This window comes from Mycoplasma sp. P36-A1 (assembly GCF_049478495.1).
Classification (GTDB): Bacteria; Bacillota_I; Bacilli_A; order JAJDGJ01; family JAJDGJ01; genus P36-A1.
In genome coordinates this window covers 1211102-1326444 of sequence record NZ_CP168083.1, presented here as the reverse complement: position 1 = coordinate 1326444, position 115343 = coordinate 1211102, and the positions used below count along the sequence as shown (strand labels likewise).

The window sequence follows — 115343 nt, the reverse complement described above, 5'->3', positions numbered from 1 at the left end:
TTTAATTAATGCACAAGGTGAAGATGTTGTAGCAGGAATTAGAACACCTATGCCATTAAAAAAATTGCATGAAGACATGCCTAAAATATATGATGAACTATTTGAAATAGTTAAGAAAATGGAAATCTCATACAAAGATGTTCAAGATGTTGAATTTACAGTAGAAGATGGAAAACTATACTTTTTACAAACAAGAAGTGGTAAAAGAACAGCTTTAGCAGCTTTAAAAATTGCAGTAGACATGTACAATGAAGGAATCATTGATAAAATTACAGCAATCACAAGAGTTCATCCTGATCAAGTAGAACAATTATTACATCCATCATTTGATGCTGATGAAATTAAAAACTTACAACCAATTTCAAAAGGATTACCTGCATCTCCAGGAGCAGCAAATGGACAAATTTATTTTGATGCAAAAACTGCAGCTGCAAAAGCAAATGAAGGTGAAGAAACAATACTTGTAAGACATGAAACTACTCCAGATGACATTGAAGGAATGATTTATTGTAATGCAGTAGTAACATCAACTGGTGGAATGACATCACATGCTGCAGTTGTAGCTCGTGGTATGGGAAGAACTTGTATTGTAGGATGCCAAAATGTTGAATTAGATTATGCAAATCATAAAGTTAAAATCGGTGAAAAAATCTACGATGAAGGTGATTGGATTTCAGTAGATGGATCAACTGGTAATGTTTATGAAGGTAAAATAGATATTGAAACAACAGCTATGCCTGATCAATTATCAACATTAATGGAATGGGCAAATGAATATGCATTAATGGAAGTAAGAGCAAATGCTGATAATGCACATGATGCTGCTAAAGCCTTAGAGTTTGGAGCAACAGGAATTGGACTTTGTCGTACAGAACACATGTTCTTTGAAGAAGATCGTATTATTGATATTCAAAGTATGATTCTAGCTGAAACTAAAGAAAAAAGAGTAGAAGCTTTAGATAAACTATTCCCTCATCAAAAGAAAGACTTTAAAGAAATTTATAAAGTAATGAAAGAACTTTCAGTTAATATAAGACTTTTAGATCCACCATTACATGAATTTTTACCACATACAAAAGAAGATGAAGAAAGACTTGCCAAAGCCTTAAATTTAGATGTTTCATATATAAAAGAAAGATCTTCACAACTAAAAGAAGTTAACCCAATGCTTGGACATAGAGGATGCCGTTTAGCAATCACATATCCAGAAATCTATTTAATGCAATCAAAAGCTATTGTAGAAGCTGCTATTGAAATAAATGAAGAACTAAACATTAATATAGTTCCACATATTAAAATACCACTAGTAACAACAGAAAATGAATTGACTAAAATAAGAAAACAAATAGTTGATTTAATAGAATCACTATGTGAAGTTCATAATACAAAAATAGATTATAAAATTGGAATAATGGCAGAAACACCAAGAGCATGTTTAATCGCTGAAGATTTAGCACCATATTCTGACTTTGTATCATTTGGAACAAATGATTTAACACAAATGACTTATGGATTCTCAAGAGATGATTTTTCTAAATTCTCTAATGATTACATATCACAAAAAATAATTGCGGCAGATCCATTTGCTGTAATGGATGAAAATGGTGTTGGTCAATTAGTAAAAATGGCCACAGATAAAGTAAGAAATTATGATCCTAAAATTAAAATTGGTATTTGTGGAGAACATGGAGGAGAAGCACAATCAATTCTTCTATGTTATCAATATGGACTAGATTATGTATCTTGTTCACCATATAGAATATCACTTGCAAAACTTGTTATAGCACAAGCAACAGCATTTAAATTACTAAGTGTAAATAATTACTAATATTATACATATTACCAAAAACTCATACTATATATTATAGTGTGGGTTTTTGTATGTTAAAACAAAAGTAAATTTTATAAGTGTAATCAAACACATAAGAAGTGATAATCATTAATTTATAGAATAATCATTCATACTAGTAAGTGTTGATAATATAAGAATAAGTATATCTAAAAAAGTGATTTAATATGTAAAGATTATAACACTATACAAAGACATCTATATATTAATGTACTAAATCAAATCAAAACTAGATTAAGGTTATTAAAAATGTTTCATTATAAACATTTGATGTTAAGTAATGAGTAGGATAAAAAGAAAATTGTAGCCTTTTTTGCGATTAAGAATGACAAAAAATAGTAATACTTTTGTAGTATTTCATATCCTAAATTAAATAAGAACAGATGTTTTAACTTTATATTGTACAACTAAGTTTAAAATAGTCTTTTACATAGGATAATTTGTCTAAACAGTTTAAGATATTATTAAATTTTGCTATAATAAAGTGTGAAGGAGTAGTGATAAAAAATGCGTAAAAATGAATACTTAAAATGGATTGAATCATTTACAATAAATCCTGAGATAAAAAAACAATTATTTTTAATGAGTGAAAGTGAAAAAGAAGATGCTTTTTCACAGAAAATAGAATTTGGTACTGCTGGAATTAGAGGAAAAATAGGACCTGGAAGTAATAGAATAAATCATTATGTTGTAGCAAAAACAACATTAGGATTTATTCAATATCTAAAGAAAAAACATTATGATATTAATGATAGTGGAGTATGTATAGCTTATGATAACCGTAAATTTTCACAAGATTTTGCAGCATTAGTTGCTAATTTATTAGCAAAAGAAAATATTAAAGCATATATATTTGAAGATTTAAGACCAACTCCACAACTTTCATATATGATAAAGTACATGAACTGTGCTGCAGGAATAAATATAACAGCAAGTCATAATCCAAAAGAATATAATGGTTATAAAGTATATGATGCTAATGGTTGTCAAATATTACCTGATGAAATAAGCAAAATTGTCTATGAAATAGATCAAATAAAAAATGAATTAGAAATTGATATTGATAATTTTGGAAGTAATAACCAACTTATTCATTTCTTAGATTCTAAAGATGATCGCCCATTTGTTGATGCTGCTGTAGAGTGTATGATAAATAAGGAATTAGATGTAAGAAATCATGGTATAGTTTATACACCATTACATGGTGCTGGTGGACCAATAATTCCTAAAGCACTACAACAAGCTGGATTTACCCATATTTTTCAGGTGCCAGCTCAAATGGATGCAGATCCAAATTTTAGTACTGCACCAGAACCTAATCCAGAAGATATTAAAGCCTTTGCTTTAGGAATAGAAAAAGCAAATCAGCTTAATGTTGATTATGTAATTGCCACAGATCCTGATTGTGATCGTGTAGGAGTTTGTGTTAGAAGAAAAAATGGAGAATTCAAACTTTTATCAGGAAATGAACTAGGAGCAATATTATTAGAATACATCCTAAGTTATCGATATAAACAAAATAAATTAGAAGATAATTCAGTGATGATTGATACAATTGTAACAAGTGATCTAGGTAAAGAAGTTGCCTATAAATATAATTTAACAAATATCTCAGTATTAACAGGATTCAAGTATATTGGTTCTTTAATTGAAGAATACTCAAAATCACATGAATATAAATTTGAATTTGGTTATGAAGAAAGCCTAGGTTTCTTATCAAATCCATATGTTCAAGATAAAGATGCTGTTTCTACAACAATAATAATTGCCGAAATGATTAATCATTATGGAACATTAGAAAAATCATTACTTGATGCATTAGTAGACATTTATCATGAACATGGTTTTTATCAAAATAAACAAGTATCAATTAACTTAGATCCTTTAAAGTCTAAAGATCAAGTACAACTAATAATGTCATTTTTTAGAAATGGAGAATTAGAAAGTATTATAAACCAGAAAATAACTAAAATATATGACTTTGAATTTAAAGAGATAATAGAAAATGGTAAAGTTGTAAGTTCAACTAATTTACCAGAAACAAATGCCATTAAAATAGCCTTAGAAGATGGAAGTTGGCTAGCAATAAGACCAAGTGGAACAGAACCAAAATTAAAATTTTACTTAGCTTCAAAAGCAGATACAATCTTAAAAGCTAAAGATAAAATACAAAAAATGAACATCTTTATAAATGAAACATTAGAATCACTATATTAATTAAAAAATGAGAACAGGGGAACATTATGAATACAAGTACAATCATTTTAATTATCGTATTAATCGTTTTACTTTCTATTTCAGCTTTTTTCTCTTCAAGTGAAACAGCATTAACATCAGCTAATGTAATGAAGCTAAGAGCATTATCAAAAGATAGTGATAGTAAATTAGAAAAAGCTAAATTAGTTTATAAAATGCAAAAAAACTTTACCAAGTATCTAACAACAATATTAGTTGGGAATAATATTGTTAATATTCTAGCATCATCATTAACAACAATGGTTTTTATATCACTTTTTAATGAAAGTGCAGTAGTCTATGCCACAATTGTAATGACAGTATTAGTATTAGTGTTTGGTGAAGTACTACCAAAAACTTTTGCAGCTAATGCACCTGAAAAAGTAGCAGTTGCAACAGCCAAACCATTATATGTAATTGGCATAATTATGAGACCAATCACTTATTTATTTGATATTTTACAAAAAGCTGTAAATAAAATTGCTAAATCACAAAACAATAATTCAAAATACTCTTTCACTGAACAAGAACTACATGATTTAGTCATGTTAATTGAAAATGAAGGTGGTCTTGATCAAGATGAAAGAGAATTAATAGAATCAGCAATTGAATTTGCTGATGTTAAGATTAGTGAAATCATGGTTTCTAAACAAGATATAATAGCAATTAACATAAATGATAGCAATCAAAAAATAACAAGAATATTTTCAAATACAAAACATTCAAGACTACCATTGATGGATGCTAATAATAAAGAGATAATAGGTGTTGTTTTAGAAAAAGACTATTTAATGAATATTGTTTTAAAAAATAATAAGAGTTTAGAAGAAATTGCTAATGTACCAATGACATTATCAAAAGAAATGAATACTATAGATGTTTTAGAAGAGTTACAACGAAAAAAGAATCATATGGCTATAGTAGTAGATGATAAAACAGCTGAAACAATTGGAATAGTAACTTTAGAAGATATCTTAGAAGTACTTGTTGGTGAAATATACGATGAAACTGATGATTTACCAGCAGATGTTATTGAAATAGGATTGCATAATTTTGAAGTAAGTGGGCAAACAGAAGTACAATTACTATTTGATATGTATTTAGATGCAACTAAAATGCCAGAAAATGCAAAAGGACTTAAGGTTGCTGACTGGGTTAAAAATATTATGAAAGTACCTAAAGTGTATGAAGGTATGAAAACTGTGTATGAAAACTTAGATATAAACATATCACAAGTTAAAGATGGGCGTATAATAAAAGTAGAAATAGAAGAATTGACTCCAAAAGACGAATTTTTTGAATAAAGGATGGTTTTAAATGAGGGAATTTATAAATGGTTTGATTGATAACATATCTAATATATTAGAAGTGTCTTTAGCATTTCTTGCATCTTTAGGATTGCTTGGTGCCTTTGCAATGCCGTTTTTAGAAGCAATAATGCCAATGTTACCACTAAATGTAATGTTGCTAGCTAATATAGAAAACTATGGACCAATTGTAGGTTTCTTAATTACCTATGCAGGATCAGTAACTGGAACAATTGTTGTATTCATTACAATTAGATATTTTATTACAGATTGGTTTTTAAATTTACCACATATAAAAAATAATAAGAAATTGGATGAGGTATTCAATTGGGTAGAAACAAAAGGAATGTGGATATTAATGTTATTAATGATACTACCATTTTTTCCACACTCTTTAATTAGTTATGCATGTGCACTTTCAACAATTAGAAAAAGAGAGTTTTATGCAGCTATGTTAAGTGCAAAAGCTGTTGCTTTAGGTTTTAATACTTATTTAGGAGAATCACTACTTCATGTATTTGAAGATCCTAAACCATTGTTAGTAGGAGTTATAGTTTTAGTGTTAATAATACTACTTTCAAAAGTAATTCAAAACAAATTTAGTAAGGAGGATAATGATAAATGATAGAAATTTTACTAATAATAATCTTAATAGCAGTCCTAATACTAATTGCATTACAACTAAAAAATAATCAGCCAACTGATTACAATAAAATTCAACAAGACAATAAGTTTAATAATCAAGAATTATTGTTTAACATCAATAATTTAATGCAAGTAAGTAGTGATAAATTATTAGATAATAATAATAATGCTTTTAATAAACAACAAAAAGATTCTTTTGAAAATTATGCTAAAATAATAAGGCTTTTAAATGATAGTTTTGGAAAAATTAACGATCTTTTAAAAGACCAACTATACAACATAAGTAAAGATATGAATGATAAAATCAATAAGAGTTTTGAAAAAACAAATACTTCATTTACCTCAATGATAGAAAGATTATCTAAAATAGATGAAGCACAGAAAAAAATTGAATCACTATCAACTAACATCATTTCATTACAAGATGTTTTGACTGATAAAAAAACAAGAGGTATTTATGGAGAAATACAACTTTCAAATATCTTGAAAAACATTTTTGGAGAACCTGGAAAATACTATTATTTACAAAAGAAATTAAGTAATGACTTTATAGTTGATGCTTTGATAGATGTTCCAGATCCCGTAGGAAAAATAGCAATAGATTCTAAATTTCCATTAGAAAACTATCAGAAAATGGTCGATGAAAAATTAGATAATGCTACTAGAACTCAAGCAGCTAAATTATTTAAACAAGATATGAAAAACCATATAGATGCTATCAGTAGAAAATACATAATAAAATATGAAACAGCTGAAAGTGCAATAATGTTTTTACCAGCAGAAGCAATCTTTGCTCATGTAAATGCTTATAATGAGGATGTATTAGAATATGCTTATAAAAAGCATGTCTGGATAGCCTCACCAACAACAATAATGGCAACATTAACTTCTATTCAAGTACTTTTAAGAAATATAGAAGCTACTAAATATACAGAACAAATTCATCTACATTTGAATAAACTAAAAGAAGAATTTACAAGATATGAAAAAAGATGGCAGTCTTTATCAAATAGTATTGGAAAAGTAAGTAATGAAGTAAAAGATATCACAACAACTACTAATAAAATAAGTAGAGAATTTACAAGAATATCAGATTTAGAATTTGAAGAGAAAGAAGGAGATTTAATTGAATAAAAAAAGATTAGTTAAAAGTTTAATATTATTAACATTATCATCACTTATTCAAGCATTTGCACTTGTAAACTTTTATCAATCAAGTGGATTATTATCAAGTGGATTAACAGGGGTTGCATTAATAGTCAATAAATTATCAAGTGGAGCAATACCTCTTGGTGGAGCATTACTAGTAATGAACATACCTCTTGCAATATTAGCATATTTCAATGTTGGTAAATACTTTACAGTTTTATCATTTATAAATGTTGTTATAACATCTATATTCCTAGGAATTATGCCAAGTGTAGTTCATCTAGATGACATCATGTTAAATGCTATTGTCGGTGGTATATGTGCTGGTATTGGTACAGGTGTTGCCCTAGAAGCAGGTGCATCAACAGGTGGTACAGACTTTGTTGCCTTGTATATGTCAGTAAAAAAACAAGTATCAGCAGGAAAATATATGATGATATTAAATGGATTAATTGTTTTAGCATCAGCATATTTCTTTAATATAACAATTGCAGTGTATACATTAATTTCAGTATTTGTTTCAAGTAAAGTAATTGATGCCATACATGTTCGATACAATAGAGTTACCTTAGCTATAATTACAGGTGAAGGCGACAAAGTAATTCAAACTATGTTAGATAATACAATACATGGTATGACAGTATTACCAGCAAAAGGTGGATATACAAAAGAAGACAAAAACTTCATTTACACAGTTGTTTCAACATATGAAATAAATTTAATAAGAGACATGATCTTTGATATAGATCCACATGCTTTTATAAATGTTACACCTTCAAAAGAAATACTAGGAAATTTCCAACCATCTAAATATGATTAAAAAAACAAGAGTCAAATATTATGACTCTTTTTTAGTTATGAATATACTTTATGTATCAATAAAGATAACATAAATGCATCGCATAAAATTCTAATGTTATATACTTTACTATTTCTATGTTTAATATATAATATAGATAACTAATAACAGTTAGAAGGGAATGATTACTTATGAAATATTCAGTAAGAGGAGAAAATGTCGAAGTCACTGAGGCGTTAAATGAGTTTGTTAAATCTCGTCTAGATACACTAGATAAATACTTTGTAGTAGATGATACTACAAAAGCTAATGTATTACTTAGTGTAGAGCGTGGAGGAATTGAAAAAGTAGAAACAACAATTCCTACAAAGTTTGGAATTCTTAGAGCAGAAGCTACAGAAAAAGATTTATATGATGCAATTGATAGAGTAGTTGATAAACTTGAAAGACAAGTTAGAAAATTAAAAACAAAATTCAAGAAACATCGTAAAGAAAAAGAAAAATTAGGACTTGCTTTAGATCCTGCTTTCTTAGAAGCACCAGAAGATCTATACTTAGAAGAAGAAGAGGAAATTGTAAGAACTAAACATATAACTCCAGAGGCAAAAGATGTTGAAACAGCAATCTTAGAAATGGAAATGTTACATCATGATTTCTATATTTATAGAGACATTGAAACTGAAAATATTCATCTTATTTACAAACGTAAAAATGGTGGATATGGTGTAATAGAAACAAATTAAATATATATTACTTACATAACAACAAATGGTATTACTTTTAAAGTAATACCATTTTTTTAGGTTATTTTAATTTTTATAATATAATTCTAATAACAATAATAAATAGACTAAATAATAATATGAATAAATAATCATACCAATTAATATTAGTTTTATGATAACAACTACGTAAAGCATCATCACTAAAACCTTTAGATTCCATAGCTAAAGCAAGCGCATTTGAATAATAAACCGATTTTACAAGCAAGGGTAAATATAAATTAATATTAAGTAAAGAAGGGTTTAAACCACGAGCTTTAAAACTATACTTTAGTTTAAAATATTCATTTTTTAAAAGAGGCATCATATTAAGGCAAGCAATTATACCATAAACAAATTTTGGTGGTAATTTTAATTGCTGTTGCATTGAATAAGAAAAATCTATTACATCAGTAGTTAAAGTAAAGGCAGCACCTAGCATAAAATAACCATAAGTTCGTGCTACAAGCTCAAAGGCATACATACTTTTACTATCAGTAACAATATTAAAAAAGGCAATATTACTTTGGTTTTCTAAGGCATAAAAATTACTTGCTGAAAAATATAAACTTAAACAGGCAATTGAAACAATTAAGAATGTTTTAATAAATGTTAAATAATTTATTTTAGACAACAAAAGGCATACTATTAAGAATGATAATAAAGCTAAATCAAAATAAATATTACTTTGAAAAGCTAAAACTAAGCCTGTTATTAAAAATAATAAACATTTTATTGAAGGGTTTAATATATTTAGCATGATATATCACCATCTATAGTATTTTTCAATAATTGAATACCATCATTAGTAAAGTGTAAATGAACATGTGAAAAAGCACTGGCCAATTCATAATCATGAGTAGTATAAATAATTGTAGTATTATTATGATTATTCTTATCAATTAGCATATTAATAACTTTAATTACATTATTATAATCTTGACCATATGTTGGCTCATCACATAGCAATAATTGTACATTTCTACTAGTTATTAAAGATAATGCAAACCTTCTTTGTTGTCCTTGACTTAATTTATAGGGAGATAAATCTTCTTTATTTGCTAAACTTAAGTTATTTAAAACATTTAAAATAGTACTTGCTATCTTTGTTTCATCCATAAAGTTTTTTAAAGACAGTTCTAATTCTTGCTTTAAATTATTAGTTAGAAATTGATCAATAGGGTTTTGGAAAACATAACCTATATCTTTATAATAAATTTTTTTATTAAATTTACATAAGTCAGTCTTTTTATACAATGCTTTACCCTTATAACTATTCATACCAGCTAAACTGTTTAAAAAACTACTTTTTCCAATACCACTTACACCAGTAATAGCAATAATGCTACCTTGATATATTTTAGTAGTTAAACAGACATTAGCTTCACTATTATCCTTTAATAAAGGTATAAAATTTTCTAGTTCAAATAATACTTCTTTGGTATGTAAATTAGGATAAATAAAATTATAGTTTTCAGTATTAGGATAATTATCTTTATTATATACTGTTATTGTTTTATTATCTAAGACATATATATTATCACTGAAAGCTAATAATTTATCAATTTTGTGATCGATAATAATAATAGTTTTATTTTTATCGTGTTGTAGTTGTACTAATTTCTTGATCAGTAGTCTAGTTGTGTCAGGGTCAACATTGGCAAAAGGTTCATCTAACAACCAGACATCACTATCAAGTATATAATTACATGCTAAAGCAACTAACTGTTTTTGACCTCCAGATAAAGTTGAAAGCACTCTAGTTTGCAAATGGCAGATATTTACAAAGTTTAAAGCATTCATAACTTTATCTTTAATTAATAAGGGATCACAATTAATATTTTCTAAGCAAAATATTAGTTCATTTTCAACAGTATCCATACAAAACTGTAAATCAGGGTTTTGAAACATCAAAGATAAATAATGACATCTATCTTGATTATTTAATTCATATAAGTCAATATCATCAATAAAAACATTACCTTCAAATTTAATTGAAGATTTATTTAAAGAATTAGAAATGAAATGAAACAATGTAGATTTTCCACTTCCACTAACACCAGTAACTAGATTGAAAGAATTATTTTCAAATTCAAGATTTAATTTATTAAATAAAGTATATTCTTTAAATGATAAACTGAAATCTTTTATAACTAAAGACATTAGACTTCATTGTTGTTTATTTCATAGTTTTCTAAAACACCAGTCTTAGCTAATGCATCTACTAATTTTTTAACTAAAAATCCACTAAAAAACCAAGCTGAAATAAATCTAATTACAAAAATCGCAACTAACATTCCAATAGAGATACCTGTAAAATTAGAACGGAAGAATCCCCAAATAAAGCTTGTAATTGTTGCACCTAAAGCAGATATAGTAAAAGTTTTCATTGAATAACTTTTATATGAAGTTGCAAAGAAAGCTGCTTCAGAACCAATACCTTGAACTAAACCAGACACAAAAATAATTGGGCCATACATGTTTCCTAAAAAAACTTCAATTAAAGCTGCAAGCATTTCAGCTATTGTAGCAACTCCTGGTTTTCTAATAATATAAACAGCAAGTGTTGCCGCCATAAACCAAATTCCAAAAATAAATTCATTAGCTAAGATACCTAAACCAAGAGGTGTTAGTAAAACTCCTAAATAAATACCAATATGAACAGCTCCTAAATAAATAATTCCAAAAATAATTGAAATTAGACCAATCATAATTATGTCTTTTAATTCCCATTTATACATATTTTTCATTATAGAGTTTCTCCTTTTAAACTAGGACTGTTTACACTTAAAGTTGCTTCTAAAACATAGTGATTCAAGTTTTTAAAAGAATAACTTAAAACTTCATTGAAATAATCAAACATATCTTTAGCAGAACCAGTTAAAAGAGTTACATAGTGATCACTAGTAGGTTTTAAATTATATTTATTTGCAAGTTCTACAATATACATAATTTCTTTCATATAATCATTATCTCCAAAAACATAAAAAGAATACTTAGCATGTACTAGAAAAGAATCATCAGTTTTTACATCTAAATTATCCAGCTCATTTTCTTGAATAATAACATCAGCATCAACATCTCCAGGACAGCCTTTAGAAAAAGTTAATTCACAAACACTATGAATATCTTTGTGATAAGCATTAGTAAATAACTGCTTAGCAGTATGTACTACATAAGATTGACTTCCACGATACATTGTTGAAAATAAATCAGTTTTACTATAAACCTTACTTGAATCTACATCTTTAACAGCATCTAATATTATATTGACATAATCATTAGACATAGGATAATACGATAGACGGCAACCAGTAATATTAATATTACCAGTGCAACCACATTGTGCTTTGTTTTGCATTTTAATACCTCCAAAAAATTTATATACAAAAAAACCGTGCTTATTCCACTGAACAAAAACGGTTACGTGTTAAATCGTAATCACTTCCCTACGTTGGTACTAACCAAATCAGGTTCAAAGGGACAGGAAAAGACCATCTCAGCATTAAGCGCCCCTAGTGGAAAAGAATGTATTAAATTGTATGTAATAAATATAACACAAAAAAAGACTAGTAAAATAAAAATATCGTAAAATAATGGTTAACTAAAGTTTTTTTCAGGCTGAATTATGTATTACTACTATTATAGTTATATTCATAATTATGTTTTTAAAACAATTTTAATATTATATAAACTAAAAATTTAAATAAATAATGATTCAGCTACATAATCACATAAAACATAAGATAATAATATTTTACTAATTGTTTTATAATTACTTCTAGTAATAAATATAAAGATATGATAGAATAGAGAAGCTGAGTTAAAATTGCTTGGTAAAGTGTAAAACTTAATTCTACACTTAGGCTATAGATGGTTCATGTAATACTAAATTCTATATCTAACGATTAAAAGGTGTTTTTTTAGTGATGTTTACTTTCAATACTTATCTATAGTGGTATACTTATATTCAAAGTAAGACTAATTTCTACACACTGAAAATCATAGTAGTTTTGTAATTTTGTAATGTTGTAACACTAACTTCTACTATGTATGTATTCATTCATTCGATAGAATTTCGCTTATTTTGATATTAATTCGTTACGGTTTATTTCTTTATAAGTTTTGGCTTAAGTATTATACTTGAAGGTTCTATTTCACTAATTTTTAGTAATTGTAATATTTCATTGGTGTTATCAATAAAATATTTCATATAATTAATTGGTGATTTACCATTACAAGTTTCAACTGGATATGAATTAATATGTGAAAAGATTAGATCTAAATCTTCTTGTGATTTTAAGCCAAGATTATTTAGATCTTTTTCTTTTGGCAATATATATCGCAATGTTACATGGCCTCTTTCAACATTTGCTTTTTGATATGAAGCCATTGGATCACAATAAAATAATTTACTACCTAATTCTTCAATTTTATCAGTTGCATAAAATTCACTACCTCTATCTGTTAAAATCACCTGAAATATATTTTTATATAAGTCATCTCCAAGTAAAGACTTTAAATATTTTAGACCATTTACCATTGCTTCCATAGATTTTTCATTTTGATAGACCCCAATCATAATTTTGAATTTTCTAATATAAAAAGTCTGAATAAATGGACCAGTTGATATATTATTATATACTGTATCCATTTCTACTACAGAGGATGAAGCATGTTCCAATAAATATTTTTCAAAGTCATTAAACTTTCTGTTGGTTAAATAAGCTCTATTATTTCTTGGCTTTGATTTAATTTTTTTTACTTTTCTTGATACTTTACATCTTAAATCGAGATCTATTAAACCATCTTTAGAAAAGACTCCATTAGAAATATAATTATAGAGTGTCTTTTCACAAATATTTAAATTATCATTAGATTTAATAATCGCATATGGAGAATGTCCATTATTTATTAAAGGTTTGATAATAGAACCGATAATTGAAGCTTGAGAAGTAGTAAGGTTTACACCTATACGTGAATCTACAAGTGAATACTCATATTCATTTTGAGCTCTTTTCGCATCATATCTATACCTAGTATATCTACAGCTAACTATATCAACACATCCATTACAAACACCGATTATTTTATCTCTATGCTTACAAGGTATCATTGAATAATCAGAGCAAGTATTATTACATTTATTAACTTTACATTCTTGCATATGAATACAATCAAATACAAGACTTCTATCTCTTGAATAAGACTTAATATATAAGTATCGATGATTTTTAATTTCTTTGCTTATTGTAGATTTACTTTTACCTAAATCTTTAGCGATTGAAGTTTTAGTAGCAAGTTCTTTAAGTTTACTTTCAATGTATTCTCTTTCTACTAAAGTTAAATGTTTACCTTTGTTTGTTTCCATACTAATCACTCTTTCATAAAAATATAAAAAGCGAAATCTATTAATACTATTGTATACCTGTGTAAGACTAACTTCTACTGATATTTTAATGATAATCGATGTAAGACTTAATTCTACGAATTAAGTGGAAGTGTAGAAGTTAACTTTACACTTTACAGTTAAAATTGCTTATATATAAGCTTTCAACTTAATTGTATATAGTATTGACAGTTAAAGTTAATTTTGATATAATTACAAGTGCGTGGAAAGAAGATGCAAATCTCACCCGATGACAAAATAGTTATGGGTAAAGGTCACTGACGATACAGTATGTAGAGACAAAACCTTATTGAGAAAATGTAACACTCTTTTTACAGAGTGTTTTTTTATTAAAATGAAATGGAGGGCACTATTATTAGTAAATTTGGTTCAGGAAATAAAGGATTTGCCAAAAATGATGATTTGGTAAATGAGGCTATTAGAGCAAGAGAAGTATTATTAATTGACGATAAAGGGGTACAAGTTGGTGTTATTAACACTAAAGAAGCAATGAAAATGGCTTTAGAAAAAAACTTAGACTTAGTTGTGGTTGCAGCAAAAGCAAACCCACCAGTAGCCAAAATAATTGACTATGGAAAATATCGTTTCGAAGCTCAAAAGAAAGCTAAAGAAGCAAAAAAGAATCAGAAAATTCAAGATACAAAAGAAATTAGATTATCACCAGTAATTGATACTAACGATGTTAATACAAAATTAAAAAATGCACGTAAGTTCTTAGAAAAAGGTGACAAATTAAAAGTAGCAATGCGATTTAGAGGACGTCAAATGGCTCATACTGATATAGGTAGAGAAATTATGAAAAACTTTATTGCAGGTATCGAAGATATAGCAGTGGTGGAAAAAGCACCTAAGTTAGAGGGTAACAACATGATCATGTTTGTTGCACCTAAAAAGAAATAGCATAGGAGGAAGAAGATTATGCCAAAAATGAAATCACACCGTGGTTTAGCTAAACGTGTTAAGAAAACAGGAACAGGAAAACTTAAAAGAGGACGTGCTTATACTTCTCACTTAGCACCAAGAAAATCAACGAAACAAAGAAGACAACTTAGAAAAGCATCATTAATTTCTAAGAGCGATTACAAAAGAATCAAAACATTATTAGTTAAATAATTAATAATATAAGGAGGAAACGAAAAACATGGCAAGAGTAAAAGGTGGAAACGTCGCAAGAAATAGACGTAAAAAAGTATTAAAACTTGCAAAAGGTTATTATGGATCAAAAAGCAAGCTTTATAGAACAGCAAATGAGCAGGTAATGAAATCATTACAATATGCTTTTAGAGATAGAAAACAACTAAAAAGAAACATGAGAAGATTATGGATTGCAAGAATCAATGCAGCAGCAAGAATGCATGATATTTCATATTCAAGATTAACTCATGGTTTAAAATTAGCTGGAATTGAAATCAATAGAAAAATGCTTTCAGAAATGGCTATTCACGATGAAAAAGGTTTTGAAATTATTGTAAACCAAGCTAAAGATGCATTAGAAGGAAAAACTACAGTAACTGTAGAAGAAACTGCTGTTGCAACTGAAAGTTTAGAAGATAAAACTGTCGTAGAATTAAGAGCTATGGCTAAAGAAGCAGGTAAAACTGGTTATTCTGCAATGAAAAAAGAAGAATTAATCGATTTACTTAAATAATTAATCAGGCTAAAATACGGTTGTATTTTAGCTTTTTTTTAATTAAAAATTATGAATAGGAGAAAATACAATGGAAATAAATTTAGAAAAAATTAAACCAATACAAGCTGATTTAGATCAAAAAATTGCAGCTATACATAATGTTAACAACCATGATACTAAATCAAAAAGAATATTAGCTTTTTTAGTAGAATTAGGTGAACTAGCAAATGAAACAAGAACATTCAAATATTGGTCTTTAAAAGATGCTTCAGCTAAAGAAGTAATATTAGAAGAATATGTTGATGGAATACATTTTTTAGTATCATTAGCAAATGATCTTGATATACAATTAGATTTTAATGTTGAAAATGATAAACAATCATTAACTCAACAATTTATAAAAGTATTCACATTAGCAACAAATTTAAATGATAATTTTAACAATGAGAACATTCATAAATTATTTGAACAGTATATTAAAGTAGCAATTAGTCTAAACTTTACTAAAGATGATATTATAAATGCCTATATGGAAAAGAATAAAACAAACCACCAAAGACAAGCAGATGGTTATTAATGGATAGTTTTAAACATCGTAATTATTATGTTGTAATAGATAAAAAATCAAAAAATAAAAATACTTATATTAGAATGAAAACAGATGGCTCACTATTAATTACAACACCTTATCATACTAACAAAGAGCAGTTACTACCATTTATAGATCAATATATAGATAGGATAGAAAATAAGTATGATTTAGAAAAAATGAAAAAGAGTGGCTACCAAAATAATGATATTATAAACTATCTTGACAATCAATATACTATCCAAGTGAAAAAAACAAATGGTAACCAAATAGCATTTATAGAAAAAGAATACTTATATATAATGGTAAAGGATATCAACGATAAAGAAGTAATTAACAAACTAGTTGATAAGTTTATGGTTGAATCTGCAAAAAAAATATTAGAAAAAAGATTTTTTGAGATAGTACAGTCTTTTCAACACATTGATTTTTTACCGAAATTAAAAGTGCGAAAGATGATTTCAAAGTATGGAACATGTTATTATAAAAGAAATGAAGTAGTATTATCTTCTATGTTACTTCATTATGATCAAGAGTGTATTGATTATGTAATAGTGCATGAATTAGCACACTTTATCATACCAAATCATTCAAAAAAGTTTTATAACTTAGTAAGTATTTATTTACCAAATTATAAAAATGCTGAAAATAAACTTAAAAATTTGAAAAGATAGTCTGTTTAATCTTACATTTTTTTAATGTTCACTGTATTTATTTGAACTAAAAGAATAAATAAGGTAAAATATTTAAAGAAACAGGGGGATTAGATGGATAAAAAAACAAAAAGAAATTTTGCGATTATAGTAGCTATTACATTTGTAGTAATGGTATTTTCATTTAAGAATGATTATGAGAATATTATTAAAATGTTTTCAAATATAAATATATTTTGGTTTATCATTGCCCTAGTTATAATGATAATGTACAACTTACTTGATGCTTATTTTATATATTATTATTGTCGAAGATTTGATAAAAACTATACGTTTAGAAATGCTATTGATGCTCAACAAACAGGGGCTTTCTTTAGCGCAATTACGCCGTTTGCAAGTGGTGGACAATTTGCACAAGTATTATTGTTTACTAAACAAAAAGTACCTTCAAACAGATCAGCTAGTATGTTAATGTTAAGTTTTATATCTTGGCAAAGTGTATTAGTAATTTTTGGAGCTTTAGCATTACTATTTAACTATGCTAAACTATCAGTAACATTTGATGCAATATTTAATTTAGTATTCTTAGGTTTTTTCATAAACTTGGTAGTTATAGTAGGACTGTTTTTAACAGCTTTTTCAGAAAAATTTCATCGCTTTATATTTGGAACAATCATTCCTTTTTTAGGAAAGATTAAAATTCTAAAAAATGTAGAAGAAAAAAAGAATTCTGCCAAAATATGGTTACAACTATTTAGAGATGAATTTAATACTTTACTATTACATAAAGATATAATGATACACAGAGTTGGTATAGATACCTTAAAAATATTTACTTTTTATTCAATTCCATTTTTTGCAGCTAAAGCATTAAACTTACATTTAGATCCCTCACAACTAATGAATATAATCATATTAACAGCTTTTGTCTTTATGATTGCATCATTTATTCCACTACCTGGAGCAGCAGGAGGAACTGAAGGAACATTTATGTTATTATTAGGGCCAGTGTTTGGAGTTGCCACAACATCAGTAATGTTATTATGGCGTTTTCTAACATATTACTTAGTAATGATAGTAGGCTTTGTGATATTTGCTAATGTAAAAGAATTGAAAAAGGGAGTTGAAGATTAATGAGAGTAGCAATCTTTACAGATACATATTCTCCTGATATCAATGGTGTAGTTACATCAGTTCGTATTCTAGAAGAAGAGCTCAAGAAAAATAAACACGAGGTCTATATAGTAACTTCATCAAACAATACAAGAATCACAAGAGAAGGTAACTTAATTAAATTACCTGGAATATCAATAAAAAAATTATATGGTTATAACCTTTCAGGATTCTATTCAAGAAATGTTATTCAATATTTACATAATTTAGATTTAAACATTATTCATGCTCACACAGAATATGGTGTGGGTATTTTTGCACGTATAGCTGCAAGACAATTAGATATACCATTAGTGTATACCTATCATACAATGTATGAAGATTATACTCATTATGTAACCAAATATACTAACGGACATTTTGAAAAACCTTTAAAAAAGTTAATAGATACAGGAACAAAGTTTTATGCTGATAATACAACAGAATTAATAGTACCATCATTTAAAACGGCAGATGCCTTGTTAAGATATGGAGTAAATAATACAATAAATGTAATCCCTACTGGAATAGATCTATCAAAATTTAAAAAAGACTTATATACAGAAGAACAATTACAAGAAGTAAGAAATGCATATAATATAAAAAAAGATGATTTTGTAGTAATCAATATAGGAAGAATAGCACCAGAAAAGAATACAGATGAAATAGTGAAAGCATTTATTGAAATAAAAAAACAAAATATAAATAATGTAAAGTTACTGATAGTTGGAGATGGACCAAGTTTAGAAACCATAAAAAAAATGATAGTAGATAATAAACTTGAAGAAATAGTATATACAGTAGGAAAAGTAGTTCATGAAAAAGTAGCAATGATGTATCAATGTGCAAATGTTTTTGTTTCAACATCAACATCAGAAACACAAGGATTAACATTTATTGAAGCTATGGCCTCAGGATTGCCAGTTATTTGTCGTTATGATAAAAACTTAGAAAGTTTAGTTATTGAAGACAAAACTGGTTATTATATTGATAGTTATAATGAATTAGCCTCAAAAATACTTCAATTATCAAATATAGATAAACAAACATATGAAAAACTAGTAGAAAATGCATTAAATAAATCAACAGAATATTCAAGTGAACTATTTTATAAACAAATAATGGTGGTGTATAACAATGCAATCAGAAATCTTAGAAGTAAAAAAATCAAAAATAATAACATACAAAATAAAATCGCTATCAAAAACAAAAAGATTTTATAAGTTAGAAATAGAAAATCATGAAACAATAATTGTTAATGAAGATGATATTTTTGAGTTTAAATTATATAAAGATCAAGAAATTTCTAGTACAGATTATGAAATACTAAAAGAAAAAGGAATATACTATCAAGTCTTAGAATATGCAGTTGATATTACAAGCAAACGTTTTATTACTAGTAAAATGTTGCAAGATAAATTAGAAAACAAACAATATGATAAAGATATAATAATACAAGTAGTCCAATATTTAAAGAAAATAAAACTACTTGATGATAAAGCCTTTCAAGAATCATATATAGCTCAAAAAGTTAGAGAGGGTTATGGACCACTTTATATAAAAAATAAATTATATGAAAAAGGTATTAATACAAATATCAAGCTAACTGAACAACAACAAAAAGAGATATTAGAAAAAAAATATGTAAGTGGTTTTTATAAGAGTAAGAACAAAAGAGAATACAATCAAAAATTTATCAATAAAATGAAAACACAAGGCTTTGATATGTCAATAATAAAACAAACATTATATCAAATTGATGAAGAAGAAGATTTAGAAAATTTAGATAAAGATGCAAGACAACTTTACAAGAAATATGCAAATAAGTATACAGGATATAAGCTTAAATCAAATATATATGCAAAATTATATCAAAAAGGTTATGATAAAAATAGTATACTGCAAAAAATAGAGGAGTTAATAGAAAATGAAATACATTAATGAATTTGCTGAAGGAGATAAAATAGAAGATATCTACTTAATATCAAATTTAGTAAAAGGAAAAACAACATCAGGAAATGATTATTTAAGCCTTAAATTACAAGATAAAACAAATGAAATCGATAGTAAATTATGGCAAATTAATAAAGAATTATTAGATACAATAAAAACAGGAATGTTTATAAAAGTAAAAGCTAATGTTATTGATTATCGAGATAATTTACAGTTAAAATTAGAAAAAATTGAAATAGTAGATTCTGCAACAATCGATATGAGTAACTACATTAAAACAGCTGTATTATCAAAAGAGGAAATGCATCAATTACTACAACACTTCATCTCAGAAATTAATGATGAAGTAATACAAAAACTTGTAAAAGCAATGTTGAATAAATACCATGAAAATCTATTTGATTATCCAGCAGCTTCTAAAAATCACCATGCATATCATGGTGGCTTAGCATACCATACAGTTTCAATGCTTAAACTTGCAAGTGCATTAAAAAAACTTTATCCTCAAATAAACAAAGATTATTTATATGCTGGAATAATAATGCATGATTTAGGAAAAATAGAAGAGCTTAGTGGAGTTGTAGCAACAGAATATACAATAAAAGGTAAGTTATTAGGACATATATCAATAGTACATTCAGAACTATTATGCATTGCTAAAGCATTTAAAGTTGAAGACTTAGAACAAACAATGATCTTAGAACATATGATACTATCACATCATGGAAAATTAGAATATGGTTCTCCAGTCTTACCAATGACAAGAGAAGCAGAACTTATAAACTATATAGATAATATAGATGCTAGAATGGACACTTTAGATAAAGTATATGAATCAATAGATCCAGGAACATTTAGTCCTAGAGTCTTTCCATTAGAAAACAGATCTTTTTATAAATATAAAGAAAATAAATAAACAAAATAAGAATAAGTAAAAGTGAGTTCACACAGAACTCACTTTTTTGTCTTATAGTAAATCAAAGAAACTATTATTTAAAATATAGTGCTAATTATAAGAAACAGATTAAAGTATAATGTTAAAATAAAAAAGAACAAATATAAATAATGGAGGGATTATAATGAATTATTACATAGTAGAATATGACTATACTGATGATGTAGTAGAAATTTTAGAAAGATTAATGTGTGAATCAATTAAAGATGCAGATCAAAATAAGTTTATGAAAGATGGTCAAGCAATGATAAATGCTATAAATGAATTACTACAAGCAGGAATAGCAAATGAAAATGAGAGAAAACAAGTAGTAGCAATCAAAGAGGCAATTGCAAAACATTTAGACTATTTAAATAGGTATATTAAAATAAATAAAATACTACTATTTGGTCCAAAATTAACAGAGTTTGGGAGTTTTGTTATAATTAAAATGGATAATGAAAATGATTTAGAAGATTTTCTAAAAGAAGATCCAATGAATAAAGTAAAATTATTAACTTGTAAGACACATCCAATAAGTATAACAAATGGTCTTCAAGAAATCATGAATTGGGCTCAAATAAACAATTAAGAAAAAAGATAATAACAAAAAGGCATAGTATTTTCTAAAATTAGTACTTTTTGTTATACTAAACATATAAAGTAAAGGAGATGGATACATGAAATATGACTTTGATAAAGTAATAGATCGACATAACACCTATAGTACAAAATGGGATTTTATGAACACATTAGATCAAAGAGCAGAAAAAGATACCTTACCAATGTGGATTGCAGATATGGATTTTGAAATAGCTTCTCCAATATCAAATGCAATTAAAGACTATTTAAAACTGAATTTACTAGGATATAGTATGCCAACAGATCGCTTAAATGAAGCAATACTAACCTATTATAAACGAAGATTTGATTGGGATATCTTAAAAGATAGTATTTGCTTTTCACCAGCAATATTACCAGCAATTTCAAATTTAATTCAACTTCTAACTGATGAACAAGAAGGAGTTATAATACAATCACCAGTATATACACCTTTTTTTAATCTCATTAAAGGAAATAATCGAGTTGTAGCAAACAATAAACTTATATTAAAAGATGGAAGTTATCAAATGGACTTAGTAGATTTAAGAAAACTTGCTAGTAAGGGTGAAAATAAAGTAATACTGTTGTGTTCACCACATAATCCAGTAGGTCGAGTTTGGTCAAAAGATGATTTAGCTGAAGTAATAAGAATAGCAAGAGTAACTAATACTTATTTAATAGTAGATGAAATACATTGTGATTTAATAAGAGAAAATGAAAAACATAATCCAATATTTAATGTTGTAAAACATCAAGATAGAAATCAAATAATAAGTTTAATTTCACCATCAAAATCATTTAATATACCAGGATTATCAACAGCATTTGCTATAATTGAAGATGAAAAATTACGAAATAGGTTTAATACCATGAATAAAATGAGTAAAGGATTAGGTGGTATGCAACCATTAAGTATAGTTGGTACTATTGCAGCTTATGAACAAGGTGATGAGTGGCTAAATCAACTGCTAGTATATCTAGATGAAAATTTTAAAATGTTTAAAGAAGAAATAGAAAAAGCACTGCCAAAAGCAAAGATAAATATAGCTCAAGGAACTTATTTAGGATGGCTAGACTTAAGCGCTTATGGAAGCAATGAAGTAGTTTTAGAAAAGCTTATAGAAAAAGGTAAAATATTATTACAAGATGGAACTTTATTTGGTTTAGGTGGAGAAGGCTATTTTAGAATAAACTTAGCAACATCTAAAACAACCATTAAAGAAAGTATATATAGAATTACAAAAGCATTAAAATAAAAGATCGGAGAGATAAATATGATAAATAACAATGATGGAATGATTAACCAAAGCCCAAACGAGGACTATGTAGATAGTTCAAAAATACCAAATGATCAAAATGCATGTTCAAATGTTACAAATGACTCAGTGCCACTACCAAATATTGATGATGTAGAGCCAACAGCAGGTCAAGTCTCATCAACAGTAGATGAAATTGCTAGATCAAAAGCAAAGAGTGTTTCAAAACCAACATTTACCAATACTGAATCAGATTTAACAGGTGATGATCAGTTATTCGACTCACCAAATGATGATTATGTAGATAGTTCAAAAATTCCAAATGATCAAAATGCATGTTCAAATCAAACAAGCGATAGTAGTCCAATTGGAAACATTAACAAATTATAAGATGTAGTGTATAATAAGGCTAGCTAAAACTAGCCTTTTAAATATTTAAGAAATAGGGGAGAATTATGGATTACATAAAAAAACAATTAATTGAAGAGATGACATGTGTAAAAATAAAACAGGAGTTTAAAAATTCAGAAATCTATGATTTACAATTAATAACACAAGGATATTATCGTATAATGATAGCAGTAGACTTTGATAATGGACTAGTAGATATAAAAAGTAATATCAAAGAAATAAATAATGAAACTTTATTTGAAATAGAAGTAGAAGATGATGAAGGATTAGAAGCAATATTAACACAAGCAGACTTTATATTTTCTAATTTTATCTTTTTACAACTGTTTAATGATGATGTTGAAATCATGGTAGCATGTGAATATCTAGATATAAAAGAGTATGAAAATATAGTAATAAAAGCAGCCAATGAATTTAATCAATATATTAATGCAATCGAAGTAGATGAAAACCATGATTTAGAATATCATCTATCAAAAATGGATGATATCAAAGGTCATCAGTTACATGATACAATACAAAGTACAAATGAAAAAATTGATGATATTTTCATCGAATCACTATTAGAAGCTGAACCATTTTCATAGTATAAGAGTTGCAAATATCAAATCAATATGATAAAATATCGACAAGACTAAGAAGGAAAGTCTACAATTAGTATATTCTTGTAAAGCGATTCTGAAGCTGGTGAAAGTCAGAAAAGAATTAATTGTAGGTAACGCTCCAGAGTTTGTTTTTTGAACTAGAGTAGAAAGACACGTTAGCAACGTTACAGCTTTAGAGCGCACTTAGAAAATACTAAGTGAATTAGGATGGTACCGCGAATAAATTAATTCGTTCCTAAATTAATTTTGGGTGCCTTTTTTATTTTGGAAAACAAACCTAAAAATTTAACATAAAATAAAATAAACAGGAGGTTATTATATGATTGATAACTACATAGCAGAGCAGGCATTAATTAGTGATTTATATGAAGAAATAGCTAGCTTAGAATCAAAAACACTAGAAGAATTAGATATAATTACACTACAAGGTTGGATTAGAACTAATAGAGATAATGGGAAAATTGGATTTATTGAATTGAATGATGGAACACAATTTAAAGGTGCTCAAATCGTTTATAATGCAGATACATTAGAAGATTATGATACAGTATCAAAATATCGTACAGGGGCAGGAATCAGTGTAACTGGAAAATTAGTTTTAACACCAGATTCAAAACAACCATTTGAAGTTCACGCTGAAAAGATCGTTCTAGAAGCAGGTTGTAGTGAAGATTACCCATTACAAAAGAAAAGACATTCACTAGAATTTTTAAGAGAAATTCCACATTTACGTCCAAGAACAAATACATTTATGGCCGTAATGAGAATTAGATCTGCTTTATCAATGGCAATTCATGAATTTTATCAATCACAAGGGTTTGTTTATGTTCATGCACCAATCATTACATCAAATGATGCTGAAGGAGCAGGAGAAGCATTCACAGTAACAACTAGAACTGATGGCGATTATGAAAAAGATTTCTTTGGTAAGAAAACATCACTTTCAGTATCTGGACAATTGCATGTAGAAGCATATGCTCTTGCATTTAGAGATACTTATACATTTGGACCAACATTTAGAGCAGAATACTCAAACACAAGTCGTCACGCTTCAGAATTTTGGATGATTGAACCTGAAATAGCATTTGCAGATTTAGGAGATAACATGGATTTAATTGAAGATATGGTAAGATATTGCATTGAGTATGTCTTAAAAGCATGTCCTCAAGAAATGGATTTCTGTGAACAATTTGTTGAAAAAGGAATAAAAGAAAAACTACAAGCTATTGTAGATTCTGAATTTAGAAGAATGACATATACAGAAGCAATAGATATATTACTTAAATCAGGAAAAGAATTTGAATATCCAGTAGAATGGGGTATTGACTTACAATCAGAACATGAAAGATATATTGCAGAACAAATAGTTAATGGACCAGTGTTCTTAACTGATTATCCAAAAGATATCAAAGCATTTTATATGAGATTAAATGAAGACAACAAAACAGTTGCTGCATGTGACTTACTAGTTCCAGGTATTGGAGAATTAGTAGGAGGATCTCAACGTGAAGAAAGATATGATAATCTACTAAAAAGAATGGAAGAAATGAGCATTCCTGTTGAAGGAATGGAATGGTATTTAGACTTAAGAAAATATGGTGGAGTAAAACACTCAGGATTTGGATTAGGATTTGAAAGATTCTTAATGTATATTACAGGAGTTTCAAACATTAGAGATGTAATACCATACCCAAGAACACCAAGAAACTGCCTATTCTAAAATAATAAATATAATTTTATCTAAAAAGGAATTAACAAAAGTTAATTCTTTTTTTTGACATCTATAAAAGCAATTATACAAAATATTGTAATTATTATAATTTAAGTATAGAATAATAACATAAATAAATATCAAAAAGTATAAAAGCTTAGCATCTTATTAAACATTAATATAAAAATATGCTATTCTAAGTAAAAGTATTAAAAGGAGAAAATCAATGAACATAAATTTAAATATAAATATAACACCACAAGAAAGTATCGTTATTTTACCAGCTAACTCAGGTAAAATAATAATAAATAATGAAGCAAAGTTTGATAAAGAAACAAATGATTTAGCTTTAATACTACTCTATGATGGTAACAGACTAGATAAAATGCAACTATCTCGAGACTTTAAAGAGAATGATGTTCAAGACATAAGTAAAATAGTTACAATAATACCACCAAGTAAAATAGAAACATTAAAATTAATCGAATTACTAGAACAAGGTGGAATACATAGACGAGTAATTTCAGATGCACGATTATTAGCTTTTGAAGCAATGTTAGAGCTAATAATGAATACATTAGGATTAAGTTTAGTAGTAACTAAAAAAACAATACCATACAAAGGAAAAGCAGTTCATCGTTGGAATAAAGCTATTGCAGATGAAGTTTTTTATGTAGATCATAATAACAGTAAAGCAACAGTAACATGGCCAACAAGAAGTAAAATGGTAATTAAAGCAGGAGCTACTTTAAGTTTAGACATACCTCTTAATAAAGATGGAAGTGCACGAATGGATGCACGAATGACAAGTCAATTAAGAGATGAAAACAAAAATAAAATAAAAGGAAATAAAACCATCGAAGATGTAATATTAAAAAGTGTTAATGAAGTAGGACTGTTTTTATATTATGGTAATACTAATAGTTGGTTAGTCTTAAAAACAAAAGATAATAAAACAATTAATGAATTAAGTTTAGTAAACAGCAAATAATAATTCAAATTAAATCATACACACATTAAATATAAATAAAGAATATTAACTAAATAAGCTTTATAGTGTATAATATTAACTTGAAGGATTGATAAGATGAAGAAAATAGAAAATATAATAGCAACTATATTAATTAAGTTAACATTTTATCTAACTTATTTGTTGCCAGTTAATAAAAATAAAGTAGCAATAATATCATATTTTAATCAAGACTACAATTTAGAATTTAATAAAATAGTAGAAATATTAAATGCCAATAAAGTAATAGTCAAAAGTGATTTACATAAATTTAATAGTAGTTTAAAAGGAAAGTTTCTATACTTATTTAGTTTTATACATCAAACATATTTGTTTAATACCGCTAAAGTAATTGTAGTAGATGGGAATAGTTTTGTTCATCGTACTATTAATAAAAAGAAGAATGTTCACATAATGCAAGTGTGGCATGCAACAGGTGCCATAAAAAAATTTGGTGAAGAAACAGAAAATAGAAGATATAAGATAAAAGCTTATGATTCAATAATAGTAGGTTCAGAATACTTCAAAGCAATATTTGCAAAAGCTTTAGCGACACCATTAGAAAATGTTAAAGCACTTGGAGTTAGTAAAACAGATTACTTATTTGATCAAGATTTTATAAATGATAGTCAGTATACATTTTATAAAAAATACCCTAAATTAATTAACAAAAAAATAGTACTATATGCACCAACCTTTAGAGGTGATGGTATTGATGATATGAAGTTTGTTAATAAGGATATTAAACAACTACAAAAGCAATTACCAAGCCAATATCAATTAATAGTAAGACTACATCCCCTAATAAAAGAAAAAGTAAATGACTTTATGATGTGTGATGAGTTTAATTTATATACTATGCTTAGTGTAAGTGATATAATAATCTCAGATTACTCAGCACTAATCTATGATGCAGCTATTTTAAATAAACATATAATAATGTATTTAGATGATTTAGAAGAATATAAAAAAACACGTGGCCTAAGTGTGAATATAGATGATTTTTCATTTATAAAAAGCTACACTATAAAAGAAGTAATACACAGTATTACAAATTATAAAATTAATAATGAAAAGAACGTTAAATTTATAAACGAATATTTAGATAAAATAGATGGTTTAAGTAGCCAAAGAATTGCTAAATATATCCTAGAACTTTTGAAAGAAGGTAATTAATAAATGAGAATCAGCAAAAATACCAAAATACTATTTGGAGTATTAACAATATTAATTCTAGCTTTGACATTTACTGAAGTTAAATCAGTTTATGATGCAACTAAAGTAACAAAAAGCACAGAAGCTGAAAAAACATCATTAGAAATTGGACCATACTCAGTCAGTATTACACAATCTGAATATGAAAAATTAATACAAAGTGAATTAACAACAGCATTAGAATCTAAAAAAAATAAAGATATTGTCAATAGTGTTACAAAATATTTTATATCTGACTACTTCTCATTAAGAGATAAACCTAATTTTAATAGTGTAGGTGGAACAGGTTTTGTATTTTCAAAAGTAAAAAAACAATTTACTAAAAATGCAATAAGCGGTTATTACATGGATCTAGAGCAATATAAAAATACTTATGGAGCAGAGAACTTACCACTTGTTAATAAAGTTACAATAGTTAAAACAACTAAAGTAAATAAAACTAAAGTTGCAACATCAGAAACTAAAACTACAAAAGTTGGTGGAGTATATGATGTACAAGTAAAATGGACATATGAGGCCAATGAAAAACTTAGTACTAAATCAATAATAAAAAAAGCAAAAGTAAGACTTGTAAGCAATCCAGAAACAAAAGTATGGTATGTTTATGATATAGAAGCTATTGCATAAATATGACTTATAAAAAAAGGCTCTTTGTCAAATAGGGTGGAATTTTACAATTTGATACATGAGTTAGAACAGGATATAACAGAAATGTTATATCCTTTTTTTTATGCTTTTTCTATACAATTAATAATTCTTGTATCATTATTCTAGTTTTTAATCTTTCAAATCTTCTAAACCCGCAAGATATTGTTTTTAACTTCTTGAATTTAGATATTGTACCTTCTATTATTCCATTATTATACTCAACATCGAAACTATCTTTAATATATTCGTAATACTTAATAAAGGTAGATATACAAGTTTTAATTTTATCTGAAGCTAATTTATTAGGCTGATCAATTGTTTTCTTAAACATTTCCATATTATTGTATTTTAAAGAAAATAGTAAATCTTGATATATTTCATAATTATTTTTAAAGTCCTCATTATTCTCGATTAAATAATTTATAATTGCTTTATTGTTTATAAACTTATAATTAAAGGTTGCATGCTTAAACATCACTTCTGAAAGATTCTCTTTTAACTGTAATATAGGTTTCCAAAAATTTTTGAACTTATTTCTGTTTTTTTCATCTGCATTCATAATTGCAACTCTAGTTTTATTAAAGGCTCTAGTTAAATTCTGATAAATATGAAATCTATCTAATATTATTTTAGCATTAGTAAAGACATTTTTAATGATTTCAATATAAGGTGTATACATATCAATTACAATATATTCAACATTATCAATAGCTTCTTTTGTATAGTAGCTAAAATAGTTCTCTAAGTAAGCTTTTTGTCTGTTTTCTACGATATCTAGTAGCTTTCTTTTTTCACCATCCATAATAACAAAGGACATATTGCCATCAGCATCTTTAGTAGATTTAAACTCATCAAAATGAAGTACTTTTGGTAAATAGGATTTAATAGTAGTAGATTTAGCAGCCTCTGCATAAGTATCTAATACTCTAAAAACAGTATGAGTAGATACATTGTGATCTTGAGCAATATAAGTACAAGTAAGCATACTAGTTAATTTAAGAGCAATTAGATATTTAACTTTATTAGAAATAAAACATCCAGGATTTGTTAGAGTATTAGCAGGAATAAAAGTTTTATTACATTCCATACATTTGTAACGAGTTTTAGTAAGCTTTAAATAAGCATCAAAACCAGAAACCATAGGTAATTTAATAAGAGATACTTTTTTATTATGTACATAAAATTTATTATGAACTTTATTACATTTAGGGCAAACATTATCATTAAAAAATAGAATTCCATAAAACACTTTAGAAATATTATCTTTAATTTTTTCATCTTGAAATTTATATATATTAATATTGGAGTCATTAATTCCAATAATTTCTTTTAATTCTTTATTGTTTTTATTAATTATGTTATTATTAATCATGACATTTATCTCCTTAATTTAGTTTTGTCGCTTAAATTATAACAAAGATAAATGTCTTTTTCTTTATATTAACAATTTAAGGGTGGATAACATTTCAAGTAATACTTGAATTTGTTATTCCACCCTATAAATTATAGAACCTAAAAAAAGACTTCTTCATTGAATTCTTTTTTTTATACAAAACATAGATTATAATGAATATATTTTGAGTATAGCTTTAAATATAATAATGTGTTATCTTATATTTAGAAGATTAATAATCTAAGTATTAAAAAGAAATGGAATAGGTGATATATATGAGAGATGAAAGAATAAATAAAGTTGCTAAAATGTTAGTAGAATATTCAGTTAGCATACAACCTGATGAAATAGTGAGAATCATGGCATATGATTTTGAATCAAAGCCATTAGTTAAAGAACTTATAAAAGAAATATATAACAAAGGTGGAATACCAGTTGCAGAATTCATTGATGAAGAAGTTGCTTCATTACAAATGCAACATGCTAGTGAAAAAAGAATTAATACATTAGCTAAATGGGAAATGCAAAAAACAAAAGATATGGATGCATATATCCTAATAAGAGGAAAGAGTAATGAGTATGAGATGAATAAAGTTCCTCAAGAAATAATTCAAAAAAATGCTTTAGCAAATAAAGAAGCACAACATATAAGAGTAAATGAAAGAAAGTGGGTACTACTTAACTACCCAACTAATATGTTTGCTAACAATGCTAAAATGGGCTTTGATGAATACCAAGACTTCTTCTATGATGTAATGCTAGTAGATTATCCAAAAATGTATGAAAATGCAAAACCATTAAAAGAATTGATGGATAAAACAGATAAAGTAAGAATTGAAAGTGATACTACTAATTTGACTTTTTCAATAAAAGGAATAAACAGTGTTATATGCGCTGGTAGCAATAATGTTCCAGATGGTGAAGTGTTTACAGCTCCAGTAAAAGATTCAGTGAATGGACATGTACAATACAATACCATTACATCAGCAAGTGGGGTAGAGTTTAAAAATGTTTATTTAGAAGTTAAGGATGGAAAAATAATTAAAGCAACTAGTGAAACAAATAATGATAAAATTGAAAGTGTATTTAATACAGATGAAGGAGCACGTTATTTTGGAGAGTTTGCTTTAGGATTAAATCCTAAAATAAATAAACCAGTAGGTGATATTTTATTTGATGAAAAAATCTATGGAAGTTTTCATTTAACACCAGGCCAAGCATATGAAGATGCTAATAATGGAAATAACTCAGCAATTCATTGGGATTTAGTTTGTATTCAAACACCAGAACATGGTGGAGGAAAAATCTATTTTGATGATGAATTAGTGCGAGAAAACGGCGATTTTGTTAAAAATGAGTTAAAATCATTAAATAAATAACAGTTTTATTGCAAGATGTCCAAATATGTTATAGAATATAAGTGTCTTAGATATCAAATCTAAAGTAAAGTTTCCCTCAATTTCTTTACTTTAATATATTATTCCCATAGTCTAAGACGTTCTCATTTTTAATTATTTTAAACTGCTTGTTTACAAGCGAAAAAAGAAACAGCTTTTTGTGAACTGACACCCGTCAAGTAGACAGTGTAAATAATTAAATTCTTAACATTGCAATATAGCTTAAACACAAGTTGTTTGAGTTATATTGTTTTTTCTATCTATATTTTCCCAGTATTTAACCACTTTAGGATTTGGAACGATTGGATAAGTTACAACCACTAAATTATTTTTAATCTGATCTAAAGCTTCATTTCTAACTTCTATTGGTGTTTTATAGTTAAATCTAGGTTGTAATCTTATATTATTATAGAAGTATATGTGTTCAATAATATAATCTTTTAACTCAGATATACTATTTGCTTTATTGTAATCTACCATTTCAGTTTTTAGTATTGCCCAGAATTTCTCGATTGGACCATTATCTATACACCTTCCAACTCGTGACATACTTTGTACCATGTTTTGATCTTCCAACATTCTTTTAAATGCTTTTGATGTGAACTGATAACCTCTATCGCTATGAAACATAGCTTTAGAATTAGGGTTATTATTTATTGCTTCTCTATATGCATCGAATACTAATATATTATCGTTTCTTTCGGATATTTGATATCCAACTATTGTATTATCAAACAAATCTATAATAGCTGCCAAATATAGTTTTAATCCTGTTGATGATATTTTAAACTCAGTAACATCACAACACCATTTTTCATTTGGTAAATTAGTGCTAAAATCTCTGTTCATAATATTTTGTGCAACTACTTCAGGAGTACTTCTAATATATTTTGGTTTAGAGCTCTTTCTAATTTTTGCCTGAAGGTTTGATATTTTCATAATACGATATATTCTTTTAGGATTATAATTTGCGCAAAATTCTCTATTAACCATTGCACACATTATTCTATAACCAAATATATATTTATATTCCTCTTGTTTTTGCTTAATAAACTTATAGATTTCTATATTTTCTATATCTTGCTTTGATTCTGATCTTTTTAACCATTTGTAATAACTACTTCTATTTAGTTTTAATATTTTACAAGTAAATTTAATACTAATTCCTTCACTATAAAATGCCTTTACTAATTCATATTCTATTTCATTTTTCGGCGTGAAAGTAACACGCTCCTTTCTTTCTCTTCTAGCTTTTTTAGAATTTTATTCTCTAGTTCTTTCAATTCCAATTCTCTTTTTAGTCTTGAATTATCACGCTGAAGTAGTTCAATTTCATCTAATTCACTATCATCTTTCTTGCGACCACGATTATCTTTTAAACCATCAACTCCATCCTTTAAATATTTTCTAGTCCAATTGTAAACGTTAGAATAACTAGTTTTATACTTACTAGCAGTATCGATATAATTTAAGCTATTTTCAATACAATATTTTGCAATAGCTAACTTTTGATCATAAGTATATTTATTATTGTCTTTCATATAGACACCATTACTTTCTAAAGGCTTATGAGCCTTTGTTTCTATATGATTATTATACTTATTAATCCAAGATTGTAAAATACTGATTGAGCTTATATTATATTTACCGATGATATCATTTAAAGAACCTAATCCATTAATATAATCATTAATTGCATAATTTTTCAAATCAGTTGAATAAGACTTATTAAATTTATTGGTTATCAATGCTTGTTCACCATTGCTTATATATTTATTTAACCATCTTCTTATAGTGGATTCATTTACAGTTAATCTATACGCAGCATTACTAACTGATTCGACCCCACCAACTATGTCTAATACAGTTTTCATCTTTATCTCAAAACTGAATTTAGCTTTTCTTCCCATAATAAAACACCTCCAAAATATTTAGTGTAATTTGTTTTTTTACACTGTCCACTTTAGAGGTATCATATCATTATAGCTGTTCTTTTTTTTATTTTTTTTTGACAATTAAATATAAAATTACTAAAAATGTTATAAAGATAACAACCAAACTTAGATTACTTAGTACTTCTAAGATCGATACATGTCCATTAATAATAGTACCGAATTCATATTTAGTTATAAAACTTCTAATTATATAACTATTAGAAACAGCTCTTACTAGAACAATAAAAGCTAAGATAATAATTATTAGCTTTAGAATACTATTATTACTATTTAATAGATTTGAATTAAGACCTTCACTAAATTGCTTAGAATTAGTAGTAGGCTTCTTATCTTTAGTATTATCAAAAAAACTCTGATCAAACTTTTGTTTATTGTTATAATCAATATTAGTTTTTAAATAATTACTAATAATCGTTTCACAAGATCCAATTTTAGAAACGATAAAATCATAAGTACAATCATCAGGACAAAAACTATTAATATCATTTTCAGTTTTAAAAATAATTTGTGACTTATTTTGAATATTAGTATCATCAAGCAAAATTCTTAACTGCTTGAGATAGTCTTCTTTGTTTTTATTCGACACTTTATTATTTTTTATGGTCTTTTCTAAAAGAGTTTAAAACATCCTTAATAACACCAAGTCCTTCTTCAGTAACACCAGTAGCTGAAGTTACATTACGATGACATTCATCATCATCAAAAGCATTAACATTGTCTTCACTTGCTGAATTAGATAAAACCGATTCATGTGAAATTCCATCAATCTCAGGTTCAATTCCTGTAACAATTACATCATCTTTTCCATCATCAATAAAGACAGCATTTTGATGTGATTCATTTATTTTAACTTTACCATTTTCAATAACTTCTTCAACTACATCTACTTCTACATTTTTATTTTCTTCCATGACTATCTCTCCTTTTAGTATATTTAATTATATTCTAAACTATTTTTAAAATAAAAATATGAAATATACATATATTTCGTATTTATAAGATTAATAATAAAATTAATGAATAGATATGTACAAAAAGATAAATTAAAAGGTTATGCAAATAAAAAAGCGCCTTAAGCGCTTAACGATAATTTTTAGTTGGTAAAATAATAACTAAAGCAATATAAAAGATTATAGCTGCACCAAAGCTTATTATTCCAGCTAAAGCAAAAGCAATTCTAATCAAACTAACATCTACTCCAAAATATTCTGATAATCCATTACATACACCTGAAATCATTTTATCATAAGCTGTCTTATATAATTTTTTTTCCATTTTATTCCTCCTAATACTAATTTTTCTAAATTTTATAGTATATTTATTTTATCATATATAATGAGTTATCGCAAAATTGATAGATTATTTATATTATTTTGATAATAAATAGTAAAATACAAAAAAAAGTACTTAATTATCGCATATTTTTTGAATTGACTTAGTTTTAATGTATAATAAATAAATATAGAAACAAATAGTAGTTTTGTTATCATTCATTATTAGATTATTATCTTAAATAATGATATAATAATAATGATATTAATTTGTGTAAACTATTGTTAAAGGAGACGTGGATGTAATGGCAAAAATTATAGTAATCGAAGATGAACAATCTTTACAGACAATTTTAGAATATGATTTAGAACAACAAAATCACGAAGTTGATCTAGCAGATGATGGAGCACAAGGTTTAGAAATGATTAAACAAAATCAATATGATTTAGCAATTGTGGACTGGATGTTACCAAGCTTATCAGGTGTAGAAATTATCCAAAAGGTTAGAGAGTTTAATAAAAAAATACGTATTATTTTATTAACTGCCCGCTCGGATGAAATGGATATTGTTAAAGGGTTAGAAGCAGGTGCTAATGACTATGTAACAAAACCATTTTCTCCAAGAGAATTAAGTGCTCGTATAAGAGGACTTTTAAGAGATGTTGAAAACACTGATGAAACAGAACAAATAGTTCAAGTTACTCCTAGATTAAGTGTTGACTATCCAAAAAGAGATGTGTATTTAGATGGTAGCTTAGTTGAGTTAACTAAATTAGAATATGATTTATTCATATACTTAGTAGAAAATAAGAATAAGGTAGTAAGTCGTGAGCAAATCATGCAACATATCTGGTCTTATAATTATGAGAGTGAAAACCGTGTTATCGATGTTTATATTCACTCAATTAAAAAGAAATTAGATATATTAGATGAAATAGAAAGTAAAAGAGGTGTAGGTTATATATTCGTTAGCAAGTAGCGTTAGGCCTTCATTATTTCTAATAAATATAGTACTTATAGTTGCGGCGATATTCATAGTTACCTATGGTCGCCGCATTAAGTTCAATTATGAGGTTAAAAAACGCAGTGAAGAAAATAGAAAAACTTATAATAATCTATTTGAAGTACTACTTGAAAGTAACTCACAACCAACTATGATAGTCGATGTTAATGGAATAGTTCAATCTTACAATGCAGCAGCATTAACAGAACTAGGCATCGATGATTTTGATTGTTTACCTGCTGATTTTGATTTTATAAGTGTTTTTACAAAATCAAATAGCATACATATGGAAACAGAAATAAAAGTTAACGAAAATTTTTTCTTTGTTTCTATTTCTAAATTTAAATCAGCAATTCTAAACGGAGCGTTTATTAACTTTACTAACATAACATATATAAAAGAATCACAAGAACTGCAACAAAGCTTTTTACAAAATGCATCACATGAACTAAAAACACCAATTGCAGCAATACAAGGTATATGTGAATTGTTACTAGATGGTAAAGTAACTGACAAGCAAAAACAAATGGATTTTATAAATGTAATTGCCAAAGAAAATTCTAGATTAAAGGGAATAATTGCAGACTTAACTTCTAATAATGAAAGATTACCAATTTATACTACTTTCTCATTAGAAGATATGTTTAAAGATATAAAATTATTCTACCAAAATTATCATGTTGATAATCAAGAACCAAAAAATATAAATATCGAATTAAATAATGAGCTGAATAAACCTATAAGACAAGATCAAGAATTAGTTAGACAAATACTAATTAATTTAATTGAAAATGCCTATAAATATACTGATGAAGGACTTATTACAGTAAGTGCTCAAGAAGAAAATGATTTATTGAGATTTAGTGTTAAAGACACAGGTATTGGTATTGAATTTGAAGACATTAAAAATATCTTCAATAGATTTTATCGTGTTGATAAATCACGTTCAAGAGAAACTGGTGGTAGTGGATTAGGACTTAGTATTGTAAAAGAGATTGTTGAATCTTTAGGTGGAACAATAGAAGTATCTTCAGAAGTTAATAAAGGTACTGAGTTTATAATATATTTAAGGGATAAAAAATAGTATGGATTATCAAATAACGAATTGGATCTATGGAATGCATAATGCTTTCAGTGATCCAATTTTTAAAATAATTACTTATTCAGGAAATCTAATGCTTATCTGGATAATCATAACATTAGTACTCTTAATTAAAACTAAGAAACTAAATGTAAAAAGTATTATTTACTTAAATATAATTCCTATAGTACTTTCACTATTCAATGAGTATGGACTAAAAACAATCATTGAAAGAAAAAGACCTTTTATCCAATATGAAAAGTTTGTACCACTAATTATGCCACCACATGGTAGTTCTATGCCATCAGGACATTCATTAAGTTCATTTTTAATGGCAACAATACTTAGTTATTACTTTCCTAAATACAAAATACCATTATATATATTAGCAACTATGATTTCACTTTCAAGAGTATATGTTGGAGTACATTATTTTAGCGATGTCTTAGTAGGTTCAGCATTAGGAGTAATATTTGCAATTATTTATTTGAAAATATTAAAAAGATATACAGTTAAAATCTAAAAAGATTAATAGAAGAAATAAAAACAACAAGGTAGCTATTTTGCTACCTTGAATTATGTAAAAAAGTGTAGTCACAATGATATTACTCATTTGAGTAGATCTAAAATAATAATAAAAAACAACTAATATAATAACAATAATAGTTAGAATAAAAACAAAAGCATAATCTAAATAATTTCTGTTTATTTTAGCTATAATTATAAGTGAGTTAAAATAGCGATAAATTCAATAAAATAATGAAATAAAACTGTAAAAAGAACACAAATCAAAGAAAAAATAACAAAAGTAGTAGACATTAATATTCTTTAATGATAGAATAACATCAATCTTAAACAAAAAGAAAGGTATGGTGAATGAAATGATTAATAATACAACAGTTAAAATTAATACAGTAATCCGCCGCCGCCGCAATAGATATTCAATAACGAATAGAGATTGCGTCTTTTGTGCACGAAGATAAAAAAGTGTAGAAAATAAGACTTAAACTATAAATCGCTATTCAATCTAGAATAGCGATTTTTTTGTTTAAAAAACTGAATTTAATAAAAAAAGAAAGAGGTATTGATTATGAAAAAGATGAATTTCACAAAACTAGCAATGGTATTTGCATTACTAACTTTATTTGTAACAGGTTGTTCTTCTAGCACTACAACAACAGATAAAGTAGCAAAAATTAAAGAAGCAGGAGTAATTAAAATTGGAACTAATTCTGGTTATCCACCTTATGAATTTTATTTAACAGAAGATGGTAAAAAAGAACTTGCTGGTTATGATGTAGACATAGCAAATGCAGTAGCAAAAGAATTAGGTGTTAAAGTTGAATGGGTTGACACAGACTTTGATGCTTTAGTACCATCATTAATGACAGACAAATTTGATATTGTTTTAGCTGGTATGGTAAATACTGAAGAAAGACAAAAAAGCATTGATTTCTCAGATGATTATTATGATTCTGAAACTGTAGTAGTTGCACCAAAAGATAAAATTGATGAAGTAAAAACTGCAGCAAACTTAAAAGGTAAAAAAATTGTTGTTCAAAGTGGTACTACACAAGTAGATGCAGCTAGTGCTGTAGAAGGTGCAACAGTTAATCAATTACCATCAGTAACAGATACAATTGCAAATATCTTATCTAATCAATCAGATGCTTTATTCATAGCAGAAGTTAGTGCAAAAAACATAGTAGCTCAAAACAGTAATTTAGCATATGCTAAAATTGAAGGTGTAGATGAAAAACTACTTAAAGATGGAGCAGCAATTGGAATTAAAAAAGGTAATGATGATTTAAAAACAGAACTAAACAAAATTATCAAAAACTTAAAAGATTCTGGTGAATTAGATAAAATGTTTATTAAGAATCAAAAATTAGCAGAAAATAATAAAGTAAGCTAATAAAATAAAAAAGAAAGTGTGGGAGTCATTGTGTATTTAAGTAATATTAGTATAATGTTAGATTTCTCATTTCTGAAAAATCCATCTATTGTTGGAGGATTTATATCAGGAACAGGATTCACAATTTTAGTAGCCTTTATAGGAGTACTTATCGGTATTGTTATAGGGATGTTACTAGCAATAGGAAAAATTATAGGAAACAAATTTGTAAGAGGATTATGTACAGTTTATATTAACTTTATTAGAAGTACACCATTACTTATTCAACTTTATTTAATTTATTATGTAACACCATTTATTGCTCAAGATTTTAATATTAGTATTCAAATGTCAGGTCTACTAGCTGGTATAGTAGCAGTAGGACTTAACTCAGGAGCATATGTAGCAGAAATATTCAGAGCAGGTATTATGTCTGTTGATAAAGGACAATTTGAAGCTGCAAGATCATTAGGATTAAATTATAAACAAACATTAGCAAAAATTATAGTACCACAAGCAATTAAAAATATCTTACCAGCATTAGGAAATGAATTTACAACAGTAATTAAAGAATCAGCAATTATTTCAATAGTAGGAGCTAAAGATTTAATGTTCTATGCAAACCAACTTAGAAATATTACTTACAATCCATTTGCGCCACTATTTGTAGCTGCAATAATCTACTTTATTGTAGTATTCTCATTAACTAAATTAGTAAGCATTTGGGAAAGGAAATTACAAAATGATTAATATAAACAACTTAACAAAAAAATTTGGTGACAATATAGTATTAGATGATATAACTACAAATATAAAAGACAAAGAAGTAGTAGTTGTTATCGGACCATCAGGTGGTGGTAAATCAACATTTTTAAGATGTATTAATTCATTAGAAACAATTGATGGTGGAGAAGTAATTGTTGATGGAATTAATTTAGAAGCTAAAAATACAGATATTAACAAAGCAAGAGAAAATATAGGAATGGTGTTTCAACAGTTTAATTTATTTCCTCATAAAACTGTAATGGAAAATATTACCCTTGCTCCAATGCTTTTAAAAAAAGAGTCAAAAGAAGTTGCCGATAAAACAGCAATGGAATTACTTGCAAGTGTTGGACTAACAGAAAAAGCAGAAGCATTTCCTGCAAGTTTATCTGGTGGACAAAAGCAAAGGGTTGCAATAGCAAGAGCTTTAGCAATGAATCCAGATGTAATGTTATTTGATGAACCAACAAGTGCATTAGATCCTGAAATGGTAAGAGAAGTATTAGAAGTAATAAAATCATTAGCAGGACATAAAACAATGATAATTGTAACTCATGAAATGAACTTTGCAAAAGAAGTAGGAACAAGACTATTATTTCTAGAAGGTGGAAAAATAGTAGAAGATACTAAACCAGTAGAATTCTTTGAAAATCCACAAACAGATAGAGCTAAAGAATTCCTAGATAAAATATTATAAATCTAACTCAAATATTAACTTAAATGAAAGGTGGCTAATCCCATGAAATACTCAAATATAAACATTATGAATATCACAACTACATTTAGCCGCATCCGCAACACACACTCATACTTGAATAGTGATTGCGTTTTTTCAATACGGTAATAAGACCATATAATAAAAACAAAAATATAAAATCGCTATTCTTAAAGAGTAGCGATTTTCTTTATCTAAAAAACAAATGAAAGAGGTAAATTACCATGAAAAAAATAAATATAAAAAAATTAAGTGTACTAGCAGCAGTATTTGTCTTACTATTAACAGGTTGTTCAACAAGTAAAACAACAGATACAGGATCATTAGAAGCAATCAAAAAAGCAGGAGTTATAAAAATAGGTACCAACTCAGGATATCCACCATATGAATTTTATATAACTAATGATGGAAAAAAAGAACTAGCAGGTTATGATGTAGACTTAGCAAAAGAAATAGCAAAAAAATTAGATGTAAAAATTGAATGGGTTGATATTGATTTTGATGCATTAGTACCATCATTGTTAACTAATAAATTTGATATAATAATGGCTGGGTTAATTGCAACAGATGAAAGAAAGAAAAGTATCGATTTTTCAGATAATTATTATAACTCTAAAACAGTAGCAGTTGCTAAAAAAGATGTAGTTAATGACTATGCTAAAGCAGAAAATCTTAAAGGAAAAACAATAGTAGCTCAAACATCTACAACACAAGCAACAGCAGCTCAAAGTATAGCTGGTGCTAAAGTAACTGAACTACCGGGTGTAACTGATACAATTTCATCAGTTCTTTCAAATCAATCAGATGTGTTATTTATAGCAGAAGTAGTGGCAAAAAGTATTGTTGCACAAAACCCAGATTTAGAATATGTAAAAATAGAAGGAATAGATGATAAACTACTACAAGATGGTGCATCAGTTGGTATGAAAAAAGATGATGCAGCACTTCAAACAGAAATAAATAAAATTATTACCGAATTAAAAGATTCAGGTAAACTAGATGAAATGTTTGTGAAAAATCAAAAATTAGCAGGAGAACAAAAATAACATAATTAAAATTTAAATAATACAGATAAAAAGATAAGTAGTAATTTAAATAATTAATTATTGATATAACAATATTAGAATATAATACAAATTATAATTTTGTATTATATTCTTTTTTAAATTATTAAGACAAATTTAAATAAATAATTAAGATAATGAGTATCAATATAGTGAATTATTGATAAAAATGTTAATATTAACATAAATTAAGGAGTGATATTATCGATAAATTGAAAAGAGTTTTTTTAGAACTAGTAAAGATCATTAGAAATAATGAAAATGGTTGGATACCAGCATCACTAGCCTATTCATTCATAGTATCTTTTATACCAATAGTTTTTGCCTTTGCTATTATTGCAATAAAATATTTTGTAAATGCACAAGGAGTCGTAAAGATATTAAACAATACTAATAGTAGCATTCCATATGTAAACGAAATAATAGAAAATGTTCAAAACAATTTTTCAACAACTAGTATTTTTTTAACCTTCTTTTTAGTAGGCTACTCAATCTATATGGCATCAGGTTCTATTAGAAGTATAATAACAGCAACAAATAATTTCTTTGAATTTAATAAAAAATCTGGCATATATAATCTAATAGCATCTATATTAGTTGTACTATTTTTATTAATATCAATGTTGATAGCAATGATAGTAATAGGATTTCTTCCAGAAGTATTAAGATTTCTAAGACTAGATATCTTAATATCATATAGTTATATTGCAATTATTCCTATAATGTTCATTGTATTATATATAATATTTAAACTTACAAGTGGTTTAAGACTGCCACATCAAGCAATTTGGCCTGGTGCATTACTGAGTTCACTGAGCATTTTTATATTAGTAACATTTTCATCACTAATATTGAATAAACAAGGAGTGGCATCACAAATATTTGGTCCATTCATAACTATTCTATTATTTGCACATTTTCTTTATTTTATTAGTTATTGCATTTATTTTGGTTTAGCATTAAATGTAGCTTCATTTAGAGTAGAAAAATACATTAAAAGACAAAAAGTAATTAACCATAATACTATATATGGTAAATAAAAATAAACAGTTTTATAATTTAAGAAAAAGTCATATTAACATAAAAATCTAAGTAATCTTTTAAATAAAAGACTCCTTAGATTTTTTTGATAAGTATTAATTAAAATATTAAAGTTAATTCTATATATTTTATGACAATAGTTACAAAAATGTAAGAATAAATTAAGAAAATATTTAGGAATTAAAACTTGTATTTTGTTATCATATGACTAATTAAATAAAGAAAAGTTATTACTAATAATAGAATACATTATTAATATAGATTGCATAGCTTTACAGTTTAAACGTAATATCAGTAACAATAAGTAGAATCATGTACTGATTAAGTTACATTATTAAATTGTTATTGACTTGTTTTTAAATTCTATATATATTAAAAAAAAGATGATGTTATAAACTGGTATATCACAAATAATAGACATATAAATATTGTGATTTAATAATGTATTAATTATTAGTTTTAATAGTAAGTAATGGTTTTTGTAATAAACAATTAACAATAAAGATAGCTTTGCATTTAAACATGATGAAATAAAGGAGGCATAATTAAAAATATATAATTGTAAAAAATAGCAAGAAGCTATTCAATTGTTCAAACAAAACTAATAAGTAAAACAAGAATAATTAAAGATAAATATGTCTGTATTTTTAGATAAATCAAAATTAATTATGAAAGGAAAAGGCATTTAATTAGCAGGTAGTAAGTTAGCTATAAAATGCTAGGAATATTTAGTGTGAATAAAATAGATACTGTAGAAAAGGCAAATGAATTGAACATAATAGATGAAATACAAAACCAATCATTATATATTGGATTAGGCTCATTAATTCTTTATTTTTTATTAATAGCCGTTAATGGTATAGAGTTCTTTCCTTTATGGTTGAGGACAAGCAATATTTTTGCGTATATAGTTGTAATTTGTTATTTTACTTTGATTCAAGTACGTAAAAAAAAGAAAGTTAAACTAGCTAGCTTTAAATGGCAAAAAAAATTATCGATTGTAGAGAAGACTATTTTAACAGTCACAGCATACTTAATAGCTACAATTTTTATTGATCTAAATGCACTGTTTTTATTAATTACAACACCAACATTAAATCCTGAAAATCTTACCAGTATTAGTTATAAAACAATGAGTTGGTCTACTTTTTTATTAATAATATTCTTTTCTTCAATTTTTGAAGAAATAATATTTAGAAACTTCATGGTAAAAAGTTTAGCTAAATATGATGTAATGTTTGCTATAATTAGTATTAGCATTATATTTGCAATGGCACACGCAGTTGGAGTAGTCTATGCATTTATATCAAGTGTTTTATTTGGAATGCTTTATATATGTACTAGATCAATTATTTTTCCATGCTTAATGCATCTAGCTATTAACTTTCCAAGTGATTTAACCTATGCTAAATTCATGGGTAAATATGGTGAACTTAGTACTAATACTATAATTAATCAGGCATTAATATCTATAGGAATATCACTTTTGTTATTAGCCTTAATTTTTGTAATATTTAAAAACAATGCAAAACTTAGAGTAATATTTATAAATTTCACACCAGTAGCTATTTATAAGTCTATAAAGATAAATAAAAAATTATATAAAGCATTTTTTAGTAGTGTACCAATAGCATTTTATTTAATACTTACATTTAGTGCAGTTTTAATGTACTATGCATTTCTTATAACTAAATAATGGACAGTATTATAATTAAAAATAAGATAAACAGATGTTAGACTTAGCAAAAGTGTAGAAATAGTATAAAAAATATTAAGTAAATCATTAAAAAATAAGCTATTTAAACCACTAAATGCAACATATAATAAAAGTAATAACTGGTTTTTCAGTGTTATTAATATAGTTGATTTTATGTAAAAAAAAGTGTATAATAATAGTAAGAAATAACTAGTTGAGAGGTGAAAACCTCTCTTTATTATTACTTAAGCTACATAAGGAAGGTGAGTTAATGGTAAACAAAATCAAAGAGTTGATTACTTCAGCAGTACAAGAACAAGGCTTAGAAATTTATGATGTTGAATTTATTCAAGAGAATAATGAATGGTTTTTAAGAATTTATCTTGATAAAGATGGAGGCATCGACTTAACAAGTATAGTAGATGCTACTACAATTATTTCAGAGATATTAGATGAAAAAGATCCAATTGAACAAGAATACGTGTTAGAGGTGTCTTCTCCTGGTGCGGAAAGACCATTGAATACTAAAGATAAACTACAAGGTGCAGTAGAACAATATGTTAGAATAGAATTCAACAATCCTACTTCAGGATTAGACTTTGTAGAAGGATATTTAAAATCATTTGAAAATGATCAATTAGTAATAGAATATTTAGTTAAAACTGCTAAAAAGAAAATTGAAATTGATTATGATAATGTAAAGAAAGCTAGAATTGCAATAAAGTTTTAGAAAGGGTAATGTGTAGAAATGAAAGCAAAAGATTTTATTAAAGCTGTTGAAATCCTTGAGAAAGAAAAGGGTATTGACAAAGAAGTAGTAGTAGAAGCATTAAAGGAAGCATTAGAAAAAGCTTACAAAAAAAACTATGATACAGATGCAAATGTAGAAGTAGTTATAGATCCTAAATTAGGAGATATCAAAATATATGAAAAAAAAGTTGTAGTTGACAACTTAGATGATGAAGAAATTGAAATTTTTGTAGAAGAAGCAAAAGAAATTAATCCTGACTATGAAGTAGGAGATACAGTTGTAACAGAAATAAAAATTGAAGATTTTGGAAGACTTGCAGCAACACATGCTAAACAAGTAGTGCGTCAAAAAATTAGAGAAATAGAAAAAGATATGGTTTACAATGAATATGTTAATAAAAAAGATGACATAATTATTGGAACAATTGATCGTGTTGAACCTAATTTTGCAATTATAGATTTAGGAAAAACTGGTGGTATTTTACCATTAACTAACCAAATTGCTGGTGAAAGACTTAGAGCTGGAGACCGAGTTAAGGTTTATGTTTTAGAAGTTGATAAATCTGCAAAAGGGGCTCAAGTTGTTGTTTCAAGATCAGATTCTGGTTTCTTAAAAAGACTATTTGAAGCTGAAGTACCAGATGTATATGATGGTAGTGTTGTCATTAAATCAATCGCTAGAGAAGCAGGAGATCGTTCAAAAGTTGCGGTTTACTCTACTGTAGAAAACGTTGATCCAGTTGGTTCATTAATTGGTCCAAAAGGTGCAAGAGTACAAGCTATTTCTAATGAAGTTAATGGAGAAAAAATTGACATTATTGAATATAATGAAAATCCAGAAATATATATTACTAACACATTAGCACCATCAAAAGTTCTTTCAGTTAATTTTGATGAAGAAACTAAAAGTGCAGTTGTAATTGTTCCAGATGATCAATTGTCTTTAGCAATTGGTAAAAAAGGTCAAAATGTTAGACTTGCAGTAAGATTAACAGGATTTAAAATTGATATAAAATCATTAAGTGCAGCACTTGAAGCTGGTCTTGAAGTTAAAGAACTACCAGTAGATACAACTACACATTCAAAAGCTAAAATTGCAGAAGTAGAAGAAGCAGAGCATGAAAATGAAGGACCAGTAGTAGATATTGATAGTCTACTTGCAGATATTAGAGAAGCTAATACTAAAAAACCAGTTAAGATTAAAAAAGAAGTAATGCCTAAAAAAGAAGAAAAAGAAGAAGAAATTACATTCTTAGATGTAGAAAAACCAAAAGAAGAACCTGTTCTTCCAATATATACTGCAGAAGAATTAGCTGCAATAAAAGAAGAAGAAGAGAAAAAAGCAGAAGAATCAGATGAGTTCTACGATGATGTAGACTATGATGAATACGATAAATATTACGATTAAGAGGAATAAATATGAAACAAAGAAGAGTTCCATTAAGAAAATGCTTAATAAGTAATGAACAATTTCCAAAACATGAAATGGTTAGAGTTGTAATTGATAAAGATAAAAATATAAGTGTAGATACCACAGGTAAGAAAAACGGTCGTGGAGCATATCTTAAATTAACAAAAGAATCATTAGAACTTGCAAAGAAAAGACGTGTTTTAGAAAGAGAATTTAAAGTAGAGAATGTTGAAGAAATATACAATGAGTTAGAGAGAATACTAAATGAATCATAAAAATTGGCTTAATGCTTTATCACTTGCTCAAAGAGCTGGAAAAGTAGTAAGTGGTGATAGAGTATTGCCCACAATACGAAATAAACAAGCAAAATTAGTATTACTTGCAACCGATGCAAGTGATAATACCAAAAAGAAATATCATGATAAAACTACCTTTTATAATATTGAAATAAAAGAGTTAGTTGATTCGCAACAATTATCTATTGCAGTAGGAAAACATAATAGAATGTATCTTGCAATTACAGATAAAAACTTTGCAGAAATGATATTAAATAAAATGAAGGAGGAATAATATGGCTAAAAAGAAAAGAACCCACAAAAGAGCGGATACTAAACTAAAATCTAATATTCCAACAAATGTTGAAAAACATCAAGAAGAAGAAGTAACAGGAGTAGTATATTATGAAGAAGGAGTAACTTTAAATGAGCTTGCAGCAAAATTAAAGAAAAACTCAGCAGATATTATTAAATTACTATTTATGTTAGGACATATGGCAACAATAAACTCATCACTTAGTGATGAAATGGTTGAATTAATTGCAATGGAATATGGAATAGAAGTTGAAAAACATCACGATAGCAGTGAAATAGATTTTGAAGACTATGAAATAGTAGACGAAGAAAAAGATTTACAACCAAGAAGTCCAATTATTACAATAATGGGACACGTAGATCATGGGAAAACAACATTATTAGATGCTATAAGAAAAACAAAAGTAATCGAAGGTGAATTTGGTGGAATTACCCAACACATCGGTGCTTATCAAGTAGAAGTACAAGGACAAGAATTAACATTTTTAGATACACCAGGTCACGAGGCTTTCACTGCAATGAGAGCACGTGGAGCTTCTGTAACTGATATTGTAATCATTGTTGTTGCTGCAGATGATGGCGTAATGCCACAAACAGTTGAAGCGATTGATCATGCTAAAGCTGCTGGAGTTCCAATAGTAGTTGCAGTAAACAAAATGGACAAAGAAGGAGCAAATCCTGAAAGAGTAATGTCAGAAATGTCAGAATATGGATTAATGCCAGAAGCATGGGGTGGAGATGTAATCTATAAAGAGATCGCAGCTAAACCAGGAATCGGTATTGAAGAATTACTTGAAACATTATTAATTGTTGCAGAATTATCTGAATTAAAAGCAAATCCAAATAGATATGCTTATGGAACAGTTATAGAAGCAAAACTTGATAAAGGTAAAGGTGTAGTTTCAACTTTATTAGTTCAAAATGGTACATTAAGAATTGGAGATCCAATAGTAGTAGGAAATACTTTTGGTAGAGTTAGACAAATGTATGATGATTTAGGAAAACTAGTAAAAGAAGCTGGTCCAAGTATGCCAGTAGAAATAACAGGATTAAATGATGTTCCAGAAGCTGGAGAAAAATTTATGGCTTTTGAAACTGAAAAACAAGCAAGATCAATTGGTGAAAAAAGATACTCTAAAATGTTAGATGATCAAAGACGTGCATCTTCAGCTTTATCTTTAGATGATTTATCTAAACAAATACAAGCCGGAGAAGTAAAAGAAATCAATGTAATAATTAAAGCCGATGTTAGTGGTTCTGCAGAAGCTATCAAAGCAACACTTGCTAAATTAGACTTAGATGGTGTTAAAATAAATGTAGTTAGATCAAGTGCAGGAGCTATTACAGAATCAGATGTTTTACTTGCACAAGCATCAGGATCAATAATTTATGGATTTAATGTTAGACCAATCGCAACAGTGAAAAACAAAGCTGAAGAAGAAGGCGTACAAATTAGATTACATAATGTAATATATAAAATAGTTGAAGAACTAGAAGATGCAATGAAAGGTATGTTAGATCCAGATATCGTAGAAAAAGTAACTGGACAAGCTGAAGTAAGACAAACTTTCAAAGTAAGTAAAGTTGGAACTATTGCTGGATGTTATGTAACAGATGGAAAAATAGTAAGAGATTCAAAAGTAAGATTAATCCGTGAAGGAGTAGTTGTCTTTGATGGAGAACTAGCTTCATTGAAAAGATTTAAAGATGAAGTTAAAGAAGTTGCTTCAGGATATGAATGTGGAATTACTATTGAAAACTTCAACGATATTAAAGAAGGCGACATCTTAGAAGGATATATTATGGAAGAGGTGGCAAAATACTAATGGCTGCTGAAAAAAAAGTAGATAGACTTAACCATATAATTCAAAGAGAAGTTTCTCAAATAATACAACAAGAAATGAAAGATACAAAAGTAGGATTTGTAACTATTACAGATGTAAATCTTACTAATGATTTATCTTTAGCAACAATCTATGTTAATTTCTTAGGAGCAGATTCAAGAAATGAAGCTGGACTTGCAGTCTTAAATAAATCAAAAGGTTTTATAAAGACACTATTATCAAAAAGACTTACAATTAGAAAAGTCCCAGAATTACAATTTAAAATTGATGATTCAATGGAAAAAGGTCGTAAAATAGATAATATCTTAAAACAAATAAACGATAAGTAAAAAATTACACAAAAAGAAACTATATAGAAAATATCTATATAGTTTCTTTTTTTTATTATAACAGTGATTAAAGACTATAAGTATCGTTATATTTTAACAGTTAGTAAACAAGTAAAGTAAAAAAATCACTTATATAATTGTTAAAATTGCACATATAACCATGACAAAAGAATAAGTAAATGCTACAATAGAAATATAAATAAAAAGGATTTTTCAGTTATAGTCAAAGGGAGGGTTTAATATGATTAATCCATTAATATTTGACAATATTTTAGAGATGAATGTTGTCATGAATGCATTTGTTGTGGTTTTCTTTGTAGAATTTGCTGCAATGTTTGTCACAATTGATAGATATTACTATCAACCAAATAAACAACTAGGATTTCAAACAATTTGGTTAGTAATGCTTGGTTGGTTTGCCTGTTTAATTGCCGGGCCATTTTTTAGAAGTAGTAATGTTCCAGAAATATTAGCTAATATGGTTTTACCACATTTTATTTTTTATCTAGGTGTAATAATAATGATTATAGGGATCGTTTTTCACTTAGTAGCTATCATTTCAATAAAAAAGACAAGAAGAACATCAATTAAAGATCAATCATTTATAAGTAGTGGAATTTACTCAGTAGTAAGAAATCCAGGTCATGCTGGTAGTATTATTACTGTGATTGGTCTAGCAATGACTTTTAGAAGTCTACCAGCTATCATCTTTGTAATAGTAGTAAGTATGATAACTTATTATTTTAGAATAAAAAACGAAGAACAATATCTAGAAACAAATTATAAAGAAGAGTATAACACATACAAAAAAGCAACAAAATATCGTTTGTTTCCAGGTATATATTAATTTCAAAACACCTATTTTTAAAAATGGGTGTTTTTTAGTGTATTATGATATATATAGCAAAGAAAGCTATGATAAAATTAATATAGAAAGAGGGGATAAAATGCCAGCAATAGCAACACATTATTTTTTTGCATTAGATGTATATGATAAACTTAACAAACAAACAAAAATAAAGATAATAGAACATTTTGATGAATACAAAATAGGAGCACAAGGACCAGATATCTTTTTTTACTACAAACCAATAGGATATAAAAATGATATAAGAGCATATGGACAAAAACTACACCATTCACCAGCTTTAAATTTTATCAAAACAGCCTTAGATAATGTTAAAGAAAATAACTCAGAATTAGGATTGAGTTACTTATTAGGGCTTATTAGTCATTTTTGTTTAGATAGCTCATTTCATAAAGTCATTAATAAAGAAGCTTATAACTTTGATCTACATATGATACTTGAAAAAGAATTAGATAGATATTATATATACAAAAAAACTAACATATCCCCATTAAAATTCAAACGATATCTTTTAGTAGACTACAACAATAATTACTATCACAGTTTTCTAAAATATATCTATCCAGAAGTAAATCCAGATATAAGTTATGATGCGATAAAAGAAATGTATGAAATAAATAAACTATTATACTCTCCAAATGGTATCAAAAAAGAAGCTTTTAAAATAGTATTTAAGGGAATAAAGGCAGTACCATATGATTATTCAAACATGATAATAGACATTGATGATGAAATGTTATTTCACAATACAATCCAAAAACTTGATAGCATGTGGCCAGAAACAGTAGATAAAGCTACAAAATTAATAGAAAATGCATTAGCTTATTTAGAAAACAAGCAAGACTTAGACAAGTATTTTGAAAACGACTTTGAATAAAAACTAATATAAAAAATAAATGATATACAAACAAATATAACTGTCTTTATATCATTTTTTATTAAATAGATAAAAAATGAATACTATATAACTGATCTTAAATAATATATTTGAGTATTTTCATAATCAAAGTTCAAAATATTTATAATTTAAAAGAGTAAAGATTAAGATAAAAAAACCAAAAAAAAATTTAAAATACAACAAACATATCTAAATAAATACTTTAGCTAAAACAAAGAATTGTTATAATTTTGTTACAATACATATAGTGAAATAATATAATAAATGTTATAATTAATTGAAAGGGTGATGATATGGGTATAATTAGTGATAACTTTAATAACTTAAGTCCAATATATCAGATGTTAATATCTTTTTTAGATGTCTTCATAGTTGCAATAATCATCTATGCAATTTTATATATAGTAAAAAACAATGTAAAAACTTTAAGAATATTTAAAGGTACAATAATTGTAATCTTTATCGATTTTATAGCAAAGTTTTTTCATTTTACAGCTTTACAATCAATAACACAAAACTTAATAAACTGGGGGTTTTTAGTATTTATCATAATATTTCAACCAGAGATTAGAAATTTCTTAGAAAAAATTGGTAAGAGTGGATTTGGTAAACATTCACTTGTTTCATTACATTTATCAGATGAAATGATTGATGAAATAACAAGTGCAATGATTGATTTAGCAGCTAATAAAACAGGAGCTATTATAACAATTGAAAGAGATATATCATTAAAAGATTTTATTGATACTGGTGTTAAAATTGACGGAGTAATATCAAAAGAATTAATAAAAACAATATTTAAAACAAATACACCATTACACGATGGTGCAGTAATAATACAAGGTGATAGAATAGCATGTGCTTCAACATATTTTCCACCACCTTCAATTGAAGTTTTACAAAGCTTTGGAGCACGTCATCGTGCTGCGATTGGAATAAGTGAAATAACTGATTCATTAACAATAGTAGTTAGTGAAGAAACAGGAAGAATAAGATTAGTAGAATATGGAAATGCAACTATTGTAGATCCAAGTGATTTCAAAAAAGAATTTGTAAACATGTTGACTGCTTCAATAAACCAACAAGAAATGCAGGAAGTAAGCAATGGCTAAGAAAAGACCTAAAAAAACAGAAACAATAAAAACAACAGATGAAGTAAGAAGAACACAAAGAATAGAGGAAGCTAAAAGAATAGCTAAGCAGTCAAGCGAACTTTTAGATACTAACTACAATCGAGTTGTGAAACCATTTAATAAAGCCTTTATTTTTCTAAACCAAAAATTAGATTTTATATTAACAAATTCATTTACAGCAAAGGTGTTATCATTATTTTTAGCAGTAATGTTGTATTTAAGCATAAACTATTCTGGAGATATAAATGTCTTTGGAGCTAGTAATGTTGGTAAAAACTTAACAGGAGTAAGCGTACGAGCAATCTATGATACAAACAAATATCAAGTAGAAGGATTACCTGATAAAGTAGATATTTCTTTAGTAGGTAATGTTGAAGCAATTAGAAAAACAGAAGTTCTAAGCAAACAAGAGGTAATAGCAGATTTGTCTAATTACAAAGCAGGAACAAATCAAAAAGTAGAGCTTTTATATTCAGGAATTGCCTCAGGCATCAATGTTACATTTACACAACCAACCTATGAAGTAGATATATATAATAAAGTTAGTAAAAAGTTTAACATAACACCAGAACTAATAAAAGTGCCAGTTGATCAAAAGTATAGTTACTATGATATTAAACTTTCACAATCAACAATAGAAATAAAAGCAGCACAACATACAATAGATTCAATAGCAAAAATTGAAGCTTTAATTGATGTAAGTGGTCAAAATAAAGATTTTTCAACAATATCAAACCTTGCAATTATTGATACTGAAGGAAAAACAATAGAAAATATATTACTAGATACACAGCAAATACAAGTTGATGTAAAAGTTAAGGAAAAATAAAAACAAGGGAGAAATAAAATGGGAAAATATTTTGGAACAGATGGAGTAAGAGGTGTTGCAAATGAAAAACTAACAGCAGCAATGGCTTTTAAAATTGGAGAATATTTAGGACATGTCTATCAAGGAAATAAAGTAATAATTGGTAGTGATACTAGAATATCTAAAGATATGTTGCGTGCATCACTGTGTGCAGGGCTAACTTCACAAGGAGTAGATGTATGCAATGTTGGTGTAGTTTCAACACCATGTGTATCATATCTAACTAAGAATGATAAATTTAAAGCTGGAATTATGATTTCAGCATCACACAATCCATACTATGATAATGGAATTAAAATATTTAATGAAAAAGGCGAAAAAATTTCAGCTGAATTAGAAAATGAAATAGAAGACTTTATTGATAATAAAATTGATTTAAAGCACACAAGTCGTGATCATATAGGTAGAATAATAGAATATAATGATCATGTAAACTACTATCTTGATAATATTATTTCAACAGTAGAAGAAGATTTATCTTCATTCAAAATAGCAGTGGACTGTGCTAATGGATCAGCTTCACAAATAGTTTCAAAAGTATTATCAGATCTAAATATTAATGCATATATTATTGATAATAAACCAGATGGTTATAACATTAATGTTGATTCAGGTTCAACACATTTAAACAATATTGCAAATTTTGTGAAAAAGAATGAAGGATTTGATTTAGGTTTAGCTTTTGATGGAGATGCTGATAGAGTACTAGCAGTAGATGAAGAAGGAAATGAAGTAGATGGTGATCAAATAATGTATATTTGTGCACGCTACTTAAAAGAAAAAGATAAATTAGTAAATAATACTATTGTAACAACTGTAATGTCAAATATTGGTTTATACAAAGCCTTAGATAAACATAATATTGCCTATGATGTTGTATCAGTAGGAGATAAATATGTTTATGAAAGTTTAAAGAAAAATAAATTAAGCTTAGGTGGAGAACAATCAGGTCATATTATTTTTAATGAATATGCAAATACAGGAGATGGAATGTTAAGTGGTATACAATTATTAAATGCTTTAAAATATTTCAACAAGTCACTAAATATGATGTTAAAAGAACTAACAGTTTATCCACAATTATTAAAAAATGTAAGAGTAGTTGATAAAGATAAAGTCTTAAATAATGAACTACTTTTAACAAAAGTAACAGAAGTAGAAAACACACTTAAAGATAATGGTAGAGTTTTACTTAGAGCAAGTGGAACAGAACCTTTAATAAGAGTAATGGTTGAAGCTGCCAGTGATGAAGAAGCTAAAAAATATGTCGATGTCCTTGTTGACATCATAGAAGGAATTGAGTAATATGATATCAAATGATCACATGCTATTTATTTGGATGTTTGTAATTGTTGGATTTGCTGTTTTTGAAGCAATGACACCAGGAATGGTCGCAATTTGTTTTTCAATAGCCGCAATCATTCCACTAGGAATGGCAATTTTAAATATAAACATACTAATTCAAATAATAGTTTACATAATAATATTAGCTTTATGCTTATATTATTTAATACCAGTATTAAGAAGAATAGCAAAGATTAAAGTAGATCCAGATGATCAACATGTCAAAACAAATTTAGATTTGGTAATCGGAACATATGGCGAAGCCTTAAGTGATATATCATTTTTAAATGATGGTTTAGTGAAAGCTGATGGCAAAGAATGGACTGCGAAAGTAGAAGAAGAAAAATTAGAAATAAAAAAAGGTGATAGAGTAAAGATTAAAGCTATTGCTGGATCAAAAATCATCGTCGAAAAAGGAGAACAATAATATGGCAGATAAAATTATTCCATTAGTATTTATTGTATTAGCAATTTTACTACTAACTTATTTAGCAACAAGAATTAAAGTAATACAACAAGCAACATGTGTTGTAATAGAAAGACTAGGATCATTCAACCGAGTGTGTAACAATGGTATACACTTCTTTGTTCCATTTATTGATAGACCAGTATCTAAAATATCATTAAAAGAACAAGTAATTGATTTTCCACCTCAACCAGTTATCACAAAAGATAATGTTACAATTCAAATAGATACTGTAGTTTATTTTCAAGTAACAGATCCTAAACTATACACATATGGAGTAAACAACCCATTAAATGCTATCGAAAACATAACAGCAACAACATTACGTAATATCATTGGGGATTTAGAATTAGATGAATCACTAACTTCAAGAGATACAATTAACTCAAGAATGCGTACAATCTTAGATGAAGCATCAGATCCATGGGGAGTTAAAGTAAACCGTGTAGAACTTAAAAATATCATACCACCATTAGATATCCAACAAGCAATGGAAAAACAAATGCGTGCAGAACGAGAAAAAAGAGAAGCAATATTAATTGCTGAAGGTCAAAAAACATCTGCTATTACAAAAGCAGAAGGTGAAAAAGAAAGTTTAATACTACAAGCAGAAGGTCAAAAACAAGCTGTAATTAAAGCAGCTGAAGCTCAAGCTGAATCAATTAAACTTGTAAACGAAGCAACTGCAACTGGTCTTCAATACATAAAAGATGTAAACATTGATCAAGCAGTAATTAACCTTAAATCATTAGAAACATTTGCAAAAGTAGCTGATGGAAAAGCAAATAAAGTAATTATACCAAGCGATATTCAAAATATGGCAGGCTTATTTACATCACTTGCAGAAACAGTAAAAGATGCAAAATAATCAAAAATAACAAGACTTGTCTCCTAATAAGGAGGCAAGTTTTTTATATAAAATAATCAAACAACTTTTAGATATAACATGATATAATAAGCTTACTGAAAGGGTGGTAAAATTTGAAAAAAGTAAATGTAATAGGAGCAGGACTAGCAGGAAGTGAAGCCGCATATCAACTAGCTAAAAGGGGTATACAAGTTGATTTATATGAAATGCGACCAAAAAAAATGACACCAGCACACACAAGTGGTGATTTTGCTGAACTAGTATGTTCAAATTCATTAAGAGGAGATCAATTAATAAATGCAGTAGGAGTATTAAAAAAGGAATTGTTAATGTTAGATTCAATAGTATTACAAACAGCATACGAACACGCAGTGCCAGCAGGGGCAGCACTAGCAGTTGATCGTGATGGGTTTCAAAAAGCTATTACAGAAAAAATTAAGAATATAGAATTAATAAACATATTAAATGAAGAAGTTACTAAAATACCAAGTGGACCAACAATAATTGCTACAGGACCACTAACAAGTGATGATCTATCATATGAAATAAGTAATTTTGTACAAGCAGACAGTCTATATTTTTACGATGCCGCAGCACCAATAATAGAAAAAGATAGTATAAACATGGATGAAGCCTATTTTAAATCTAGATATGATAAAGGAGAAGCATCATATATAAATTGTGCAATGGAAAAAGATCAATTTGATAATTGGTATGATGCTTTAGTACAAGCAGATGTAGTAAAATTAAGAGAATTTGAAAAAGAAATATTTTTTGAAGGATGCATGCCAATAGAAGAGATGGCAAGAAGAGGTAGACAAACACTTACATATGGTCCGCTTAAACCAATAGGATTAGAAAGAAATAGTAGTGAAAGACCATATGCAGTAGTTCAGTTAAGACAAGATGATGCTAAAGCAACACTATATAATCTTGTAGGTTTTCAAACTCATCTTACATGGCCAGAACAAAAGAAAATAATTCAAATGATACCTGGATTAGAAAAAGCTAACATAATAAGATATGGAGTAATGCATCGTAATACCTTTATTAATGCGCCAAAAGTATTAAAGAATACCTATCAAAGTAAACAAAGAGAAGATCTATTCTTTGCAGGTCAATTAAGTGGGGTAGAAGGTTATGTTGAAAGTATTGCATCAGGTTTAAATGCAGCAATTAACATGGTTAGATATTTAAACAATGAACCAGAACTAGTCTTTCCACAAGAAACAATCTTAGGAAGTATGGCCCATTATATTACAGCGACTTCAACAAAAGATTTTCAACCGATGAATGCTAACTGGGGCATTGTAAAAGAACTTCCTAATAAAGTTAGAAAAAAAGATAAAAAAGAAGCATATGCTACATTAGCTTTAAAAACTATGGAAGAGTATATTCAATACCATGGACTTAATAAATAACACTTTCTTTGAATATTTATCATTTGAAAAAGGATTAAGTCCTAAAACAGTAGAAGCATACTTAAAAGATGTAATCCAGTTTAGTAAATACTTTAAAAAAGACATTACAAAAATTAATTATGAAGATACATTAGAATATCTAGAATACTTATATGACAAAAAATTAAGCAATAGTACACAAGCAAGAAAGATATCATCTATAAAAAGTTTTTATAATATGTTGTTACAAAAAGATATTATAAAAGATAACTTTTTTGATAAAATAGTTATACCAAAAAAAGAACAAAAAGTAGTAGATTTAATAGAATTAGAATCATTAATGAAATTCTTAGATAGTTTTTCTAACACCAATCTAGACCAACGAAATAAAGCTATATTTGAATTATTATATGCAAGTGGCCTTAGAGTACACGAATTAGAAAATTTAAATGTAAGTGATATAGATTATGAAAATAATCATATTAGAGTATTAGGTAAAGGAAGTAAATGGCGTGATGTTTTCTTTGCAGAAAGTACCAAAAAACTACTACTACATTATCAAGATAATGGAAGAGTAGAACTACTAAAAAATAAAGAAGAAAAAGCTTTATTTTTAAATAAAGATGGTAATAGATTAACAAGTAGAGGAGTTCAATATGTACTAAAAGAAAAGTGGAAAAAATTCATTCATCTACAAAATATAACACCACACCAGTTTAGACATACCTTTGCAACTCATCTATTACAAAATGGCATGGACCTTAGAACACTACAGGAATTATTAGGCCATGAAAGCCTATCTACTACACAGATGTATACAAAAGTTAGCAGAAACCAACTAGATAATGCAATTAATAGTCTATCTGCAAACAACTTTACAAATAATACAAAATAACATTAATTATACATTTACAATACATGCAACTTGTAGTAGAATTATTTATATTAAGTATATTATAATTGTCGTAATATGGACGACAAGTCTCTACCTAGTTACCGTAAATAACTAGACTAATAATACATGATAACAAAAAACTATTATAGCTTTTTGTTATTTTGTATTATTCTAAGAGACATTTATCACATTAATTAGGAAGATAATGTCTTTTTTTTTAAATAAATCAGGAGGTAAAGAAATGAGCAAAATTTTAGGCGAAGGATTAACATTTGACGATGTATTATTAGTACCACAATTTTCTAAAGTAGTACCAATGCAAACAAGTTTAGAAACTAATTTAACAAAGAATATTAAACTAAATATCCCAATAATTGCAAGTCCAATGGATACAGTATGTGAATCAGAAATGGCAATTGCTATGGCAAAACTAGGTGGTATTGGTATTATTCACAAAAACTTAACTATTGAGCAACAAAGTAGAGAAGTAGAATTAGTTAAAGAGGCAAAAGTAAACAAAGAAGATAAAAAAGCCGTTACAGATAGCGATGGAAAACTACTAGTTGGAGCAAGCGTTTCTATTGGAAGTGACTTTGAACCAAGAGCAATGGCTTTATATAAAGCGGGTATTGATGTTATTGTTATAGATTCAGCTCATGGACACTCAAAAAATATATTAGTAGCAGTAAAATTTGCAAAAGATAACTGTCCAGGATTAGATATCATTGCAGGAAACATTGCAACAAGAGAAGCAGCTATTTCATTAATAGATGCTGGTGTTGATGCAATAAGAGTTGGAATTGGCCCTGGATCAATCTGTACAACAAGAGTAATAGCTGGAGTAGGTGTACCACAAATAACTGCAATCATGGACGTATATGAAGCTTGTGCATACACTGATTGTAAAATAATAGCAGATGGTGGAATGAAAACTTCAGGTGATATTTGTAAGGCTATAGGTGCTGGTGCAAGTACTGCAATGTTAGGACAAATGTTAGCTGGAACAACTGAAGCTCCAGGAGAAATAGTAGAAATAGATGGAAAAGAATATAAATCATATGTTGGTATGGGTTCACTTGCAGCTATGAAACGTGGAAGTTCAGAAAGATATTTCCAAAATGCTAAAGAACCATCAAAATTAGTTCCTGAAGGAATCGAATCAATGATTTCTTATAAAGGTGATGTTAAGGACATTGTTTTTCAAATAGAAGGTGGATTAAGAAGTGGTCTAGGATATAATGGAGCACGTAATATATTAGAATTAACACAAAAAGCAAAATTTATTAAAATTAGTAATAGTGGATTAAAAGAATCACACCCACATTCATTAAACATAATAAAAAATGCGCCAAACTATGACGGGAGTAAAAGATAATGATAGATAAACAGTATATTTTAGTACTAGATTATGGAAGTCAGTATAACCAATTAATAGTACGTCGTATTAGAGAAATGGGAGTATATTCAGTACTACAACATCATGATATCGATATTGAAGAATTAAAAAAAGATAAATTATTAAAAGGAATAGTACTTTCAGGAGGACCTAATTCAGTATATGAAGAAGGTGCCTTCACAATCAATCCAGGAATCTTTGATTTAAATGTACCAATTCTAGGAGTATGTTATGGAATGCAACTTATATCACAAGAATTAGGTGGTAAAGTAGTACCAGGTACAGTAAAAGAATTTGGAAAAACTGAAATTAGTGTTGATGATGTAAAAGGATCTACATTATTTAAAGATACTGCAGACAAACAAGTAACTTGGATGTCTCACATGGATAAAGTTATTAGTATTCCAGAATCATTTACAAAAGTTGCACATTCAGATAATACAGAATTTGTAGCAATGGAAAATAATGAAAAACAAATATATGGTATCCAATTCCACCCAGAAGTAACACATACACAATTTGGTGGACAAATACTTAAAAACTTTGTCGAACTATGCGATATTCAAGATAAATGGTCAATGGTAGACATAGTAGATACATTAGTAAATGATATTAGAGCTAAAGTAGGAAAAGATAATGTAATTTTAGCTTTAAGTGGTGGTGTAGATTCAAGTGTAGTTGCTTACTTACTTGAAAAAGCAATACCAGGACAACTAACATGTGTCTTTGTAAATCATGGTTTACTACGTAAAAATGAAGCAGAACAAGTAGAAAAAATGTTCTCACACATGAACCTTAAATTAATAGTAAAAGATGAAAGAGAATTATTCTTTAAAAAATTAAAAGGTGCTACTGATCCAGAAGCAAAACGTAAAATAATTGGAGGAACTTTCATAGATGTCTTTGATGAAGTAGCTTCAACAATTGATAATGCTAAATGGTTAGCTCAAGGAACAATATATGCAGATGTAATTGAATCAGGAACAAAAACAGCTGAAACAATAAAATCTCATCATAATGTAGGTGGATTACCAGAAGATTTACAATTTGGTTTAGTAGAACCATTAAGAGAATTATTTAAAGACGAAGTTCGTAAACTAGGAGTAATCTTAGGAATGCCAGAACATATGGTATATCGTCAACCATTCCCAGGTCCAGGTCTAGGAATAAGAGTAATGAATGAAGTAACACCTGATAAAGTAGCTATTTTACAAGATGTAGATGCAATTGTAAGAGAAGAAATAGAAGCAGGTCCAGATAAATTCAATGCATGGCAATACTTTGCAGTGCTATTAAATGGAGTAAAATCAGTAGGAGTAGTTGGAGATCAAAGACAATATGGAGAAGTAGTAGCAGTTAGAGCAGTTTCATCAATCGATGGAATGTCAGCAGACTTCTGTGATATTGATCATAAATCACTAGCTAAAATATCTACTAGAATAATTAATGAAGTACCAGGAGTAGCTAGAGTAGTATATGATATTACTTCTAAACCACCAGGTACTATTGAGTGGGAATAAAATACAAAGGCATTTTGTCAAATAAGGTATAATTTTTACAATTTGATACATGAGTTAGTACAGGATATAACAGAAATGTTGTATCCTTTTTTTTATGCTTTTTCTATACAATTAATAATTCTTGTATCATTATTCTAGTTTTTAATCTTTCAAATCTTCTAAACCCGCAAGATATTGTTTTTAACTTCTTGAATTTAGATATTGTACCTTCTATTATTCCATTATTATACTCAACATTGAAACCATCTTTTATATATTCGTAATATTCTCGATTAAATAATTTAGAATTGCTTTATTGTTTGTAAACTTGTAATTAAAGGTTGCATGCTTAAACATCACTTCTGAAAGATTCTCTTTTAACTGTAATATAGGTTTCCAAAAATTTTTGAATTTATTTCTGTTTTTTTCATCTGCATTCATAATTGCAACTCTAGTTTTATTAAAGGCTCTAGTTAAATTCTGATAAATATGAAATCTATCTAATATTATTTTAGCATTAGTAAAGACATTTTTAATGATTTCAATATAAGGCGTATACATATCAATTACAATATATTCAACATTATCAATAGCTTCTTTTGTATAGTAGCTAAAATAGTTCTCTAAGTAAGCTTTTTGTCTGTTTTCTACGATATCTAGTAGCTTTCTTTTTTCACCATCCATAATAACAAAGGACATATTGCCATCAGCATCTTTAGTAGATTTAAACTCATCAAAATGAAGTACTTTTGGTAAATAGGATTTAATAGTAGTAGATTTAGCAGCCTCTGCATAAGTATCTAATACTCTAAAAACAGTATGAGTAGATACATTGTGATCTTGAGCAATATAAGTACAAGTAAGCATACTAGTTAATTTAAGAGCAATTAGATATTTAACTTTATTAGAAATAAAACACCCAGGATTTGTTAGATTATTAGCAGGAATAAAAGTTTTATTACATTTCATACATTTGTAACGAGTTTTAGTAAGCTTTAAATAAGCATCAAAACCAGAAACCATAGGTAATTTAATAAGAGATACTTTTTTATTATGTACATAAAATTTATTATGAACTTTATTACATTTAGGGCAAACATTATCATTAAAAAATAGAATTCCATAAAATACTTTAGAAATATTATCTTTAATTTTTTCATCTTGAAAATTATATATATTAATATTGGAGTCATTAATTCCAATAATTTCTTTTAATTCTTTATTGTTTTTATTAATTATGTTATTATTAATCATGACATTTATCTCCTTAATTTAGTTTTGTCGCTTAAATTATAACAAAGATAAATGTCTTTTTCTTTATATTAACAATTTAAGGGTGGATAACAATTCAAGCAATACTTGAAATTGTTATTCCACCCTATAAATTATAGAACCTTATTAATCAAACATTGTCCGTTCTCTAAATTACGAAGTCGCTTTTGATTATTTTCATCTACTTTATCAACTCCAAAGAATTCTAGTGTTTTTTTAATTTCATTAATATCAGTAGAACGGAAAGCAAACTTCAATCCTAAATTATTCTTTAACTTCTCATCAAATAAATCATCTGAATTTTGCGTTACAAAGTACACCACAGCATTCATTGCTCGACCAACCTTCACTAACTTCATAGAAAGTGTTTTTCCTTGTGCCACTTGCAAGAAAGAATAAGCCTCATCTAAACAACGATTTTAAAGATAGAACGGTCTGTGTGGATGAAATCATGAGAAAACGTACTAATATCAATTAGCATCGCAGCACTTAATAGCTCCATGGTTGTGTATTCTAAAAAATTAGAGGAAGCATCAGGTAAGACAAGGTCAGCTACTTGAATAATATTTAACTGTTTTTCTAAACTAATGGATTGTGTAATCGTTCCATCACTGAATAGAAGATGAGCAAGATCGTAATCCGTAAAACTTCCAATATGTTCTGCAATCGCATTACTTTCTTCACTATTTTCTTTTCTTAGTTCATCAATAACTTTTAGAAGTCATCCTCGTTGTTCATTTAAAGTCACATTACGAATAGCTCTTCTAAGAATTGGAAACTTTATCCCATCCCTTGAAGAAATCCCTGTTAAAAAGGTTAGGATATCAATTGCTAAATTTTCACTATCCTTTGTGTTTTGCAAGATGACATAAAGGTCTAATAATCCTTTATTCTTCGCATCACTGGTTAGATTTACAATGTTAATTTCATGTGCAATTTCAGGAAGTGTTTCTTTCCATTTGCCACGTTCAGATTTTTGGACAAGAATAACTACTTGTCCACCATAAAGAACAGCATAATATACAAGCTTATTATTAGCGAATGATTTACCACCACCTAATGAACTAATGAAAGCAGAGGCAAGTGCATTTGTAACTGATCCTTTTACGCCTTGAGATGCAATGGCAGGTTTCAAATACACATTTCACCCTGTGTCTAAGTTATATCCAACATAGATGCCACACGCTCGCCTAACATTTGTGTTGCACAAAACCAAGACTGGCAATAAAGTCTGAGGTTACGTATTGAATATAATCATTCATGTAACGTTTACTAGTAAATAGAAATTCACTATGAAGTACTAGCATATCCCCAAAAGGTCGAACAAGCTAGATACTCATATCATCGTAAAAATCTTTTACTTCATTGCATATTTTTGTTAGTTCTTCCAAAGTAGATGTAGATTCACGAATCAAATAACTTAGTTTGTACATGAATTCATTACTAGCATCTAGTGTTGTTTCAAGTTCATTGACACTATCTAATGCATCCAATATATTATTGCTGATATCATTATCACTTTCATAAGCGTGAGAATCTAAATCTTTTAGCTTCTTTTTCTTATTACGAACGGTAGATAATGCTTTTTTATTACCGACAGTTTCAATGCTCATTGAAGTATCAATAGGGAATGTAAATTGTTGTTGCTTATAATAGAAGATTTCACTTGATGGAAAATCTAGTCCTCCAATAATAGGGTTAATCGTAAAGCAAGCAACATATGATGTTTCATGCTCATTTGATATTTTGATATAGAGTTATTTTTCTTCAATTAAGCATCTTGTTGGTTTAAGTAAGTCACACCGCTTAACTAAAGTCTTACCATTGATTTTTTCAGTGGGTAAATGATACTCATAATTTTTCATATCCTACTTGGTGTTGATTGTATAAGTGGTCTAAGATATTGCCGAAATCATCTTGTCTAATTTTCTAATCTTGAATCTTCTTGATATCTTACTTTCCAATAGATGTTCCATTTTCATGAATCTATTTACTTCATCATCATTCATGTAGATAAAGTCACCCATTAACTTGTTACTTGCTCCATTTAGAAAATCATAGATTGCAAGATATAGTTCTTCATCAATACTTTTAATACTTAGTTCTTGCTCATTTAATAGTAGTTTAAAGCCAATAAAAAAGCGATAGTTTACTTGGTATTCACCAATCATAGAAACTAATGCTTCACTCTTTTCATCTATTTTTTGATATGCAATGTCTTTTAGTTTCCAGTTACTTCTTTTGGGGATTGCTCTTGCACCTCTTTGATACTTGATTTCATACTAATATGCAGTGCATGGATTTTGTCATCACGATTTTGTGCAATCAGTTGCCTGAAATTATCATGTACTATAAATTTCTGCTCAAGAGATAGAAAAGAATAGTTGTAGGGTATTAATTCATAATAGGCAAAACATTTTCTTTGATGATTAAACACCAAATTGTTTTCAATATATTTAATTTGATAATTCTAACATTTCATTCCTAACTGTTGTAATATGTTCATTTAATTTTATGGTTTCACATTGTAACTTTTTACCTTCATAAGATATTTTTGGTTTTACAAGGTAGGAGATAACAGACTATAGAAATCCATAGGGTTTCTTACCATAAAAACTTTTCTTACTCATAAACCAAGTAATTCCAATAGGAATATCTGTATATTTTAAAATTGCACCATCAACCCAAGAGAGTGGTGGTACATTACTAAATAACATCACTACAAAGAGTGACAATACAAACCATGTCATTTGTGTAAATGTAACCGGAAATGGTAAGTTTAAACCATTAATTGCATATATGACTTTTTCTACCAACCAGATACTGGTGTAACTTCTTATTTTTTTCATTTTGTTTCCTTTTTTTAAAATAAAATAAGAGCCACATAAGGCTCTTATAGTATAATTATCGTATTTCCATCAACTTGTCTAGTAACCAAATATGTTCATTGTAATCATCATTATTTAGAAGTTTATATTTTTGATTAGTAAGTTTTATAATGTTAATATTTTCTCCAAAGTTATTTTGTTTCGTTTCGAAACCTAATGTTGAAATAATGTGTTGGGTATTATCAAATTTACAATCTGATAAATATTTAAAAACTCTTTCATCATTATCATCGTCTAATTCCGCTCCAGCTGGGCTATCCAAAATTATTGGAAATCTGATAACTGAATCGTTGAACAAATATTTAAGTTTAAGAAGGTTGAAGTGCCAAATTAATGTAATAATAGATTTGTTACTACCTTGAGCACTTAAATTTTTGCTAACTCCTTGTATATCTTCATCTGTAATTTCAGACAAGCTGAAATTCATAGCATCTGATTTCATAAATTCATAATATTTCAAATCTATTTTCTTTTTCTTGTCAGTATATTCTGTTTTCTTTTTTTTCAATATTTTAAGTTTGTTTTCCTCACTATTTGATTTGCTTATTAAGACATTTTCATCTCTAAGTAACTTTGTTTTTATATTCGAGTACCCTTGGATTTTAAGAATTTCTTCCTTATTAATAGATATAGCATTAATTTTTGATTCATACTCAGACAACAGTTGTAGAAGTTCCTTATAGTGTTGTTCCTCTTTTTCAATTTGAACGAACAGAACATTTAAATCCCCTTGAAATTCAATTTTTAATGATGTTAAATCTTCTTCATTAGAATATTCATTAGCTCTTAAATCAAAAGTATCTTCAAGAACACTATCACAATGGGGACAGGTATGGGAAGACTTGATCGTTTTCAAATTTCTATTTACTAGTTTTATATTTTTATCAATTTCTTTTAACATCTTTTCTAACTCAAATTTTGTATTTCTGTATTGTGTAAGTTTTTCTTTTGCTTTATTTAATTTATTATAAATACTTTCATAATGTTTTTCATTTTTCTGAATTTCATATTCTAAAGTATCAGAGTTAGTAGAGGGTATGCTATTATTTGATTTCATATCTTCATTTATTTTGTTTATTAAATTATTTATAAGTGCTAGCTCTTCTTTTAGACGGGAAATTTTGTTAGTACAGGTATCAATTTGATTGATTAAATTGAAATACAGTTCATCTAATACCCCGAAATGAGTGAAAATTAAATCTGTTTTAAAATCTTTAAACTGCTGTAGTGAGCCAAAAGAGTTGAATTTGCTACCATCCATTTTATCTTGGTCAATATAATTTAACAAGTATGCATATGCAGGTGGTGCTATCACAAGTTCATTTGAACCTCTTTTCGGCAACATAATTTTGAATTGAAATAGCTCATATAGTTTTTCAGCGAGTTCACTGGCACTTGTAGTCATTAAGAGTAAATCATTGTTAGAATTAAAAATCTTAAATAGTTTACAAGTTCTTAATATAAAATAAATATTATTTTTAATGGAGAATTCCAAAATAAATATTTTTTGATTTTGCTCCAACATTTTATCAAAAAATGGCTCTGCTCCAAGTGTATAGTAAATGCTTTTAAGTATAAGTGATTTACCCCTCTTGTTCCCGTCTACCTGACTTGAGGTAATTATGTTTATATCTTTAGAAAATGCAACATGTTTTGCGATTTTTTCGCTATTTGAGTATATATATAGGTTATTGATAATAAGACTATTCATACATATTTTCCTCCCATTTTTTTAAAGTAATCAATACTAAAGTTTTTTTGTCTATAGTTGAATATTCGATTGGAAATAATGCGTTGCTTTCATCGACCAATAAATCAATTGTTTCAAGAATTGAGTCTTGCAATTTATCCTCACTGATTTTTTCGAGAATACTCAGCTCTATTGATTTACGTTGTTCATCATTTTGTAAATCGTATACCATTCTCTTTAGGGATTCTTTCCATTTTATTCTATTTTTAAAATTTGTAATATGTGTACTTATTTCACATTTACATAAATCTGTAATTTGTTTATTTTTTTCTGTGAATCTATTTAGAATTTCTTCGATTTTATGTCCTGAAAGTGATTTTTTTTCTATAAGCTCATCATATGTTTGACATGATTTTTCATAACATGCTTTACTTTGAATTTCATCTGTCAATAAATTGAATAATACTTTTGGTCTAAGTAATTCTTCATTCATTGTCTCTTCAAAAAAATAAGACGTTCTTCCAAGTAATATTTCATGTGGATTTTCAATAGGGATGTCAGTCTTGATGTAATAAATATTATCAAGACAAATATCTGATTTTTCAGGAAATTCATTATTTAAATTTTTTTTAATTATTTCTTGCTGTACTTTTGTTAATTCGCTAAATGGGATTTCGACATTATACTCTGTCACTGAATTTAATTCTTTTAGAGCATGATTAGAAACTATAGCTAGTTTTGAAGTTGGAGCATTATTTTTCTCATCTTCTAACCTCAAAGAATACAGTTTTCCAAGAATAGAGCTGACTTGAATATCTTTGCTTTTTTTTCGTTCACATAGTTTCGCAACCGTATGTTGTTTTTTAGATGAAGTTTTAACTTGATAAAATTCAAATGTTTCAGTTGTATGTAACTCTATATCGCAAACATAGTCAAAAATAACTTTGAAATCTTTATTTTGCTTATATTGAGTGAAGATTTTATCAAGCCCCCAAAGTAATTCTACTCTAAATCTATTTTTAGTCCTTGAACCAGCTAAATCAGATGTATATCTCATATAGTGCTCTTTCATAAGTTCACCCCTTATTATAGTTTTTTTAATTATACCAAAAAAGAGTCTGCTAATCTATAAGCCGTTTTAAACTAATATTAATTATATTCCAAAACACCATTTTTGCTTAGAATATAATTACCTTCAATATCTAAATCTCTTCCAAGTTTCATGTAATCGATATATGGTTCTAACTTATCTGATATTTCTCCAAAAAGTCTTAGTTCTTCGATAAAATATCGTGCTAAATCTTCCGTGGAATGACAATCACTATAACAAATAATGTCAACTTGATGTTCAATGATTTCATCTAATATATTAAACCAATTATTCATAATTTCATCTATACAATCATAAATTGGTGTTCCTTCAAGCTCCTGAAGTTTTGATGCAAGTTCATTTAATTCATTTATTGATGTATACTCGCTGATCTTAACTGGTAGCTCGTAATCATGAATTGCAAATTCCTCATATTCGTCATTTAGCCCAATTGTTTCTTTTACTTCTTCAAAATCAACGGGTAAATTAAACCACGCACCGACTATTTCACCTTCATTGTATTTGCCAAGATTGGTAATATAAACACTTAACTCGTTCATTAAATACTCCTTTCTATGCCCCGATAATTTTGTTGAAAATACTTAGTAATACATCTTTAACACCACCAGCGTTATATACTAATCCAACTGCAATCAATGCGATTACCAGAAATCCAATAAGTTTTGAAAACTCACGTTTAAATCCTAAAAATAGTACAATAACTACAATTGCTAGCAATACTAGGGATTGTGCATTACTTAAAAACCAATTATATAAATTTTGTCCGAAATTCATTTAATCATCTCCTTTGCGTATTAAATTTACTACTTCTATCGAAGTAGTAGCTTGTGCAATGATAACTTTATGTTTTGAAGATAACTTTACGTGCTTTTCTAAATCTTGATAAATTGTTGTATTTAATTCTTTATCAATTTTTTTTAATGTTTTGATAGTAGGCATCACTTGTTTGCTTAGTCAATGAATTGTTTTGTTAATGGAATATGGTTCTGGTTTTGTAGTAAATCTTAGTTTCTCACGATTCTTACCGATGAAACAATCCCACATAGTGCTGTTTTTCCAATCCTTTTTTCTTTGTTGATATCTTCATCTACAAATCTCACATATCGGTTAATAATGGAAAAGCAGGTTCGTTCAACATCTTGATAGGTTATTAAGTCAATGATAGCTTTATTTGCTAGTTCACTTTTTAATCGTATTTCAAAAGATTTTTAATTTCTGCCTCCTCTATTGGAATGTTGTTCTTAATGTACTGTTCATAATCTTTTTCATAGATACAAAAATGAAGTTTGCTTTGCATTGAACCAATATATAATGTACTGTCCATTCCATCGTCATTAATTGGTTTTGAAATTTCTCCTGATTCCGTATTTTTAAAACTACGAAAAACTGAAATGCATTCACCATTTTTTGATTTGGTGATTAACTCAGGAATTGAAAATATTCTAACTTTATCGTTGATTGCTAAATCAGCTCGTTTAAATACACCTTTTGCAATTTAGCAATCAAGAAAGAAGTCATACTATGTTCTACTTTGTGTTAGCAGAAAACATTAAAATTGTCTACATCCTTTTCCTTTGAGTTCAACCAAAACTCCTTTTTGAATATCATGGCTTGCTAAGACAATAATATCACCATAATAATAATGTTCATCGTATGAATAGAATCCATATACTTCATGAGACATAAACTCGAATTTCAACCCCAAAAAATGTTTCAACAACTTCTTTAGTATCAATTGTTGGAAACCTTATTCTCATATAGTCAAACATCATTTCAAGTGTGAGAATAGGGTTTAGTCTGTCTATGGTATCATCAAGTAATTGTTTGATTGCTTTTGTTGGTTCTACACGACCATTTTCAATCCTGCTAAGATATTCTCTTGTAATACCGCTAGCGACTGCTAATTTATGTTGGGAAACACTATAATCGATTCTTTTAGACTTTAGTGTTTCAAACCATAGTTGCTTTATTGTTATACCTCCATTCTAAATGTGTGACATTTACTTAAATATGTCACATCAATAAAAAAGCCTTGAAATCAGCTAATAATAGGCGTTTCAAGACCTTTTGTCGTTGTAATTTATCGTTTTGTGCCCCTCTGTTAGCTATGATGGGCTATTCACTGTGTGGCAAATGCCCCACAGTATATTTTGTTTTTTTACGACTTTCACTTCGTACGTCATCAAAACAAAATACTAAGATTTACTTGAAGTATAAATCTGTGTAAATCTTTTCATTAAAGGAATCAGACTTTTTCCCACCAGTGATTATCTTTCCTCTAAAAAAAATGGTAGGGAACATTCCAGTATCTAAATACTTAGTAATGTTTGAAGTCCCGCTACGTTTTGAAAGCATAGGGATGTTTGAATATATTTTTGGTAAAGTGCTGTCGATAAACTCAATTTGCACCATGTCCTTCTTATCGTTAACTCTTGTTAGCTTGGCTTTGCCATAAAATATTCTATCTTTTCCCCACGGAAAGAAGCGACTTGTTGATTTAATAAATAAATCATTAAGTGATAGTGTTTCATCATTGATTTTGAGAATTTTATCAATTTTTGAAATATCTTTATCTTTGTTTAAGTTGATAAAACTTTCTAGTGAATAATAATTATGTGCTTCTTTTCTTACTTGTTTACTGGTAGAAGATGAACTTCTTGATTTCTCTCCTTGTGATTCTGATTCGATATCACTATTTTTTTCAGTATGTGATGCTTGTGGTATAGATTTAACCATTTTAATCAATTCATTTTTACTAATAACGGTTTTTGCATCCTGAGTTTCAGTTTCAATAAACTGTTTTTCCTCTTTCAGCGTTACTTCACTACATCCAACCTCATGCCAGCGCTCATTTGTCGAAACACGAAAGAAATCTCTTTTCCCTGGACTATCCCAGTTAGAACAAGTTAGTGATACGCCACATTTTTTATCACAACATTGGAAGTTGTGTTTATCCACTAGCACACCAGTACGTGCAAGCTTTAACGCTTCTTTAGCTGTAACATTTTTTCTTAATTCCAAACTATATGCTCTTTCTGCCATAAAATCATCCTTTCTTTTGTTTTATTATACCAAAAGAATTATGACAATTCATCATTTTCATTGATAGGTGTCTTGAATGAAATAGACTTTAGAAAGATATAATCAGTTGGGATTAGTGGGGTATAGAATTCACTGATTACATTTGTTCCAACATCAATGTATCCTCGTCCTTTGATTTGTTTTATGAAAAAGTCTTTATTTGTTTCTCCAAACATCATGTTATATTCAAGGTCAGACATTCCCCCTAATGCGATTCTCATATTGAATTGGTCTTTAATTCCATCACCTAAATATTTTGCGTCAGGTCGTTGACAGGCAAGAATTAAGAAGAATCCACTTTGTCAACCAAGCATTACAATTTGCTTTAGCTTAGACATAACATCTGTAGATTCACAACCGATAGCATCCATGAATGCAACATACTCATCAAACACTAAGAAGTTTGCAGATAAACCTAGATAAGCGTAGTTTTCACCTGTTTTATAACCACTCATTTGCTTCATCTGTTGATTACGTTCCATCATGTCATCATAAAATTTATTCAAGCAAGAAATCATATCTTCTTTTTTGTGGTACACGTTGGGAATTATAACATCCAAATCTGTAAGGTCACTGTTCTTAGGGTCAAGGATATATAGGTTTGCACTTGTTTCTGCTAATGCCTTGATTAAGGTAAAATGAAATATGTTTTTCCACCACCAATTCCACCAGCCAAGAGCATATGGGGAAGATTATCAAAATCTCAGTATACATTTTTCATCAGCCTAAGTTTTCCATTATTAACAGTTGCATCATCAATACTAATTCGATTGCTGATTGTATCATAGAATATTACATATTCTACAAATGAATCTTTCAATTCTTTTGATACTAACTCACAGTAGAATCTAATTTCCAATTTTTTCTCCAAGTGAAGAAATTGATCTTGGTATTTACCAAGGACAATCTCAACTTGAATATGAAGTAAACCATTTTTCATTTGATAATATATTCTTGGAAACTTAGTAATTTTTTTTTGATTGACTACTTTTTAAATACTCAAAAAATCTAGATGAAGGAGTAGTATAAGCTTCGTACCATCCATTTTCTAAAATCATTCTTGCTATTTTTTGTCTGTGAACTAATTGCTTGAAGTGGTCGATTTTATATTTCCGATACACATATAATAAATGTATTAGTAAAAGCATAAATGTGATTAGGTTTATATAAAGTAGGAAACATTAAAGTCACTAAAATTAGCATCTAGTAGTTTTAACTTTTCCCATTCTATACTGGTAAGTGATTTAGCATTAAAAATAAAGGTTGTTATTAAAAACATTGTGCTGGCAACTATTAGAAAAAACATGAGTACAAGTTGATTATCTCTTGCGCGAATTTTCTTATCACGATACTTAAAAAATCTAATAAACTTCGCCTAATTTTCTATCCCTTAATCTTTTTTATTTATAGGAGTAGCAGATGTAGTTTTATTGTTTTTCAGAACAATATTATCTGCCTTTACGTACCAATCTACATTTGCGCCTTGAAATGTTGCTGTAGCTACTGTGTCAGCAATTGGATTGATTAATTCTACTTCTGTATTGTAATCAAATTTCTTTTCGCCAGCAGATGCTGGAATACTAACTTGAATCATGCAACCTTGTGCTCTGGATTTCAAATCATATGTACGTTCCTTAATTTCATTTGAAACCGTTCTATCTTCATTTTGTAACTTTACTTTATCTTCAGGTTAAAATTGTTTTTCGCCAGCTTGTGCTGGAAGAATTACAACAATATCATCAGCTCGTTGAACATCTGAATACAGATTATATTTTCTTGAAATAGTGGTCTGTTTTCCATTAATTCTTCTCTGTTCGATTTCACCTTAACTGGCGTATTCTAAGTTTCCAAACGTTTTCTCTATATTTGAAATTACATGTTTTAATATCATAATTTTTACCTCTTTCTATTTTGAATTTTTATTTTAATTATATATTTTACAGTAGGAGAGCGAACATTATTCAAAGGGAGTACCTAATCTTTCTTTTTAGGTTTTAACTTTAAATAAAGAAGTATTGTTACGCTTGTGATTAATAAGATTCCAAACAATCCAACTAACATTCCTCTTATATCTCTAGTTTGTGAGTGTTTTGCATATATTTTTGCATTTTCCAATTCTACAACAATAATTTCATAGTTATCTTTGATTTCAAATTTTACTAGTCTATCATTTAATGGATATCCATTAGGTGATCCATATTCTTGAAAGTAGTAAGTACCTCTTGGTAAGTCATTCACAACAAAGAATCCTGCATCATTTGTGATGCCTTGCTGATAATATTTTTATCTTTATCCAGGCATTTGTATCTTTGCTCCTGTAAGTAGTCGCCAGTATAGAAGTCAATTTTCTTTAGTTTTCCTGTAGCTTTGATTAAATCGTTTTTAATCTCAAATAGGATTGGTTCAACTTCCTTATCATTATTTTGCTCTGTGATCAATTTACCTGTATGGTCGTAGCTTGCAGACTATCTTTTGTTGAAATAATTTTAATAGGGTTAAGACTTAACACATAATCAGTTGTTGCAGGTTTTTGTTCTTTTAAATAAAACGTACCAACTGGAACAGTGGTAAATTTTCCAATAGATTGCTTATTAATCGTTACAGTCTTAATGATGTCGCCATGTTCATCTTCTAAAGTGAAGATTGTACCTTTTCCGTTTCTTCATATGAGAAAGTGTACCCATCTTTTTCAGCAATCGTTGTTACTTTATTTAATTATCTAATGCTAAATCTATTGAAATGAAGCTTATTTAAAATAGGCACAACATCAGCTTGTATTAGAATTTCTCTAGTAGCGTTATTGTCTTCTGAAATAAACTCAAATTCATACCTACTAGTATTGATATCATGGAATGCTCCTGAATCTAGTTCCTTGAAATAGTATTGTCCATTGGGCAATTGGATATTGATATCTAGCTCACCATTTTTTACAGTGCAATATGCAAGCAAATTATCCTTTTCTAAGAATTTATCACCTAAATCAAAGTCTTGATTACTATATAACCCAAACACCTTATTATTCGCCTTTATTTCGCTTATTACAGGTTGATTGTCTTTCCACTTGATGATGGTTTCTTCATTCTTAAATACTTTTAATTTAAGTGTTTGAAAATCATTCTTTACTATTGCATTTTGACTAGTAAACTCAATCTGTTGCCCTTGGTATGTGAATTCAAATGGGATAGGAGTTTTATCAATGATATATACATGTGAAGCAGAGAGTTCAACTACTTCATATTTACCCAAAAATAAAGGTGGCATGTCCATTAACTTTCCATCTTCACCAGTTGAAACAGTTGCAAAAATATCGTCATTTTTAGCATGTGTAGTAACACCTACGACAATATTCTCTTTCGCTCGTATTTCAAAGGTAACAACTGCAATAGGAGAATCATCAAATATAAGCTGATGAAGATTACCATATTCAGATTCAATGATATCAAAGTCTAACATCTTTTTCCATACTTTGTAATATCTAATATTCCTTATTGTAGTTTATTATCAAATTTAACTTTTACAGTTTTGTTGGGTTCAAGAATGAATGTCTTAAGTTCGCCTTTATTAAAATATCCATTAGAAGCAGTAACTTCTGTAACTGTTACTTTTGTTCCCTCAGGAATATTTTGTATTGTAGCCAATCCATTTGCATCAGTGATAATATCTTGTGTTTTATTTAGATATGAAAATCTTAATTTAGGTCCAGTAAGTGGTTTATTAGTAACTTCATCAACTTTAGTAATTTCAAGATTACCTAACTTGATTACATTTAATTTGATATTTGCTTATATATTTTGTTCTAAATGAAATTCTACAAGAGTTTGATGTTGAGGTTTCTTATAAACGATGGATGCATCTATTTGATTTGTAGGAACTTTTTTATAAGTAATTGCCCCATCATTTGAAGTAGCACTCGGAGTGATTTTCAGTTGATTTCCATTAGCATGTAATTGTGCTCCTGTTGGATTAGATGCTAACTGTATTCTACTAAATATACCACTAGCATCTGTTAATGTAATACTATCACCAACTTTTACATCAAATTGTTCATCATGCCATGATGGCAGAGTGTTATAGTTATTCACTTGTGCCATCATCTGTGCTTTTCTTGTCTGATAATTTGGAATGTTACTTGATTTGTAAGTATCACCAAGTGCTTCCCATATCATGACCTGTGTAACTGCATAGTCATAATCTGATTTACTAGTTAAGGTATATCCATAATATGCAATCTTGGAAAGTAATTCTTTATTTGAAGAAGTAAAGTTTGAAGGGATGTATCCATCTCCTGAATTTGTGTATATTCCTGATTCAATACAGAAAACATACTTACCATCCATTTATAATTTCCAGATGTTATCATTAACTGTATTTCCAGTGATTGAACTTACACCACTGTAGGCGTAGTTTGTTTTTTCTATTGCTAGATTACTTGATGCATGAACTGATGTAGTAGTTGCAAATAAACTTGTAACACCAATCAGAAATGCGAACAGCAATCCAAATATTGATTTTGTTTTTTTATTCATGTAAAATTTCTTTTCGTTTTAGAATTAAAAAAACATTTCTAAACTAAATAGAAATGCTCTTCTGATAAATAAAAATTTTAGTTTTTCTAGAGCTTTAAACTTCATAGAGAAACTTAATTTTCTTGATTTGCTTTTGAATTAGTAGTATTGGTATACTTATCAAATATGATTCGAATATATATAATATTTCCTGATTATGATATAATAATGATAATAAACTAATCAAAAAGGAGGGAGAAGATGAGTAGCTATAGTGAGAATCTGCTAAAAACTGTTATCGACAACTCAGAAGCAAATAATTGGGACAGTGCAGTTTTAGAATGGGATATTCTAGATTGTGAGGAGGATGACTTTAACAAGTCATCATGTGTTTGTGGTAAAGAAAATATAAAATATTTATACAGCATCATTAATACTTTAAATAATAATGTTATATTTCCGATTGGCAGTACTTGCATTACAAAGTTTGAACGTGAGGACTTAAATGAAAAAACATCTATAAATGAAAAGATGTTTCAACTACTACATTCAATCGAAGATGGGAAATTTATCAGTCTAACATCTGAATTTTTCTCAAGGAAGTTACTAACACACTTCTATGAGGAAGGTGTTTTCCAAGCAAACCAATACAATGATTTTAATCCGGAGAAGGATTATAATTTTATGATGAAGATGTTTAATAAGAGAAGTGAACCTACTGTAAAACAAGCACGTAAGGTACGTGGGATTATTGTCGCTGCAATAAAGCCGTATTTAGAAGAACTTTTAGAAGGAAAAATAAAAAGACAGTAACTAATGTAAATTACTGTCCTTGAATATTGGTTAGATAATAGTTCTAAATAGAGTGGTGTATATTGCACCAAAAATTGCACCATTTTTCTTTAAAATACGTTCTCTTATCTTACTTAATATACCCCTATAATCCCTTATTTTACGCTATATTTCGTTATATCACGCATCTAAGTTAGGGAGTGGGAATAGAATACAAAGGCTTTCTGTCAAATAAGGTGTAATTTTACAATTTGATACATGATTTAGTACAGGATATAACAGAAATGTTATATCCTTTCTTTTATGCTTTTTCTATACAATTAATAATTCTTGTATCATTATTCTAGTTTTTAATCTTTCAAATCTTCTAAAGCCACAAGATATTGTTCCTTCTATTATTCTATTATTATACTTAATACTGAAACTATCTTTAATATATTCATAATACTTAATAAAGGTAGATATACAAGTTTTAATTTTATCTGAAGCTAATTTATTAGGCTGATCAATTGTTTTCTTAAACATTTCCATATTATTGTATTTTAAAGAAAATAGTAAATCTTGATATATTTCATAATTATTTTTAAAGTCCTCATTATTCTCGATTAAATAATTTATAATTGCTTTATTGTTTGTAAACTTATAATTAAAGGTTGCATGCTTAAACATCACTTCTGAAAGATTCTCTTTTAACTGTAATATAGGTTTCCAAAAATTTTTGAATTTATTTCTGTTTTTTTCATCTGCATTCATAATTGCAACTCTAGTTTTATTAAAGGCTCTAGTTAAATTTTGATATATATGAAATCTATCTAATATTATTTTAGCATTAGTAAAGACATTTTTAATGATTTCAATATAAGGTGTATACATATCAATTACAATATATTCAACATTATCAATAGCATCTTTTGTATAATAGCTAAAATAGTTCTCTAAGTAAGCTTTTTGCCTGTTTTCTACGATATCTAGTAGCTTTCTTTTTTCACCATCCATAATAACAAAGGACATATTGCCATCAGCATCTTTAGTAGATTTAAACTCATCAAAATGAAGTACTTTTGGTAAATAGGATTTAATAGTAGTAGATTTAGCAGCCTCTGCATAAGTATCTAATACTCTAAAAACAGAATGTGTAGATACATTATGATCTTGAGCAATATAAGTACAAGTAAGCATATCAGTTAATTTAAGAGCAATAAGATATTTAACTTTATTAGAAATAAAACATCCAGGATTAGTTAGGGTATTAGCAGGAATAAAAGTTTTATTACATTCCATACATTTGTAACGAGTTTTAGTAAGCTTTAAATAAGCATCAAAACCAGAAACCATAGGTAATTTAATAAGAGATACTTTTTTATTATGTACATAAAATTTATTATGAACTTTATTACATTTAGGACAAACATTATCATTAAAAAATAGAATTCCATAAAAAACTTTAGAAATATTATCTTTAATTTTTTCATCTTGAAATTTATATATGTTAATATTGGAGTCATTAATTCCAATAATTTCTTTTAATTCTTTATTGTTTTTATTAATTATGTTATTATTAATCATGACATTTATCTCCTTAATTTAGTTTTGTCGCTTAAATTATAACAAAGATAAATGTCTTTTTCTTTATATTAACAATTTAAGGGTGGATAACATTTCAAGTAATACTTGAATTTGTTATTCCACCCTATAAATTATAGAACCACTATAATTCAATTGATAGTTTTCTTTTACTATAGTATTGGAGCAGGTGCTTTGACTACAATTAATTCTAAAGTATCTTCATTTAGATTTTTAACATTCATCTTTGTCTTGTTAGGTATTTTAAGTAAAGTACCATTTGAATATTCATTTACTTTTTCATCATTAAGACTAATAGAAAGTTTTCCACGTACTACAGTCATATAAACATTTGAATTTACAAAATGTACTGGTAAACCATCATCTTTATTTAAAACCATATGTAAATATTGAATATTTTCATCTAATAATACTTTTTCAATCACTTTATCATTACCTGTTGATATTTTATATACTTGTTCAATCATATTATTCATCCTCCTATTTACTTAATTGTAACATAGACATATCATGTCTTATTACTGAATTGCAATTCTAATACAAAATGAATACATTTATTAATAGATAATGCAATTATTAGAAAATTATCTATTGATTTTTATTTCTCTTACTAGTTTTATATATTATAAAAATTATTATAAGTAATAAAATAATAGCAAAACCTGCTACTAATCTACTTAAGATGTAAAACATTAATGCTAAAAATCCAATGAAAATAAAGAATGATATTATCGCTGCAATTATAATCATATTTTACCCCCTAATCTTTAATATACTATTATATATCTATAATTATACAATACAAAATCACAATTAATATGTTTATTTATAATGGAAGATAAATTTTATTAATAAGATAAAATATTACTGTTTATTCCAAATCATAGTATATTCAATTTCTTTGTTTATCTCATCTAAAGACTTATCTTTAATTAAAAAATCATTATTAAAATAAAAAGAAATAGCTTGTTTATTTTTTTGGTAGACAGTTAATTCTAAAGTGGAATTATTATTTTTAACATGGTTGATTAGTAGTTGACCAATTCCTTTTTTCTGATAGTCTTCTTTAATGAAGATACCTGCAATATAGTTATTTGTAAGGCCAATAAAACCTACTATTTCATTTTTAACTTTATAAAGATAAATATCACTATTATTAATTGCTGCTTTCACATAATCAAAATTATCATACCAATAATTACTATTAATATAATAATGAGTCTTAATATTAATATCTAACCAAATAGTCATGATTTGATTAATATCTTTATCTGTTGCTTTCTCTATCATAATATAGTCCTTTCTAGCTTGTGTTTACTATATTATACTCTATCTATAATACTTTAATACATATATAATGGAAAAAACACCACTAATATTAAGCTATGGATGTTAACTTAAAAATAGTGATGTTCTTAAAAGGGAATATAAAATTATGGATTATACAATTATATTATTATTTCTTTTTACAAGATCTTTTCCATAGAATATATGATGAACTTACTGATATAACGATGATAATTACTGTTAGAAAAGCAGAAATTAATGCTGAAATATTTGGTCCAACTAATGGAAAGATCACATAGTAGATAATTAATAATGAGATTAAAGGAATTATTGTTTTCTTAGGTGAAGCAATAATATATGGTGCTGCTAAAGCACCCATTAATCCAGGCATTATATTATCAAAACCAGGTTTTAAAATTGGATTTTCAAGAAATGGTGTTAAAAATGGTAGGGCAATTAACCCAATAATTAAAATAATTACTGTAACTATAGAAGTTGATGCTATAGCTATAGTTGAAGCTACTTCAGATTCTTCACTACCTTTAGCAGCACCTAAAGAATTTTGAGCTGATATTGAGGCTGGTAATTTCATATTTGAAATATTACCAGTAACAAAAGATAAATATGATCCTGATGGTCCTAACATTGGTACATATGCAATAAATTCAGCAATTCCTACAACAATCCAAACAGCAGCTACAGGAATTAAAATAGTTATTAACTCTTTAAAGTCTGGATAAACATTTGTAATAAACATTGATGCAAACGGAACACCAATCATTAATAATAAGGCAATTAGATTTGTAACTCTACCTAATTTATGAATTGATTCTAAGTATTCTTCTCTACTTTTCATTATAAAATCACTACTCCTATTCCAAATTGAGATAAAATGATAGCTGCAATCATACCAACTACAATTGCAAGTGGAAAGGCAAACTCACTTAAAGTTCTACTTTCTTTTTTCTTAGCAAATGATGTTAGAGCTAAGAAAGTTGCAGCGCTAATTAAAACAACAATTGCTGATAAAATATTAATTTCATACTTACCAGTAGCTGCAGCAATTTTAGGTAAGAAATATGGTCCACCTAAAGCTACAAGCAAACCTACAAACATTGCAGGTACTAAATGTGGTCCAAAGCTATTTGTATCATTTTCCATCTTAGTAAGCTTTTTAGACATTGGCTTTAAGAAGAAAACTGAACTAAATATTCCTGAACAAATTGCTATGGTCATTGTAAACATCATGATAATAAAACCATTTGTATCTAAACCATCAAAGTTTGGTGCACCAAGAGCTGAGGCAACTTGATTAGCAACCATGTTTTCATACATACCTGATCCAACTACTGAAAGTCTTAACCAAGGAAAGAATTTACCTAAACCAGGTGATAGCATTAATAAGAATATAAGAATAGGTAGTGCAGGAACAATTGCAAATATACCAGAACTTTTTGTAATTCTTTTTAAGTCATTTTTATCAATACCTATTTCTAATCCTCTTGAATAAGCTTTTTTATAAAACAGTATCGATTGTAAGATTACAAATAGGATAACAATTGCACATATAATAAACAATCCCCAACTATTTGCAAAATCTAAATAATTTTCATATTTCATAACAAAATTCTCCTTATCTATCTTCTAAATTGTCTAATATGATTTGCATATGGATTTTAGCTCCAACTAATAATGATTCTTTAGCTACTCTAAACATTGGATGGTGATTAAAATAATCATAACCTTCACCACTGCCACCACCAACCATTAAAAAGCAACCAGGTACTATGTCAGTATAAGCAGAGAAATCCTCTCCACCCATTTGTGGAAACGGCAATTCAATATAGTTATCTTGCCCAATAACTTTTTTAGCTGAGTTAACAGCAGCTTCATAACAATTCTTTTCATTAATTACACTACTGTAACCAGCTATATAATTAATAGATACTTTAGCATCATACATAGCAGCAATATTGTTAACAATAGTTTCAATTCTTTCTTTAACCTTAATTCTAACTTCTTTATTTGTAGTTCTTACAGTACCACTTAAAAAACCATTTTGAGCAATAATATTTGGGGCACTACCAATATTAAACTGTCCAACAGTTACAACAGTTTGATTAATAGTACTAATAGTTCTTGAGACAATTGTTTGTAAAGCACTAACAATTTCAGAACCAACTACAATTAAATCAATGGATAATTCAGGAGTTGAACCATGAGATCCTTTACCACTTAAAGTAATTTCAAAAGTATCGGTTGAAGCAGTTAAAGCATTTAGTCTAGAAGCAACCATACCTGAAGCTAAACTTCCAGCAATGTGAAGACCAAAAATTTCATCTACATTTTTAACAACACCAGCTTCAACTAATTCTCTAGCACCACCTGGTAATAATTCTTCGGCATGTTGAAATATAAACACCATTTTACCAGTTAGTTTATCCTGTATTTTTATTATGGCTTCAATAGCTCCTAATAACATTGCAGCATGAGTATCATGACCGCAGGCATGCATTTTACCAGCAACTTTTGATTTGTATTCAACTAAGGCCTCCTCTTGCATAGGTAAGGCATCAATATCTGCTCTTAATGCAATACATTTTCCTGGCTTTTTAGTATCTAATGTTGCAACAACACTAGTCTTTGTAGGTCTAGTTAAGACTAAACCACCTTCAAAAGATTTTAATACATCATAGATATATTGAGATGTTTCATACTCTTCAAAGGATAACTCTGGATTTTGATGAATATGATTACGCCATTTAACAATATTATCTAAATTAATTAATTCTAAATAATTCATTACAAACTACTCCTTTCAATTAAAACATAAACAAAAAATACTAATATTTAAGCTTATGTTCTCTAACATTTGCCTATATATTAGCATCTTTACTATAGTATATTTTTTATGTTTTAATGAAAGTTAAAAGAATAGTTTAATGACTAAACTATTCTAAATAGAATAAAATGAGAAATTTAGGTAGTATTAACAAATAAAATAATATTATAAAACTATCCTAAACTATTTATACTATCTTTTTATTGTAAACATAATCTCATTTAACATCATTTCTAGATTTACTTGGTTGTAAATACCTACATTTTCTAAAATATTTTTATTAAAGTTTTGAATATATTCTTTGAATTGAAGAGTAATATCTTTACCTTTAGTAGTTAATAATAATATTTTAATCCTTTTATCTTTTTTAGACTCTTGCATAATTACTAATTCTTTAGTTATCAAATTCTTAATTAATTGTGATATCATTGATTTTTTAATATTTAATCTAAAAGAAATTTCATCCTGAATAGATTGATCGTTATCTAAAATATACTCTAGTATTTTAGCTTGAGAAAAAGATATATTAAACTGTTTTAAATCATCCTCTATTTTAGCCTGAATAATCTTATTTAAAGAGAAAATGCCAAAAGATATATCATACATTTATAAACAACTCCTTTTTATGTTATTATATAGATATTATAGTACTTATACAAGAATAAGTATCTTGTAGATTGGAGCTAATATGAACTCATACAATGAAGCAAACTCAGTATTTACTTATGTAAGAAAAATAAGAAAGTATTTAAATGAAAACCCTGAGTTAAGTAATCAAGAAAGAAATACACAGCAAAAGATCATATCAGAACTAAAAGATATGAAAGTTGAGTATGAATTAGTAAGTGATTATTCAGTAATCGCATATGTTAATAGAAGTAAAAGATATAAAAAGAACATAGCATTTAGAGCTGAAATGGATGCATTACCGATTAAAGATATGAATAGTAATAACAATGTATCTCATGCAAGTGGTCATGATATTTCAGTAGCTACACTTTTAGGTACTATTAAAATAATAAGTGAAAATCAAAAAAGATATGATGGGTGCATAACATTTATTTTTGAGTCAAGTTCTCATATATATAAGGATGCTAAATACATAACAAATAGTAATTTACTAAAAGATGTAGACTACTTGTTTAGTTTGTTTTGTATAACAGAAGTAGGAAAGAACATAGTTGGTTGTAATTATGGTTTACAACTATTAGGTTCAGATATAATCGAAATAGATTGGTTTGGACAAGCTCAACCAAGTTCAGCAATATATAATGCTCAAGATGCAATTATGGCAGCAGTTAACTTTAGCGATAACTTAAGATCAAATATTTCTTCTAAATTAACTCCATACAGTTTAGTTCTTGCTACAATTACTAAAATACAAGGTGGATTATTCCATGACATTGTTGCTAACTATTGTGAATTAACATTAAATGTAAGATACAATGATACATATTCTAAACAACTTGCTCATAAAATAATAAATGATTCAATAAACTACAGTGAAAAAAGATTTAATGTAACAACAAAAAATAAAGTAGTATATTCAATACCACCTTTAGTTGCAGATGAAGAGGCAACTAAGTTATTAGAGTTATCAAGTAAAAACATTAATAATAATATAGTATTTCAAAGTAACTTAACTCCAATCTATTCAGAAGCAGTTTCATTTTATGCTAAGAAAATAAAATGCTCACTTGGTTATTATGGTGCTAATAGTAAAGTAAATATAAAATCACCGCTTGCATCAGATAAGTTTGCTCCTGATGAAGAGAGTTTTAAAGTAGGAGTTGCTTGGTACTTAGAATTAGCAAGAAACTACTTACTTAAATAGTAAATCCTTAGTTATATATCTTAGATAAGATATTCAAGATAATGAATAATAATATTACAATTTAAATATATATATTAATTTAAAATATATTAATACATATAAAGTTAGCTCTTAATAGTTTCTTTTTTTGACATTGAATGTGAAAATTAGACAGCGATTTTAAGGGCTTTTTTGTGACATTTTAATAAGATATATTGTTTTTATTAGACATATTATGATAATCTTATAGTTGATTTTATTATATTAAGAACACATACAAGGAGGGTACAGTATGGATAATATCTTCTTTTTACTACAAAAAGATAAAAATATTAAAAGACATATTCAAATATTAAAATGTCTAGGAAATAGAGAGGTTGTTTCATCAAAACAAATCTCTAAAGATTTACAAATACATCGAGGTACTTTAACAACAATAATAAATGAGCTACAAGAAAAATTACCAGATGATATTCAAATAGTTAACGACTTTAGAAAAGGTTATAAACTAGATTTTCCAAGTAACAGATCAATAGATTACTATATAGCAATAATTGCTAGAAGTACTTTATTATATAAGATAATTGATAAATTATTTCATAATGAACAATTAACAGTAACAGCATTATCAAAGCAGTTATATACATCAGAATCTGTTATCTATCGATTGTTAACACATTTATCGACACAGTTAAAACCATATAATATATCAATATCTAAATATAAAGTAAGATTTGTAGGAAATGAATCAGATATTAGATGTTTCTTATTTACTTTTTATCGTTCTTTTATGGATTATTTTTCAACAAGAGAAATAGATGAAATATATAATAGTTCTTATAATCAAACAATGTCAATATTAAATGAAAATGGTTTTGCTTCTTTACATGTAAATGATGCAAAGATATATTTATGGACAGTAATATCAAGAGTAAGAATACTTAATAAATGTACATTTATTCCAAATAAAGATTTAAAAAGAAATATCATAGCTAAAACGTCTTATCAACAATTTAAGGAGATATACTATAATACAGTTGAAAAACTAAAAGTAGAGTTTGATTTAGAAAATACAGTAGTTTCTGAATCTGAAGCTGTTTGGGCTTACTTAGTTAATTTAGATTGTATTGAATATGCAAGTGAACTTGATGGACTTAATATAAAAGTATATCGTGAAGACGATGATCAAGAGTACTTTAATAGTTACATTGAGATGATAAAAGATAGCATGGAGAATAGATTTAAGTTAAGTAACATTACCATAAAAGATTGTATTCCACTAGCAGCATATTTATCTAATACAAAAATGTTAAGTTATGCTTCTTTAAATTTTCAAAAAATTTCAAGTCCATTAAAACATCATATCATTACTAATTATAAGGATACACATAGAATGTGGAGTGAAATTATTAATAGCAATATAGAAAAATTATCATTTATAGTTTCAGTTGAAGATATTGCAGTTACCTTAACAATGCTTACAATACCAATTCTAAATACTCACAAAAAAGAAACAATTAATGTTTTATTCTCTTATGAGGCAGAAGTAGGGTATTCATCAGTTTTAGTTGATGCATCTAAACTTCATATTTTATCAGGAGTATCAGCAGAGTTTTCATTTTCTAAACCTATAACTGCAAAATATATTGAAGATAATAACATTGATATATTAGTTACCAACTTTGAACAAAAAGAAGAAGAACACTTTGATTGTAATATTATTAGATTATCATATATACCTACACCAGAAGAATGGGTGCACCTAAGAAATGAAATAGTAAATACATTCTAGTAAAAAGCCAGTTTAAACACTGGCTTTTTAAAATGTATTAAAGCTAAAATAGTTAATTATTTATTTATATAAAACTAAACATATAAAAGATTATCCCAATTATTATTAAATCGCTTAAGTATTTTATATTTTTTTTATTTCTTAAATACAAGTTTTGTATAATAAAATATATTAAAGTACTTATAATAATAAATAAGTACATTAAAGTAAAATATTTATAGTCAAAGCATGCAATAGCAAGAGAAATTATCAATATATTAATTACATAAATAAAGTAATTTAACTTAATAATAGTTTTCATTAACTTTAATGGATATATTTTATTTTCAAGCATAATCCAATCTTCTTTTGTTAGTTTTTCAAGTATTATAGTTGATGTAATGCATAGAAAAAACAAGTTTACTTGACCTAAAATTTGAAATGAACTCACGGTTTTTAGCAAGCTATATAAAGATAAATAAAATATTCCAAAATATAGATTAAGTCTAAGAATGTCTAACATTTTAAAGATTAGTAATGATTTAATGTTTTTAACATAATTTAGACTTAGGTATTTTCTTTTATTATTAATCTTATATAAATGAATATATTCATCTTTTCCAGTACTAAATGCACTATTATACAATAATGATGATTTAAAAAGTAGTTGATAATCTAGATCTATAAAATTAGTAAAACTATATATTAGAAAATAAATAAATAAAAAGAGATAAATATTTGGATAAAAAAGAACCAAAGTAGAAAATGACACAATCATAATTTTTTTAGCTAAAGATGTTTTTATTGTAATACTACAAAAGCAGATAATTAAAAGTATTAAAAATAAAAAATATGATATATATGAGTCACAGAATATATTCATTTTATTTTGCAAGTGTATAAATACAAATGAATAAAAATAGATTTTTGTAATTATAAAAATACGTAACCATCGTTCACTTATAAGTTTTAATTGATATTGTAATACAGGTATTTTAACAGAAGGCAACTCGCTGTTTGCTAATGACAAAAAGACAAATAAAATGATCCCAAGTATTATTCGTTGAATATGTTCATTTATACTAATACTAGGAAATATGTTAAAACTAGCACTCAAAATAATAATAGAACATGTTATGAATACATATAAGCTTATTCTAGGAACTAGTTTTAAATAAAGTATTGTATTATTGTAAGATAGTCTGAATTTTATTGATTTCATCAGTGTCCTTTTTATCAATAATTTCAAGTCTACCATTTTTTAAGTGTAATATCACATCACATATTGATACTAATGATAAAATATCATGGCTTGAAATTATTATACTCCTTTGTTTATTTTTTAATTTATGAAAGATAGATTGTAAATTTTGAATTTCAATTAAATCTAAACCATTAAAAGGTTCATCAGCCAAAATATCATTATTTCTACAAACTAATCTTAAAGCAATATTAAATCTTTGAGAAGTACCAAGAGATAATTCATTTGGAAAATAATCACTATAGTCTACTAAATTAAAAATTTCTAATGTTTTGTTAATGTCTAAATCATTTAGTATTGTAAAAAGATTAAAATGTTCTTTAACAGTCAAATTTTTATAAAAAATCTTTTGATTATTTATGATGAGTAAGGGATTATTTAAAAAAGATTTTTTAGTGTAATCAACATTGTTAATCATTAATTCACCTTCTATTATTTTATTATTACCATTTAAACATTCTAGAAATGTTGTTTTACCAATACCATTACGACCAATAAGGCCATATATATTGTTATTGTAAAATGAAAAGTTTATATTCTCTAGAATTTTTTTATTACCATATGAAAAACTCAGGTTCTTAATTACAATCATATTTATTCCTCCATTTTTTATTATATTATACATTATATATAATTATAATAATATAATATTTTTTGATATAAATGAACAAGAAGATTTATTTAAAGTAATTATTACATAAATTTAAATATAAATATCTGATTTAAGAGCTATATTTAACACTATAGTAATGTTTTCATTATTGTTTTAAATATCTTGTACGTATATAAATGATTAACTATTCGACTTAATAAAAATTTAAAATAGAACAAACTAATGATAATAATATAAATAGAAGATACAAAAGCACAATAAATGGTGCTAACTAGTAAGTTAATATATAAATAAATATTTTAATTATATTATAAATACAAATACATATAATAGACACCTGGTTGTAAGCAGATACAATGCAATATTAAAAGATGTTTGTTATACTAGAGTTAATTAGAAATACATAATTGTAACCTAATTAATAGATAGAAATATCTAATTGAAGTTTAGATATATTAATTGAATAGATCTAATCTTCTAAAGCTTAAGTGAAAAAGCTTTTGCTAAAGAACTCTTGTATCTTAATTTATAATTAAGATATAAGACTCTCAATCTTAGTATAATATTAATCTTTAAATTTATATGGAAAAACAATACATATAAAGCACACATAGCTAAGAGCACATGAAATGCAATTAAAAAAGATGTTTGTTATACTAAAGGCAATTAGAAATGCAGTGATGTATTCTGATTAAAAGATAGGAATATCTTATTAAAAGTAGATAGATGAATGCTTTGCAAAGATCTAAATACTTTACAAAGTTTAACTGAAAAATAAACTTTGTAGAAGAGTTATAGTATCTTAATTTTAATTAAGATACTTAACTTCTTCTAATCTAAATATAACATTACACTTAAAGAATACATGGACAAGTAGTACATGTAATCATGTTTAAAGCAATTAATAAGATGTTTGTTATATTGGTATAATTAGTAATACAGAAATGTAAACTAATTAAGAGATAGGAATATCTTAAAGAAGTAAATAGATGAATGTATAGCATAGATCTAAATACTTCTAAAGTTCAAATGAAAGTTTGAGCTTTCAAAAAAAGAGTCAAAGTATCTTAATTTAAATTAAGATACTAGACTCTTTTTTGTTACTCTTTAAGAATAGGAATATTGCTTAGAAAATCATGTAAATTAATATCATCCCAAGGTAAATGTTCAGCTATTGTTAAACCAACTACTTCAACATTATTAGAAACATCAGTTAAAATTCTTGATGCAGTGTTAAATGACATAGTACCTTTTGCAGCTTCTATTACTTCATTATTAGGATTTGCAAATAATAATGATCTAAAAGATAATGGATCTATAACATCTAAATCAAAATGGATTGCTAAATGTTCTATATTTTTTTCTTTAATCCAGTTGAGTATTATATCACTGTTATTAACAAGTTCTTTTGTTGTAACTATTTTTAAATCATGTTTAGTTACTATTTCTTTTTCTTCAGTAGTCATTTCTTCTAGTCCAGCATATAATACTAATTTAGAATCAAGCTTTTGTTCAACTAAGTTAGAAAATTTAGGATCACCAATTCCTAATAAATTAGCTAAAACCATTGCATGTTCATGCTCAAACATATTAGGATTAGAAATATCTGGATGGGCATCTAAAAAAAGAACTCCTAACTTATTATTATATCTTTTGTTTAAATAAGCAAATGGTGCTTGTGAAACTAAACAATCACCTCCTAAAGTTACAATATGATCTGGTTTATACTTATTAATAATATCTGTTGTTTGATCAAGTTGTTTTAATAATATGTCTTGGGCAACAACCTTATTATTAACTTTCAAATTATCATTGTCTGTATCAATAGGTACTTGTATTTCAAATGCATCTTTTGCTTTAGGTGCTAAAAAAGCTAATATTTGGGCTCCTAAATAATAATTTTTATTATTACCACCTTGCCATTGAGGCATTAATAATCTTAAATTTTTCATCAACATCAACCTAGTATATATATTTGATCTATAGAATAGACAATTATATAGACATTTTCCTTTCTATATTTATACAAACATAATACCATTTAGCTGAATGATAATACAATTATAGTAATTTAATTTGTTAATGGTATTACAATTAGTTATACACCTAAAGTTCATATCAATATAAGCATTTGAATAGTCAAAGATAAAGTCATTTGTTATACTAGAGTTAATTAGAAATACATGAATTTGTAATTCTAATTAAAGATAGAAGTATCTTGAATAGAAGTAGATAGATGAATGCTTCACATAGATCTAAATACTTCAAAAAAGTTTGAATGAAAGTTTAGACTTTAAGAAGAGTCAAAGTATCTTAATTTATAATGGCTCTTTGTCAAATAGGGTGGAATTTTACAATTTGATATATGAGTTAGAACAGGATATAACGGCTCTTTGTCAAATAGGGTGGAATTTTACAATTTGATATATGAGTTAGTACAGGATATAACAGAAATGTTGTATCCTTTTTTTATGATTTTTCTATACAATTAATAATTCTTGTATCATTATTCTAGTTTTTAATCTTTCAAATCTTCTAAACCCGCAAGATATTGTTTTTAACTTCTTGAATTTAGATATTGTACCTTCTATTATTCCATTATTATACTCAACATCGAAACTATCTTTAATATATTCATAATACTTAATAAAGGTAGATATACAAGTTTTAATTTTATCTGAAGCTAATTTATTAGGCTGATCAATTGTTTTCTTAAACATTTCCATATTATTGTATTTTAAAGAAAATAGTAAATCTTGATATATTTCATAATTATTTTTAAAGTCCTCATTATTCTCGATTAAATAATTTAGAATTGCTTTATTGTTTGTAAACTTATAATTAAAGGTTGCATGCTTAAACATCACTTCTGAAAGATTCTCTTTTAACTGTAATATAGGTTTCCAAAAATTTTTGAACTTATTTCTGTTTTTTTCATCTGCATTCATAATTGCAACTCTAGTTTTATTAAAGGCTCTAGTTAAATTCTGATAAATATGAAATCTATCTAATATTATTTTAGCATTAGTAAAGACATTTTTAATGATTTCAATATAAGGTGTATACATATCAATTACAATATATTCAACATTATCAATAGCTTCTTTTGTATAGTAGCTAAAATAGTTCTCTAAGTAAGCTTTTTGTCTGTTTTCTACGATATCTAGTAGCTTTCTTTTTTCACCATCCATAATAACAAAGGACATATTGCCATCAGCATCTTTAGTAGATTTAAACTCATCAAAATGAAGTACTTTTGGTAAATAGGATTTAATAGTAGTAGATTTAGCAGCCTCTGCATAAGTATCTAATACTCTAAAAACAGAATGTGTAGATACATTATGATCTTTAGCAATATAAGTACAAGTAAGCATATCAGTTAATTTAAGAGCAATAAGATATTTAACTTTATTAGAAATAAAACATCCAGGATTAGTTAGGGTATTAGCAGGAATAAAAGTTTTATTACATTCCATACATTTGTAACGAGTTTTAGTAAGCTTTAAATAAGCATCAAAACCAGAAACCATAGGTAATTTAATAAGAGATACTTTTTTATTATGTACATAAAATTTATTATGAACTTTATTACATTTAGGACAAACATTATCATTAAAAAATAGAATTCCATAAAAAACTTTAGAAATATTATCTTTAATTTTTTCATCTTGAAATTTATATATGTTAATATTGGAGTCATTAATTCCAATAATTTCTTTTAATTCTTTATTGTTTTTATTAATTATGTTATTATTAATCATGACATTTATCTCCTTAATTTAGTTTTGTCGCTTAAATTATAACAAAGATAAATGTCTTTTTCTTTATATTAACAATTTAAGGGTGGATAACATTTCAAGTAATACTTGAATTTGTTATTCCACCCTATAAATTATAGAACCTTTATAATTAAGATACTAGACTCTTTTTATTTTAATGTAAACAATAATTATGTATAAGTTATATATGAAATGCATGAAAATTGTGTAACTTGTAATTTTTGATATGATATACAAAAGGAGCGTGGAATGAATGCAAAAACCAATCTGTTTTATCTCAACAGCAGAACATGTTAAACAACAAATGGAATTATATGAAAGTATACTTCCTAATACTAAAATTACTCAAATAGAATATTATCCTGATTTTCCAGATAGAGTGTTAAATGGTCAGATGGATATTAATGGATTAACTGTTTATTTTTTAGAAATGGGCGCGGAAAATCCAGTAACTATAGGTTGGAATATTAACTTATATTGTAAGATGAATAGTGTAGAGGAATTTGATAGAATCTTTGAAGAATTATCTAAAGGTGGAACAATAATGATGGGACCTCAAGCTATTGAAAATTTCATAAAGGTAGTATGGTTTACTGATATATATGGTCTTACTTGGCAATTCAGTGTTGAATAATAAAATATCTTAAAATAATTAATAAATGGAGGAATAATATGAAAAGAATACATAAAGAAATTATACTTATAAGTGCACCTGAAATAATATGGAATGTACTTACAGAAAAAACAAATTATGAAAAGTGGACTAGTATTTTTGCACCTTCATCAACTTTTATAGGTGAGATGAAGTTAAATGAGCAATTAATCTTTACTAATGGACAAGGGTCTGGTTTAGTAGCTAAGGTAACAGAGTTTGCACCATATAAAAAAATAGTCTTTAGTTTTATTGGAGAGTTAGAAAATAATGAAGTAGTAACAAAAGATTATTATAATGGTGTAGTTGAAGAATATACTATTATCCAACAACAAGATAAATGCTTATTACAAGTTGATATTGATATTTTAGATTTATACTTTGAAGATATGAACAAAATGTGGGATCAAGCAATTATCAAAATAAAAGAGTTAGTAGAAGGAGAAAACTAAAAATGGAAGCAGGATTATATATTAATTTTAAGAATAGTAGTGCAGAAGCAATGAAATTTTATGAGGGAGTGTTTAATACTAAAATTGAAAATTCAATGAGTTATGGTCAAATGCCAGAAGACGATGATTTTAAAATAGATGATTCTATTAAAGATTTGATTTTAAATGCTTCTATGACAATACATGAAATGAATATTATGTTTTCGGATGTAGTTGATGGAATGTCAATGCCATTAGTAATTGGAAACAATATCACTATTGTTATTAATACTAAAGATGAGCAAAAATTAAGAAATGAATTTAAATTGTTAGCAGAGGGTGGTAATGTTACTATGCCTTTAGAAAAAACATTCTGGTCTGAATTATATGGCTATGTTATTGATAAGTATGGAATTGGATGGCAATTTAATTTAGCAAAATAACAAACAGGCTTAGGCCTGTTTTTATAATAAACACATTTTAATGAACTACATTTTCTTTACCATTAAACTATAATAAATAAAATATAGTATAATGGTTTAAGTGATTAAACAAAAGGACTGATTATATGGATATTGATAAAGAAGTAGATTTTTTAAGTGCTCAGTTTAAAAAATCTCAAGAGATTTTGATAGCTTTAGGTGATGAAACAAGGCAACATTTAATTTTAGAAATGATGAAAACCAAACAATGTAATGGCTTAAGAGTAGTGGAAATTGCAGCCTTTACTAATTTATCAAGACCTGCAGTGTCTCATCATTTACAAATATTAAAAAAAGCAGGAGTAGTAAAAATGAGAAGAGAAGGAACTAAAAATTATTACTACTTTGATACAGATTTAAACAGTATTAATAATCTTATACAATTATTAGAACAAACAAAAAAATTAATGTTACAACTACCAAATCGTAACATGGAAATGTAGGAAAAAAGATGGAATTATTAGAAATAATGAAACAAAGACATAGTGTTAGAGCATATACTGATAAAGTAATACCAACAGACATAAAGGATTCTTTAGTAAAACTAGCTACAAGATGTAATGAAGAAAGTGGTTTGGCAATTCAAGTAATATTTAATGATAGTAAAACATTCACTGGGATGTTAGCAAGTTATGGAAAATTTGATAATGTAAATAATTATGTAGCAATAGTAGCTAAAAAAACCAAACAAAACCTTATTAAAGCAGGTTATTATGGTGAAAAAATAGTTTTAAAAGCACAAGAATTAGGTTTAAATACTTGCTGGGTTGTTTCAACTTACAACAAAAAGAATGTTAAAGCTATTATAAATGATAATGAAAAACTAATTTGTGTAATAGCATTAGGATATGGAATCAACAATGGAAATGCTAGTAAATCAAAAAATATAGAACAGGTAAGTAATTATACAAAAGATATGCCTGTTTGGTTTAAACAAGGAATAGAAGCAGCATTACTTGCACCAACAGCTATAAATCAACAAAAATTTTATTTTGAATATAATAATGATAAAGTTAGTTTGAAAACTAAATTAGGAGTATCAACAGCAATAGACTTAGGTATTGTTAAATATCATTTTGAAGTAATAAGTAATAAAGAAGTAGAAATAATATAAGATAGTATCTAACTTATAAAAATAGCTTCCTTAAAAGTGCTATAATATACATGAAGTAATTTAGAGCACTTTTATTATAGACAAGGAGCAATAGTATGGATGGAAAAGAAATAGATTTAAATAAATGGGATCGCAAAGACCACTTTGAAGGCTATTTAAAGATGGCTAATCCCTGTTATGGTATTAATGTAAGAATAGATGTAACTAAATTAGTAAAAAGATGTAAAGAAAATAAAGAATCATTTTTTATTAATATGTTATATATATGTAGTAATGAAATGATGAAAATAGAAGAATTTAAAATGCGTATTGTAGATAATAAGCCTTATATATACAACAATTATCAAGTAAGTTTTTCAATAATGAATGATTATGGTTATTATGTAATAAGAGAAGTAGATTTAAATGAATATCAAACTTTTTATAATGATAGTAAAAAAATATTAGAAGTATCGAAAAAAGAAAAATCATTGCATATTAAAAATTATGATTATAATGTAAATAATATGTTTTATTTTTCAAGTGTGCCATGGATTGATTTTGAAGGATTATCTCAACCATTTGCTGGTGATGTAATGCAAGATTCAATCCCAAAAGTTGGCTGGGGAAAATATGTTAAAGAAAATGATAAATACAAAATGACATTACATTTAACAGTTAATCATGCTTTAGTAGATGGAAAACCATTATCAGACTTAATTTTAAATATACAAGAAGAAATAAATAAACTATAAATAATAAAGTATATTAACAACAATAAAAAAATACAACATTAAATTTCATGTTGTATTTTTTTAGTACTTATAGATATTTTATAGACAATAAAAGTATTGTTGTTAAAAATCAGAATTACATCTTGGTTTAAATGGAGTATAAAAAGCAAGATCTAATATATTTAAGTATGCTAGATTATCAATTTCTAATAAACCAAGTCGATATAAACCTAGAACAGAAGTACTACCAATAAATAAGGCACTAAAATATGCAATATTCATTTTTATAGTTACATTATAATCACTAGCATCTACAATAATATTACCACTTTCTAAGTTAATGATACATTCAGTAAAGTTGTTAGATTCATCAACAACTATTATTTTAAAATTTACATTAACATTGTTGTAGTTACGATAATTATATAATTTGAAACAGTGTTTAACATCTAATATTTTATACATTGGTCCAATGTATTGAGTATTTGTTTCTAAAAAGCCATAATCTGTATAATTGTTAGTATCATTTAAACAATTATCAAAGACATAGGCAAAGTTATCATCTAAAGTATTAATAATAACTAAGTTAACTTGATCATCTTGTTTTTTAATAAAACCAAGCAATTTTTCAAATGCTGTAATATTAGTATAGTTAAACTCCTTAATAAACATATTATTAATAGTATAGTTACCATCTTTACCATTCTCAAATTCATAAATAAAATAGCCATCAATTTTATCTTCTTCATTATAATTTGCAACTATTTTAATATCACTATTATTTTCAATATCATATATTTCATCAACCATTCGATTAAACATACCATGAGTTTGCTTAACTACTTTATCATGAAATGCTAGTAGTTCATCTACTTGCGATTTACAAGTAATAAATCTTATATCAGCTTCATTTGAATCAATTGGAAAATCAGTTGCTTTAATTTTGTATTGGTTTAACTTAGTACCTAAACCATAACCCATTTTCTTATAAAATTTAGGATTAAATGGTAATAAAGATACAATGGGAATTCCTAAATTATTAAAATATTGTTCATAAAACAATATCAATTCTCTAGCAACTTTTTGTTTTTTAAACATTAGATCAACTGCAACAGAAGCAACACCACCAGCTTTAACTATTACATTGAACAAGTTCATCTCAAAAGTAATAATACGCATAGCACCAATTAAAACATCATCATCAAACATTCCAAAGTATTTAGAAGTAGGATCATTAAATCTGATTCTTATAAGTTCTTTAAACTTCTCTTTACCTTCAAAAGAATTATCCTTAAAACTAGGATAAGAATTATAAGCAAGCTCTACATAATCATTCAAATCTCTATCTAAAGACATCTCTTTAATCTCTCTCATACCAACACCAACTTTCTTTATACTAATTATACCTAAACTATATTTCAAAAGATAATAATATATAAAAGAATTATCTTTTATATAAATTTAATTAATTATGAAAATATTTCACATAAAATATAAAATTTTAGAACATTATTGTAAAAATATGTTACAATTAACCTATAGTTAACAAAAAAGGGTGATATTATGAACGAAAAAGAAATTAAAAGCTTTGTTCTTAAAATGGGTTTATTTAATGCTTATCTTCTAGTATGGCTTTTAATTATACTATTTTATTATGAGCTAAAACTCAATCTAATTATTATTAATATGACATTATTTACATTAATTTCATTTACACATATTTTATATATTTATTTCTATAAAATAAAAAAACAAAGCAAGATAGATGTAGAACAAGAAGAAGCTGAATTAAATTGATTTATAATCAATTATTCAGCTTTTTTTATTTTTATGATTTAAGCACATCTTTAGAATAAAATTACTTTATAAATAATTAACCAAACACATTAAAGAAAGATAATGCTTGAAAAAGAATGAAAGAACAAATAATTGTAATAATAGCTCTTTCAATATATATAATAATCATGTGAGAAAACTTAATAGGTATTTTAGTACCTAAAATACAAGGCATCGTTCCTGATAAAAATAGTATAGTTGAAATAGATGTAACAGCAATAATAAATCTTATTTGTAAAGATACATTAGCAACACTACTTAATAAAGTTACTGGTAAAAACATTTCAACAAAACCAACAGCTACAGCTTTACCTGCTAATACAGCTTCATTTGGACTTATTAAATAAAAGAATGGATAGAAGATATAACCTAATATATCAAATATTGGTGTATTATTGGCAACAATAACACCAATAGTACCTACTGATAATAAACTTGGAATAACTACCAATGCCATTTTTATTGCTTCTTTAAAGTTAGTTGTCATAGAAGATACAAATGAAGGAGCATTTAAAGCTGTTTCTTTTGCTTCTAATAAAGCATGTTTAAAGATATTACCTTTATACTCAATTTCTGGTTTACCTTTTTGTTTTTCATAATATTCATTAGGTATCGTTTTTAAAGGTCTAATTCTAACAACAACAAAAGTAGTGAAGAATGTAATAAACAGTGTAGACCAAAAGAAAGTTAACCAGTGATCACCTAATTCTGCTGTGTCCTTGACAATAATCATAAAAGTAACAGATACTGTTGAAAAACCAGTAGCTATAATAGAAGCTTCTTTAGCGGTATACTTACCAACTTGATATAGTCTACTAGTAATTAGAAGACCTAAAGCATAGCTACCAACAAAAGAGGCTACAGCATCAATTGCACTTTTACCAGGTGTTTTAAAAATAGGTCTTATGAAAGGTCTAACTAACACTCCAACAAACTCTAATAGCCCATAACTTAAAATAAAAGATAAAAATACTGAACCAATTGGAATATACAAACTAACAGGTAAAGCAAGTTTATCAAAGAAATAGGGAAGTGTATCTGGATTAGTAATAAACTCAGGACCAAAATTAAAAAAATACATTGCAGCAAAAGGAATTGCAAGCAAACTTAGAATAGAAAAGACTAAAGAAATAGTGCTTTTATTATAGGTTTGTTTTATAAAAGGTAACAAAGCACCAATTATTATTATAATTAAAGTATATATTTTACATATATCAATAAAATTTCCTTGAATAAACTTAATTAAATGTTCTAAAGGAATTTGTGTTTTACCACCAATATTAACTTCAACAAAAAAGATTATAATACCAATAAAACTTAAAACGACTGCTTGAAACAACTTCAAATTCTTACTCATTATAAATACCTCCTTTTTAAATTGTGTCTAATTTTAGCACATCTATATCTAATGTCAAAGATAATAATAATTTATATATCAATAATTAATAATAATATTACAAAACTATTAACAATTAACAATTTCATAGCTAAAAAGCGATATACCTAAAAATAATATGATAGAATAAAGAAAAATTAAGAAGGAAGGTTACATAATGAACATTAGAGCAACTTCAATAGATGACTTAATTAATAAGTCATTAGATCATAAACAATTAATGATTAATTTAGATAGATTAATAACAGAAACACTACCACAATTAGAACGTTATTTTTTTGATATGAAAAGTATGAGTGCTATAGCCTATGGAAGAACAATAATAAAAGCTAAAACCTATGAAAAAGAATATCCATTAATAGCCTTAGCACCACAAAAAAATACAGTAAATATCTATGTACAAGGTGAAAAAGATGGAATACCAATAATAGAGTACTATCAAGGTAAAGTAGGTAAAACGACTGCAGGTAAAACTTGTTTAAGAATAAAAAGTTTTGAAAAACTTGAATTGCCAATGTTTAAACAATTTTTAATAGATGCTGCAAAACAATAGTACTTAAATTCAATATTGATTTATAAAAAATACCGCTATTTTATTAATAAAGGTATTTTTTTTATACAATAACAAGTGACTAATAATAACTAATCTAATGCAAGACAAGTTGAAAACACAAAAAGCACAATGGATTAACACTTTAATAACTAACATGTTAAAATTTAAGATAATATGCTATTAAATTAATAAAATATAAATATAATACAAAAAAGATAAATTATTAATGAAATATTATGAAAGTTTAATAAAGTTAACAAGTTATTTTTAGTAATTAAAAGAAACTAAAATATTATCTTTAGTAAACAATTAAACAATCGTAAATTTTTAATCTAAGAAAATCCTTATTATATGTAAAAACTTAATCTATAAAAAGAAAAAGGAAACATATCCAATTTAAAAAAGTTTATTTTAGCAACAATCACAATAACTAAAATTAGTAATAATGTATTTTAGTAGTTTATTATTACTGTAATTTATATAAAATGGATAACTACAATTTAATTGTTATAAATTAATCATTAGATAATTTAAAGATCTTTAAGAATATTTACATGAATTTATATAGATATATAATAGAGATAAATATCAAATTAAAAATAGAATAATAGGAGGAAGAAGAAATATGAAAAAAATTAAAAGAATATTGTTTAGTATAGCCTTATTATTTGCTTTGGTTCAAGCAAATAATTCAATACTAGCTCAAGAAAGTACTGATCAGGAATTCAGTTACACAGTGAATTATTTAGACAAGTCAGATAATGCAGCAATCATACCAGCAGATACCTTTAAAAGTGATCCAACAAAAGATGAGTGGAGTGCAAATCCATTCGAAATAAGCGGATATGAATACATCTCATCTAATGGGCAAGACAACATGATACAAGATGAGGATAATGCAACAATTACTATTAATTACTATTACAATAGGGTTAGTGATGCTAAAGCTATAAAAGGTAAAGAATTAAAAGCAAGAGTAATAGCTAGATATGTAGATGTTACTACAAAAAAAGATATACAAAAATATGATGCAATTAGTATAGATGGCTTAGATTACAACTGGCCTAGTATGCCAATTGATGGTTATACTTTCTTAAAAACAATTGGTGAGCCAGAAGATAAATTTAAAATAGGGACAACAACTATTACTCACTATTATGTAAAAGATAATGTAGATTATGATAATATCTATACTGTTAATTATATAGATAATGATACAAAAGAAAAAATTGTAGAATCAGATGTCTATATTGCAAAGGATAAAGATAAATGGCAAGCTAATCCATATGAAATAACAGGTTATAAATATATAGAAGCAAACGGTATGAAAAATGTTAGTAAAAAAGATAATAATATAACAGTAAATTATTACTATAAAAAAAGTTCAGAAGAAACACCAGAAAAAAAACAAGAATTAAAAGCAAACTTACTAATAGAATATAAAGATGTAGATACAAATAAAATATTAGATAAAATAGAAGAAACAACTATAAGTGGAATAAAATACACTGCAATAGCAAAAGAATTTAAAGATTATAAGTTAGTTAAAACAGACGGTGAAGAAACAGGAATATTTAAAATAGGAACAACAAAAGTTACTTATTATTATGAAAATAAGAATAAACCTATAATAGATGAAGGAAAAATAGAAAAAGATCCAATAAAAGATACTAAACAAACTAAAGTTACAAAACCAGAAAGTAAAAAAATAACAAAAAATGAAAAAGAAAAAAAACAAGCATTACCACAAACTGGTAGTAATTACTTGTTATTAACAATCACTACAATTGTAGTCTTAACTATAACTGTAGCTACTAAAAGAGTAATAACTAAAGAAAATAACTAATCAAAACATACATTAAAAGATGAAATTTTTCATCTTTTTTTTTTGAAAAAATTATCTTTATAAAAAATTATTTATAAAACTCAACCTACAAAGTAGCTAAAAATATAAGAAATAATACTATAAATAAAAAAGTAAAGTAAATAATTTAAAATATTTTTTTGATAACACGATTAGTGTAAGGTAATTTAGTATCATATAAATAAGAAATATGTATGTAAAGATAGTATTTATGTATAATCGATAATTAAGAAAGGAAACAATAATTTTATCTAAATAAATTAAAAAATTTAAAATAATATAAAAATAAGAAAGTAGGAAATGAATATGTCAAAAGTATATGTAGCAGTAATAAATGCTAAAACAGGAGAATTAGTAGAGGCGGATTTAATTCAATGTTTTCTTCGTAGAAAAGAGAATGCTTCAACAAGAACACATCTAAAAAAAGGTTATAACATGATATCAAATAAAGAAAGTAAAGGAGCTACACTTCCTGTAGGGTTTATTGAATTAGATGAAATAAATAATATGCCATCTTATTTAGAAGAATTTTTAAAAGAAAATGAAAACTATGATGACTACGCTATGGAAATGGAAAAAGAAGAATTTGAAGAATTAATAAATATTCCTGATTTAAGTGAAACAGAGGGATATTTATATATGTATATTTCAACAATACAAGGTAATCCTATAAAAAAAATACCATTATCAGAATTAAAAAATTCTAACAAATATAAAGCAACTTATGAAGAATTCTATAGAAGTATATTATATATTTTTCCGAATAATGAAATAAAATACAAAAATCAATTTGGATATACAGGTGCTTGTGTCGTTTTAACTGCTAATGAAACAGATTTTATAGAAAATAATTTAATAAATCAATTTAAAATAGAAGAAGAAAAGCTAGAAGATTATATTTATAAAATATCTTCAGAAGATTTACAATATTTAATGGAGAATAATTAGATTAACTTTTAAATATGTATAGAATATTATTACTTTTTCATTTAAATGTTGTTATAATTTTTTAAAAAAATATACTAGTCACTAGATATATTAAAAATAATTTTTAAATTTGATTTTGTTAATTTGAAATATGATATAATTTTATATATAAATACATATATTAAAGCAACTACTAAATATAGTAAGCATTTATTATTGCTTAATATTAATGCTTAATTCAAATACTAAAAAAATTGTTATATATATCATAAATGAAAATTGTGAAAAGGAGAAGTATGATATCTTATTATGTATAGTGTAAATAAATATCATACAATAATAGCAATGGACAATTTTAAAGAATTTAATATTAACAAATTTGATTTTAATCTTGATTCATTAGACACTCAACAGCATAATCTATCAATAAAATATACTAACAACTATCCAATGTTATATTTACTAACAAATAATAAAGAGATATACATAGGAGAAAGTGCTAACATTAAACAAAGATTAAAAACACATTTAAATACCAAAGAAAAAGGAAGTTTCAAAGAAATATTCACTATATCTAACGAAGAATTCAACAAATCTGCAGCCTTACATTATGAATCAATGTTAATAGAATATGCAATTGCTGATGATAAATATGCTACAATAACTAATTCAAATTATGGCCAAAGCCATAACTATTATCAAAGAGAAGTATATGCAGAAGCATTTGAAGATCTTTGGAATATTTTGTATAAAAAAAAGATATTTAATCAAGAATATACTAAAATTCAAGAAAGTGAACTATTTAAATTTTCACCATATAAATCACTTAATGAAGAACAAAGTAACTTATCAAATGAAATATTTTCAGTTGTTGAAAATGCTATAACAAATAATAGAAAAACTGTAATATGTGTTTCAGGATTAGCGGGTACAGGTAAATCTATATTAGCATTAAATATAGTTAGAATATTATCAGAATATATGCATGATGATGGAATAATCTTAGAAGACAAGTGTTTATCAGAAAATATAATAGAGAATAATGATGTAAAACTAGTAGTACCAAATAATAATCTTTTAAAAACATATAAGAATCTTTTTAGTAAGGTTAGTATTCTAAACAAAAAAGATGTAGTAAGTCCAACAGATTTCGCAAAAAATTATTCAAAAATTATAATTGTAGATGAAGCTCATAGACTCAAAAAAAGATATGCCATAACAAACTATTTATCTCATGATAATACCAATAGAAAGCTAAATCTAGGTAAAGAAGGTACTCAATTAGATTGGATAATGAATAATTCACTAGTTCAGATATTCTTTTATGATAGTAAACAAAGTGTGCTGCCATCAGATGTTGATAACATAGATTTTGAACAATTATTTTCAAAACAATATAATGAATTAGATTTTGATGTCCACAAATTTGAAATAAGATCACAAATGAGAGTAAAAGCTGGCCAAGAATATAGTATATATATAGATAATATATTAAGTAATAACAATCCTTCATATAAAGAATTTGATAATTATGAATTTAAAATCATTGATGATTTTAAAACTTTTGTAGAAGTTATCAAAGATAAAAATAAAAAATTTGGTATTTCAAGAATAATTAGTGGATATGCTTTTAAATGGAAGTCAAAAAAACCTGATATTCCAGATATTGAAATAGATGGAATAAAACTTTATTGGAATAAAGAAGTAAAGAAAATAAGTTGGTTAGATAGAGAAAGTTCTATAGAAGAAGTTGGATCTATACATACAATACAAGGATTTGATCTAAATTATACAGGTTTAATAATAGGTAATGATTTAAAATATGATCCAGTCAATAAAAAGCTAATAGCAGATAAAAATAATTATTATGATAGTAAAGGAAAAATGGGAGTCAATAATGACAAATTACTAGAATACATAATTAATATATATCAAACTCTTTTAACAAGAGGTGTATATGGAACTTACTTGTATATATGTGACAAAAACTTAAAAGAATATTTAAAGCAATATATAGAAACGTATAAGGGGAGTATATAATGAGTGATATTAGCAATATAACTGAAACAATAAATAAATTTAGAAATGATAGGAATTGGAGACAGTTTCATAATGAAAAAGATTTAGCATTATCTATATCATTAGAAGCAGCTGAACTTCTAGAAAAATTCCAATGGAAAAATAGTGAACAAGCTGTTTTAGAAGATTTAGAAGGAATAAAAGATGAATTAGCTGATGTATTAATATACTGTATAATGTTTGCTGATAATTTAGATCTAGATATAGAGACAATAATAAGAAATAAAGTAATAAAAAATAATGAGAAGTATCCAATAGAACTATTTAAAGATAGTAACAAAAAATATAATAAGTAATCATAAAAGAAGTTAGTGTTCTGAATAAAGAATGATAACTTCTTTTTTATATATACAATATACTAAAAATACCAACATAATAAAAAAATGCAATTCTAGTATTTAAATTTATTATAACTTGAGCATAAAAAACATAAACTCCTTACAAAATATTAATTAAAAGCATAATCACCTATAATTATTATGTTGTGTTTATACTTTTATGAAATAATTTTTAAATTAAAATAAAGATAAACAATAAAAATTAAAAATAAGTAATCATATTAGTAAATATTTTGTTGCTATAGAGTACTATTATAATTGTAGATAAACAATGGATATAAAAAACATTTGTAGAAAATACTTTATAAATGCAAATTAATTTTATACAACATAATTGTAAATATGGTAAAAGTTGAAATCGCATACTATAATCGTTATAGATTACAATTTAATACATTTTATAGGATATTTATAATAATAACTTATAGAAAATACCAACTATAATTCATAAACGTTATAAGTTAATTAGTTGATAGTATTAATATAATTAACAGAATTCCTAATATAAGTATACTGATATATAATAGCTTTAAAGATATTTAAAGCAATTTTAAAGACAATAAATAGCACTAATTGTCTAATAATCTTTACTTAAATACTAAAAATAATAGGAGGCTATAATAATGAAAAAATTAAAAAAAGCACTATTTTTTGTAATACTACTAAGTGGTATACTCATACAAACGAATAATGGTGTAAAAGCAGAGGAAAAAAATTACTTTTTTGATGAATGTAAGAATGATCCAAAAGCGCATTGTAATGATTATACAGTCAATTACATAGATGTAGATACTAAGGAAAAAATAATACCATCAGATGTATATAATTTAAGAGTAGGCTTTCTTAGATATTTGGGATATGACAAAAATGGAAATGCCGTTACTTCAAAAGATAATTTAAGTAAACTTGTTGCAGATTATTTAGTAAAACCATTTAATATTAGTGGTTATAAATATATAACTTTTGCAAACACTGGTACAAATGTATCTATAGAATTGAATAAGAGATTTGATGTTAATTTTATGTATAAGAAAGTAAGTGATGAAACTCCTAAGAAGGGAGAAGCAATACTTGCAAAATTATTAGTAAGAGGTATAGATATTGAAACACAAGAAATTATTTTTGAAACTTCAGGTAACAATGCAGATGGAAGTAATGGAGATTTAAAACATCAATTAGCTGATAGTAATGATCAATTAGCACAAAAGTTGTTAAAAAATTATACTTATGTCAAAACAATAGGTTTAGATGGACCTGTAGTATATGAAGCAGGTAAAACATATACTACATTCCATTACTATATAAAAGATACTGAAAAACAAAAAATCATATATACAGTTAACTATATGGATGAAAAGTATAAAGATGATCCTACTAATGAAGAAGTATTAGCTCATTCAGATGTTTTTAATGAAGATGTTGATTTTAGAAATACAGTTAAACCAGTAGATATTGAGAATTATGAATACAAAGATATAAAAGGTATGAAAACAATTACTGGAAAAGGTAATAATGTAATAATAAACCTATATTATTCTAAAGTAGAAAAGAAAGAAGCAAGTATAGCTCAAGCAACAACAGGTAAACTATTAATTCAATATATAGATAAAGACAGTAAAAAAGTACTTAGCAAAAAAGAAAAAACAGCTGAAGTTGGTACTAAATATCAAGAAAAAGCTAAAGCTATTAAAAACTATAAACTAGTAAAAACTACTGGTAAAGAAAAAGGTAGTTATCAAGAAGGTATTACTAAACTAACTTATTACTATCAAAAGATTAAAAGTAGTAATTTATCATCAAATAGTAATTCAAATAAAAAAGTAAACAATACTACAAGTAATAAAACATCAAATACAACAACTAAAGATTCAACACTACCAAAAACTGGTACAAGCTATCTTTATATTTCAATAGTAACAATAACATTACTATCTATTGCAGTATTACTTAAAAAAGTAGTAATATCAAAACAATAATATTATTAAACAGTAAATTTATAATTGAATTTACTGTTTTTTTAAACTCATATAAAAAACAAAATAATTAAATAATTATTTAATAAAGAAGTTCTAAAATAAGAGTCATAATAAATAAGATAAGTGAGCAATATACTCACATAAGTAATTGATTATTGCTATTATTGTACTAGTATGAACATATTAGAAATAAAAAAATAATAACAAAAAAGTTGACAATGTAACAATCAAGAGTATAATACATTGTATACAACGAAACAACATTGTACACAATGTAAAAGGAGGTTGTAAGTATGAAGTATAAACAATTGAAATTAGATAATCAATTATGTTTTCCTTTATATGCATTATCAAAAGAAGTAGTTAGATTATATTCACCATATCTAAAAAAATTAAACCTAACATATACTCAATATATAACAATGATGGTTTTATGGGAACATAAACATATTAGTGTTAAAAAATTAGGTAGTAAATTATATTTAGATACAGGTACATTAACACCACTATTAAAAAAATTAGAAGCAAAAAACTATATTCAATTAACAACAGATAAAAAAGATAAAAGAAGTGTTATTGTTACTATTACACCAGATGGAGATCTATTACAAGAAGATGCTAAAGACATACCATTACATATTGCTTCATGTTTAAATTTAGATGAAGTAAATGCTCAATTACTATATGATACCTCATATCAATTGCTATCAATTATAAATAAAGCAGAAGATAAAGAAAGTAGTGGTGATTAAATTGTTTGATAATTACTTGGATAATAAACTTAAAAATAATCCAAATCAAATAATATCAAGGAGCAATTTAATAAAAGAAGCAAGTATAATTGGTATACTAGCCAATGTCTTATTTGCTGCAATCAAACTAATAGTAGGACTAGCATCTAACTCTATTTCTATAATCTCTGATGCAGTTAATAATTTAAGTGATGCTTTAAGCTCAGTAATAACTATTGTTGGTTTAAAATTATCACAAAAAGCACCAGATTTTAAACATCCATTAGGATATGGAAGAATAGAATATATCTCAGGAATGATTATTTCAGTTATAATCTTATTAACAGGATTAGAATTTTTAAAAGAAAGTTTTTCTAGAATATTTAATCCAAGTATAACCAACTATGCTTCAATACAATTTATAATAATTGCCATAACCATAGTTGGTAAATACTTATTATCTAAATATGTAATAAGTGTTGGTAAAAAAACCGAATCTGATTCATTAATAGCTTCAGGAATGGATGCTAGAATGGATGTATTAGCTACAATATTAACGGTTGTAGGAGCTTTAATATCACACTTTACTGGTTTATATTTAGATGGTTATATAGGAATAATTCTTGCCTTATTTATTATGTATACGGGAATTGATTTATTAAAAGATACTTTTAGTAGCATAATTGGGAAAAGACCAGATAAACAACTTGCTGATAAAATAAGAAAAGATGTTAATAAGTTTGAACCAATACTAGGAGGTTATGATTTAATAATACATAACTATGGTCCAACTACAAGACTAGGTTCAATAAATGTTGAAATACCAGATGTTGCAACAGTAGAACAAGCATATAGAGCCATGGACTTAGCACAAAAAGAAATCTATAATAATTATCAAATTTATTTCACTTTTGGATTGTATTCTGTAAATACTTATGATCAAGAAATTATTGAAGTAAGAGAGAATATACGAAAAATGATGAAAGAAATACCAGGAGTAATTAATATTCATAACTTTAATTATGAAAAAGAAAATAACTTAATAAGATTAGATATAGTAGTCGATTTTACCATACAAGATTTTAATAAGTTTAAAAAAGAAGCAAACAATATAATTACCAATGCCTATCAAGGATTTTCAACGATAATAAATGTAGACTTGGATTATTCATAAAGAAGGGTGATTAAAAATGAAATATGCAGTAAGATACTATTCAAGAGGTGGAAATACTCAAAAAATAGCTAAAGCAATAGCAAGTGAATTACAAGTAGAAGCAGAAGATATCTATCAACCAATTAAAGAGTCAGTAGACTATTTATTCTTAGGAGAAGCTATCTATGCTAATGGTATTGATGATAAAATAAAAGAATTTATTAAAAATACTGATCCAAAATTAGTAAAAAAAGTTGTGATTTTCTCAACTTCAGCAATAAAAAGTTCCGCATATCCACAAATGAAAAAAATATTAGAAAATGCAAACTTTAAAGTAAGTGAAAAACAATTTCATTGCAAAGGACAATTTAGCTTTTTCCATAAAGGAAGACCAAATCAACAAGATTTAAAAGAAGCTCAAGCTTTTGCAAAACAATTTGAATTATAAAATAAAAAATAAAAAGGAGAATCAAAATGAACATCTATGATTTCACAGTAAAAGACAACAAAGGAAATGAAGTATCACTAAAAAAATATGAGAATAAAGTATTACTTGTTGTAAATACCGCAACTGGTTGTGGTTTAACTCCACAATATGAAGCTTTAGAAAAAATGTATCAAGAGCTTAACAAAGAAGGGTTTGAAATTCTTGATTTTCCTTCTAATCAATTCTTACATCAAGCACCAGGTACTGATGAAGAAATACAAGAGTTTTGTACATTAACATATAACACAACCTTTCCAAGATTTTCAAAAATTGATGTAAATGGAGATACTGCAATCCCACTATATAAATGGTTGAAAGAAGAACAACCAGTTGATAAAACAGATGCAAAATCTAAACTGTTAGATATTACAACTAAACCATTAACATTAGGAAATGCAAAAGAAGATATCAAATGGAACTTTGGTAAATTCTTAATTGATAAACAAGGAAATGTAGTAGATCGTTATGCTCCTGGATATGTACCAGAAAAACTTGAAGCAGAAATAAAAGATTTACTTGCAAAATAACAAAAATGACTACAATTTAGCTAAATTGTAGTCATTTTTTTCACATTATTAAATAAATGTTAACTAATATATAAATAATATCAATAATTATTTAAGATAGTAGGTAATCTAGATAGAAGATATTAAAAGATAATGATATAATTATGATATCTTAGATAAAGGAAAGAACATAATGGAAAATATAAAAATAGGTTTAGATTTAGGCTTAAGTAGCATTAAAATTATCATTACTAATAATAAAAAAGAAATATTAATAAGAAAGTTAGTTGATAATGATAAATGTGATATAACTTTATTAGATGAATATCTAATAGGTTTATTAAATAAATCTAAAGTTGAATATATAGTAGAACAAGTAATCATTACGGGAATTGGGCAAAATAGAATAGATAAAGTCTTAAATACTAGACCAATATTTGTTGATGAAATACAAGCAATAGGTTATGGAGCACAGGTGGTTTCTAGTTTAAATGATTGTATAGTAGTTAGTATAGGAACAGGAACAGCCTTTGTAAATTGTCATAATAATGTGGTAGAACATATAGGTGGAAGTGCTTTAGGTGGTGGAACTATCATAGGTATTGGAGATCGAATGTTTAATACAACTAGATTTAAAGATATTATTAATTATGCAGTGCAAGGTGAAGTTAATAAAAGTGATCGTATGATAAAAAAAGATTATACAAAAAATGATGGTAGTAATATGTTAATAACAGCATCTAATCTTGGTAATGCAAGTGAAGAGTTTGTTAATGATTTTGATATTATGATTGGCTGTATAAAAATGGTTGTGCAAAATGTTTGTATAATGGCAGCTTTGTATGCAAAGCAATATCAACAAAACAACATAGTAATTACAGGTTCACTTGCTAATTTAGAACAGGTATATGATATTGCAAAAGATGTTGGAATACTACATGATGTTAATTTTATAGTTGGAAAGAGTCCAATGTATACTACCTTAACTGGAGCTATGCAACTAAGTGAAAAAGAGGAATAAAATATGAATAATAATCTTGTTTTTGTTTTCGACTTTGATGGGACAATAGTCGATTCTATGCCATTTTGGAATAATTTAGTAAGTGATTATCTAAATGAAAAGGCAATAGCATATCAAATTAATTATTTATATGATGGATTAGATGATACTACTACTAAAGCAGTATGTAAATGGTTAAATACTAAATACTTACCTCACATAAGTAATGAAGCAATAGAATTAGATTTAAGAAATAAAATGAATGATTTTTATAGTAATAAAGTAACATTAAAACCAGATATGATAGAAATACTAGAATATCTAAAACAAAAACAAATACCAATGATAATATTAAGTGCTACTGAGACACAGTATTTAAATAAAGCATTAAAACACTTAAATTTAGAACATTATTTTGAAGCTGTCTATAGTGAAAAAGATTTTGGACTAAGTAAAAATAATGAGCATTTATATAAAGAGTTTATTAATAAAGCTAATTTAAATGATAAATATATATATTTGATAGATGATAATTACAAAGTAGTAAAAGCATGTCAAAATACAAATATAAAAACAATTGGTATTTATGATAATACTCATTCAAAAAAACAGTATGAAAAATTAAATACACATGCTGATACATGTTTTATTAATAATAAAGCTTTACTAAATTATATTAAAACAATTGTTTAATAAGGGGGATTACATTATGAAGGTTATCAATGTAAATAATTTAAGTAAATTTTTTGGAAAAGTACAAGCCTTAAACAATGTCTCTTTTGATATTGAAAAGGGTGAAATAGTAGGTTTTATTGGACCTAATGGAGCAGGAAAATCAACAACACTAAACATTTTATTAGGACTAATAAAAGCAAGTTCAGGCAGTGCTAAAATAAATGATTATGATGTTTGGAATCATAATTTAGAAATACATAAAGATATTGCATATGTGCCTGGTGATGTTAATTTATGGCCCAATATGAAAGGTATAGAAGTAATAGATATGTTACTTAAAATACAAGGGCCAATAGATACTAAAAAAAGAGACAATTTAATAAAGATATTTGAATTAGATATCAATAAACGTTGCAAGGACTACTCTAAAGGGAATCGTCAAAAAGTTGCTTTAATTGCTGCTTTTGCATCAAGTGCAAGTATCTTTATTTTAGATGAACCAACATCAGGATTAGATCCATTAATGGAAAGAAAATTTCAAGACGAATTAGAAAAATTAAAACAAGAAGGTAAAAGTGTCTTATTATCTTCACATATTTTAAGTGAAGTAGAAAAAGTTTGTGATCGCGTAATTATTATTAATAAAGGAAAAATAGTAGATGATGGCTCACTTTCAGATTTAAGATACTTAACTAAATCTGTTTTTAAAATTGAATCTAGAGATCCAATAGATATATATGAATTTAAGAATACTAGTAACTTTGATAAAGATGGTTTTAGATATAGTTTTGAAGTTGATAATAAAGAAGTAAACAAATATTTAAATATTATAGCTAAATATAACTTAACTTCTATTGAAATAATGCCAACATCATTAGAAGATTTATTTTTAAATCATTATCAAAGTGGTGAAATATATGAATAGTAAAATTCATAATTTTAGTATTATCTTAAAACAAATGCTTTATAATGATCGCTTTTTTATCTTTTTTTGGGTAATAGGTTTAGCAATCGCAAATTTAGTAGTTTGTAATTTATATCAAAGTATTTTCAATGAACCAGCTTATATTTCAAGCTTTGTCTTGTTAATGGAAAATCCATTATACAAAGCTATGTTAGGAGCAATAAGTCAAGGAGTGACTACAACAGCTCAACTGTTTTCTGGGTCCATGACAATTTTTATGAGTTTAATAACAGCTATGATGTCAATCTTTTTAGTTAATAGAAATATGCGAGATAGTGAAGAAAAAGGAAAACATGATTTACTACTTGCAAATGTATTAGGAAGATATAGTATTATAACAGCAGTAATAATTGAAGTTTTAATAGTTTTTGTATTATTAACAACAACAACTGTATTGGCAATAAATATAAGTAGCATTACATCAAATACTTTAGGTGGAGATTTTAATTATGCTATAAGTGTTGCAAGCACCTTTGTTTTATTTGCAATGATAACATTAGCAGTAAATCAATTGTTTGAGTCAGCTAAAATAACAAGTGGTATTTCATTAATAATTCTTTTTAGTATTTATATTCTTAGAGGATTTAGTGATGTCTTTAATGATAAAATATCATCAATATTTCCATTAACATGGTCCATAATAGGTAAAGCATATTTAGATAATAATTACTTTGGAATATTCTTAAATTTTCTATTTGCACTTGTATTCATTATAGTTGCTATAATGCTTTACAATAAAAGAGATCTTAAAGCTGGTGTAATAACATTAAAAGCATCAAAAGCTAAGAATAACATCATGTTAAACACATTGCCAACAACCATTATATATCAATGTAAATGGCTAATAATAGTTTGGCTATATGTTTTAGTAGCTATAGGAATCATGTATGGTTATTTCTTTAATGAAGTAGATGTATTCTTTCAAGATAATCCAGCACTAAATAGTTTTCTATCCTTTAATAGTAGTGAATCAATATTAATACAATTTGCTACACTACTAGTATCAATCATGGCTATAGTAGCTAGTATTCAAGGAATCCTAATAATCTATAAAATAAAAACCGAAGAATTGAATAGCTATATTGAAAACATCTACTCAAGAAAAGTATCAAGAAATAGATATTTACTATCATACTTTCTAATTGCCTTGTTATTTACAACAATAACCTACTTATGTGGAGTATTATCATTATCATTTATGATAAATCTTGTAACAAGTGAAGGAATAAATGTCGTTGAAGTACTAAAAGCAGCCTTAATACACATACCTTTTATTTATGTATTAATATCAATAGCAACCTTTTTGTATTCTGCATTTATCCATAGATCATCATTGATCTGGCTTTATTTAGGATTTTGCTTTTTCATAAGATATTTTAAAGGATTTTTAAATATTCCAGACTATATTGCTAACTTTTCAATATTATATTTATTACCAGATTATCCAATAGAACCACTTAATATAACACTTGTGCTGTTATATCTATGTATAAGTATTGCAATATTCTTAATTGCCTTAAAAATATATGTTAAAAGAGATATAGTAAAAGAATAGTTTAAAAGCTACATTATCAACTAAATGATTATGTAGCTTTTATTATGTAAAGTTATTACAAAATTTCACAATTATAAATAAAACACATATATTTACTAATAAATACTATAATAAATAATATAAAAAACTATAAACAAATGGCAATCTATTGTTTTAAAATTAAGTGAGGAGAATAAAAATGAATGCCAATAAAGCAGCAGAAAGTAATATCTATAAAGCTGAGTTAAGTCTAAATAATATTAATAATCAAGATATGACTAAAAGTATCTTAGAAGAATTTTTTGAATTAATACCCCAAAATAAAAGAAGAAGTGTCAATAAGACCTTCTGTCAAAGCCAATACTTTGAAATTGTGTATAACAAAAATAATAATGAATTTATTGTTAAAGGTAAAAAGGATATTATATTTTCAACTATTCCTTATGACACCTCTAGAAATTATATGCAAAAAGCTGCCATTAACTATATAAAGAATCCAGATAAGACTAGACAATATCTAAAAAAACATGAAGACAATATTAGAAAATATATTGCTGCAGCTTTAGTGCAAAAAACTAATAAAAAAGTAATGCCAAAATCAAAAGATGTTACAAGTTATTTCAATAAGATATTTAAAGATCCAGCATTTGAAATTCAAATATTAGGTAGAATGATGCAGCATGATGATACAGGTCCACTTTCAGCAAATTTACCTGGTAAATTTTTATATGAAGAAAATAAAAAAACAGGTATCTCTGCATATATTATGGAATATATTAAATTTATAATACCAATTACAAACCAATTACCAATAAGAACAAATGGTAAAAAAGTTAAGTTGCTTGAAAAAGATTTAATAAATCATAAAACTAAATATCTAAATATAGTTAATAATAATCAAATAATATATTTAGAACAGCCTCAAGATGATACTGTGCAATTACCAACTAATGTTATAAATATTTTAACACCTATAATTTCAAAACATAATTCAGTAAATCATACACAGATACTGCTTAAATCCAACTTAAAAGAAGAACTATCACAAGTAAGGAAAAGTTATCATGCTCATAGTGTTGATCCTTCAAAACTTGAAAAATATTTCGATAATGTTTTACCAACAAGTAATGACAATTTAATTAATGTTATCTCAGATATTCATAATAATGGTAGTGAACTAGCAATAAAAAATAAAAATTTTAATATTCTAGTAGGTGATATTTCTGAAAATAAAATTATAGATAATGATATTAAAGGAATCTATGTTATGGGAAATCATGATATAAAAGATGCCGTTTTAAATAATTCATTAAAAGATGAAAAAAAATATTTAGAATTTAAAAAGTTTTCCTGGTTTAATACTTTTGTTTTAGACCCTGAATCATATTGGTATTTATTGCCTGTTGGAGACAATCATTTTTATGAAGTTGTAAAACAAGACATTGAAACACGCTTTAGCAAAATAAAAGTATTAAACAATGAAAGTTTTGACTATCAGGGAATACGATACATTGGTCTTACTATTCCAATTGTATTAAAAGAAAGAAAAAAACAATTGCAAGACTTTATTTTTAATACATTAAAACGATTGCTAGTTGATCAAAATATACCAACAGTTATTGTTTCACATGCACCATTATTTAATGAATTAAGCAATTTGAATCCATCAGCAAAAGCATATAAAAAAGAAAACAATTGTAGTGATGAAAGAATTCTTAAACTATTTGAAGAATATAATATTATTGGTGCAATTCATGGGCATCACCATATACCTGCATCACAAGGAATTGTAAAGAAAAAAACATTTGTTAAGAAAGAATTATTTGTTGTTTGTTCTATATATTCAAATATTAATACAGGATTTGAATTAAGCAGTTTGTTACCAACAACTGCAAATAACACATTTGTTGATAATGTTAAGAAAGAAAATCTAAAAGAAATAACAGTAGTCAAACAACCAACAGCGATAAATAAATTGAAAGCTATTATCCAGAAAAATAAGCTAAAAAATAAGAAAGTAAATAAGAAAAGCAAATCAAAGAAAAAGAAAGCTAAAAGATAAAAGATCTTAAAGTTAACTAAATGTAAAGTATAGTGTGAATTAATGATTTGAAAAAGTTACCTTTACTAGTTATAATATATATTATATTAAACTAATAACAGGGGATGAAATGGATGATTAAATATACTAAAGCAGTATATAGTGATGTAGATACTTTAATAAAATTATATGATGAATTAATAAATGTTCATGTAGAAATAGAACCAGATTTTTTTAAACAAGCACAACAAAGTAAAGCTTTCTTAGAACTAATAATTAATAATGATGATTGTGCTATAATAATAGCAAGAGAAAATAATAAAGCAATTGGTTTTGTCTTAATACAAACAGAAAGATCAATACGCTTAAGTATGATGAAGAAATATCGTTATGCCTACTTAACAGATTTATATGTAAGTAAAGATTATCGTAATCAAGGTATAGCAACACATCTAATAGAATATTGCTACAATTGGGCGTATGATAATAAATTAGACTATGTAGAACTAAATGTCTATACTAGAAATGAAGAAGCAATAAAACTTTATGAAAAGTTAGGATATCGAAATAAAATAAATACTTATATTAAAAAGATAAGTTACTAATGCTATCATTGCTGATAGCATTTTTTAATTTAAAACTAAATAAAGATTTGAGCACAAAAAAAGGTGAGTATACTCACCTTAAAATAAACTTATTTATTACTTGCTAATAAATTTGCTCCAAATTTATTAATCTTAATTACAGTATCATTTAATAATTTACTTTTACCCAGGGTATTAACAACAACAATGGCACACATAGTTCCAATTACTGCAGCTACTATCACATCAATAGGATAATGGACACCAACCCAAATTCTAGAAATACCACCTAAGATTGCTAGTAAAACATATAAGAATTTGTATTTGCTTTTACTAAACATAAAAAAGGTATATAAAGTTGCAAAGAATAAAGAAGTATGGTCACTTGGAAAAGAATTCCCAGGTGTTTTGTGTATAAGTTTATTAACATTTTCTAAAGATACAAATGGTTGTGGATGATCAATAAAGACACCACATAACTTACAAATAACCATTGCAATCGCAAAAGAAACAAATGCACAAATCAACATTTTTCTTGTTCTTATTTTATTATCATTAACAAACCATTTAGCAAGCATCAATCCAGCTATTAAAAATGGAAGAAACTCAGCTATAAAAATCATTATTGGGTTTAAAAAAGATAAAGACTTTGCTAAACC

At 26.6% G+C, this 115343-nt stretch carries 115 protein-coding genes, 6 pseudogenes, 2 riboswitches and 1 other annotated feature (2 of these 124 running past the window's edge); of the genes and pseudogenes, 78 read left to right on the top strand and 43 right to left on the bottom strand.

All coding sequences use genetic code 4. The annotated features are described in order from the left end of the window. The 7 genes from ppdK to hpf form a co-directional block, all read left to right on the top strand. Nucleotides 1-1828 carry the 3' portion of a pyruvate, phosphate dikinase gene (gene ppdK, locus ACD762_RS06415; RefSeq protein ID WP_423363163.1) on the top strand. It extends 821 nt beyond the left edge of the window, so 1828 of the gene's 2649 nt are visible here — the last part of the coding sequence; its start codon lies beyond the left edge, outside the window; the stop codon is at nucleotides 1826-1828. 528 nt (nucleotides 1829-2356) lie between these two features. Beyond that, nucleotides 2357-4066, top strand: coding sequence for a phospho-sugar mutase (locus ACD762_RS06410; RefSeq protein ID WP_423363162.1), 1710 nt, complete (start codon nucleotides 2357-2359; stop codon nucleotides 4064-4066). A 26-nt stretch (nucleotides 4067-4092) separates the two neighbouring features. Then, entirely contained in the window at nucleotides 4093-5388 is a 1296-nt protein-coding gene (locus ACD762_RS06405; RefSeq protein WP_423363161.1) for a hemolysin family protein, read from the top strand. Nucleotides 5389-5401: 13 nt separating this feature from the next. Further along, nucleotides 5402-6019 carry a TVP38/TMEM64 family protein gene (locus ACD762_RS06400; RefSeq protein ID WP_423363160.1) on the top strand — a complete coding sequence of 206 codons (618 nt, stop codon included), beginning with the start codon at nucleotides 5402-5404 and terminating at the stop codon, nucleotides 6017-6019. Beyond that, the gene (locus ACD762_RS06395; RefSeq protein WP_423363159.1) at nucleotides 6013-7170 is read left to right on the top strand and encodes a DNA recombination protein RmuC; all 1158 of its coding nucleotides are present in this window, start codon (nucleotides 6013-6015) and stop codon (nucleotides 7168-7170) included. The genes ACD762_RS06400 and ACD762_RS06395 overlap by 7 nt, the downstream gene beginning before the upstream one ends. Then, complete coding sequence (locus tag ACD762_RS06390) at nucleotides 7163-8005, top strand: YitT family protein (RefSeq protein WP_423363158.1); 843 nt, start codon at nucleotides 7163-7165, stop codon at nucleotides 8003-8005. Before ACD762_RS06395 ends, ACD762_RS06390 begins: the two co-directional genes overlap by 8 nt. Before the next feature lie 170 nt (nucleotides 8006-8175). Beyond that, complete coding sequence (gene hpf / locus ACD762_RS06385) at nucleotides 8176-8727, top strand: ribosome hibernation-promoting factor, HPF/YfiA family (protein ID WP_423363157.1); 552 nt, start codon at nucleotides 8176-8178, stop codon at nucleotides 8725-8727. A gap of 73 nt (nucleotides 8728-8800) precedes the next feature. Here the strand turns inward: hpf and ACD762_RS06380 are convergent, their stop codons facing one another. The 5 genes from ACD762_RS06380 to ACD762_RS06360 form a co-directional block, all read right to left on the bottom strand. Next, on the bottom strand, nucleotides 8801-9505 hold the full coding sequence (locus ACD762_RS06380; protein WP_423363156.1) for an energy-coupling factor transporter transmembrane component T family protein: 705 nt from the start codon (nucleotides 9503-9505) through the stop codon (nucleotides 8801-8803). Next, nucleotides 9499-10908 carry an ATP-binding cassette domain-containing protein gene (locus ACD762_RS06375; RefSeq protein WP_423363155.1) on the bottom strand — a complete coding sequence of 470 codons (1410 nt, stop codon included), beginning with the start codon at nucleotides 10906-10908 and terminating at the stop codon, nucleotides 9499-9501. Before ACD762_RS06375 ends, ACD762_RS06380 begins: the two co-directional genes overlap by 7 nt. After that, a complete protein-coding gene (locus ACD762_RS06370) occupies nucleotides 10908-11495 on the bottom strand; it encodes an ECF transporter S component (RefSeq protein ID WP_423363154.1) in 588 nt (195 codons plus the stop codon). The genes ACD762_RS06375 and ACD762_RS06370 overlap by 1 nt, the downstream gene beginning before the upstream one ends. After that, on the bottom strand, nucleotides 11495-12106 hold the full coding sequence (locus ACD762_RS06365) for a YkoF family thiamine/hydroxymethylpyrimidine-binding protein (protein ID WP_423363152.1): 612 nt from the start codon (nucleotides 12104-12106) through the stop codon (nucleotides 11495-11497). Before ACD762_RS06365 ends, ACD762_RS06370 begins: the two co-directional genes overlap by 1 nt. A gap of 68 nt (nucleotides 12107-12174) precedes the next feature. Next, nucleotides 12175-12272: riboswitch (TPP riboswitch) on the bottom strand. A gap of 581 nt (nucleotides 12273-12853) precedes the next feature. Then, nucleotides 12854-14116, bottom strand: coding sequence for an IS30 family transposase (locus ACD762_RS06360; RefSeq protein ID WP_423363151.1), 1263 nt, complete (start codon nucleotides 14114-14116; stop codon nucleotides 12854-12856). Nucleotides 14117-14494: 378 nt separating this feature from the next. Between ACD762_RS06360 and infC the strand changes: the two genes are divergently transcribed. The 18 genes and pseudogenes from infC (at nucleotide 14495) to ACD762_RS06270 (ending at nucleotide 28503) form a co-directional block, all read left to right on the top strand. Beyond that, nucleotides 14495-15055 (top strand): translation initiation factor IF-3, encoded by a 561-nt coding sequence (gene infC, locus ACD762_RS06355; protein ID WP_423363150.1) that lies wholly within the window; start codon nucleotides 14495-14497, stop codon nucleotides 15053-15055. Nucleotides 15056-15073: 18 nt separating this feature from the next. Further along, a complete protein-coding gene (rpmI, locus tag ACD762_RS06350) occupies nucleotides 15074-15268 on the top strand; it encodes a 50S ribosomal protein L35 (protein WP_423363149.1) in 195 nt (64 codons plus the stop codon). A 28-nt stretch (nucleotides 15269-15296) separates the two neighbouring features. Then, nucleotides 15297-15647 (top strand): annotated as a pseudogene (gene rplT / locus ACD762_RS06345) (50S ribosomal protein L20); the annotation flags it as partial. Further along, nucleotides 15621-15803: a Rho termination factor N-terminal domain-containing protein gene (locus ACD762_RS06340; protein WP_423364719.1), complete on the top strand. Its 183-nt coding sequence runs from the start codon at nucleotides 15621-15623 to the stop codon at nucleotides 15801-15803. The pseudogene rplT and the gene ACD762_RS06340, both read left to right, overlap by 27 nt. A gap of 70 nt (nucleotides 15804-15873) precedes the next feature. Then, nucleotides 15874-16362, top strand: coding sequence for a dUTP diphosphatase (locus ACD762_RS06335; RefSeq protein WP_423363148.1), 489 nt, complete (start codon nucleotides 15874-15876; stop codon nucleotides 16360-16362). Further along, nucleotides 16362-17048: a M48 family metallopeptidase gene (locus ACD762_RS06330; protein WP_423363147.1), complete on the top strand. Its 687-nt coding sequence runs from the start codon at nucleotides 16362-16364 to the stop codon at nucleotides 17046-17048. The genes ACD762_RS06335 and ACD762_RS06330 overlap by 1 nt, the downstream gene beginning before the upstream one ends. A 93-nt stretch (nucleotides 17049-17141) precedes the next feature. Further along, nucleotides 17142-18161: a lysylphosphatidylglycerol synthase transmembrane domain-containing protein gene (locus ACD762_RS06325; RefSeq protein ID WP_423363146.1), complete on the top strand. Its 1020-nt coding sequence runs from the start codon at nucleotides 17142-17144 to the stop codon at nucleotides 18159-18161. Further along, nucleotides 18161-19402, top strand: coding sequence for a glycosyltransferase (locus tag ACD762_RS06320; RefSeq protein WP_423363144.1), 1242 nt, complete (start codon nucleotides 18161-18163; stop codon nucleotides 19400-19402). The genes ACD762_RS06325 and ACD762_RS06320 overlap by 1 nt, the downstream gene beginning before the upstream one ends. Then, nucleotides 19317-20120 carry a RecX family transcriptional regulator gene (locus tag ACD762_RS06315; protein ID WP_423363143.1) on the top strand — a complete coding sequence of 268 codons (804 nt, stop codon included), beginning with the start codon at nucleotides 19317-19319 and terminating at the stop codon, nucleotides 20118-20120. The genes ACD762_RS06320 and ACD762_RS06315 overlap by 86 nt, the downstream gene beginning before the upstream one ends. Next, nucleotides 20107-21048: a 3'-5' exoribonuclease YhaM family protein gene (locus ACD762_RS06310; protein ID WP_423363142.1), complete on the top strand. Its 942-nt coding sequence runs from the start codon at nucleotides 20107-20109 to the stop codon at nucleotides 21046-21048. The genes ACD762_RS06315 and ACD762_RS06310 overlap by 14 nt, the downstream gene beginning before the upstream one ends. 163 nt (nucleotides 21049-21211) lie before the next feature. Beyond that, a complete protein-coding gene (locus ACD762_RS06305) occupies nucleotides 21212-21658 on the top strand; it encodes a YciI family protein (RefSeq protein ID WP_423363141.1) in 447 nt (148 codons plus the stop codon). An 88-nt stretch (nucleotides 21659-21746) separates the two neighbouring features. Next, nucleotides 21747-22925 carry a MalY/PatB family protein gene (locus ACD762_RS06300; RefSeq protein ID WP_423363140.1) on the top strand — a complete coding sequence of 393 codons (1179 nt, stop codon included), beginning with the start codon at nucleotides 21747-21749 and terminating at the stop codon, nucleotides 22923-22925. Nucleotides 22926-22943: 18 nt separating this feature from the next. Next, nucleotides 22944-23315, top strand: a complete 372-nt coding sequence (locus tag ACD762_RS06295) for a hypothetical protein (RefSeq protein ID WP_423363139.1) — start codon at nucleotides 22944-22946, stop codon at nucleotides 23313-23315. Between the two features lie 65 nt (nucleotides 23316-23380). Continuing rightward, on the top strand, nucleotides 23381-23923 hold the full coding sequence (locus tag ACD762_RS06290; protein ID WP_423363138.1) for a hypothetical protein: 543 nt from the start codon (nucleotides 23381-23383) through the stop codon (nucleotides 23921-23923). A 40-nt stretch (nucleotides 23924-23963) separates the two neighbouring features. Further along, nucleotides 23964-24181: a binding site (T-box leader), on the top strand. Between the two features lie 79 nt (nucleotides 24182-24260). Then, the gene (asnS, locus tag ACD762_RS06285; protein ID WP_423363137.1) at nucleotides 24261-25661 is read left to right on the top strand and encodes an asparagine--tRNA ligase; all 1401 of its coding nucleotides are present in this window, start codon (nucleotides 24261-24263) and stop codon (nucleotides 25659-25661) included. A 217-nt stretch (nucleotides 25662-25878) separates the two neighbouring features. Beyond that, nucleotides 25879-26643 carry a hypothetical protein gene (locus ACD762_RS06280; RefSeq protein ID WP_423363136.1) on the top strand — a complete coding sequence of 255 codons (765 nt, stop codon included), beginning with the start codon at nucleotides 25879-25881 and terminating at the stop codon, nucleotides 26641-26643. A 96-nt stretch (nucleotides 26644-26739) separates the two neighbouring features. After that, entirely contained in the window at nucleotides 26740-27837 is a 1098-nt protein-coding gene (locus ACD762_RS06275; RefSeq protein ID WP_423363135.1) for a CDP-glycerol glycerophosphotransferase family protein, read from the top strand. A 3-nt stretch (nucleotides 27838-27840) separates the two neighbouring features. Further along, nucleotides 27841-28503, top strand: a complete 663-nt coding sequence (locus ACD762_RS06270; RefSeq protein ID WP_423363134.1) for a hypothetical protein — start codon at nucleotides 27841-27843, stop codon at nucleotides 28501-28503. A 112-nt stretch (nucleotides 28504-28615) separates the two neighbouring features. Here ACD762_RS06270 and ACD762_RS06265 read toward each other — a convergent pair whose 3' ends face one another. Further along, on the bottom strand, nucleotides 28616-29896 hold the full coding sequence (locus ACD762_RS06265) for an ISL3 family transposase (RefSeq protein WP_423363133.1): 1281 nt from the start codon (nucleotides 29894-29896) through the stop codon (nucleotides 28616-28618). A 296-nt stretch (nucleotides 29897-30192) separates the two neighbouring features. Here ACD762_RS06265 and ACD762_RS06260 point away from each other — a divergent pair, with 296 nt between their 5' ends. After that, nucleotides 30193-31296: an aminopeptidase gene (locus ACD762_RS06260; protein ID WP_423363132.1), complete on the top strand. Its 1104-nt coding sequence runs from the start codon at nucleotides 30193-30195 to the stop codon at nucleotides 31294-31296. Nucleotides 31297-31536: 240 nt separating this feature from the next. On the opposite strand, the gene ACD762_RS06255 is transcribed toward ACD762_RS06260, so the two are convergent. The 5 genes from ACD762_RS06255 to ACD762_RS06235 all read right to left on the bottom strand — a co-directional run bounded on the left by ACD762_RS06255 (nucleotide 31537) and on the right by ACD762_RS06235 (nucleotide 34544). Continuing rightward, nucleotides 31537-32478, bottom strand: a complete 942-nt coding sequence (locus tag ACD762_RS06255; RefSeq protein WP_423364702.1) for an IS3 family transposase — start codon at nucleotides 32476-32478, stop codon at nucleotides 31537-31539. Between the two features lie 35 nt (nucleotides 32479-32513). Next, complete coding sequence (locus ACD762_RS06250; RefSeq protein ID WP_423363043.1) at nucleotides 32514-33224, bottom strand: helix-turn-helix domain-containing protein; 711 nt, start codon at nucleotides 33222-33224, stop codon at nucleotides 32514-32516. Nucleotides 33225-33312: 88 nt separating this feature from the next. Beyond that, nucleotides 33313-33855 carry a hypothetical protein gene (locus ACD762_RS06245; protein WP_423363131.1) on the bottom strand — a complete coding sequence of 181 codons (543 nt, stop codon included), beginning with the start codon at nucleotides 33853-33855 and terminating at the stop codon, nucleotides 33313-33315. A 4-nt stretch (nucleotides 33856-33859) separates the two neighbouring features. Next, nucleotides 33860-34180: a hypothetical protein gene (locus ACD762_RS06240; RefSeq protein ID WP_423363130.1), complete on the bottom strand. Its 321-nt coding sequence runs from the start codon at nucleotides 34178-34180 to the stop codon at nucleotides 33860-33862. Between the two features lie 169 nt (nucleotides 34181-34349). Continuing rightward, on the bottom strand, nucleotides 34350-34544 hold the full coding sequence (locus ACD762_RS06235) for a PspC domain-containing protein (protein WP_423363129.1): 195 nt from the start codon (nucleotides 34542-34544) through the stop codon (nucleotides 34350-34352). A gap of 301 nt (nucleotides 34545-34845) precedes the next feature. Between ACD762_RS06235 and ACD762_RS06230 the strand changes: the two genes are divergently transcribed. The 26 genes from ACD762_RS06230 (at nucleotide 34846) to guaA (ending at nucleotide 60380) form a co-directional block, all read left to right on the top strand. Beyond that, a complete protein-coding gene (locus ACD762_RS06230; RefSeq protein ID WP_423363128.1) occupies nucleotides 34846-35520 on the top strand; it encodes a response regulator transcription factor in 675 nt (224 codons plus the stop codon). A gap of 175 nt (nucleotides 35521-35695) precedes the next feature. Beyond that, entirely contained in the window at nucleotides 35696-36628 is a 933-nt protein-coding gene (locus ACD762_RS06225) for a sensor histidine kinase (RefSeq protein ID WP_423363127.1), read from the top strand. A 1-nt stretch (nucleotide 36629) separates the two neighbouring features. Beyond that, nucleotides 36630-37148, top strand: a complete 519-nt coding sequence (locus ACD762_RS06220; protein WP_423363126.1) for a phosphatase PAP2 family protein — start codon at nucleotides 36630-36632, stop codon at nucleotides 37146-37148. Nucleotides 37149-37715: 567 nt separating this feature from the next. Continuing rightward, complete coding sequence (locus ACD762_RS06215) at nucleotides 37716-38540, top strand: ABC transporter substrate-binding protein (protein WP_423363125.1); 825 nt, start codon at nucleotides 37716-37718, stop codon at nucleotides 38538-38540. Between the two features lie 54 nt (nucleotides 38541-38594). Further along, the gene (locus ACD762_RS06210) at nucleotides 38595-39269 is read left to right on the top strand and encodes an amino acid ABC transporter permease (protein ID WP_423363124.1); all 675 of its coding nucleotides are present in this window, start codon (nucleotides 38595-38597) and stop codon (nucleotides 39267-39269) included. Further along, nucleotides 39262-39981, top strand: coding sequence for an amino acid ABC transporter ATP-binding protein (locus tag ACD762_RS06205; protein ID WP_423363123.1), 720 nt, complete (start codon nucleotides 39262-39264; stop codon nucleotides 39979-39981). Before ACD762_RS06210 ends, ACD762_RS06205 begins: the two co-directional genes overlap by 8 nt. A 242-nt stretch (nucleotides 39982-40223) precedes the next feature. Continuing rightward, nucleotides 40224-41045: an ABC transporter substrate-binding protein gene (locus ACD762_RS06200; RefSeq protein WP_423363122.1), complete on the top strand. Its 822-nt coding sequence runs from the start codon at nucleotides 40224-40226 to the stop codon at nucleotides 41043-41045. Between the two features lie 230 nt (nucleotides 41046-41275). Further along, nucleotides 41276-42103, top strand: a complete 828-nt coding sequence (locus tag ACD762_RS06195) for a YhjD/YihY/BrkB family envelope integrity protein (protein ID WP_423363120.1) — start codon at nucleotides 41276-41278, stop codon at nucleotides 42101-42103. Nucleotides 42104-42837: 734 nt separating this feature from the next. Then, a complete protein-coding gene (locus tag ACD762_RS06190) occupies nucleotides 42838-43800 on the top strand; it encodes a type II CAAX prenyl endopeptidase Rce1 family protein (RefSeq protein WP_423363119.1) in 963 nt (320 codons plus the stop codon). Nucleotides 43801-44071: 271 nt separating this feature from the next. Continuing rightward, nucleotides 44072-44530 (top strand): ribosome maturation factor RimP, encoded by a 459-nt coding sequence (rimP, locus tag ACD762_RS06185; protein WP_423363118.1) that lies wholly within the window; start codon nucleotides 44072-44074, stop codon nucleotides 44528-44530. A gap of 18 nt (nucleotides 44531-44548) precedes the next feature. Further along, nucleotides 44549-45958 carry a transcription termination factor NusA gene (nusA, locus tag ACD762_RS06180; protein ID WP_423363117.1) on the top strand — a complete coding sequence of 470 codons (1410 nt, stop codon included), beginning with the start codon at nucleotides 44549-44551 and terminating at the stop codon, nucleotides 45956-45958. 11 nt (nucleotides 45959-45969) lie between these two features. After that, nucleotides 45970-46236 carry an RNase P modulator RnpM gene (gene rnpM / locus ACD762_RS06175; protein WP_423363116.1) on the top strand — a complete coding sequence of 89 codons (267 nt, stop codon included), beginning with the start codon at nucleotides 45970-45972 and terminating at the stop codon, nucleotides 46234-46236. After that, a complete protein-coding gene (locus ACD762_RS06170) occupies nucleotides 46226-46531 on the top strand; it encodes a L7Ae/L30e/S12e/Gadd45 family ribosomal protein (protein WP_423363115.1) in 306 nt (101 codons plus the stop codon). Before rnpM ends, ACD762_RS06170 begins: the two co-directional genes overlap by 11 nt. 1 nt (nucleotide 46532) lies before the next feature. Further along, on the top strand, nucleotides 46533-48377 hold the full coding sequence (infB, locus tag ACD762_RS06165; RefSeq protein ID WP_423363114.1) for a translation initiation factor IF-2: 1845 nt from the start codon (nucleotides 46533-46535) through the stop codon (nucleotides 48375-48377). Then, nucleotides 48377-48724 carry a 30S ribosome-binding factor RbfA gene (gene rbfA / locus ACD762_RS06160; protein ID WP_423363113.1) on the top strand — a complete coding sequence of 116 codons (348 nt, stop codon included), beginning with the start codon at nucleotides 48377-48379 and terminating at the stop codon, nucleotides 48722-48724. Before infB ends, rbfA begins: the two co-directional genes overlap by 1 nt. 241 nt (nucleotides 48725-48965) lie before the next feature. Continuing rightward, nucleotides 48966-49571, top strand: coding sequence for a methyltransferase family protein (locus ACD762_RS06155; RefSeq protein ID WP_423363112.1), 606 nt, complete (start codon nucleotides 48966-48968; stop codon nucleotides 49569-49571). A 100-nt stretch (nucleotides 49572-49671) separates the two neighbouring features. Further along, a complete protein-coding gene (locus ACD762_RS06150; RefSeq protein ID WP_423363111.1) occupies nucleotides 49672-50469 on the top strand; it encodes a zinc dependent phospholipase C family protein in 798 nt (265 codons plus the stop codon). A 314-nt stretch (nucleotides 50470-50783) separates the two neighbouring features. Continuing rightward, entirely contained in the window at nucleotides 50784-51602 is an 819-nt protein-coding gene (gene cdaA / locus ACD762_RS06145; RefSeq protein ID WP_423363110.1) for a diadenylate cyclase CdaA, read from the top strand. Beyond that, entirely contained in the window at nucleotides 51595-52452 is an 858-nt protein-coding gene (locus ACD762_RS06140; protein WP_423363109.1) for a CdaR family protein, read from the top strand. Before cdaA ends, ACD762_RS06140 begins: the two co-directional genes overlap by 8 nt. A gap of 18 nt (nucleotides 52453-52470) precedes the next feature. After that, entirely contained in the window at nucleotides 52471-53796 is a 1326-nt protein-coding gene (gene glmM, locus ACD762_RS06135; RefSeq protein WP_423363108.1) for a phosphoglucosamine mutase, read from the top strand. Nucleotide 53797: 1 nt separating this feature from the next. Continuing rightward, entirely contained in the window at nucleotides 53798-54262 is a 465-nt protein-coding gene (locus ACD762_RS06130; RefSeq protein ID WP_423363107.1) for an NfeD family protein, read from the top strand. Between the two features lies 1 nt (nucleotide 54263). Continuing rightward, the gene (locus ACD762_RS06125) at nucleotides 54264-55169 is read left to right on the top strand and encodes an SPFH domain-containing protein (protein WP_423363106.1); all 906 of its coding nucleotides are present in this window, start codon (nucleotides 54264-54266) and stop codon (nucleotides 55167-55169) included. Between the two features lie 113 nt (nucleotides 55170-55282). Further along, the gene (trmFO, locus tag ACD762_RS06120) at nucleotides 55283-56590 is read left to right on the top strand and encodes a methylenetetrahydrofolate--tRNA-(uracil(54)-C(5))-methyltransferase (FADH(2)-oxidizing) TrmFO (protein ID WP_423363105.1); all 1308 of its coding nucleotides are present in this window, start codon (nucleotides 55283-55285) and stop codon (nucleotides 56588-56590) included. Further along, entirely contained in the window at nucleotides 56574-57464 is an 891-nt protein-coding gene (gene xerA / locus ACD762_RS06115) for a site-specific tyrosine recombinase/integron integrase (RefSeq protein WP_423363104.1), read from the top strand. The genes trmFO and xerA overlap by 17 nt, the downstream gene beginning before the upstream one ends. Before the next feature lie 37 nt (nucleotides 57465-57501). Then, a riboswitch (purine riboswitch) is annotated at nucleotides 57502-57603 on the top strand. A 102-nt stretch (nucleotides 57604-57705) separates the two neighbouring features. Next, a complete protein-coding gene (gene guaB, locus ACD762_RS06110; protein ID WP_423363103.1) occupies nucleotides 57706-58839 on the top strand; it encodes an IMP dehydrogenase in 1134 nt (377 codons plus the stop codon). Next, nucleotides 58839-60380, top strand: coding sequence for a glutamine-hydrolyzing GMP synthase (gene guaA / locus ACD762_RS06105; RefSeq protein ID WP_423363102.1), 1542 nt, complete (start codon nucleotides 58839-58841; stop codon nucleotides 60378-60380). Before guaB ends, guaA begins: the two co-directional genes overlap by 1 nt. Before the next feature lie 103 nt (nucleotides 60381-60483). Here guaA and ACD762_RS06100 read toward each other — a convergent pair whose 3' ends face one another. The 18 genes and pseudogenes from ACD762_RS06100 to ACD762_RS06015 all read right to left on the bottom strand — a co-directional run bounded on the left by ACD762_RS06100 (nucleotide 60484) and on the right by ACD762_RS06015 (nucleotide 74927). Beyond that, entirely contained in the window at nucleotides 60484-60594 is a 111-nt protein-coding gene (locus ACD762_RS06100) for a hypothetical protein (protein ID WP_423364718.1), read from the bottom strand. 35 nt (nucleotides 60595-60629) lie between these two features. Further along, entirely contained in the window at nucleotides 60630-61613 is a 984-nt protein-coding gene (locus ACD762_RS06095; RefSeq protein ID WP_423363101.1) for an ISL3 family transposase, read from the bottom strand. Between the two features lie 143 nt (nucleotides 61614-61756). After that, nucleotides 61757-64092, bottom strand: a pseudogene (locus tag ACD762_RS06090) (ATP-binding protein); the annotation flags it as partial. Further along, nucleotides 64088-64480 (bottom strand): annotated as a pseudogene (locus ACD762_RS06085) (conjugal transfer protein). The pseudogenes ACD762_RS06090 and ACD762_RS06085, both read right to left, overlap by 5 nt. Nucleotides 64481-64535: 55 nt before the next feature. Further along, nucleotides 64536-65864, bottom strand: a complete 1329-nt coding sequence (locus ACD762_RS06080; RefSeq protein WP_423363100.1) for a hypothetical protein — start codon at nucleotides 65862-65864, stop codon at nucleotides 64536-64538. Nucleotides 65865-66222: 358 nt separating this feature from the next. After that, nucleotides 66223-67281: a dsDNA nuclease domain-containing protein gene (locus ACD762_RS06075; RefSeq protein WP_423363099.1), complete on the bottom strand. Its 1059-nt coding sequence runs from the start codon at nucleotides 67279-67281 to the stop codon at nucleotides 66223-66225. Between the two features lie 77 nt (nucleotides 67282-67358). After that, on the bottom strand, nucleotides 67359-67859 hold the full coding sequence (locus ACD762_RS06070) for an antirestriction protein ArdA (RefSeq protein ID WP_423363098.1): 501 nt from the start codon (nucleotides 67857-67859) through the stop codon (nucleotides 67359-67361). A gap of 13 nt (nucleotides 67860-67872) precedes the next feature. Beyond that, on the bottom strand, nucleotides 67873-68094 hold the full coding sequence (locus ACD762_RS06065) for a hypothetical protein (RefSeq protein WP_423363097.1): 222 nt from the start codon (nucleotides 68092-68094) through the stop codon (nucleotides 67873-67875). Continuing rightward, nucleotides 68095-69296, bottom strand: a pseudogene (locus ACD762_RS06060) (replication initiation factor domain-containing protein). A 226-nt stretch (nucleotides 69297-69522) separates the two neighbouring features. Continuing rightward, a complete protein-coding gene (locus ACD762_RS06055; RefSeq protein WP_423363096.1) occupies nucleotides 69523-70362 on the bottom strand; it encodes a hypothetical protein in 840 nt (279 codons plus the stop codon). An 80-nt stretch (nucleotides 70363-70442) separates the two neighbouring features. Then, nucleotides 70443-71573: pseudogene (locus tag ACD762_RS06050) on the bottom strand (FtsK/SpoIIIE domain-containing protein); the annotation flags it as partial. Nucleotides 71574-71791: 218 nt separating this feature from the next. Continuing rightward, nucleotides 71792-72292: pseudogene (locus tag ACD762_RS06045) on the bottom strand (YdcP family protein). Between the two features lie 83 nt (nucleotides 72293-72375). Next, the gene (locus ACD762_RS06040; protein WP_423364717.1) at nucleotides 72376-72666 is read right to left on the bottom strand and encodes an MSCRAMM family protein; all 291 of its coding nucleotides are present in this window, start codon (nucleotides 72664-72666) and stop codon (nucleotides 72376-72378) included. A 106-nt stretch (nucleotides 72667-72772) separates the two neighbouring features. After that, the gene (locus tag ACD762_RS06035; RefSeq protein ID WP_423364716.1) at nucleotides 72773-73045 is read right to left on the bottom strand and encodes a SpaA isopeptide-forming pilin-related protein; all 273 of its coding nucleotides are present in this window, start codon (nucleotides 73043-73045) and stop codon (nucleotides 72773-72775) included. Between the two features lie 71 nt (nucleotides 73046-73116). Further along, nucleotides 73117-73854 (bottom strand): prealbumin-like fold domain-containing protein, encoded by a 738-nt coding sequence (locus tag ACD762_RS06030; RefSeq protein ID WP_423363095.1) that lies wholly within the window; start codon nucleotides 73852-73854, stop codon nucleotides 73117-73119. Nucleotides 73855-73886: 32 nt separating this feature from the next. Next, entirely contained in the window at nucleotides 73887-74141 is a 255-nt protein-coding gene (locus ACD762_RS06025) for a SpaA isopeptide-forming pilin-related protein (protein WP_423364715.1), read from the bottom strand. Between the two features lie 42 nt (nucleotides 74142-74183). Then, nucleotides 74184-74738, bottom strand: coding sequence for a thioester domain-containing protein (locus ACD762_RS06020; RefSeq protein WP_423363094.1), 555 nt, complete (start codon nucleotides 74736-74738; stop codon nucleotides 74184-74186). Then, nucleotides 74739-74927: a hypothetical protein gene (locus ACD762_RS06015; RefSeq protein WP_423363093.1), complete on the bottom strand. Its 189-nt coding sequence runs from the start codon at nucleotides 74925-74927 to the stop codon at nucleotides 74739-74741. A 240-nt stretch (nucleotides 74928-75167) separates the two neighbouring features. Between ACD762_RS06015 and ACD762_RS06010 the strand changes: the two genes are divergently transcribed. Beyond that, entirely contained in the window at nucleotides 75168-75719 is a 552-nt protein-coding gene (locus tag ACD762_RS06010) for a hypothetical protein (RefSeq protein ID WP_423363092.1), read from the top strand. Between the two features lie 291 nt (nucleotides 75720-76010). Here the strand turns inward: ACD762_RS06010 and ACD762_RS06005 are convergent, their stop codons facing one another. The 8 genes from ACD762_RS06005 to ACD762_RS05970 all read right to left on the bottom strand — a co-directional run bounded on the left by ACD762_RS06005 (nucleotide 76011) and on the right by ACD762_RS05970 (nucleotide 82017). Next, a complete protein-coding gene (locus ACD762_RS06005) occupies nucleotides 76011-77264 on the bottom strand; it encodes an ISL3 family transposase (RefSeq protein ID WP_423363091.1) in 1254 nt (417 codons plus the stop codon). A 170-nt stretch (nucleotides 77265-77434) separates the two neighbouring features. Next, nucleotides 77435-77749 carry a cupin domain-containing protein gene (locus ACD762_RS06000; protein WP_423363090.1) on the bottom strand — a complete coding sequence of 105 codons (315 nt, stop codon included), beginning with the start codon at nucleotides 77747-77749 and terminating at the stop codon, nucleotides 77435-77437. Between the two features lie 121 nt (nucleotides 77750-77870). After that, on the bottom strand, nucleotides 77871-78032 hold the full coding sequence (locus ACD762_RS05995) for a hypothetical protein (protein ID WP_423363089.1): 162 nt from the start codon (nucleotides 78030-78032) through the stop codon (nucleotides 77871-77873). 114 nt (nucleotides 78033-78146) lie between these two features. Further along, nucleotides 78147-78572: a GNAT family N-acetyltransferase gene (locus ACD762_RS05990; protein WP_423363088.1), complete on the bottom strand. Its 426-nt coding sequence runs from the start codon at nucleotides 78570-78572 to the stop codon at nucleotides 78147-78149. A gap of 166 nt (nucleotides 78573-78738) precedes the next feature. After that, nucleotides 78739-79425, bottom strand: a complete 687-nt coding sequence (locus tag ACD762_RS05985; protein ID WP_423363087.1) for a hypothetical protein — start codon at nucleotides 79423-79425, stop codon at nucleotides 78739-78741. Further along, nucleotides 79425-80189, bottom strand: a complete 765-nt coding sequence (locus ACD762_RS05980; protein ID WP_423363086.1) for a DUF5058 family protein — start codon at nucleotides 80187-80189, stop codon at nucleotides 79425-79427. The genes ACD762_RS05985 and ACD762_RS05980 overlap by 1 nt, the downstream gene beginning before the upstream one ends. Before the next feature lie 13 nt (nucleotides 80190-80202). Further along, entirely contained in the window at nucleotides 80203-81372 is a 1170-nt protein-coding gene (locus ACD762_RS05975; RefSeq protein WP_423363085.1) for a M20 metallopeptidase family protein, read from the bottom strand. A 231-nt stretch (nucleotides 81373-81603) separates the two neighbouring features. Beyond that, entirely contained in the window at nucleotides 81604-82017 is a 414-nt protein-coding gene (locus ACD762_RS05970; RefSeq protein WP_423363084.1) for a MarR family winged helix-turn-helix transcriptional regulator, read from the bottom strand. 82 nt (nucleotides 82018-82099) lie between these two features. On the opposite strand from ACD762_RS05970, the gene ACD762_RS05965 reads away from it, so the two are divergent. Further along, nucleotides 82100-83245: a M20/M25/M40 family metallo-hydrolase gene (locus ACD762_RS05965; protein WP_423363083.1), complete on the top strand. Its 1146-nt coding sequence runs from the start codon at nucleotides 82100-82102 to the stop codon at nucleotides 83243-83245. 271 nt (nucleotides 83246-83516) lie between these two features. Next, complete coding sequence (locus tag ACD762_RS05960; RefSeq protein WP_423363081.1) at nucleotides 83517-85016, top strand: helix-turn-helix domain-containing protein; 1500 nt, start codon at nucleotides 83517-83519, stop codon at nucleotides 85014-85016. Between the two features lie 1166 nt (nucleotides 85017-86182). Here the strand turns inward: ACD762_RS05960 and ACD762_RS05955 are convergent. The 3 genes from ACD762_RS05955 to ACD762_RS05945 form a co-directional block, all read right to left on the bottom strand. Next, entirely contained in the window at nucleotides 86183-86848 is a 666-nt protein-coding gene (locus ACD762_RS05955) for an ATP-binding cassette domain-containing protein (RefSeq protein ID WP_423363080.1), read from the bottom strand. 1121 nt (nucleotides 86849-87969) lie between these two features. Next, nucleotides 87970-88821, bottom strand: a complete 852-nt coding sequence (locus ACD762_RS05950) for an arginase family protein (protein ID WP_423363079.1) — start codon at nucleotides 88819-88821, stop codon at nucleotides 87970-87972. 528 nt (nucleotides 88822-89349) lie between these two features. After that, complete coding sequence (locus tag ACD762_RS05945; RefSeq protein ID WP_423363078.1) at nucleotides 89350-90630, bottom strand: ISL3 family transposase; 1281 nt, start codon at nucleotides 90628-90630, stop codon at nucleotides 89350-89352. 271 nt (nucleotides 90631-90901) lie between these two features. On the opposite strand from ACD762_RS05945, the gene ACD762_RS05940 reads away from it, so the two are divergent. From ACD762_RS05940 to ACD762_RS05915, 6 genes are all read left to right on the top strand, one after another. Then, on the top strand, nucleotides 90902-91282 hold the full coding sequence (locus tag ACD762_RS05940; RefSeq protein WP_423363077.1) for a VOC family protein: 381 nt from the start codon (nucleotides 90902-90904) through the stop codon (nucleotides 91280-91282). Nucleotides 91283-91320: 38 nt separating this feature from the next. Further along, nucleotides 91321-91752, top strand: coding sequence for an SRPBCC family protein (locus ACD762_RS05935; RefSeq protein ID WP_423363076.1), 432 nt, complete (start codon nucleotides 91321-91323; stop codon nucleotides 91750-91752). 2 nt (nucleotides 91753-91754) lie between these two features. Next, entirely contained in the window at nucleotides 91755-92174 is a 420-nt protein-coding gene (locus ACD762_RS05930; protein ID WP_423363075.1) for a VOC family protein, read from the top strand. A gap of 125 nt (nucleotides 92175-92299) precedes the next feature. After that, nucleotides 92300-92656 carry an ArsR/SmtB family transcription factor gene (locus ACD762_RS05925; RefSeq protein ID WP_423363074.1) on the top strand — a complete coding sequence of 119 codons (357 nt, stop codon included), beginning with the start codon at nucleotides 92300-92302 and terminating at the stop codon, nucleotides 92654-92656. 8 nt (nucleotides 92657-92664) lie between these two features. After that, a complete protein-coding gene (locus ACD762_RS05920; protein WP_423363073.1) occupies nucleotides 92665-93327 on the top strand; it encodes a nitroreductase family protein in 663 nt (220 codons plus the stop codon). Between the two features lie 95 nt (nucleotides 93328-93422). Next, complete coding sequence (locus ACD762_RS05915) at nucleotides 93423-94061, top strand: CatA-like O-acetyltransferase (protein WP_423363072.1); 639 nt, start codon at nucleotides 93423-93425, stop codon at nucleotides 94059-94061. Between the two features lie 102 nt (nucleotides 94062-94163). Here the strand turns inward: ACD762_RS05915 and ACD762_RS05910 are convergent, their stop codons facing one another. Beyond that, on the bottom strand, nucleotides 94164-95462 hold the full coding sequence (locus tag ACD762_RS05910; protein WP_423363071.1) for a GNAT family N-acetyltransferase: 1299 nt from the start codon (nucleotides 95460-95462) through the stop codon (nucleotides 94164-94166). 141 nt (nucleotides 95463-95603) lie between these two features. Between ACD762_RS05910 and ACD762_RS05905 the strand changes: the two genes are divergently transcribed. Beyond that, complete coding sequence (locus ACD762_RS05905; RefSeq protein WP_423363070.1) at nucleotides 95604-95879, top strand: hypothetical protein; 276 nt, start codon at nucleotides 95604-95606, stop codon at nucleotides 95877-95879. A 34-nt stretch (nucleotides 95880-95913) separates the two neighbouring features. Here the strand turns inward: ACD762_RS05905 and ACD762_RS05900 are convergent, their stop codons facing one another. Continuing rightward, nucleotides 95914-97233: a YjiH family protein gene (locus tag ACD762_RS05900; protein WP_423363069.1), complete on the bottom strand. Its 1320-nt coding sequence runs from the start codon at nucleotides 97231-97233 to the stop codon at nucleotides 95914-95916. 196 nt (nucleotides 97234-97429) lie between these two features. Here ACD762_RS05900 and ACD762_RS05895 point away from each other — a divergent pair, with 196 nt between their 5' ends. The 16 genes from ACD762_RS05895 to ACD762_RS05820 all read left to right on the top strand — a co-directional run bounded on the left by ACD762_RS05895 (nucleotide 97430) and on the right by ACD762_RS05820 (nucleotide 114705). Further along, nucleotides 97430-97825 (top strand): hypothetical protein, encoded by a 396-nt coding sequence (locus ACD762_RS05895; protein WP_423363068.1) that lies wholly within the window; start codon nucleotides 97430-97432, stop codon nucleotides 97823-97825. Nucleotides 97826-98450: 625 nt separating this feature from the next. Beyond that, nucleotides 98451-99671 (top strand): MucBP domain-containing protein, encoded by a 1221-nt coding sequence (locus tag ACD762_RS05890; protein ID WP_423363067.1) that lies wholly within the window; start codon nucleotides 98451-98453, stop codon nucleotides 99669-99671. A 324-nt stretch (nucleotides 99672-99995) separates the two neighbouring features. Continuing rightward, nucleotides 99996-100637 carry a hypothetical protein gene (locus tag ACD762_RS05885; protein ID WP_423363066.1) on the top strand — a complete coding sequence of 214 codons (642 nt, stop codon included), beginning with the start codon at nucleotides 99996-99998 and terminating at the stop codon, nucleotides 100635-100637. 324 nt (nucleotides 100638-100961) lie between these two features. Beyond that, nucleotides 100962-102656: a DNA/RNA helicase domain-containing protein gene (locus ACD762_RS05880; RefSeq protein WP_423363065.1), complete on the top strand. Its 1695-nt coding sequence runs from the start codon at nucleotides 100962-100964 to the stop codon at nucleotides 102654-102656. Next, complete coding sequence (locus tag ACD762_RS05875; protein WP_423363064.1) at nucleotides 102656-102991, top strand: nucleotide pyrophosphohydrolase; 336 nt, start codon at nucleotides 102656-102658, stop codon at nucleotides 102989-102991. Before ACD762_RS05880 ends, ACD762_RS05875 begins: the two co-directional genes overlap by 1 nt. A 665-nt stretch (nucleotides 102992-103656) precedes the next feature. Then, a complete protein-coding gene (locus tag ACD762_RS05870; protein ID WP_423363063.1) occupies nucleotides 103657-105009 on the top strand; it encodes a MucBP domain-containing protein in 1353 nt (450 codons plus the stop codon). 293 nt (nucleotides 105010-105302) lie between these two features. Next, complete coding sequence (locus ACD762_RS05865) at nucleotides 105303-105761, top strand: MarR family winged helix-turn-helix transcriptional regulator (RefSeq protein ID WP_423363062.1); 459 nt, start codon at nucleotides 105303-105305, stop codon at nucleotides 105759-105761. Nucleotide 105762: 1 nt separating this feature from the next. Continuing rightward, on the top strand, nucleotides 105763-106914 hold the full coding sequence (locus ACD762_RS05860) for a cation diffusion facilitator family transporter (protein ID WP_423363061.1): 1152 nt from the start codon (nucleotides 105763-105765) through the stop codon (nucleotides 106912-106914). A gap of 16 nt (nucleotides 106915-106930) precedes the next feature. After that, a complete protein-coding gene (locus tag ACD762_RS05855; RefSeq protein WP_423363060.1) occupies nucleotides 106931-107341 on the top strand; it encodes a flavodoxin domain-containing protein in 411 nt (136 codons plus the stop codon). A 26-nt stretch (nucleotides 107342-107367) separates the two neighbouring features. Next, the gene (locus ACD762_RS05850) at nucleotides 107368-107907 is read left to right on the top strand and encodes a glutathione peroxidase (protein WP_423363059.1); all 540 of its coding nucleotides are present in this window, start codon (nucleotides 107368-107370) and stop codon (nucleotides 107905-107907) included. A gap of 172 nt (nucleotides 107908-108079) precedes the next feature. After that, a complete protein-coding gene (locus tag ACD762_RS05845) occupies nucleotides 108080-108907 on the top strand; it encodes a hypothetical protein (protein WP_423363058.1) in 828 nt (275 codons plus the stop codon). A 3-nt stretch (nucleotides 108908-108910) separates the two neighbouring features. After that, the gene (locus tag ACD762_RS05840) at nucleotides 108911-109579 is read left to right on the top strand and encodes an HAD family hydrolase (protein WP_423363057.1); all 669 of its coding nucleotides are present in this window, start codon (nucleotides 108911-108913) and stop codon (nucleotides 109577-109579) included. Between the two features lie 16 nt (nucleotides 109580-109595). Continuing rightward, nucleotides 109596-110486 carry an ATP-binding cassette domain-containing protein gene (locus tag ACD762_RS05835; protein WP_423363056.1) on the top strand — a complete coding sequence of 297 codons (891 nt, stop codon included), beginning with the start codon at nucleotides 109596-109598 and terminating at the stop codon, nucleotides 110484-110486. Continuing rightward, nucleotides 110479-112080, top strand: a complete 1602-nt coding sequence (locus ACD762_RS05830) for an ABC transporter permease (protein WP_423363055.1) — start codon at nucleotides 110479-110481, stop codon at nucleotides 112078-112080. The genes ACD762_RS05835 and ACD762_RS05830 overlap by 8 nt, the downstream gene beginning before the upstream one ends. Nucleotides 112081-112258: 178 nt before the next feature. Next, on the top strand, nucleotides 112259-114121 hold the full coding sequence (locus tag ACD762_RS05825; RefSeq protein ID WP_423363054.1) for a metallophosphoesterase: 1863 nt from the start codon (nucleotides 112259-112261) through the stop codon (nucleotides 114119-114121). A gap of 113 nt (nucleotides 114122-114234) precedes the next feature. Then, nucleotides 114235-114705, top strand: coding sequence for a GNAT family N-acetyltransferase (locus ACD762_RS05820; protein ID WP_423363053.1), 471 nt, complete (start codon nucleotides 114235-114237; stop codon nucleotides 114703-114705). 89 nt (nucleotides 114706-114794) lie between these two features. On the opposite strand, the gene ACD762_RS05815 is transcribed toward ACD762_RS05820, so the two are convergent. Next, nucleotides 114795-115343 carry the 3' portion of an undecaprenyl-diphosphatase gene (locus tag ACD762_RS05815; RefSeq protein WP_423363052.1) on the bottom strand. Its footprint extends 39 nt past the window's final position, so 549 of the gene's 588 nt are visible here — the last part of the coding sequence; its start codon lies beyond the right edge, outside the window — the gene reads right to left on this strand; the stop codon is at nucleotides 114795-114797.